97 protein-coding genes, 1 tRNA gene and 1 pseudogene (1 of these 99 cut by a window edge) are annotated in these 113,969 nt (G+C 71.5%); 50 read left to right on the top strand and 49 right to left on the bottom strand.

Annotated elements, in window-relative coordinates; genetic code table 11:
• Positions 1-194: the 5' portion of an ADP-ribosylglycohydrolase family protein gene (locus tag ACZ9QC_RS31610; RefSeq protein WP_472916216.1), read on the bottom strand. Its footprint begins 1,354 nt before the window's first position; 194 of the gene's 1,548 nt are visible here — the first part of the coding sequence; it begins with the start codon at positions 192-194; its stop codon lies beyond the left edge, outside the window.
• Positions 191-1,297 carry an ADP-ribosylglycohydrolase family protein gene (locus ACZ9QC_RS31615; protein WP_472916217.1) on the bottom strand — a complete coding sequence of 369 codons (1,107 nt, stop codon included), beginning with the start codon at positions 1,295-1,297 and terminating at the stop codon, positions 191-193. The genes ACZ9QC_RS31610 and ACZ9QC_RS31615 overlap by 4 nt, the downstream gene beginning before the upstream one ends.
• 277 nt (positions 1,298-1,574) lie before the next feature.
• Here ACZ9QC_RS31615 and ACZ9QC_RS31620 point away from each other — a divergent pair, with 277 nt between their 5' ends.
• The 3 genes from ACZ9QC_RS31620 to ACZ9QC_RS31630 all read left to right on the top strand — a co-directional run bounded on the left by ACZ9QC_RS31620 (position 1,575) and on the right by ACZ9QC_RS31630 (position 8,755).
• Positions 1,575-2,303 (top strand): VIT1/CCC1 transporter family protein, encoded by a 729-nt coding sequence (locus tag ACZ9QC_RS31620; protein ID WP_472916218.1) that lies wholly within the window; start codon positions 1,575-1,577, stop codon positions 2,301-2,303.
• 397 nt (positions 2,304-2,700) lie between these two features.
• The gene (gene gltB, locus ACZ9QC_RS31625) at positions 2,701-7,302 is read left to right on the top strand and encodes a glutamate synthase large subunit (RefSeq protein ID WP_472921864.1); all 4,602 of its coding nucleotides are present in this window, start codon (positions 2,701-2,703) and stop codon (positions 7,300-7,302) included.
• Entirely contained in the window at positions 7,295-8,755 is a 1,461-nt protein-coding gene (locus ACZ9QC_RS31630; RefSeq protein ID WP_472916219.1) for a glutamate synthase subunit beta, read from the top strand. Before gltB ends, ACZ9QC_RS31630 begins: the two co-directional genes overlap by 8 nt.
• Positions 8,756-8,916: 161 nt before the next feature.
• Here ACZ9QC_RS31630 and ACZ9QC_RS31635 read toward each other — a convergent pair whose 3' ends face one another.
• From ACZ9QC_RS31635 to ACZ9QC_RS31645, 3 genes are all read right to left on the bottom strand, one after another.
• On the bottom strand, positions 8,917-9,846 hold the full coding sequence (locus ACZ9QC_RS31635; protein WP_472916220.1) for a rhomboid family intramembrane serine protease: 930 nt from the start codon (positions 9,844-9,846) through the stop codon (positions 8,917-8,919).
• A 265-nt stretch (positions 9,847-10,111) separates the two neighbouring features.
• On the bottom strand, positions 10,112-11,089 hold the full coding sequence (locus ACZ9QC_RS31640) for an acyl-CoA dehydrogenase family protein (protein WP_472916221.1): 978 nt from the start codon (positions 11,087-11,089) through the stop codon (positions 10,112-10,114).
• Between the two features lie 325 nt (positions 11,090-11,414).
• On the bottom strand, positions 11,415-12,554 hold the full coding sequence (locus ACZ9QC_RS31645; RefSeq protein WP_472916222.1) for an acyl-CoA dehydrogenase family protein: 1,140 nt from the start codon (positions 12,552-12,554) through the stop codon (positions 11,415-11,417).
• Positions 12,555-12,603: 49 nt separating this feature from the next.
• On the opposite strand from ACZ9QC_RS31645, the gene ACZ9QC_RS31650 reads away from it, so the two are divergent.
• The 3 genes from ACZ9QC_RS31650 to ACZ9QC_RS31660 all read left to right on the top strand — a co-directional run bounded on the left by ACZ9QC_RS31650 (position 12,604) and on the right by ACZ9QC_RS31660 (position 15,347).
• Positions 12,604-13,392 carry an SDR family oxidoreductase gene (locus tag ACZ9QC_RS31650; protein WP_472916223.1) on the top strand — a complete coding sequence of 263 codons (789 nt, stop codon included), beginning with the start codon at positions 12,604-12,606 and terminating at the stop codon, positions 13,390-13,392.
• 95 nt (positions 13,393-13,487) lie between these two features.
• The gene (locus tag ACZ9QC_RS31655; RefSeq protein WP_472916224.1) at positions 13,488-14,162 is read left to right on the top strand and encodes a TetR/AcrR family transcriptional regulator; all 675 of its coding nucleotides are present in this window, start codon (positions 13,488-13,490) and stop codon (positions 14,160-14,162) included.
• Between the two features lie 27 nt (positions 14,163-14,189).
• Positions 14,190-15,347 carry an acetyl-CoA C-acetyltransferase gene (locus tag ACZ9QC_RS31660; RefSeq protein WP_472916225.1) on the top strand — a complete coding sequence of 386 codons (1,158 nt, stop codon included), beginning with the start codon at positions 14,190-14,192 and terminating at the stop codon, positions 15,345-15,347.
• A gap of 112 nt (positions 15,348-15,459) precedes the next feature.
• Here the strand turns inward: ACZ9QC_RS31660 and ACZ9QC_RS31665 are convergent, their stop codons facing one another.
• The 4 genes and pseudogenes from ACZ9QC_RS31665 to ACZ9QC_RS31680 form a co-directional block, all read right to left on the bottom strand.
• On the bottom strand, positions 15,460-16,506 hold the full coding sequence (locus ACZ9QC_RS31665) for an NAD(P)H-dependent flavin oxidoreductase (protein ID WP_472916226.1): 1,047 nt from the start codon (positions 16,504-16,506) through the stop codon (positions 15,460-15,462).
• On the bottom strand, positions 16,506-17,225 hold the full coding sequence (locus ACZ9QC_RS31670; RefSeq protein WP_472921865.1) for a CoA-transferase subunit beta: 720 nt from the start codon (positions 17,223-17,225) through the stop codon (positions 16,506-16,508). Before ACZ9QC_RS31670 ends, ACZ9QC_RS31665 begins: the two co-directional genes overlap by 1 nt.
• 56 nt (positions 17,226-17,281) lie before the next feature.
• Positions 17,282-18,130 (bottom strand): CoA transferase subunit A, encoded by an 849-nt coding sequence (locus ACZ9QC_RS31675; protein WP_472916227.1) that lies wholly within the window; start codon positions 18,128-18,130, stop codon positions 17,282-17,284.
• 223 nt (positions 18,131-18,353) lie between these two features.
• Positions 18,354-19,097 (bottom strand): annotated as a pseudogene (locus tag ACZ9QC_RS31680) (enoyl-CoA hydratase family protein); the annotation flags it as partial.
• A gap of 66 nt (positions 19,098-19,163) precedes the next feature.
• Between ACZ9QC_RS31680 and ACZ9QC_RS31685 the strand changes: the two are divergent.
• Positions 19,164-19,910 (top strand): SDR family oxidoreductase, encoded by a 747-nt coding sequence (locus ACZ9QC_RS31685; protein WP_472916228.1) that lies wholly within the window; start codon positions 19,164-19,166, stop codon positions 19,908-19,910.
• A gap of 2 nt (positions 19,911-19,912) precedes the next feature.
• A complete protein-coding gene (locus ACZ9QC_RS31690) occupies positions 19,913-20,842 on the top strand; it encodes an SDR family oxidoreductase (protein WP_472916229.1) in 930 nt (309 codons plus the stop codon).
• A gap of 106 nt (positions 20,843-20,948) precedes the next feature.
• On the opposite strand, the gene ACZ9QC_RS31695 is transcribed toward ACZ9QC_RS31690, so the two are convergent.
• Complete coding sequence (locus tag ACZ9QC_RS31695; protein ID WP_472916230.1) at positions 20,949-21,866, bottom strand: hypothetical protein; 918 nt, start codon at positions 21,864-21,866, stop codon at positions 20,949-20,951.
• A gap of 83 nt (positions 21,867-21,949) precedes the next feature.
• On the opposite strand from ACZ9QC_RS31695, the gene ACZ9QC_RS31700 reads away from it, so the two are divergent.
• From ACZ9QC_RS31700 to ACZ9QC_RS31725, 6 genes are all read left to right on the top strand, one after another.
• Positions 21,950-22,375: a chorismate mutase gene (locus ACZ9QC_RS31700; protein WP_472916231.1), complete on the top strand. Its 426-nt coding sequence runs from the start codon at positions 21,950-21,952 to the stop codon at positions 22,373-22,375.
• A gap of 71 nt (positions 22,376-22,446) precedes the next feature.
• The gene (locus tag ACZ9QC_RS31705) at positions 22,447-22,971 is read left to right on the top strand and encodes a response regulator (protein ID WP_472916232.1); all 525 of its coding nucleotides are present in this window, start codon (positions 22,447-22,449) and stop codon (positions 22,969-22,971) included.
• A gap of 90 nt (positions 22,972-23,061) precedes the next feature.
• Entirely contained in the window at positions 23,062-25,566 is a 2,505-nt protein-coding gene (gene pepN / locus ACZ9QC_RS31710; protein WP_472916233.1) for an aminopeptidase N, read from the top strand.
• Positions 25,567-25,777: 211 nt separating this feature from the next.
• Complete coding sequence (locus tag ACZ9QC_RS31715) at positions 25,778-27,151, top strand: pyridoxal phosphate-dependent decarboxylase family protein (RefSeq protein ID WP_472916234.1); 1,374 nt, start codon at positions 25,778-25,780, stop codon at positions 27,149-27,151.
• The gene (locus ACZ9QC_RS31720; protein WP_472916235.1) at positions 27,148-28,584 is read left to right on the top strand and encodes a lysine N(6)-hydroxylase/L-ornithine N(5)-oxygenase family protein; all 1,437 of its coding nucleotides are present in this window, start codon (positions 27,148-27,150) and stop codon (positions 28,582-28,584) included. The genes ACZ9QC_RS31715 and ACZ9QC_RS31720 overlap by 4 nt, the downstream gene beginning before the upstream one ends.
• A 64-nt stretch (positions 28,585-28,648) precedes the next feature.
• The gene (locus tag ACZ9QC_RS31725; RefSeq protein ID WP_472916236.1) at positions 28,649-29,812 is read left to right on the top strand and encodes a GDSL-type esterase/lipase family protein; all 1,164 of its coding nucleotides are present in this window, start codon (positions 28,649-28,651) and stop codon (positions 29,810-29,812) included.
• Between the two features lie 6 nt (positions 29,813-29,818).
• Here ACZ9QC_RS31725 and ACZ9QC_RS31730 read toward each other — a convergent pair whose 3' ends face one another.
• Positions 29,819-31,630, bottom strand: coding sequence for a 5'-nucleotidase C-terminal domain-containing protein (locus ACZ9QC_RS31730; RefSeq protein WP_472916237.1), 1,812 nt, complete (start codon positions 31,628-31,630; stop codon positions 29,819-29,821).
• Between the two features lie 178 nt (positions 31,631-31,808).
• On the opposite strand from ACZ9QC_RS31730, the gene ACZ9QC_RS31735 reads away from it, so the two are divergent.
• The gene (locus ACZ9QC_RS31735; protein WP_472916238.1) at positions 31,809-32,519 is read left to right on the top strand and encodes an SIMPL domain-containing protein; all 711 of its coding nucleotides are present in this window, start codon (positions 31,809-31,811) and stop codon (positions 32,517-32,519) included.
• Between the two features lie 111 nt (positions 32,520-32,630).
• Positions 32,631-34,067 (top strand): pyruvate kinase, encoded by a 1,437-nt coding sequence (pyk, locus tag ACZ9QC_RS31740; RefSeq protein ID WP_472916239.1) that lies wholly within the window; start codon positions 32,631-32,633, stop codon positions 34,065-34,067.
• Between the two features lie 4 nt (positions 34,068-34,071).
• Here the strand turns inward: pyk and ACZ9QC_RS31745 are convergent, their stop codons facing one another.
• Complete coding sequence (locus tag ACZ9QC_RS31745; RefSeq protein WP_472916240.1) at positions 34,072-34,860, bottom strand: helix-turn-helix domain-containing protein; 789 nt, start codon at positions 34,858-34,860, stop codon at positions 34,072-34,074.
• Between the two features lie 87 nt (positions 34,861-34,947).
• A tRNA-Leu gene (locus ACZ9QC_RS31750) sits at positions 34,948-35,030 on the bottom strand.
• A 94-nt stretch (positions 35,031-35,124) separates the two neighbouring features.
• Here ACZ9QC_RS31750 and ACZ9QC_RS31755 point away from each other — a divergent pair.
• Positions 35,125-35,778 (top strand): ANTAR domain-containing response regulator, encoded by a 654-nt coding sequence (locus ACZ9QC_RS31755; protein WP_215454584.1) that lies wholly within the window; start codon positions 35,125-35,127, stop codon positions 35,776-35,778.
• A gap of 96 nt (positions 35,779-35,874) precedes the next feature.
• On the opposite strand, the gene ACZ9QC_RS31760 is transcribed toward ACZ9QC_RS31755, so the two are convergent.
• The 9 genes from ACZ9QC_RS31760 to ACZ9QC_RS31800 all read right to left on the bottom strand — a co-directional run bounded on the left by ACZ9QC_RS31760 (position 35,875) and on the right by ACZ9QC_RS31800 (position 45,880).
• The gene (locus ACZ9QC_RS31760) at positions 35,875-36,591 is read right to left on the bottom strand and encodes an ABC transporter ATP-binding protein (protein WP_472916241.1); all 717 of its coding nucleotides are present in this window, start codon (positions 36,589-36,591) and stop codon (positions 35,875-35,877) included.
• Positions 36,588-37,499: an ABC transporter ATP-binding protein gene (locus ACZ9QC_RS31765; RefSeq protein ID WP_472916242.1), complete on the bottom strand. Its 912-nt coding sequence runs from the start codon at positions 37,497-37,499 to the stop codon at positions 36,588-36,590. The genes ACZ9QC_RS31760 and ACZ9QC_RS31765 overlap by 4 nt, the downstream gene beginning before the upstream one ends.
• 5 nt (positions 37,500-37,504) lie before the next feature.
• The gene (locus ACZ9QC_RS31770) at positions 37,505-39,331 is read right to left on the bottom strand and encodes a branched-chain amino acid ABC transporter permease (protein ID WP_472916243.1); all 1,827 of its coding nucleotides are present in this window, start codon (positions 39,329-39,331) and stop codon (positions 37,505-37,507) included.
• 5 nt (positions 39,332-39,336) lie between these two features.
• The gene (locus ACZ9QC_RS31775; protein ID WP_472916244.1) at positions 39,337-40,269 is read right to left on the bottom strand and encodes a branched-chain amino acid ABC transporter permease; all 933 of its coding nucleotides are present in this window, start codon (positions 40,267-40,269) and stop codon (positions 39,337-39,339) included.
• Positions 40,270-40,382: 113 nt separating this feature from the next.
• Positions 40,383-41,612: a branched-chain amino acid ABC transporter substrate-binding protein gene (locus tag ACZ9QC_RS31780; protein ID WP_472916245.1), complete on the bottom strand. Its 1,230-nt coding sequence runs from the start codon at positions 41,610-41,612 to the stop codon at positions 40,383-40,385.
• Between the two features lie 279 nt (positions 41,613-41,891).
• A complete protein-coding gene (locus ACZ9QC_RS31785; protein WP_472916246.1) occupies positions 41,892-42,551 on the bottom strand; it encodes a Tat pathway signal sequence domain protein in 660 nt (219 codons plus the stop codon).
• On the bottom strand, positions 42,548-42,964 hold the full coding sequence (locus ACZ9QC_RS31790; RefSeq protein ID WP_472916247.1) for a hypothetical protein: 417 nt from the start codon (positions 42,962-42,964) through the stop codon (positions 42,548-42,550). Before ACZ9QC_RS31790 ends, ACZ9QC_RS31785 begins: the two co-directional genes overlap by 4 nt.
• A gap of 81 nt (positions 42,965-43,045) precedes the next feature.
• On the bottom strand, positions 43,046-43,534 hold the full coding sequence (locus ACZ9QC_RS31795; RefSeq protein ID WP_215454578.1) for a hotdog fold thioesterase: 489 nt from the start codon (positions 43,532-43,534) through the stop codon (positions 43,046-43,048).
• A 66-nt stretch (positions 43,535-43,600) separates the two neighbouring features.
• On the bottom strand, positions 43,601-45,880 hold the full coding sequence (locus ACZ9QC_RS31800) for an FdhF/YdeP family oxidoreductase (RefSeq protein WP_472916248.1): 2,280 nt from the start codon (positions 45,878-45,880) through the stop codon (positions 43,601-43,603).
• Positions 45,881-46,587: 707 nt separating this feature from the next.
• Between ACZ9QC_RS31800 and polA the strand changes: the two genes are divergently transcribed.
• The gene (polA, locus tag ACZ9QC_RS31805; protein ID WP_472916249.1) at positions 46,588-49,314 is read left to right on the top strand and encodes a DNA polymerase I; all 2,727 of its coding nucleotides are present in this window, start codon (positions 46,588-46,590) and stop codon (positions 49,312-49,314) included.
• A gap of 542 nt (positions 49,315-49,856) precedes the next feature.
• On the opposite strand, the gene ACZ9QC_RS31810 is transcribed toward polA, so the two are convergent.
• Positions 49,857-50,714 carry a DUF4184 family protein gene (locus ACZ9QC_RS31810; protein WP_472916250.1) on the bottom strand — a complete coding sequence of 286 codons (858 nt, stop codon included), beginning with the start codon at positions 50,712-50,714 and terminating at the stop codon, positions 49,857-49,859.
• A gap of 377 nt (positions 50,715-51,091) precedes the next feature.
• Between ACZ9QC_RS31810 and ACZ9QC_RS31815 the strand changes: the two genes are divergently transcribed.
• The 3 genes from ACZ9QC_RS31815 (at position 51,092) to pgfA (ending at position 54,166) form a co-directional block, all read left to right on the top strand.
• On the top strand, positions 51,092-52,843 hold the full coding sequence (locus tag ACZ9QC_RS31815) for a lytic transglycosylase domain-containing protein (RefSeq protein ID WP_472916251.1): 1,752 nt from the start codon (positions 51,092-51,094) through the stop codon (positions 52,841-52,843).
• 173 nt (positions 52,844-53,016) lie between these two features.
• Positions 53,017-53,151, top strand: coding sequence for an SPW_0924 family protein (locus ACZ9QC_RS31820; RefSeq protein ID WP_184895373.1), 135 nt, complete (start codon positions 53,017-53,019; stop codon positions 53,149-53,151).
• 22 nt (positions 53,152-53,173) lie between these two features.
• Positions 53,174-54,166: a cell envelope lipid trafficking protein PgfA gene (pgfA, locus tag ACZ9QC_RS31825; protein ID WP_472916252.1), complete on the top strand. Its 993-nt coding sequence runs from the start codon at positions 53,174-53,176 to the stop codon at positions 54,164-54,166.
• On the opposite strand, the gene hrpB is transcribed toward pgfA, so the two are convergent.
• Both hrpB and ACZ9QC_RS31835 read right to left on the bottom strand, forming a co-directional pair.
• On the bottom strand, positions 54,156-56,705 hold the full coding sequence (gene hrpB, locus ACZ9QC_RS31830; RefSeq protein ID WP_472916253.1) for an ATP-dependent helicase HrpB: 2,550 nt from the start codon (positions 56,703-56,705) through the stop codon (positions 54,156-54,158). The two genes, pgfA and hrpB, sit on opposite strands and share 11 nt — an antisense overlap.
• Positions 56,706-56,730: 25 nt before the next feature.
• Positions 56,731-57,648 carry a class I SAM-dependent methyltransferase gene (locus tag ACZ9QC_RS31835; protein ID WP_472916254.1) on the bottom strand — a complete coding sequence of 306 codons (918 nt, stop codon included), beginning with the start codon at positions 57,646-57,648 and terminating at the stop codon, positions 56,731-56,733.
• Between the two features lie 317 nt (positions 57,649-57,965).
• Between ACZ9QC_RS31835 and rpsA the strand changes: the two genes are divergently transcribed.
• The 4 genes from rpsA to ACZ9QC_RS31855 all read left to right on the top strand — a co-directional run bounded on the left by rpsA (position 57,966) and on the right by ACZ9QC_RS31855 (position 61,682).
• Complete coding sequence (gene rpsA, locus ACZ9QC_RS31840; protein ID WP_215454571.1) at positions 57,966-59,462, top strand: 30S ribosomal protein S1; 1,497 nt, start codon at positions 57,966-57,968, stop codon at positions 59,460-59,462.
• A 160-nt stretch (positions 59,463-59,622) separates the two neighbouring features.
• Entirely contained in the window at positions 59,623-60,561 is a 939-nt protein-coding gene (locus tag ACZ9QC_RS31845; protein ID WP_472916255.1) for a PAC2 family protein, read from the top strand.
• 61 nt (positions 60,562-60,622) lie between these two features.
• A complete protein-coding gene (gene coaE, locus ACZ9QC_RS31850) occupies positions 60,623-61,252 on the top strand; it encodes a dephospho-CoA kinase (protein WP_472916256.1) in 630 nt (209 codons plus the stop codon).
• 49 nt (positions 61,253-61,301) lie between these two features.
• Positions 61,302-61,682: a tetratricopeptide repeat protein gene (locus ACZ9QC_RS31855; protein WP_472916257.1), complete on the top strand. Its 381-nt coding sequence runs from the start codon at positions 61,302-61,304 to the stop codon at positions 61,680-61,682.
• A 15-nt stretch (positions 61,683-61,697) separates the two neighbouring features.
• Here the strand turns inward: ACZ9QC_RS31855 and ACZ9QC_RS31860 are convergent, their stop codons facing one another.
• Positions 61,698-61,961, bottom strand: a complete 264-nt coding sequence (locus tag ACZ9QC_RS31860; RefSeq protein WP_472916258.1) for a DUF6343 family protein — start codon at positions 61,959-61,961, stop codon at positions 61,698-61,700.
• A gap of 85 nt (positions 61,962-62,046) precedes the next feature.
• Between ACZ9QC_RS31860 and ACZ9QC_RS31865 the strand changes: the two genes are divergently transcribed.
• The 3 genes from ACZ9QC_RS31865 to ACZ9QC_RS31875 all read left to right on the top strand — a co-directional run bounded on the left by ACZ9QC_RS31865 (position 62,047) and on the right by ACZ9QC_RS31875 (position 64,403).
• Positions 62,047-63,042: an acyltransferase domain-containing protein gene (locus tag ACZ9QC_RS31865; protein WP_472916259.1), complete on the top strand. Its 996-nt coding sequence runs from the start codon at positions 62,047-62,049 to the stop codon at positions 63,040-63,042.
• 125 nt (positions 63,043-63,167) lie between these two features.
• Complete coding sequence (locus ACZ9QC_RS31870) at positions 63,168-63,848, top strand: class I SAM-dependent methyltransferase (protein WP_472916260.1); 681 nt, start codon at positions 63,168-63,170, stop codon at positions 63,846-63,848.
• 120 nt (positions 63,849-63,968) lie between these two features.
• Entirely contained in the window at positions 63,969-64,403 is a 435-nt protein-coding gene (locus ACZ9QC_RS31875; protein ID WP_184895393.1) for a DoxX family protein, read from the top strand.
• A gap of 13 nt (positions 64,404-64,416) precedes the next feature.
• On the opposite strand, the gene ACZ9QC_RS31880 is transcribed toward ACZ9QC_RS31875, so the two are convergent.
• On the bottom strand, positions 64,417-64,926 hold the full coding sequence (locus ACZ9QC_RS31880) for an RNA-binding S4 domain-containing protein (protein ID WP_472916261.1): 510 nt from the start codon (positions 64,924-64,926) through the stop codon (positions 64,417-64,419).
• 63 nt (positions 64,927-64,989) lie between these two features.
• On the opposite strand from ACZ9QC_RS31880, the gene ACZ9QC_RS31885 reads away from it, so the two are divergent.
• Positions 64,990-65,754, top strand: coding sequence for a uracil-DNA glycosylase (locus ACZ9QC_RS31885; protein WP_472916262.1), 765 nt, complete (start codon positions 64,990-64,992; stop codon positions 65,752-65,754).
• Between the two features lie 302 nt (positions 65,755-66,056).
• Here the strand turns inward: ACZ9QC_RS31885 and ACZ9QC_RS31890 are convergent, their stop codons facing one another.
• A complete protein-coding gene (locus ACZ9QC_RS31890; RefSeq protein WP_472916263.1) occupies positions 66,057-66,767 on the bottom strand; it encodes a GntR family transcriptional regulator in 711 nt (236 codons plus the stop codon).
• 193 nt (positions 66,768-66,960) lie between these two features.
• Here ACZ9QC_RS31890 and ACZ9QC_RS31895 point away from each other — a divergent pair, with 193 nt between their 5' ends.
• Together ACZ9QC_RS31895 and ACZ9QC_RS31900 are read left to right on the top strand one after the other, a co-directional pair.
• Positions 66,961-68,472, top strand: coding sequence for an NCS1 family nucleobase:cation symporter-1 (locus ACZ9QC_RS31895; protein ID WP_472916264.1), 1,512 nt, complete (start codon positions 66,961-66,963; stop codon positions 68,470-68,472).
• 2 nt (positions 68,473-68,474) lie between these two features.
• Entirely contained in the window at positions 68,475-69,206 is a 732-nt protein-coding gene (locus tag ACZ9QC_RS31900) for an aspartate/glutamate racemase family protein (RefSeq protein ID WP_472916265.1), read from the top strand.
• Positions 69,207-69,324: 118 nt separating this feature from the next.
• On the opposite strand, the gene ACZ9QC_RS31905 is transcribed toward ACZ9QC_RS31900, so the two are convergent.
• Positions 69,325-69,738 carry a RidA family protein gene (locus tag ACZ9QC_RS31905; RefSeq protein ID WP_472916266.1) on the bottom strand — a complete coding sequence of 138 codons (414 nt, stop codon included), beginning with the start codon at positions 69,736-69,738 and terminating at the stop codon, positions 69,325-69,327.
• A 677-nt stretch (positions 69,739-70,415) separates the two neighbouring features.
• Between ACZ9QC_RS31905 and ACZ9QC_RS31910 the strand changes: the two genes are divergently transcribed.
• The 4 genes from ACZ9QC_RS31910 to ACZ9QC_RS31925 all read left to right on the top strand — a co-directional run bounded on the left by ACZ9QC_RS31910 (position 70,416) and on the right by ACZ9QC_RS31925 (position 75,866).
• Positions 70,416-71,147 (top strand): DUF7873 family protein, encoded by a 732-nt coding sequence (locus tag ACZ9QC_RS31910; protein ID WP_472916267.1) that lies wholly within the window; start codon positions 70,416-70,418, stop codon positions 71,145-71,147.
• A 551-nt stretch (positions 71,148-71,698) separates the two neighbouring features.
• A complete protein-coding gene (locus ACZ9QC_RS31915) occupies positions 71,699-73,687 on the top strand; it encodes an FUSC family protein (protein WP_472916268.1) in 1,989 nt (662 codons plus the stop codon).
• Positions 73,688-74,008: 321 nt separating this feature from the next.
• The gene (locus tag ACZ9QC_RS31920) at positions 74,009-75,427 is read left to right on the top strand and encodes an amidohydrolase (protein WP_472916269.1); all 1,419 of its coding nucleotides are present in this window, start codon (positions 74,009-74,011) and stop codon (positions 75,425-75,427) included.
• 253 nt (positions 75,428-75,680) lie between these two features.
• Positions 75,681-75,866 (top strand): hypothetical protein, encoded by a 186-nt coding sequence (locus ACZ9QC_RS31925; protein ID WP_472916270.1) that lies wholly within the window; start codon positions 75,681-75,683, stop codon positions 75,864-75,866.
• A 3-nt stretch (positions 75,867-75,869) separates the two neighbouring features.
• On the opposite strand, the gene ACZ9QC_RS31930 is transcribed toward ACZ9QC_RS31925, so the two are convergent.
• The 3 genes from ACZ9QC_RS31930 to ACZ9QC_RS31940 form a co-directional block, all read right to left on the bottom strand.
• On the bottom strand, positions 75,870-77,843 hold the full coding sequence (locus ACZ9QC_RS31930; RefSeq protein WP_472916271.1) for an ABC transporter ATP-binding protein: 1,974 nt from the start codon (positions 77,841-77,843) through the stop codon (positions 75,870-75,872).
• A gap of 295 nt (positions 77,844-78,138) precedes the next feature.
• Positions 78,139-78,606: a hypothetical protein gene (locus ACZ9QC_RS31935; RefSeq protein WP_316729336.1), complete on the bottom strand. Its 468-nt coding sequence runs from the start codon at positions 78,604-78,606 to the stop codon at positions 78,139-78,141.
• On the bottom strand, positions 78,597-79,388 hold the full coding sequence (locus tag ACZ9QC_RS31940) for an ATP-binding protein (protein WP_472916272.1): 792 nt from the start codon (positions 79,386-79,388) through the stop codon (positions 78,597-78,599). The genes ACZ9QC_RS31935 and ACZ9QC_RS31940 overlap by 10 nt, the downstream gene beginning before the upstream one ends.
• 249 nt (positions 79,389-79,637) lie before the next feature.
• Here ACZ9QC_RS31940 and ACZ9QC_RS31945 point away from each other — a divergent pair, with 249 nt between their 5' ends.
• From ACZ9QC_RS31945 to ACZ9QC_RS31955, 3 genes are all read left to right on the top strand, one after another.
• On the top strand, positions 79,638-80,498 hold the full coding sequence (locus tag ACZ9QC_RS31945; RefSeq protein WP_472916273.1) for a helix-turn-helix domain-containing protein: 861 nt from the start codon (positions 79,638-79,640) through the stop codon (positions 80,496-80,498).
• 9 nt (positions 80,499-80,507) lie between these two features.
• Positions 80,508-80,792 carry a DUF397 domain-containing protein gene (locus ACZ9QC_RS31950; RefSeq protein ID WP_472916274.1) on the top strand — a complete coding sequence of 95 codons (285 nt, stop codon included), beginning with the start codon at positions 80,508-80,510 and terminating at the stop codon, positions 80,790-80,792.
• 79 nt (positions 80,793-80,871) lie between these two features.
• Positions 80,872-81,687 carry an SAM-dependent methyltransferase gene (locus tag ACZ9QC_RS31955; RefSeq protein WP_472916275.1) on the top strand — a complete coding sequence of 272 codons (816 nt, stop codon included), beginning with the start codon at positions 80,872-80,874 and terminating at the stop codon, positions 81,685-81,687.
• An 84-nt stretch (positions 81,688-81,771) separates the two neighbouring features.
• Here ACZ9QC_RS31955 and ACZ9QC_RS31960 read toward each other — a convergent pair whose 3' ends face one another.
• The 4 genes from ACZ9QC_RS31960 to pdxR form a co-directional block, all read right to left on the bottom strand.
• Positions 81,772-82,497 (bottom strand): protein-tyrosine phosphatase family protein, encoded by a 726-nt coding sequence (locus ACZ9QC_RS31960; protein ID WP_472916276.1) that lies wholly within the window; start codon positions 82,495-82,497, stop codon positions 81,772-81,774.
• A gap of 138 nt (positions 82,498-82,635) precedes the next feature.
• Entirely contained in the window at positions 82,636-83,520 is an 885-nt protein-coding gene (locus ACZ9QC_RS31965; protein ID WP_472916277.1) for a hypothetical protein, read from the bottom strand.
• A complete protein-coding gene (locus ACZ9QC_RS31970; protein WP_472916278.1) occupies positions 83,520-85,973 on the bottom strand; it encodes a PEP/pyruvate-binding domain-containing protein in 2,454 nt (817 codons plus the stop codon). The genes ACZ9QC_RS31965 and ACZ9QC_RS31970 overlap by 1 nt, the downstream gene beginning before the upstream one ends.
• Positions 85,974-86,259: 286 nt before the next feature.
• Complete coding sequence (gene pdxR / locus ACZ9QC_RS31975) at positions 86,260-87,666, bottom strand: MocR-like pyridoxine biosynthesis transcription factor PdxR (protein WP_472916279.1); 1,407 nt, start codon at positions 87,664-87,666, stop codon at positions 86,260-86,262.
• Between the two features lie 134 nt (positions 87,667-87,800).
• Between pdxR and ACZ9QC_RS31980 the strand changes: the two genes are divergently transcribed.
• Positions 87,801-88,319: a carboxymuconolactone decarboxylase family protein gene (locus ACZ9QC_RS31980; RefSeq protein ID WP_472921866.1), complete on the top strand. Its 519-nt coding sequence runs from the start codon at positions 87,801-87,803 to the stop codon at positions 88,317-88,319.
• A 42-nt stretch (positions 88,320-88,361) separates the two neighbouring features.
• Here the strand turns inward: ACZ9QC_RS31980 and ACZ9QC_RS31985 are convergent, their stop codons facing one another.
• The 3 genes from ACZ9QC_RS31985 to ACZ9QC_RS31995 all read right to left on the bottom strand — a co-directional run bounded on the left by ACZ9QC_RS31985 (position 88,362) and on the right by ACZ9QC_RS31995 (position 91,285).
• Positions 88,362-89,849 carry a glutamate synthase subunit beta gene (locus tag ACZ9QC_RS31985; protein ID WP_472916280.1) on the bottom strand — a complete coding sequence of 496 codons (1,488 nt, stop codon included), beginning with the start codon at positions 89,847-89,849 and terminating at the stop codon, positions 88,362-88,364.
• 64 nt (positions 89,850-89,913) lie between these two features.
• Entirely contained in the window at positions 89,914-90,393 is a 480-nt protein-coding gene (locus ACZ9QC_RS31990) for an anthrone oxygenase family protein (protein ID WP_472916281.1), read from the bottom strand.
• A gap of 208 nt (positions 90,394-90,601) precedes the next feature.
• The gene (locus tag ACZ9QC_RS31995; RefSeq protein ID WP_472916282.1) at positions 90,602-91,285 is read right to left on the bottom strand and encodes a DUF2293 domain-containing protein; all 684 of its coding nucleotides are present in this window, start codon (positions 91,283-91,285) and stop codon (positions 90,602-90,604) included.
• Positions 91,286-91,461: 176 nt separating this feature from the next.
• Here ACZ9QC_RS31995 and ACZ9QC_RS32000 point away from each other — a divergent pair, with 176 nt between their 5' ends.
• Complete coding sequence (locus ACZ9QC_RS32000) at positions 91,462-92,103, top strand: nucleoside/nucleotide kinase family protein (RefSeq protein ID WP_472916283.1); 642 nt, start codon at positions 91,462-91,464, stop codon at positions 92,101-92,103.
• 168 nt (positions 92,104-92,271) lie between these two features.
• Positions 92,272-92,700, top strand: a complete 429-nt coding sequence (locus ACZ9QC_RS32005) for a CBS domain-containing protein (protein WP_472916284.1) — start codon at positions 92,272-92,274, stop codon at positions 92,698-92,700.
• A 54-nt stretch (positions 92,701-92,754) separates the two neighbouring features.
• On the opposite strand, the gene corA is transcribed toward ACZ9QC_RS32005, so the two are convergent.
• On the bottom strand, positions 92,755-93,882 hold the full coding sequence (gene corA, locus ACZ9QC_RS32010; protein WP_472916285.1) for a magnesium/cobalt transporter CorA: 1,128 nt from the start codon (positions 93,880-93,882) through the stop codon (positions 92,755-92,757).
• A gap of 255 nt (positions 93,883-94,137) precedes the next feature.
• On the opposite strand from corA, the gene ACZ9QC_RS32015 reads away from it, so the two are divergent.
• A complete protein-coding gene (locus ACZ9QC_RS32015; protein ID WP_472916286.1) occupies positions 94,138-94,935 on the top strand; it encodes a methyltransferase domain-containing protein in 798 nt (265 codons plus the stop codon).
• 195 nt (positions 94,936-95,130) lie between these two features.
• Here the strand turns inward: ACZ9QC_RS32015 and ACZ9QC_RS32020 are convergent, their stop codons facing one another.
• Together ACZ9QC_RS32020 and ACZ9QC_RS32025 are read right to left on the bottom strand one after the other, a co-directional pair.
• Positions 95,131-96,060, bottom strand: coding sequence for a carbohydrate kinase family protein (locus ACZ9QC_RS32020; RefSeq protein ID WP_472921867.1), 930 nt, complete (start codon positions 96,058-96,060; stop codon positions 95,131-95,133).
• Positions 96,061-96,154: 94 nt separating this feature from the next.
• Positions 96,155-97,054 (bottom strand): pseudouridine-5'-phosphate glycosidase, encoded by a 900-nt coding sequence (locus tag ACZ9QC_RS32025; RefSeq protein ID WP_472921868.1) that lies wholly within the window; start codon positions 97,052-97,054, stop codon positions 96,155-96,157.
• 105 nt (positions 97,055-97,159) lie between these two features.
• Between ACZ9QC_RS32025 and ACZ9QC_RS32030 the strand changes: the two genes are divergently transcribed.
• On the top strand, positions 97,160-97,588 hold the full coding sequence (locus ACZ9QC_RS32030) for a VOC family protein (RefSeq protein WP_472916287.1): 429 nt from the start codon (positions 97,160-97,162) through the stop codon (positions 97,586-97,588).
• A gap of 58 nt (positions 97,589-97,646) precedes the next feature.
• Here the strand turns inward: ACZ9QC_RS32030 and ACZ9QC_RS32035 are convergent, their stop codons facing one another.
• Positions 97,647-98,201 (bottom strand): methylated-DNA--[protein]-cysteine S-methyltransferase, encoded by a 555-nt coding sequence (locus tag ACZ9QC_RS32035; protein ID WP_472916288.1) that lies wholly within the window; start codon positions 98,199-98,201, stop codon positions 97,647-97,649.
• 86 nt (positions 98,202-98,287) lie between these two features.
• The gene (locus ACZ9QC_RS32040) at positions 98,288-99,157 is read right to left on the bottom strand and encodes a glycerophosphodiester phosphodiesterase (protein WP_472916289.1); all 870 of its coding nucleotides are present in this window, start codon (positions 99,155-99,157) and stop codon (positions 98,288-98,290) included.
• A 280-nt stretch (positions 99,158-99,437) separates the two neighbouring features.
• Between ACZ9QC_RS32040 and ACZ9QC_RS32045 the strand changes: the two genes are divergently transcribed.
• The 6 genes from ACZ9QC_RS32045 to ACZ9QC_RS32070 all read left to right on the top strand — a co-directional run bounded on the left by ACZ9QC_RS32045 (position 99,438) and on the right by ACZ9QC_RS32070 (position 107,869).
• Positions 99,438-100,307 (top strand): MHYT domain-containing protein, encoded by an 870-nt coding sequence (locus ACZ9QC_RS32045; protein ID WP_472916290.1) that lies wholly within the window; start codon positions 99,438-99,440, stop codon positions 100,305-100,307.
• A gap of 40 nt (positions 100,308-100,347) precedes the next feature.
• Complete coding sequence (uvrB, locus tag ACZ9QC_RS32050) at positions 100,348-102,483, top strand: excinuclease ABC subunit UvrB (RefSeq protein ID WP_472916291.1); 2,136 nt, start codon at positions 100,348-100,350, stop codon at positions 102,481-102,483.
• A gap of 171 nt (positions 102,484-102,654) precedes the next feature.
• On the top strand, positions 102,655-103,233 hold the full coding sequence (locus ACZ9QC_RS32055) for a TerD family protein (protein ID WP_472916292.1): 579 nt from the start codon (positions 102,655-102,657) through the stop codon (positions 103,231-103,233).
• A gap of 46 nt (positions 103,234-103,279) precedes the next feature.
• Positions 103,280-105,340: a TerD family protein gene (locus ACZ9QC_RS32060; RefSeq protein ID WP_472916293.1), complete on the top strand. Its 2,061-nt coding sequence runs from the start codon at positions 103,280-103,282 to the stop codon at positions 105,338-105,340.
• Between the two features lie 289 nt (positions 105,341-105,629).
• On the top strand, positions 105,630-106,661 hold the full coding sequence (locus ACZ9QC_RS32065; protein ID WP_472916294.1) for a TerC/Alx family metal homeostasis membrane protein: 1,032 nt from the start codon (positions 105,630-105,632) through the stop codon (positions 106,659-106,661).
• A 107-nt stretch (positions 106,662-106,768) separates the two neighbouring features.
• Entirely contained in the window at positions 106,769-107,869 is a 1,101-nt protein-coding gene (locus ACZ9QC_RS32070; protein WP_472916295.1) for a calcium:cation antiporter, read from the top strand.
• A gap of 99 nt (positions 107,870-107,968) precedes the next feature.
• Here the strand turns inward: ACZ9QC_RS32070 and ACZ9QC_RS32075 are convergent, their stop codons facing one another.
• Both ACZ9QC_RS32075 and ACZ9QC_RS32080 read right to left on the bottom strand, forming a co-directional pair.
• Positions 107,969-109,249 (bottom strand): MFS transporter, encoded by a 1,281-nt coding sequence (locus tag ACZ9QC_RS32075; RefSeq protein WP_472916296.1) that lies wholly within the window; start codon positions 109,247-109,249, stop codon positions 107,969-107,971.
• A gap of 123 nt (positions 109,250-109,372) precedes the next feature.
• On the bottom strand, positions 109,373-110,431 hold the full coding sequence (locus ACZ9QC_RS32080) for a S66 family peptidase (RefSeq protein ID WP_472916297.1): 1,059 nt from the start codon (positions 110,429-110,431) through the stop codon (positions 109,373-109,375).
• A gap of 100 nt (positions 110,432-110,531) precedes the next feature.
• Between ACZ9QC_RS32080 and aroQ the strand changes: the two genes are divergently transcribed.
• Positions 110,532-111,005 carry a type II 3-dehydroquinate dehydratase gene (gene aroQ, locus ACZ9QC_RS32085; protein ID WP_184895467.1) on the top strand — a complete coding sequence of 158 codons (474 nt, stop codon included), beginning with the start codon at positions 110,532-110,534 and terminating at the stop codon, positions 111,003-111,005.
• A 57-nt stretch (positions 111,006-111,062) separates the two neighbouring features.
• Here the strand turns inward: aroQ and ACZ9QC_RS32090 are convergent, their stop codons facing one another.
• The 3 genes from ACZ9QC_RS32090 to ACZ9QC_RS32100 form a co-directional block, all read right to left on the bottom strand.
• A complete protein-coding gene (locus ACZ9QC_RS32090) occupies positions 111,063-111,791 on the bottom strand; it encodes an amino acid ABC transporter ATP-binding protein (RefSeq protein ID WP_472921869.1) in 729 nt (242 codons plus the stop codon).
• Positions 111,792-111,877: 86 nt separating this feature from the next.
• Positions 111,878-112,807, bottom strand: coding sequence for an amino acid ABC transporter permease (locus ACZ9QC_RS32095; protein WP_472916298.1), 930 nt, complete (start codon positions 112,805-112,807; stop codon positions 111,878-111,880).
• Positions 112,804-113,703, bottom strand: a complete 900-nt coding sequence (locus ACZ9QC_RS32100; protein WP_472916299.1) for an ABC transporter substrate-binding protein — start codon at positions 113,701-113,703, stop codon at positions 112,804-112,806. The genes ACZ9QC_RS32095 and ACZ9QC_RS32100 overlap by 4 nt, the downstream gene beginning before the upstream one ends.
• Positions 113,704-113,969: the final 266 nt, after the last annotated feature.

The following is a 113,969-nucleotide window of genomic DNA, read 5'->3' on the forward strand; positions in this document are numbered from 1 at the left end:
GCCATGCCCTGCGGCTCGCTGATGCCCGCCGTGTCTGCTCTGTTCGCCGTATCCGCCGTATCCGCCGTATCCGCCGTATCCGCCGTGCCCCTCGGCCCGTCGTGCGGTGCGGGCGGTGTTCCGTGGGGCGGCTTCTCGTACGGCGCGGAGGGTGCTGTGGGCGTCGTGTCGTCCCACGGGGTCGGTGGGGTCATGTGGGGGTCTCCGTCGGGTCGGCCGGGGCGAGGGTGAAGGTGGTCGGGGGCGGGAGGGGACGGTCGCCGTGGGGGAAGAGGGCCGTGCCCGTGGCCCATTTGCCGCCCTCGGTCGGGACCAGGAGTTCGGCCACGTCCAGGACGTGGTGGCCGGCCATGGAGGGCAGGCAGCTGCCTCTCGCCGGGCCGATCGCGGCGGTCCAGTCGGCCGGGATCGACGACGCCCCCCGGGTCGCTCCGCCCAGCGCGCCGGCGACCGCCGCGGTCGTGTCGGCGTCGCGGCCCATGTTCACCGCGGTCAGCACCGACTCGGTGAAGTCGCCGTCGGCCGCCGCGTAGGCGCCGAAGGCGAGGGCGACGGCCTCGGGGGCGAGGTCGGTCCAGGGGTAGCCGCCGATGACGACGGCGGAGCGGACCGCGCGTTCGCCCCGGTGGGCGACCGCGACCGCCCGGCGCAGGGAGCGCGCCGTCCAGGAGTCGTCGGGGATCACGGCGAGCGCGGAGGCCACGACGGAGATCGTGGGTGCGCCCGCCATGGCCGCCGCCACGCCCGCCGCGACCGCCTGGCCGCCGTAGATGCCCTCTCCGTCGTGACTGACCGAGCCGTCGATGGCGACCAGCCGGGCGGCCTCCGCCGGGCGGCCCGCCGCGAAGACGCCGAAGGGGGCCGCGCGCATGGCCAGGCCGTCGCTCCAGGCGTGCCGGTGCTGGGCGGAGATCGGCGCGGCCAGACCCCGGCGGAGGTTCTCCAAGGTGCCGCGTTCGCTGAAGCCCGCGCCGCGGAACGGGCCCTCGTCCCGGTCCGCGATCCACTGGTGCCAGGCCGTCTCCACATGGGTGACGGTGAGCGCCGAGCCGTGCCGGGCGAGCAGCAGTCCGGAGAAGATGGCGTACTCGGTGTCGTCGGTCCCCGAGGGGCGCTCGGCCACGTACCCGGTGATGCGCCCCCAGCGCGCGCGGATCTCGGAGGGTTTCATGTTCTCGGCGGGCGCCCCCAGCGCGTCCCCGACGGCGAGCCCGAGCATGGCCCCCCGTGCCCGCTCGCGGAGGTCGGCGGCGTCCCCGGGCGCCGGGACCGAGGGAATGCAGGCGATGGAAGGCATACGGTCGCCTCTCTGGCCCGTGGGCTGGTCCGGCCCGGTGGGCAGTTGATCCGCTCTGAAGATTTGCCAGCTTTCGCTGGGAAGATCTCTCCCACACCGGGTGCCTCGGCGGCGCGCGGAACGCCCGGGTATCACCCGGTCGACATCTGTGCAGCGTCATGTACGAATGAGCGGCAGCCGTTTCTCGAACAGCCGTCGACCCAGGTAAGTACGGCCTTCCTTGCTGGCAGAAGCGATTTTCCGAGCGTACGTTCGACGTGACGAAAGGGGCTTGATCGTGGCGATCATCGACACCGAGGCCGCGTTGCACGAGGCGCACCGGGACAACCACACCCATCGGGACGTGAACGGAGGCTGGCTGCGGCCCGCCGTGTTCGGGGCGATGGACGGGCTCGTGTCCAACCTGGCGCTGATGACCGGTGTCGCCGGCGGAACGGCCGGGCGGGAGGCGGTCGTCGTCGCGGGGCTCGCGGGGCTCGCCGCCGGGGCCTTCTCCATGGCCGCGGGCGAGTACACCTCCGTGGCCTCGCAGCGGGAACTCGTCCAGGCCGAACTCGACGTCGAGCGGCGGGAGTTGCGCAAGCATCCCGAGGACGAGGAGAAGGAGCTCGCCGCGCTCTACGAGAGCCGGGGCGTCGAGGCCGGACTCGCCCGGGAGGTCGCGCGGCAGCTGTCGCACGATCCCGAGCAGGCGCTGGAGATCCACGCGCGCGAGGAGCTGGGTGTCGATCCCGGCGATCTGCCCTCGCCCGTCGTGGCCGCCGTGTCGAGTTTCGGCGCCTTCGCGGTGGGTGCCCTGCTGCCCGTGCTGCCCTATCTGTTCGGGGCGGACGCGCTGTGGCCCGCCGTGCTGGTGGCGCTCGTCGGGCTCTTCGGGTGCGGTGCGGTGGTGGCCAGGGTGACGGCCAGAACCTGGTGGTTCAGCGGGCTGCGGCAGCTGGCCCTCGGGGGTGCCGCGGCGGGTGTGACATACGCCCTGGGCACTCTGTTCGGGGCGGCCGTATGATGGATCAGCTGGCTACGTATGCGCGGGACCGCATAAGTAGTCGTTACCACGCGGTTTCGAATGCTTAACCGCTGGGCATGAGCCGTAAGCGCCGCGGGCAACGACGCCCGTCCAGCACCTGAAGCACCTGAACCACCTGGCGCAGTGGGCGACGACGCCTCACTGCGCCCCGGTCGACCGACAAAGATCTGTCCGGTCGGCTCCCCCTTGATCGCGTTCGATCACGCCACCGTGTGCGCCCACCACCTCCGCGCCGTGGCGTCCGCATGCTGGGACGAAGTATCCGCTTCCCGAGAATCGTTCCATCATGTAACCTGCACGAAATTTGCACTTACGCAGAGGGCCAGCGTCGTCCCTCGGCAATCGCATATGCCAGATGACGACGACGGGAGAGCCGATGCGTACGCCGCGCCAGCCGTCCCAGCACTCCACGAATGGCCAGAAGTGGTCGTTCATGGATGCTCGCCCTGCTGCGCAGGGTATGTACGACCCCCGCAACGAGCACGACGCCTGTGGCGTCGGCTTCGTGGCCACCCTCACCGGCGAGGCGAGCCATGCGCTGGTCGAGCAGGCGCTCACGGTTCTGCGCAACCTGGAGCATCGAGGGGCGACCGGTTCGGAGCCCGACTCGGGTGACGGCGCCGGCATCCTCTCCCAGGTTCCCGACGCGTTCTTCCGCGAGGTGGCCGGATTCGAGCTGCCCGAGGCCGGCTCGTACGCCGTCGGCATCGGCTTCCTGCCCGAGGAGGGCACCGAGGACGCCGTCGCCCGCATCGAGGCCATCGCCGCCGACGAGGGCCTGACCGTCCTCGGCTGGCGCGAGGTGCCCGTCGCCCCCGAGCTGCTCGGCGCCACGGCCCGCTCCACGATGCCCGCCTTCCGCCAGGTCTTCGTCACCGACGGCACCTCGAAGGACATCGACCTCGACCGCAAGACGTTCGTGCTGCGCAAGCGCGCCGAGCGCGAGGTCGACGTCTACTTCCCCTCGCTGTCCGCGCGGACCATCGTCTACAAGGGCATGCTGACCACCGGCCAGCTGGAGCCCTTCTTCCCGGACCTGTCCGACCGCCGCTTCGCCTCCGCGATCGCGCTCGTGCACTCCCGGTTCTCCACGAACACCTTCCCGTCGTGGCCGCTCGCCCACCCGTACCGCTTCGTCGCGCACAACGGCGAGATCAACACGGTCAAGGGCAACCGCAACTGGATGGTCGCCCGCGAGTCCCAGCTGGCCTCCGACCTGTTCGGCCCGCAGGACGAGCTCGACCGGATCTTCCCCATCTGTACGCCGGACGCCTCCGACTCGGCGTCCTTCGACGAGGTGCTGGAGCTGCTCCACCTCGGCGGCCGCTCCCTGCCGCACTCCGTGCTGATGATGATCCCGGAGGCGTGGGAGAACCACGACTCCATGGAGCCGGCCCGCCGCGCCTTCTACCAGTTCCACTCCACGCTGATGGAGCCCTGGGACGGCCCGGCCTGTGTCACCTTCACCGACGGCCGCCAGGTCGGCGCGGTCCTCGACCGCAACGGCCTGCGCCCCGGCCGCTACTGGGTCACCGACGACGGCCTGGTCGTCCTCGGCTCCGAGGTCGGCGTCCTCGACATCGACCCCGCCAAGGTCGTCCGCAAGGGCCGCCTGCAGCCGGGCAGGATGTTCCTCGTCGACACCGTCGAGCACCGCATCATCGAGGACGACGAGATCAAGGCCCAGCTCGCCGCGGAGAACCCGTACGCGGAGTGGCTGGAGGCCGGCGAGATCGAGCTGTCCGACCTGCCCGAGCGTGAGCACATCGTGCACACCCACGCCTCGGTCACCCGCCGCCAGCAGACCTTCGGCTACACCGAGGAGGAGCTGCGCGTCATCCTCGCGCCGATGGCCAAGGCCGGCGCCGAGCCCATCGGATCCATGGGCACCGACTCGCCGATCGCCGCGCTGTCCTCGCGCCCGCGCCTGCTCTTCGACTACTTCACCCAGCTGTTCGCGCAGGTCACCAACCCGCCGCTGGACGCCATCCGCGAGGAGCTCGTCACCTCGCTGCGCTCCTCGCTGGGCCCCGAGGGCAACATCCTGGAGCCGAGCGCCGCGTCGTGCCGCAGCGTCACCCTGCCCTTCCCGGTGATCGACAACGACGAGCTGGCCAAGCTCATCCACATCAACGCCGACGGCGACATGCCCGGCATGAAGGCCGCGACCCTCTCCGGCCTGTACCGGGTCTCCGGCGGCGGTGACGCCCTCGCCGCGCGCATCGAGGAGATCTGCGCCGAGGCCGACTCGGCCATCGAGAACGGTGCCCGGCTGATCGTCCTGTCGGACCGCCACTCGGACGCCGAGCACGCGCCGATCCCGTCGCTGCTGCTCACCGCGGCCGTCCACCACCACCTCATCCGCACCAAGCAGCGCACCCAGGTGGGCCTGCTGGTCGAGGCCGGCGACGTCCGCGAGGTCCACCACGTCGCCCTGCTCATCGGCTTCGGCGCCGCGGCCGTCAACCCGTACCTGGCGATGGAGTCCGTCGAGGACCTCGTCCGCGCCGGAACGTTCCTCTCCGGTATCGAGGCCGAGCAGGCGATCCGCAACCTGATCTACGCCCTCGGCAAGGGCGTCCTGAAGGTCATGTCCAAGATGGGCATCTCCACGGTCGCCTCCTACCGCGGCGCCCAGGTCTTCGAGGCCGTCGGTCTCGCGGACGAGTTCGTGGAGAAGTACTTCAACGGCACGGCCACCAAGATCGGCGGCGTCGGCATCGACGTCATCGCCAAGGAGGTCGCCGCCCGCCACGCCAAGGCGTACCCGGCCAGCGGCATCGCGCCCGCCCACCGCGCCCTGGACATCGGCGGCGAGTACCAGTGGCGCCGCGAGGGCGAGCCGCACCTGTTCGACCCGGACACGGTCTTCCGCCTCCAGCACTCCACCCGCACGCGCCGCTACGACATCTTCAAGCAGTACACGAGCCGCGTGAACGAGCAGTCCGAGCGTCTGATGACGCTGCGCGGCCTGTTCGGTTTCAAGGCGGGCGAAGGCCGCGCGCCGATCTCCGTCGACGAGGTCGAGCCGGTCTCCGAGATCGTCAAGCGCTTCTCGACCGGCGCCATGTCGTACGGCTCGATCTCCCGCGAGGCGCACGAGACGCTCGCCATCGCCATGAACCAGCTGGGCGGCAAGTCCAACACCGGTGAGGGCGGCGAGGACCCGGACCGGCTCTACGACCCGGCGCGGCGTTCGTCGATCAAGCAGGTCGCCTCCGGCCGCTTCGGTGTCACGAGCGAGTACCTCGTCAACGCGGACGACATCCAGATCAAGATGGCCCAGGGCGCCAAGCCCGGTGAGGGCGGTCAGCTGCCCGGCCACAAGGTGTACCCGTGGGTCGCCAAGACGCGTCACTCCACGCCGGGCGTGGGCCTCATCTCCCCGCCGCCGCACCACGACATCTACTCCATCGAGGACCTGGCCCAGCTGATCCACGACCTGAAGAACGCGAACCCGCAGGCGCGGATTCACGTCAAGCTGGTCTCCGAGGTCGGCGTCGGCACGGTCGCGGCGGGTGTCTCCAAGGCGCACGCGGACGTCGTCCTCATCTCCGGCCACGACGGCGGTACGGGCGCCTCGCCGCTCACCTCGCTGAAGCACGCGGGCGGCCCCTGGGAGCTCGGCCTCGCCGAGACCCAGCAGACGCTGCTGCTCAACGGCCTGCGCGACCGCATCGTCGTGCAGACCGACGGCCAGCTGAAGACCGGCCGTGACGTCGTCATCGCCGCGCTGCTCGGCGCCGAGGAGTTCGGTTTCGCGACCGCGCCGCTCGTCGTCTCCGGCTGCGTCATGATGCGCGTCTGCCACCTGGACACCTGCCCGGTCGGCATCGCCACGCAGAACCCGACGCTCCGCGACCGGTTCTCCGGCAAGGCCGAGTACGTCGTGAACTTCTTCGAGTTCATCGCCGAAGAGGTCCGCGAGATCCTCGCCGAGCTGGGCTTCCGCTCCATCGAGGAGGCCGTCGGCCACGCCGAGGCGCTCGACGTGACCCGCGCGGTCGACCACTGGAAGGCACAGGGCCTGGACCTGGCGCCGCTGTTCCACGTGCCCGAGCTGCCCGAGGGCGCCGTCCGCCACCAGCTGATCGAGCAGGACCACGGCCTGGAGAAGGCGCTCGACAACGAGCTGATCAAGCTCGCCGCCGACGCGCTGGCCGCCTCGGACGCCACCGACGCCCAGCCGGTCCGCGCCCAGGTCAAGGTCCGCAACATCAACCGCACCGTCGGCACGATGCTCGGCCACGAGGTGACGAAGAAGTTCGGCGGGGCAGGGCTCCCCGACGACACCATCGACATCACCTTCACCGGCTCGGCGGGCCAGTCCTTCGGCGCCTTCCTCCCGCGCGGCGTCACGCTGCGCCTGGAGGGCGACGCCAACGACTACGTCGGCAAGGGCCTCTCCGGCGGCCGCGTGATCGTCCGCCCGGACCGGGGCGCCGACCACCTCGCCGAGTACTCCACCATCGCGGGCAACACCATCGCCTACGGCGCGACCGGCGGCGAGCTGTTCCTCCGGGGCCGTACGGGCGAGCGGTTCTGCGTCCGCAACTCCGGTGCCCTGGTGGTCTCCGAGGGCGTGGGCGACCACGGCTGCGAGTACATGACCGGCGGCCACGCGGTCGTCCTCGGCGAGACGGGCCGCAACTTCGCGGCCGGTATGTCCGGCGGCATCGCGTACGTCATCGACCTGGACCCCGACAACGTCAACGTCGGCAACGTGGGCGCGATCGAGGCCCTCGACGACACCGACAGGCAGTGGCTGCACGACGTGGTGCGCCGCCACGCCGAGGAGACGGGGTCGACGGTCGCCGAGAAGCTGCTCGCCGACTGGGACGAGGCCGTGCAGCGCTTCAGCAAGATCATCCCCAGCACGTACAAGGCAGTGCTCGCCGCCAAGGCCGCCGCCGAGCAGGCCGGTCTCTCCGAGACCGAGATCACCGAGAAGATGATGGAGGCGGCGATCAATGGCTGACCCGAAGGGCTTCCTCAACCACGGGCGCGAGGTCGCCAAGTCCCGCCCCGTCGACGTACGGCTGAAGGACTGGAACGAGGTCTACGTCCCCGGTTCCCTGCTCCCGATCATCTCGAAGCAGGCGTCCCGCTGCATGGACTGCGGCATCCCGTTCTGCCACAACGGCTGTCCCCTCGGGAACCTCATCCCCGAGTGGAACGACTACGCCTACCGCGAGGACTGGGGCGCGGCTTCGGAGCGTCTGCACGCGACCAACAACTTCCCGGAGTTCACCGGTCGCCTCTGCCCGGCCCCGTGCGAGTCGGCCTGCGTGCTCGGTATCAACCAGCCGGCCGTCACCATCAAGAACGTCGAGGTCTCGATCATCGACAAGGCGTGGGACAGCGGCGATGTAGCGCCGCAGATCCCGGAGCGCCTGTCCGGCAAGACGGTCGCGGTCATCGGCTCGGGCCCGGCGGGTCTCGCGGCCGCCCAGCAGCTGACGCGGGCCGGTCACACGGTCGCCGTGTACGAGCGCGCGGACCGCGTCGGCGGTCTGCTCCGCTACGGCATCCCCGAGTTCAAGATGGAGAAGCGGCACATCAACCGCCGTATCGAGCAGATGCGCGCGGAGGGCACCCGCTTCCGTACGGGCATCGAGATCGGCCGCGACCTCAAGGCGACGGACCTGAAGAAGCGGTACGACGCCGTCGTCATCGCCGCGGGCGCCACCACCGCCCGTGACCTGCCGGTCCCCGGCCGCGAGCTGAACGGCATCCACCAGGCGATGGAGTACCTGCCGCTGGCCAACAAGGTGCAGGAGGGCGACTTCGTGGCGCCCCCCATCACGGCCGAGGGCAAGCACGTCGTCGTCATCGGCGGTGGCGACACCGGCGCGGACTGCGTGGGCACCGCCCACCGCCAGGGCGCGGCCTCGGTCACGCAGCTGGAGATCATGCCGAAGCCGGGCGAGGACCGTGCCCCGAACCAGCCGTGGCCGACCTTCCCGATGCTGTACAAGGTCACCTCCGCGCACGAGGAGGGCGGCGAGCGGGTCTACTCCGTCTCCACCACCCACTTCGAGGGCGACGAGGACGGCAACGTCCAGTGGCTGCACCTCGTGGAGGTCGAGTTCGTCGACGGCAAGCTGACGCAGAAGCCGGGCACGGAGCGCAAGATCCCCGCCCAGCTGGTGACGCTGGCGATGGGCTTCACCGGCACGGACCGCGAGAACGGTCTCGTGGACCAGTTCGGCCTGGACCTCGACGAGCGCGGCAACATCGCGCGTGACGCCGACTTCCAGACGAACGTGCCGGGTGTGTTCGTGGCGGGCGACGCGGGGCGCGGTCAGTCCCTCATCGTCTGGGCGATCGCCGAGGGCCGCTCGGCCGCGCGCGGCTGCGACCGCTTCCTCACGGGCGCGAGCGACCTGCCGGCCCCGATCCGCCCGACGGACCGCTCGCTGATGGTCTGATCCACCGGGTTCCTGACCTGCCGGGTCTTGCCCCGCCGGTCACTGATCCACCGGATCAACAGACGTCCCGTACAACGGCGTGCGGAACACAGACGGCGCCTGCCCACCAGTCCCCGACCGGACTACCGGGCAGGCGCCGTCGCATGTCCCGGGTGAGAGCCTCAGCCCGTCATCGCCGCCGCCTTCGCCACCGCCAGCACCACCAGCAGCGCCAGCACCCCCACGCACGCCCCCGCCTGCACCAGCACCCTCCGTCGGTCCCGGGGCGCGTACGCGAAGGCCAGGGCGGTCAGGCCGCCTGTGAGGAGGCCGCCGAGGTGGCCCTGCCAGGACGTCACGACCGCCGAGATGACCAGCCAGATCAGCAGGCCCGCCATGAAGCGGTTGATGCCCGCCGGGTCGGCGCCCAGGCGGCGGGCCAGGACGTAGTACGCCGTGCAGACGCCGAAGATCGCGCCGGAGGCGCCGACCGTGCTGCTGTCGGGGGCCAGGAGGAGGACCAGGACGGAGCCGCCGAGGGCGGAGAGGAGGTACAGGCTCAGATAGCGGGCGCGGCCCAGCTGGGCCTCCACCACACGGCCCACGTTCCACAGCGTGACCATGTTCATCACGATGTGCAGGATGCCGAACGTGCCCTCGGTGGGCGGGATGTGGAGGAAGGCGCCGGTGAGGAGGCGGTACCACTCGCCGTCGATCACGCCTTCGAGGTGGAAGTCGGCCGGGTAGGCGCTCTGCCAGACATAGTGCAGACCGTCTGGGCCGGCGAGGCCCCGGCCCAGCATCGCGAAGTCGTCGACGACCGTCGGGCGGAGCAGTTCGGCGACGTACGCGACGACGTTCAGGCCGATCAGGACGTACGTCACCAGCGGGACCGCCGAGATCCGGCCGCCGAAGGCCGTGCGGGCCTGGCGGACCGTTCTCGCGCCCTCCTTCACGCACTCCGGGCACTGGTGACCCACGGCCGCGTCGCGCATGCAGTCCGGGCAGATGAACCGCTCGCAGCGGGTGCAGCGGACGTAGGACTCCACGTTCGGGTGGCGGTAGCAGGTGGTGACGGCGGGCTCGGACGACGACGAGGACTCGGGTTCCACGGCCGGCTCCTTGTGGGTGCGGGACTGATGACGAGCCGGTGAGGACGGCGGCGAACAAAATAGCGAACCTGGGCGGGAGCCCGCTGCGGGGGAGTGCCTCAGCCTCGGGATCATCGCCGCGTGACGGGCTGGGGCGGAGCATGGCAGGGGGGCGGCGCATGGCCCTGTGTCGGCTCATCGCGGGCCGCCGTCCACCTCGTCTTCCGAAATCCATGGTCGAGGAGTACCCCGCGACATCACCGGCGGCGGTCACCACCAGGGGCAGTCAGCGCCACCGGGGATCGCTGAGGACCACGTCCCGGCATTCGTCGGGAGTGCCCCACGCGCTCCGCAGCGCGCGTGCCTTGGTCAGCCAGAGGGACAGGTCGTACTCCGCCGTGTAACCGATCGCGCCGTGCGCCTGGAGCGCCGTGCGCGCCGTCGCGTACGCCGCCTCGCACGCCGTCACCTTGGCCGCCGCCGCGTCCGCCGGGTCCAGGGTGACCGCCGCCCCGAAGACCAGCGGCCGCGCGAACTCCAGGGCCACCTCGGCGTCCGCCAGCCGGTGCTTCACCGCCTGGAACGACCCCACGGGCACACCGAACTGGGTGCGCTGCTTGACGTACGCCACCGTCCTGTCCAGCAGCGCCAGACCGACGCCGAGCGCCTGCGCGGCGACCGCGAGACGCGCCCAGACGAGGGCGTGGGCGAGCAGGGACGGGTCGGCGGCGAGGAGGTCGCCGCCGGGGGAGAGCGGGGTCAGGCGGCGGGCCGGGTCCAGGGAGCGGCGCACGGGGCCGTGGCCGGCGGCGAGGCGCAGTTCGCCCGTCTCCGGGGCGAGCGTCAGGCGGGTCGTCGCCGTGTCCCCGTCCAGCGCGTACGATCCCGGCGACGGCACCACCGTGGCCATCGCCTCGCCCGACACCAGTGCCGGGAGCAGGCGCTTGGCCGGGCCCGGGTCGTCCAGGCCCGCCAGGAGCACCGTCGCCGTCACCGTCTCCACGAGCGGGCCCGGAACCGCGTGCCGACCCAGCTCCACGAAGGCGACGGCCAGTTCGACGGGGAGCGGACCCACCCCCTCGTACGCCTCCGGCGCCGCCAGCGCGAACACGCCCGCGTCCCCGAGGCGCGCCCACACCGCACGCCCCGCCTCGTGCTCCCCGCGCCCCCAGGCCCGTACGACGGCGGGCGTGCCGGCGGCCGACAACATGGCGCCCAGCGACTCGGCGAACGCCCGCTGTTCGGTGTCCAGGAGGAAACGCATCCGGTGAGGCCTTTCGGGCGGGGCCACGCGTCGGCGGAGGCCCTCGGGGTCGGGGCCGCGCGTCCGACGGCCTTTGAGGCCGAGCCGCGCGTCCGGCGGGCCAGGGTGGGCCGCGCGTCGGCGGTGGCCTTTCGGGCGGGGACCACGCGTCGGTCGATGTCTTTGCAGGTCGAAGCCGTGCGGTCGGTTGTGGCCAATGGGCGGGGGCCCTTCGGGCGGGGGTCACCCCTCAGCGGACGGCTCTCGCCGTCGGGGTCACACATCGGGGGCGGCCTTTCAGGCGCGCTCCGCGCATCAGTGGCACCCCCTGCAGGAGGGCTCCGCATCAGCGGCGGCCCTTCGGCAGGCCGAGGAGGCGTTCGGCGATGATGTCGCGTTGGATCTCGTTGGTGCCGGCGTAGATCGGGCCGGCGAGGGAGAAGACGTACCCCTCGGACCAGTCGGTGTCCGCCGACTCGCCCTCCTCGCCGAGCAGGTCGAGCGCCGTCTCGTGCAGGGCGATGTCGTACTCGGACCAGAAGACCTTGTTCAGGCTGGCCTCGGGGCCGATCGGCGTGCCCTCCAGGAAGCGGGAGGCGGCCGCGTGGGTGAACAACTGGTAGGCGCGGGCGCCGATCAGCGCGTCGGCCACCGCCTCGCGGGCGGACGCCGGGCTGCCCCGGTCGTGCCAGAGGGCGAGCAGCCGGTGCGCGGAGGCCAGGAAGCGGCCCGGGGAGCGCAGCGTCAGACCGCGTTCGTTGCCGGCGGTGGACATCGCGATGCGCCAACCCTGGCCGGGCTCGCCGATGACGTCCTCGTCCGGCACGAACACGTCGTCGAGGAAGAGCTCGGCGAACGCGGGCCTGCCGTCGAGGCGTCCGATCGGGCGGACCGTCACCCCCGGGGCGCGCAGATCGAACATGAGATACGTCAGCCCCTGGTGAGGCCGGTCGGTGCCGGGCTCGCTGCGGAACAGGCCGAACGCCCGGTCCGCGAACGCCGCCCGTGACGACCAGGTCTTCTGCCCGGTCAGCAGCCAGCCCCCGTCCGCGCGCACGGCCCGGGAGCTGAGCGAGGCCAGGTCGGACCCGGCCCCGGGCTCCGACCAGGCCTGGGCCCACACCACCTCGCCGGAGGCCATCGGGGGCAGCACCCGCGCCCGTTGCTCCTCGGTGCCGTGGTCGAACAAGGTCGGGGCGAGGAGGTTGATCCCGTTCTGGCCGACCCGGCCCGGGGCGCCCGCCGCGTAGTACTCCTCCTCGAACAGCAGCCAGCGGAGCAGCCCCGCTTCGCGGCCACCGTACGCGGTCGGCCAGTTCACCACCGACCAGCGGTCGGCGAAGAGTTCGGCCTCCCACGCCCGATGGGCGGCGAAGCCCTCCTCGGTCTCCAGCGACGGGAGCGGCTCCGACGGGACATGGGCGCGCAGCCAGGCACGGGCCTCGGCGCGGAAGGCCTCGTCGGCGGGAGAACAAGCGAGGTCCATGGAGCACCGCTCCTTCCCTAACAAGTGTTTGGTAGGTTAGCGTGCCCGCATGAAGAACGTCGACCCTCCGACGTACCTCCCCGGCCACGGTCTGCTCGCCGGACGCACCGCCGTGATCACCGCCGCGGCCGGCGCGGGCATCGGCGGGGCCACCGCGCGACGCTTCCTGGAGGAGGGCGCGCGCGTACTGATCAGCGACGCCCACACGCGCAGACTCAAGGCGTACCGGGACGAGCTGGCCGAGGAGTTCGGAGCGGAGTCCGTCCGGGCGGTGCCGTGCGACGTGACCGACGAGGACCAGGTGCGGGCCCTGTTCGAGGCCGGCGCCCGGCTGCACGGACGGCTCGACATCGTCGTCAACAACGCGGGCCTCGGCGGCACCAGCGACCTCGTCGACATGACCGACGAGCAGTGGTCCAAGGTGCTGGACGTGACACTGAACGGCACGTTCCGCTGCACCCGGACCGCGCTGCGGCTGATGCGGGACCACGGCGGCGGCGTCATCGTCAACAACGCCTCCGTCGTCGGCTGGCGCGCCCAGGCCGGCCAGGCGCACTACGCCGCCGCCAAGGCGGGCGTCATGGCCCTGACCAGGTGCGCGGCGATCGAGGCGGCCGCGTACGGGGTCCGGGTCAACGCCGTCTCGCCCAGCCTTGCCATGCACCCGCACCTGGTGAAGGTCACCACCCCGGAACTGCTGGAGGAACTGACCGCCCGCGAGGCCCTCGGGCGGTACGCCGAACCCTGGGAGGTGGCCAACGTGATCGTGTTCCTCGCGTCCGGCTACTCCTCGTACCTGACGGGTGAGATCGTCTCCGTCAGCAACCAGCACCCGTGAGCGACCAGCAGCGTGAGACCAGCACCGTGAGCGATCAGCACCCGTGCTCAATCAGCGCCCATGAACGACCAGCACCCGTGAGAACGAGGAACAGCGTGCCGACCAAGAAGAACCCCCGGACGACCGCCGGCGACAAGCCGCCCGCCGCGCCCGCCCGCCGCCGGGAACTCCTCGACCGGGCCGCGGAGGTCTTCGCCGACCTGGGGTACAACGCCACCACCGTCCGCAGGATCGCGGACGACGTCGGCATGCTCGCGGGCAGCCTCTACTACTACTTCGAGTCCAAGGACGCGATGCTGGAGGAGATCCTGCGGACCTTCCTCGACGAACTCTGGCAGGGCTACGACGCCGTCCTGGACGCCGAGCTGCGCCCCCGGGAGACCTTCGAGGCCCTGGTCGTCGAGTCGTTCCGCGCCATCGACCGGCACCGCGCCGCCGTCGCGATCTACCAGAACGAGGCCAAGAAGCTGGTCGCGCAGGACCGGTTCCAGTTCCTCGACGCCTCGCAGCGCAAGTTCGAGAAGGCATGGCTGGCCACGCTGGAACGCGGGGTGGCCGCCCAGGAGTTCCGCGCCGACCTCGACACCCGGCTCACCTACCGGTTCGTGCGCGACACGGTGTGGGTCGCCGCCTCCTGGTACCGGCCCGGCGGACAGCTCGGTCCGGAGGAGATCGCCCGGCAGTACCTGTCGATGGTCCTGGACGGGATCGCCGTACACGCGCGGCCGCACGGCGGGCCCGCGACGCACGAACCGGAGCTCAATCGGTGAACAACCTCTGACGTCAAGGGAGTTGCCATGGCCGAGGCCTATATCGTCGAAGCGGTCCGGACGCCTGTCGGGCGGCGCGGGGGAGGGCTCGGCCAGGTCCATCCGGCCGACCTCGGCGCACACGCCCTCAAGGCGCTCGTCGCACGCGCCGGCGTGGACCCGGCAGCCGTGGAGGACGTCGTCTTCGGCTGCCTGGACACCGTCGGCCCGCAGGCCGGTGACATCGCCCGGACCAGCTGGCTGGCCGCCGGGCTGCCCGAGGAGGTACCGGGCACGACCGTCGACCGGCAGTGCGGCTCCTCGCAGCAGGCCGTGCACTTCGCCGCGCAAGGAGTGCTCTCCGGCACCCAGGACCTGGTGGTCGCGGGCGGCGTCCAGAACATGACGATGATCCCGATCGCCTTCGCCTCCCGCCAGGCCGCCGTCCCCCTCGGACTCACGGACGGCCCCTTCGCCGGCAGCGAGGGCTGGCGGGCCCGCTACGGCGACCGGCCGGTGAACCAGTTCGCCGGCGCCGAGATGATCGCCGCGAAGTGGGGCATCAGCCGCCGCGACCAGGAGGAGTACGCGCTGCGCTCCCACCGTCGGGCGGTACGGGCCCTCGACGAGGGCCGCTTCGCACGCGAGACCGTGCCGTACGGGGACGTGACCGCCGACGAGGGGCCGCGCCGGGACACCTCGCTGGAGAAGATGGCCGCGCTGAAGCCGGTCATCGACGGCGGCACCGTCACCGCCGCCTGCTCCTCCCAGGTCTCCGACGGCGCCGCGGCGCTGCTGCTCGCCTCCGAACGCGCCGTACGGGAGCACGGGCTGACCCCGCGCGCCCGCGTGCACCACCTCTCCGTACGCGGCGAGGACCCCATACGGATGCTCACCGCGCCGATACCGGCGACCGCGTACGCCCTGAAGAAGTCCGGCCTCACCCTCGACGCGATCGACCTCGTCGAGATCAACGAGGCCTTCGCGCCGGTCGTCCTGGCGTGGCTGAAGGAGACGGGCGCCGACCCGGAGAAGGTCAACGTCAACGGCGGCGCGATCGCCCTCGGCCACCCCCTGGGCGCGACCGGCGCCAAGCTCATGACGACCCTCCTGCACGAACTGGAGCGCACGGGCGGCCGGTACGGCCTCCAGACCATGTGCGAGGGGGGCGGACAGGCGAACGTGACGATCATCGAAAGGCTCTGACGGCCAGGCGGAGGTGTCGAACGGCGCGTCCGTGCGCAGGGGGTCAGGCGTCGCCGAGACGCCCCCCGTGCGCAGGGGCCTGAGGCCGCCGAGACGCCCCCGTACGTCGGGCTCAGAGGCCGCCGAGACGCCCCCGCACTTCGTCCGCCTCCCTCATGATCCGTTCCACCAGCTCCGCGCAGGACGGCAGGTCGTCGATCACGCCGGCGACCTGCCCGGCCGCCATCACCCCCAGGTCCGTACGGCCGTCCACCATCGCGGACCTGAGCAGCATGGGCGTGTTGGCGGCGAGCAGGACCTGGCTCCAGGCGAGGTCCTTGCCGTGCCGCAGCGCCAGGCCGTCGCGGACCATGCCGCGCCAGGTGAGCCCGGAGAGCCGCCGGAACGCGGCCGCGTGCCGCACGGCGCGCAGCAGGGCGCGCGCCCGCCCGGACGCCTCCAACGCGCTCACGAACTCCGTGCGGAGCATGCGGTGCGGCAATCCGTCCACGGCCCGCGTGACGGTGACGTCCTTGACGGTCGCCGCCCGATAGCGGGCCTTCACCGCGTCGGGCACCGTCGAGTCCGAGGTGAGCAGGAACCGGGTGCCCATCGCCACCCCGGCCGCCCCGAACGCCAGCGCGGCCACCAGACCCCGCCCGTCGTGGAAGCCGCCGGCCGCGACCACGGGGATGTCGACGGCGTCCACGACCTGCGGCAGCAGCACGGTCGTCGCCACCTCCCCGGTGTGTCCACCGCCCTCGCCGCCCTGCACGACCACCGCGTCCGCACCCCACGCCGCCACCTTCTCGGCGTGCCGCCGGGCGCCCACCGACGGGATCACCACCACCCCCGCGTCCTTGAGCTCCGCGATCAGCTCCCTGGACGGCGCGAGCGCGAACGACGCCACCCGGACGCCCTCCTCCACGACGATCCGCACCCGTTCCCGCGCGTCCGTCGCGTCGGCCCGCAGATTCACCCCGAACGGCGCGTCCGTGCGGGACCGCACCTCCCGTACGGCGTCCCGGAGCCGGGCGGGCGTCATCGTCGCGGAGGCCAGGATCCCGAGCGCCCCCGCGTTCGCCGCGGCGGAGACCAGCCGGGGGCCGGCCACCCACCCCATACCGGTCTGCACGACCGGATACCGGACGCCGACGAGCCGGGTCAGCGCCGTCTCCATCAGCCCTGGACCTCACGGGAACGGGCGCCCGCCGGATCGATCACCTCGCGGATCAACCGCAGCTCCTCCGCCGTGGGGTCACGTGTGTACGGCACCTCGTCCGGGACGGCGAGCGCGAAGCCCGTCGCCTCCCGCACCTGCTCGACCGTGACCCCGGGGTGCAGCGAGGCCAGCCGCATCGCGCGGTCGGGCGTGGCGAAGTCGAACACCCCGAGGTCCGACACGACCCGCGGCAGATGGTGGAAGCGGGCGGCGGCCGGATGCGCGGCCACGCGGTCGTGACCCACCCCGCACACCATGTCCACCTTCTCGACGAAGACCCGCCGCGAATGCTTCGGAACCCAGTAACTGGTCGGGTTGTTCAGGGTGTTGACCGGCGCGCCCCGCACCCCCAGCAGCTGTCGCCTCGGCCTCGCCCAGTCGCCGACGCAACTGATGTTCTGGTTGCCGTACCGGTCGATCTGGCTCGCGCCCATCATCACGTGCCGCCGGCCGCCGGTGACCAGGTCCAGGTGCCGGCGGTAGGGCAGCCAGCCCTCCACGGTGCCGTCGAGGTCGACCAGCAGCGCCTCGCCGTCGGTCAGCAACAGGTCCGGCGAGAAGGTCCGCCTCGCCAGGCGCGCGCCCAGCGACGGGATCAGCCCCATGGGGCTCGCGAGGATCTCCCCGGCCCCGCGCCAGGCCTCCGCGCAGGCGATCACGCAGTACTCGGCCCGCATCGCGCCACCCGTCGTCGTCCTCTCGTTCCCCGTCCCCTCGTCCGTCGTCCCCTCAGTCACGAACCCTCCCTCCGCCAGGCCCGTACGGCCGACTGGTAGGCGGCCTCGTCGCCGGAGAGGAACCGCTCGGCGAAGTCCTCCCAGGGCGTGGTCGCGTACAACTTCTGGAAGGCCTCGTCCCGGCCGTGGTCGGGGGCGCAGGAGGTGAAGTGCGCGCCGTTCGGGGCCTCGATCACCCCCGTCACCACATGCCGGGCGACCAGCAGCGTCTGCGGCGGGCCCTCCTTCGCCAGCTCGGCCGTGTCCACGATCCGTTCGCACGAGACGTACGCGGCGTCGGCCGCCTCGCAGAACAGGTCGTCGAAGTACGGGTCCGGGCCCAGATACTGGCCGTTGCCCCGCCGGTCGGCCCGGTTGACGTGCACGAGGGCGGCGTCGAGGCGCAGGGCGGGCATGGCGACGAAGGTCTCCCGGTCGTCGTACGGTGAAGTGACCGTCCGCAGCCCGGGGTTGACCCGCATCACGTCCGAGCCGATGCCCGCCCGCACCGGGAGGAACGGCAACCGGTGCGTGGCGGCGCGCAGGCCCCACAGGAACATCGCCTCGTCGATCTCCGTCAGCTCGAACGCGCCCCGCTCGCGCGCCGCGCGGAAATGGGGTTCGAGGGGGATGGAGTCCAGGGTGGCGAAGGGGGCGACCAGCTTCCGGATCCGTCCGGCGGCGGCGAGCATCCCGACGTCCGGGCCGCCGCAGGAGACCACCGTGAGATCGGTGATCCCGGACCGGAGCACCGCTCTCACCAGGGCCATCGGCTTGCGGCGCGAGCCCCAGCCGCCGATGCCGAGCGTCATCCCGCTCGCCAGCCGCGAGACGGCCTCGTCGGCGGTCATCGCCTTGTCACTCACCCGCGTCCCCCTCCACCGCGTCGCTTCCCTCCACCGCGTCCCGTTTCCCGGCCGCGTCCTGTCCCTCAGCCGCGTCCTGGTCCCCGGCGGCCGCGTCCTGGTCCCCAGCCGCCTCCCGTTCCCCGGCGGCGTACCGTTCCCCGGCCACCTCCCGTTCCTCGGCCGGCGGATCCACCTTGGCCGCACCCGCCGTCCCGGCCCTCACCGCCCTCACCGCCCTCCCGGCCCTGCCCCCCGCCCCGAAGGTGTCGCGGACCTCGTCGGCCACCCCGCTGAGGTTCGCCTCGAAGGTGAAGCCCTGCTCGAAGCGGTAGCTGCGGCGGACGTCGACGGGGTCGATGCCGTTGATGGCGGCCTTGGCCAGCCGCAGCAGCCGACCGTCCTTCGCGGCGATCTCCCGCGCCAACTCCAGCGCGGCGGACGGCAGTTCGGCACGCGGCACGACCCGCCACACCGAACCGTGCGCCCGTAGCTCGGCGGCGGTCGCCGTACGCGAGGTGTAGTACAGCGCGCGCATCAGATGCCGCGGCACCAGCCGGGCCAGATGCGTCGCCGCACCGAGCGCTCCCCGGTCCAGCTCCGGCAGGCCGAAGGTCGCGTCCTGGCTCGCCACGATCGCGTCCGCGTTCCCCACCAGCCCGATCCCGCCGCCCAGACAGAACCCCTGGACGGCGGCGACCACCGGCACCTCGCACTCGTACACGGCGGCGAAGGCCTCCGCGCAACCATGGTTGGCGCCGATCAGCGCGCTGTGCCCCGCCGCCTGGATCTCCTTGATGTCCACCCCGGCGTTGAACCCGCGCCCCTCCGCGCCCAGCACGACACACCGCACCTCGGGATCGCGCCCCGCCCCGCGCACGGCCTCGGCCAGTTCGAACCACCCGCGCACCGGCAGCGCGTTCACCGGCGGGAAGTCGACCGTGACGACGGAAATCCCCTTTTCCGGGGACGAGGTGGAGACAGTCATCGGAGCATCAGCTACCTTCCACCTAACGTTTGTTTGGTGCGTCTCTCCTGCGGAAGGTAGCAGCGGATGCGGCTCAACGGGAAGGTCGCCGTCGTCACCGGCGGCACACGCGGCGTCGGCGCCGGCATCGCCCGGGCCTTCGCCGAAGCCGGCGCCGAGGTCGTGACCTGCGCCCGCCGACCACCCGAAGTACCGCTCAAAGGCGCCGAGTTCATGCCGCTGGACGTCCGGGACCCCGACGCGGTGCACCGCTTCTTCGCCGAACTGCCCCGCGTGGACGTCCTCGTGAACAACGCCGGCGGCACACCCCACCGCCCGCTCACCGCGACCGCCGCCCGCCGCCACGCCCGCGTCGTCGAGCTCAACCTCACCGCTCCGCTGACCGTCTCCCTCGCCGCCCACGAGCACCTCCGACAGGCGCGCGGTGCGATCGTGATGATCGGCAGCGTCAGCGGCAGCCGCCCCTCACCCGGCTCGGCGGCCTACGGCGCCGCCAAGGCCGGCCTGGAACACCTCGCGCGCTCCATGGCCGTGGAGTGGGCCCCGGAGATCCGGGTCAACACCCTCGTCCTCGGTATGGTCCGCACCGAGCTCTCCCACCTCCACTACGGCGACGAACACGGCATCGCCGCCGTCGCCCGCACCGTCCCCCTGGGCCGCCTCGCCACCCCGTCCGACATCGGCGACGCGGCGGTCTTCCTCGCCTCCGACGCGGCCGCCTACATCACCGGCGCCTCCCTCCTCGTCCACGGCGGCGGCGAACGCCCCGCCTTCCTGGACGCGGCGACGGCCCACACCGACCAAGGAGAATGACGATGAGCGGCACACCCCCGTACCGCGAAGGGCGGCTCTGCGAAGGGCGCGTGGTCGTCGTGACCGGCGCGGGCCGCGGTCTCGGGCGCGCGCACGCGCTCGCGTACGCCGCCGAGGGCGCCCGCGTGGTCGTCAACGACCTCGGCGTGGGACTCGACGGCACACCGGACCCCGACAGCCCCGCCGCCCGGGTCGTCGAGGAGATCCGCGCCCGGGGCGGGGACGCGGTCGCACACGGCGGGGACATCGCGACGACCGACGGCGCCTCCTCCCTCGTCCGCACCGCCCTGGACACCTACGGCCGGCTCGACACCCTCGTCAACAACGCCGGCTTCCTGCGCGACCGCATGCTCGTCAACCTCGACGAGGACGACTGGGACGCCGTCCTCCGCGTCCACCTCAAGGGCCACTTCCTCCCCCTGAAACACGCCGCCGCCCACTGGCGCGCCGAGACCAGGGCGGGCCGTACCCCGACCGCGCGCGTCATCAACACCAGCAGCGGCGCGGGCCTGCTGGGCTCACTCGGCCAGGGCAACTACAGCGCCGCCAAGGCGGGCATCGTCGGCCTCACCCTCGTCGCCGCCGCCGAACTCGCCCGCTACGGCGTACAGGTCAACGCCATCGCCCCCGCGGCCCGCACCAGAATGACCGATACGGTCTTCGCCGAGACCATGACCGCCCCCGACACCGGCTTCGACGCCATGGCCCCCGAGAACGTCTCCCCCCTGGTGGTCTGGCTGGGGTCGCCCGCGAGCGACGGCGTCACCGGCCGCGTCTTCGAGACGGAGGCCGGCCGCATCACGGTCATGGAGGGCTGGCACCCGGGCCCGACCGAGGACAAGGGCGCCCGCCGCACCCCGCGCGAGGCAGGAGAGACGGTACGCAAACTCCTGACGCAGGCACGGGAGCCGGGCCCGGTGTACGGCGCCTGACGACCGGGGCGCGGCCCTCAGGGGCGCGGGGAACTGCGCGAACAGCCACGACGGATCCGCAGTCGCACAACAACCGCACCAGCCGAGCTCTCCGGCGCTCCGAACGCTACGTGTCACACTCCAGAACCGTCCGACACAACCCACACCGAGCTCGCACCCGCCCCCGCACCGGCACCCGAATCCGCTGCTGACACGTCGGACAGGGAAACGACACCCGCAACGCGGCCCCCCGCCCCTCCGGCGTGAACACATACGGCACCCCCATGCCGGACGCCCCCACCCCCGGCGAAGCCGACCGCAGGTCGTCCCGCGCATGGCGCCGATCCCGCACGTACCGCCGCCGCCCCACCCACCCCGCCGCCGTCAGCGGCGGCTGCCGCTCGTCGCTCCGCGCCCGCGCCCGCCCCTGCTCGTACGCGGAATACGCCTGCGCGCTGGTGAACCACACCGACGGATCCTCACCGAACAACTGGGCCCGCTTGGCCAGCACGTACCCGAACTCCTCCGGCGTCAGATACCCCAGCTTCTGCGACGACGCGCCGTCCTCCCGGAACGCGTCCAGCAGCAGCCACCCCGCCCCCAGATACGTCGCCGCCGTGTCCGTCAGGATCTCGTTCTCCCGGGTCCCGGGAAAGGACAGCCCGAGCCGGTGCAGATAGACATGCATCACCTCGTGCGCCAGGGCCGCCCCGATGTCCCGCCGATGCGTGCGGAAACGGTCGTTGAGCTCGACGAAGTACTCCGGCCCCGCCGCCAGTTCCACATGCGCCGCATGCGTCATCTCCCGGAACCCGACGATCATCCGGGCGTCCGGCAGCCGATAGTGCCGCACCAGTTCCCGCGCCACCCGCTGCGCCCCCAGATGCAGATCGTCGGTGTCGCAGAACGCCACGTCGACGGGGGCCACACTGGTGTCGAAGGTCTGGATCGTGTCGTAGGAGAGCCGCTTGTACAGGGCGGTGATCGACGCCCGCACGGTGTCCAGATGCGGGTAGCCGTGCTCGACAGGTCCGCCGTTCGCCACGTCCGCACCCCCGGAAGACGTCTCGATACCCTCCACTCTAAGCCGGTGCGGGCGCCGAACCGGGGCGTCGTAGGGTGACGACCATGACCACCAGCAACACAGACGAGGTCGACGCCGAGGTACGGGCCGAACTGAACCGGCTGCGCGACAGCATCGACAACATCGACGCGGCCGTCGTCCACATGCTCGCCGAACGCTTCAAGTGCACCCAGCGGGTCGGCCACCTCAAGGCCGAGCACCACCTGCCCGCCGCCGACCCGGGCCGCGAGTCCCAGCAGATCAACCGGCTGCGCGGTCTCGCCGAAAGCGCCAAGCTCGACCCGGCGTTCGCCGAGAAACTGCTGAACTTCATCATCGCCGAGGTCATCCGGCACCACGAGCGCATCGCGGAAGACGCCCTGAACGGCACGACGAACACGACCGGCACGACGAACACGACCAGCACGAACGCGACCGGCACGACGAACGCGGACGCCCCCGCAGGCAAGGCACCGAACCCGGGGGAGTGACATCGAGTCCTCCACAGGGCATCCTGCGTGAGCACTCCTCGTCAGGAATCGACCACACACGGTGAGAGGCCATGCCGTCGGAAGCCAAGATCCTCATCGTCGACGACCATGAGGACACGCTGTACGCCCTGGAGAGCGCCCTGGCCCCACTGGGCTACCTGCTGACCCGCGCCACCAGCGGCGACGCGGCACTCAAGGAAGTCCTCCGCGGCCAGGTCGGCCTGCTCCTCCTCGACGTCCGCATGCCCGGCGTCAGCGGCCTCGACGTCGTCCGCTACATGCGCGGCGTCGAACAGACCCAGCACATCCCCGTCATCCTCCTCACCGGCTTCGGCCCCGACGCCGCACTCACCGCCACCGCCTACCGCCTCGGCGTCGCCGACCTCGTCATGAAACCCATCGACCCCTGGGCCCTGCGCACCAAGGTCCGCTACCTCTACGACGCCCACGAACGCGCCCACGCCCTCGAACGCGAAGTCCGCGACCTGCGCGCACGCCTCAAGGACCACGACGACGTCAAGCGCCACAGCGACGACGGCCGCCACGACAAGGAGCGCGTCCCCGCGCAGCACGACGGCGCGAAGGACCGGGCATAGGCCGCATACGGCCGGGCGCACGGCGCGTACGACCGGACATAGGTCGCGTACCAGGCCCGCCCCTGTCCTGCGACAAGGGCATCAGGCAGCATGTCCCTCATGTCCGTACTGACGCGCGACGAAGCGCATGCCCGTGCTCGGCTCCTCGACGTCCACCGCTACGAGATCGCACTCGACCTCACGCGCGGCGACGAGACCTTCGACTCCCGTACCGCCATCCACTTCACCGTGCGGGGGAAGAAGAAGGCCGCGGACACCTTCGTCGAGCTCAAGCCCGCAGACCTGCGCTCCGTCACCCTCGACGGCGAACCCCTCGACCCGGCGACCCTCGACGGCAACCGCCTCCCCCTCAAGGGCCTCACCCCGGGCGACCACGAACTGCGCGTCGACGCCGCCATGCGCTACTCCCGCACCGGCGAGGGCATGCACCGCTTCACCGACCCCACCGACGGCGAGACCTACGTCTACACCCAGCTCTTCATGGACGACGTGCAGCGCGTCTTCGCCGCCTTCGACCAACCGGACCTCAAGGCCGCCTTCGACCTCACCGTCACCGCCCCCGAAGGCTGGACCGTCCTCGCCAACGGCATCACCGAACGACACGACGACGGCACCTGGCGGGCCGCCACCACCCCGCTGATCTCCACCTATCTCGTCGCCGTCGCCGCCGGCCCCTGGCACTCCGTCCGCACCGAACACCGCGGCCTGCCCTTCGGCATCCACTGCCGCCGCTCCCTCGCCCTCCACCTCGACACCGACGCCGACGAGATCCTCGACGTCACCCGCGCCCTCTTCGACCGCTACCACGAGAAGTTCGAGGAGCCGTACCCCTTCGACTCCTACGACCAGGCCTTCGTCCCCGAGTTCAACGCCGGCGCCATGGAGAACCCCGGCCTCGTCACCTTCCGCGACGAGTTCGTCTACCGCTCCGCCGTCACCGACACCGAACGCCAGACCCGCGCCATGGTCATCGCCCACGAGATGGCCCACATGTGGTTCGGCGACCTCGTCACCCTCAAGTGGTGGGACGACATCTGGCTCAACGAGTCCTTCGCCGAGTACATGGGCTACCAGACCCTCACCGAGGCCAGTCGCTTCACCGACACCTGGGTCGACTTCGGCGTCGCCCGCAAGGCCTGGGGCTACGACGCCGACCAGAGCCCCTCCACCCACCCCGTCGCCCCGGAGAACGTCGACGACACCGCCGCCGCCCTCCTCAACTTCGACGGCATCTCCTACGCCAAGGGCGCCTCCGCCCTGCGCCAACTCGTCGCCTGGCTCGGCGAGAAGGACTTCCTCGCCGGCATCAACGCCCACTTCACCCGCCACCGCTTCGGCAACGCCACCCTCGCCGACTTCATCGACAACCTCGCCGGCGCCACCGAACGCGACGTCCACGCCTGGGCCGACGCCTGGCTGCGCACCACCGGCGTCGACACCCTCACCCCCAAGGTCACCCGCGCCGCCGACGGCACCTACACCCTCACCGTCGACCACGCCGGCAGCCGCCCCCACCGCATCGCCGTCGGCCTCTACGACCGGGACCACGGCGACGACCAGGGCCACCTCACCCTCCGCGACCGCGTCGAACTCGACCTCCCCCAGACCGCCGACCAGCCCATCGGCAAGCGGCCCGCACTCCTCCTCCTCAACGACGGCGACCTCACCTACGCCAAGGTCCGCTTCGACCCCGACTCCTTCACCGCCGTCACCGGCCACCTCTGCGGCCTGCCCGACCCGCTCACCCGCGCCGTCGTCTGGAACGCCCTGCGCGACGCCGTACGCGACGCCGAACTCCCGCCCACCGCCTACCTGGAGGCCGCCCGCACCCACCTCCCCCGCGAGACCGACCTCGCCATCGTCCAAGGCGTCCTCGCCTTCGCCGGCACCCAGGTCGCCGACCGCTACCTCGCCCCCGAACAGCGCGCCACCGGCCTCGCCACCCTCGCCTCCCTGTGCCGCGACCTCATCCGCCGCACCGAGGACGGCGACAACCCCGGCCTGCGCCTCACCGCCGTACGCCACTTCATCGACGTCGCCGCCCACCCCGAGACCATCGCCGCCTGGCTCGCCGACGGCACCGTCCCCGGCGGACCCGAACTCGACCCCGAACTGCGCTGGCGCGTCCTCGGCCGGCTCGCCGTCCTCGGCGCGGTCGACACCGCCACCATCGACGCGGAACTGGAGCTCGACCCCAGCGCCAGCGGCCGCGAGGGCGCCGCCCGCTGCCGCGCCGCACTGCCCGACCCCGAGGCCAAGCGGGCCGCCTGGGAGGCGATGTTCAGCACCGACGACCTCTCCAACTACCTGTTCACCGCCACCGCCCAAGGCTTCTGGCAGCCGGAACAGGCGGACCTCCTCACGGAGTACGTCCAGCGCTACTGGGCCGACGCGGTCTCGCTGGCCGCCCGGCGCGGACCGGCGATCGCGGAAGCCGCCGGACGGTGGGCGTTCCCGGTGTACGCGGTGGACCCGGACACACTGGGACTGGGGGAGCGGTGCCTTCAGGACGGCGAGGTGATTCCCGCGCTGCGGCGGAAGCTGGTGGACCAGCTGGACGACCTGGGGCGGGCGCTGCGGGTTCGCGAAGCGTAGAGCCGTTCTCGGGTTCCGCCGTGAGGGCTCGGGTTCGCTGCGGGCTTGCGGTTGCCGGTGGCCGGCGGCCGCGCAGTTCCCCACGCCCCTTCAGGGCGCGCTGCAGTTGAAGGTGTTCTCGCGTACCCTCTTTTGGCTGTAATCAACGGCTTTTTCAGGGTCAGCACCCGATTGGCGTACAAAATGGGATTCCCCGTGCTCGGAGGAATCCATGACCGCTGCGCCTCTCGCCTCGGGACCCCACGGTCCCGACGCGCTCCGGCCATTGCTCGACACCGTGCTCGACGCGCTGCGGGAAGGGGCCGAGGCCCGGGGCGGCCCCCTCCCCGCCGGCGGCCCGGAGGCGGTCGCGGCGGCGGTGCGGGACGCACTCGGTGAGCCGCTGCCCGCCGACGGCGACCCGGACGCCCTGCACCGCCTGGTCCGAGCCCTCGCCGCAGGCACCGCCGACCCGGCCGACCCCCTCTGCGCGGCCCATCTGCACACCCCGCCCCTGGCCGTCGCCGCCGCGGCCGACCTCGCCGTCTCCGTGCTGAACCCCTCCCTCGACTCCTGGGACCAGGCCCCGGCCGCCTCCGCCCTCGAAGCACTCGTGACCCGCGCCCTGGCCGAGGAGACCGGCGCCGCCGACGCCCTGGTCACCACCGGCGGCACCGAGTCCAACCAACTCGCCCTGCTCCTGGCCCGCGAGACGCACCCCGGCGTACGGCTCGTCTGCGGAGCCAACGCCCACCACTCCCTCGTCCGCGCCGCCTGGCTGCTGGGCCTGCCCGAACCCGTCGTCATCCCCACCCCCGCCGGCACCCTCGACCCCGCCGCCCTGGACGACGCCCTCACCCACCTCCAGGGCCCCCTCCTCGTCGCCGCCACCGCCGGCACCACCGACGCCGGACTCATCGACCCCCTGCCCGCCCTCGCCGACCTCTGCCGCGACCACGGAGCCCGGCTCCACATCGACGCGGCCTACGGCGGCGGCCTCCTCTTCAGCGACCGGCACCGCGCCCGCCTCGACGGCCTCACCCGCGCCCACACCATCACCCTCGACCTGCACAAACTGGGCTGGCAACCGGTCGCCGCCGGACTCCTCGCCGTACGGGACACGACCGACCTCGCCGCCCTCGCCCAGCACGCCGACTACCTCAACGCCGACGACGACACCGAAGCCGGCCTGCCCGATCTCCTCGGCCGGTCGCTGCGCACCACCCGACGGCCCGACATCCTCAAGACCGCCGTCACCCTGAAAACCCTGGGACGCACCGGCCTCGGCGCACTCGTCGACCAAGTCTGCGCCCTTGCCCAGGAGTTCGCCGCCACCATCGAGGCACACCCCGGCTTCGAGCTCTACGACCGGCCCACCCTCAGCACGGTCCTCTTCCGGCCCGCCGCAGCCCCCGACACCACCGTCGCCGGCATCCGCCGCCGGCTCCTCCACGACGGCCGGGCCGTCCTGGGCCGCGCCCTACTCGACGACCGGCTGTGGCTCAAGACCACCCTGCTCAACCCCCACGCCCGGCCGGACGACCTCACCGCCCTGCTGAAGCTCGTAGACCTCGCAAGCCTCGCCGAAGGACACACCCCCACATGAGCACCACCCCCGCCCACGACCGGCCCGACCCCGAAGCCCCCCGCGACCTCGTCGGCGTCGGCATCGGACCGGCCAACCTCTCCCTCGCCGCCCTCGCCCACCCCCTCGCCGAACTCGACGCCGTCTTCTACGAACAGCGCCCCGGCTTCGACTGGCACCCCGGCCTGCTCATCGACGGCGCCACCGTCCAAGTGCCGTTCCTGGCCGACCTGGTCACCCTCGCCGACCCGGTCAGCCCCTGGTCCTTCCTGAACTACCTCAGGACCCGCGACCGCCTCTTCCCGTTCTACTTCGCCGAGCGGTTCCACATCCAGCGCGCCGAGTACGACGCCTACTGCCGCTGGGTCGCCGAGAACCTGCCCGGACTGCGGTTCGGCCACCAGGTCGACTCCGTCCGCTGGAACCCCGAACGGGACCTGTTCGAGGTCGACTTCAGCAGACTCGACGCCGACGGAGAGGTCGAGGAGATCGGCCGCACCCACGCCCGGAACATCGTCCTCGGCGTCGGCACCGAACCGTACGTCCCCGACCCCCTCAAGCCGCTCGTCGAGGCACCCGGCGTGCCCGTCGTCCACGCCGCGGACTACCTCGGCGAACGCGACCGCCTGCTGACCGCCCCACACGTCACCGTCATCGGCGCGGGACAGTCCGGCGCCGAGGTCTTCCTCGACCTGCTCCGGCACCGGCCCGCCGGCCGCGAGGGTCTGCACTGGCTCGGCCGCACCGAGGCGTTCGCACCCATGGAGTACTCCAAGCTGGGCCTCGAACACTTCACCCCGGACTACACCCGCTACTTCCACGCCCTCGCCGAACCCACCCGCGACCGGCTCGTCGCCGCCCAGTGGCAGCTCCACAAGGGCATCGGCGCCGACACCATCGCCGCCATCCACGACGAGCTGTACCGCCGCACCCTCGACGGCGGCTGGCCCGACGCCGTCCTCACCCCCGGCGTCCACGTCCGCACCGCGGGCCGGCTCGCCACCACCAAGGTCGAACTCCACCTCGAACACAGCGAACAGGGCACCCGCTCCCGCCTCACCACCGACGCCGTCGTCCTCGCCACCGGCTACCGCGAACGCCCCCTGGACCGCGTCCTCGCCGGCCTCGACCCGTACATGCGGCGCGACAGCCGCGAACGGCCCCGCGTCGACGAGAGGTTCCGGATGATCCTCGACCCGTCCGTCACCGCCTCCGGCTGCCACGTCTACGTCCAGAACGCCGAACTGCACACCCACGGCGTCGGCGCTCCCGACCTCGGCCTCGCCGCCTGGCGCAGCGCCACCATCCTCAACACCCTCACCGGCAAGGAGCCCTACCCCCTGCCCGGCCGCACCGCCTTCACCACCTTCGGCCTCGAACCCCGGCCACAGATCCCGCCCGCGCGCCGACCCGGCTCCGCCGTCCCCCTCACACCCCTCGTCGACGTCCGGTAATCGAAAGGCAAAGAAGTAGGGCAGAAGTAGTGACGGCTGCAAGAAAGATGCCTACCTTTCGGTCATGGTCAGCACCCACACAGGCACCACCTGGATCGCAGCCCACCGATCCGCCGTCATCGACCCCCACGAAGCCTTCACGCTCTTCGAAGTCCGAGGCTTCACCGACCAGACGGTACGCCAGACCCTGCGCCCCACCGGCACCGGCGAAGCCCTCCGCGTCCGCCTCAGCAACCGCTACGGCCGCACCCCCCTGGAGATCGGCGGCGCCCACCTCGCCCACCGCGTCGAGGGCAGCACCATCGACCCCACCACCGACGTCACCCTCCTCTTCGCCGGCACCCCCACCGCCACCGTCCCACCCGGCGAGGAGATCATCAGCGACCCCGTCATCACCCCCGTCACCGCAGGCCGCGAACTCGCCCTCAGCCTCTACCTCCCGGGCGACACCGGCCCCACCACCTACTGCGCCATCCCCCACGACATCGGCCACGCCGTCCCCGGCGACCAGCTCACCGCCGCATCCCTCGACGAGTCCGACGAACTCGTCACCGGGCACTTCGTCACCGGCATCGACGTCCTCGCCCCCGCCACCACCCGCATCGCCGTCGCCTTCGGCGACTCCTGGATCGAGGGCATGGCCACCACCCCCGGCACCGGCCACAGCTTCCCCGCCCAGCTCGACCGCCGCCTCACCCGCGGCTGGATCGTCACCACCGGCATCTCCGGCAACCGGCTCCTCACCGACGAGATCGGCCACCACCTGCTCTCCAGGGCCGAGCGCGACGTCCTCGACATCCCCGGCGCCAGCCACGTCATCATCCACACCGGCCTCAACGACCTCGGCCTGCCCGGCGCCATCGCCTTCCCCGAACCCGCCAAACTCCCCACCGCCGCCGACCTGATCACCGGGCTCACCGCCCTCGCCGACCGCCTCCACACCGCCGGGCTCACCGTCATCGGCACCACCCTCGGCCCCTACGCCGGCACCGTCTACCCCGGCTACGACACCGAAGAGGGCCAGGCCGTACGCGCCGAGGTCAACACCTGGCTCCTCGGCGACACCCACCCCTTCGACGCCGTCGTCGACATCGCCGCCGCCGTCGCGGACCCGGACGACCCCACCCGCATCCGCGACACCTACAACAGCGGCGACGGCCTCCACGTCAACGACGCCGGCGCGAAAGCCATCGCCGACGCCGTCGACCTGTCCCTCCTGGATCTTTAGCAGCCCCTAGAAGACCGGCGTACCGTTCCGCGTCAGCCTCCAGTCCACCGAAGCGAACTCGGCCGGGTCGATCGACCCCTTCGCCTTCACCCACGCGATCATCGTGTTACGGATCTCGTCCGAGTTCGACCACAACAACGGGGACGCGGCCACATGCGGGAAGTTGCCACCGCCATTGGCCCGGTAGTTGTTCACCGCGAACACGAACTTCTGGTCGTCCGCCAGCGGAGCACCCTCGAACCGCACGTTCGCGATCCGCGACCCCGCCGGCTTCGCGATGTCGATCTCGTACGACAGCCCGCTCACCGCGTCGTAGTTGTAGTCCGGCGTCCCGTTCGCGTTCGTCAGCTTCGCCGGATCGACCACCGCGTCCGCCGCCGTCTGCACGAAGTAGTTCGCCGAGAACTCCAGGTACGCCTTCATCTGCGCACCCGTCATCAGACGAGCCTCCAGCGTGTTCTCGAAGACATACAGACCCGCCACATCCCGGATCGTCACGTTCCCCGCCGGAATCACCGCGCTCCGCGAGAACGCGGCCGCCTGCGACAACACCGGCAGCGACCCGTACTCCGAGGAGGCGAGCGCCTGCCTCACCGTGTCCGCCTGGATGTGGTTGATCAGATCGATGATCGGCACATCCTTGTACGGCGCCTCCACCGACGTCATCTCGGCCGCGTTCGTACCGATGACCTGATTGACGTACGCCACGACCTTCTCATGCTCGTCACCCAGCATCTTCACGATCGCCGGGTCCTCCTCCACCGTGTTGGAGTTGAGCACCTGCGCCGCGACCTTCTCGACCTTCCAGCAGCCCTTGCTCCACACCAGCTCGAAGTCGAACAGCGTCAACCGCTGCCCCCACTTCAGCGGCTCCGACAGCACGACCCGCTTGCCCGTCTCCTTGTTCGTGACGAAGTACTCCGGGATCTCCGTGTGCGCGTGCCCCACGAGAATCGCGTCGATCCCCGGCACCTGCTCCGCCACCAGCCCCGCGGCGTTCTCGGTGTACGGCAGCTGATCCCCGTACGACGACGTCCCCGACGACCCACTGTGCGCCGACACGATGACGACATCCGCCCCCATCGACCGCAGCTTCGGCACCCACTTCGCCGCCTGCTCCTCCAGCCCCGGGAACGTCATCTTCCCCTGCACGTTCGCCTTGTCCCAGATCGCGATACCCGGGTTCGTCAGACCCAGCACCGCCACCTTCACATCCCGCCCGTGCGGCGTACGCAACCGATGCATGCTGTACGGCGGGAAAGCCGGACGCAGCGTCTTCGCGTCCAGCGCGTTCGCCCCCAGCAACGGGAAACGACACTGCTCCTGGAACTTCCGCAGCACCGGAATGCCGTAGTTGAACTCGTGGTTGCCCAGCGCCGCCGCGTCATAGTCGATCGCGTTCATCGCCTGCGCCATCGGGTGCACCGGACCACCCTTCGCGGTGATCGGGTCCACCTTCGCGTAGTAGTACGACAGCTGCGTCCCCTGAATGGTGTCGCCCGCGTCGATGAGCAGCGTGTTCCGGCGCCCCTTCTCCTCACGGATCCGGTTGACCAGCGTCGAGATCTTCGCCAGACCGACGTCGTTGTGCGCCCTGTCGTCGAACTCCTTGTCCGTGAAGTAGTCCCAGTTGAAGACGTTCCCGTGCAGGTCCGTCGTCCCCATCACGGTGAAGCTGTACCGCTTCGGCGCCTTCTGCCCACCGGCCGCCGTCACCTCCGCCGCCTGCGCACTCGGAGCGAGCGCCGTACCGGCGACGGCCACGCCCGCCCCGGTCACGGCCGACTTCTTCAGAAACTTCCGGCGGTTCAAGGGCATCTCGGGGCACTCCTCGGAGAAACGGACGATCTCAACGCGCGTAGACAGAGTCGACAACCGACACCACAACGCGCGTAGATTCTGACCCGACCCGCCCCCACCGCAACAGACCCCACAGGTTTCGATCTGATGACCAGCCCACCCCCACCACCAGCCCACCAGTGACAGAGTGGGGCGTATGACCACCAGCAGCGAGGAAGCCCACCCCACCGCCGTCCCCTACGGCACCCCCGACGCCCCCCGCATCGCCGTACGCGGCGAAGCCCACCTCGAAGTCGACCCCGAGACAGCCCGCATCGGAATCACCGTCCTCGCCCGCGGCAAGGACCGCCGCGCCGCCCTCGACGATCTCACCCGCCGCAACACCACCGTCCTCGACCTGGTCAAGACCTACGGCGAAGCAGTCGAACGCCTGGAGACCGGCGCCTTCTCCATCACCCCCGAACTGAAGGAGAAAGGCAGAGGCGAACGCATCCAGGCCTACCACGGCCGCGTCCACATCACCGCCGAACTCACCGACTTCACCGCCCTCGGCGAACTCACCACCCGCCTCGCCGACCTCGACCTCACCCGCGTCGACGGCCCCTGGTGGTCCCTGCGCCCCGACTCACCCGCCCACAAGCAAGCCAGGCAGAAAGCCGTCACCGAAGCGGTACAACGCGCCCGCGAATACGCCGAAGCCCTCGGCACCACCCTCGCCGCCCTCGTCGAACTCGCCGACATCGGCGCCGAAGCCCCCCAACCCCTCCGCCCCAACGCCCCCGGCGGCCTCATGCGCTCCGCCCAGGCCAAAGGCGCCGACGCCGCACCCCTCGACCTCGAACCCCAACGCCAACGCGTCCACGCACAGGTCAACGCCCGCTTCACGATGCACCCCCCACGCCTGTGACGAGCCCGTTCCGCAGTTCGTGACTACTTGTCAAATACCCTTCACCCGAACGCCGTTGAGTAGTCACGCTCCGCCAAATCACTACCAGCGGGTAAGCCATAGGCTCGAACCATGCGCCGAGCAAAGATCGTCTGCACCCTCGGGCCCGCCACCGACTCGTACGACCAGATCAACGCACTGGTCGAGGCCGGCATGGACATCGCCCGCTTCAACCTCAGCCACGGCAGCCACGCCGAACACGACGAGAGGTACCGGCACGTCCGCAAGGCCGCCGACGAGACCGGCCGCAGCGTCGGTACCCTCGCCGACCTCCAAGGCCCGAAGATCCGCCTCGGCCGCTTCACCGAAGGCCCCGTACTCCTCGAACGCGACGACACCTTCACCATCACCGTCGAGCACGGCGCCACGGGCGACAGCGAGGGCTGCGGCACCACCTACGCCGGCCTCGCCACCGACGTCACCCCCGGCGCACACATCCTCGTCGACGACGGCAAGGTCACCCTGGAGGTCACGGCGGTCGACGGCCCCCACGTCCACACCAGGGTCCTCGAAGGCGGAATCGTCTCCGACCACAAGGGCCTGAACCTCCCAGGCGTCGCGGTCTCCGTCCCCGCCCTCTCCGACAAGGACGAGCACGACCTCCGCTGGGCCCTGCGCACCGGCTTCGACATCATCGCCCTGTCCTTCGTCCGCACCGGCCGCGACATCGAACGCGTCCACCAGATCATGGACGAGGAGGGCCGCCGACTCCCCGTCATCGCCAAGATCGAGAAACCCCAGGCGGTCCACGCCATCGAGGAGATCGTGGCGGCGTTCGACGGCATCATGGTCGCGCGAGGGGATCTGGGCGTCGAGATGCCCCTGGAACAGGTCCCGTTGGTCCAGAAACGCGTGATCAAACTCGCCAAGCGCAACGCCAAACCGGTCATCGTCGCCACCCAGATGCTCGACTCGATGATCCACCACTCCCGGCCGACCCGCGCCGAGGTCAGCGACGTCGCCAACGCGGTCCTCGACGGCGCGGACGCGGTGATGCTGTCCGGCGAGACGAGCGTCGGCAAACACGCGCCGGAGACGGTCCGCACGATGAGCCGCATCGCGGCGGCGGCGGAATCGGACATGCTGGCGGCAGGCCTCCCGCCCCTCACCGAACACAACAAACCCCGCACCCAGGGCGGCGCCGTGGCCCGCGCGGCAGCGGAGATCGGCGACTTCCTCGACGCGAAGTACCTGGTCGCCTTCAGCCAGTCCGGCGACACGGCCCGCCGCCTCTCCCGCTACCGCTCCCCGATCCCCCTCCTCGCCTTCACCCCCGACCCGGCGACCCGCTCCCAGCTGAGCCTCACGTGGGGCGTGGAGACGTTCCTGGGCCCGCGCGTCGACTCCACGGACGCGATGGTCGCCCAGGTGGACGAGCTGTTGCTGCGGTACGGCCGCTGCGAGAAGGGAGACGTGGTGGTGATCACGGCGGGCTCACCGCCGGGGGTGGCGGGCTCGACGAACATGGTCCACGTCCACCACATCGCCGAGGGCGACGGCCCGCGGTAGGGCGTCAGTACTTGGGGCCTACGTGGGTGTCCATGAGGGCGACGGAGGCCTTCTTGGCCACGGAGATGTTGTACGGGTTGCCCCCACGAGTGCAGTGCGTCCACTCGACACCGAGCTTGTCGAGGGTGTCGGTGTAGAGCTGCCGGATGTCGTCGGACTTGTTGGTGAAGAAGTACCGGGGGTATTCGTAGCGCTTGCGCTCGCCGCTGACGAGACGGGTCGTCCAGTTGGTGATGCGGCAGCCGTCGGAGTGGATGAGGCCGCGGATGAACTGCCAAGGGTGGGCGTCGACGATTTCTTGCTGCCAGGGGGCGAGGACGATGCTGCGCTTGTGCTTCACGCCGGGGCCGTGCTGCGGGAACAGACATGGTAGGTGCTTGGAGTACAGCTTTACCTCTCGGCAGCCCTTTCGGTGGACTCGGCAGACCGAGTTACCGGGAAACACCGCTCGCAGGGCTTTCTCGCATTCGTCCATGAGCCCTGGGTGCGCATCGGCGCATGCGATGGAGAGGCTGGGCACTCGCATCGCGCGGTTCTGGATGATGTGACCGTCGCCGAGATACAGCCCGAGCAGGTAGCTGTAGGCCGATTCGTCGAGTTCTCGCCCGTCGCAGCGAGGGCATGGCGGGCCATGGCGTCCGGGGCACTCGCCGCGCTTCGCCCGGTCGAGATGCTTCCAGTAACCGATGGTTCCCAGCGGCACGTTCAGCCTCCGGGCGACCTCTGCGTTTTTGGTGCCGCCCCGTAGCAAAGTCAGGGCCTTCTGCCGCACTTCAGTGCCATGGAAGTACATGCGACCACTCTGTGTCAATGATCGCGACTGCGTGCAGCAAAAAGCGGATGTTCACGAGAACGTGAACATCCGCTTCCTGGTCAGAGGTGCCGGGTGCGGGATTCGAACCCGCACGCCCTTTCAGGCAATCGCTTTTGAGGCGATCATGTCTACCCTTCCATCAACCCGGCGTGACAGCCCGGAAGGAGTGTACCGGTTCACCGGAGTAACCCGCAGCTAGGTACCCTCTTGTCAGCAGTACCCCGCCCCGAACGAGGAGCCCCCGTGACCGCCCCCGAGTCGCCCCAGCCCGTCGCCGACGACGATGACAAGTCGCACGTGCCTCCGCTGACGACCCGTGTCGTCATCGCCGAGGACGAGGCGCTGATCCGTCTCGATCTCAAGGAGATGCTCGAAGAGGAGGGCTACTCCGTCGTGGGGGAGGCCGGAGACGGCGAGCAGGCCATCGAGCTGGCCCGTGAGCACCAGCCGGATCTGGTGATCCTGGACGTGAAGATGCCGAAGATGGACGGGATCTCCGCGGCCGAGAAGATCGCGGAGGAGCGCATCGCGCCCGTGCTGATGCTGACCGCGTTCTCGCAGCGCGACCTGGTCGAGCGTGCCCGGGACGCCGGGGCGATGGCGTACCTCGTGAAGCCGTTCAGCAAGAGTGACGTGGTGCCGGCCATCGAGATGGCGGTGTCGCGGTTCACGGAGCTGAAGGAGCTGGAGAAGGAGGTCGCCGACCTCACCCTCCGCCTGGAGACGCGCAAGCTGGTGGACCGCGCGAAGTCGATTCTGCAGACGGAGTACGGGTTGACGGAGCCGGCGGCGTTCCGGTGGATCCAGAAGACGTCGATGGATCGTCGGATGTCGATGCAGCAGGTGGCGGAGGCGGTCATCCAGGACGCCGACGAGAAGAAGGCGTCCAAGGGCTGATCCTGCCGTTCGGAGGACGCGCACGAGACACACGACGAGGCCCGCACCCCTTACCTGAAAGGGGGGGTGCGGGCCTCGTCGTCGGTGGGCCGGAGGTCAGTCCTCGCCGAGGTAGGCCTTGCGGACCGACTCGTCGACCAGCAGGTCGGAGCCCGTGCCGGAGAGGACGACCTTGCCGATCTCCATGACGTGACCCTGGTCGGCGAGGGAGAGCGCCGCCTGGGCGTTCTGTTCGACGAGCAGGATGGTGGTGCCCTGGGACTTCAGTTCGGCGATGGTGGCCATGATCTTCTGCATCATGATCGGGGAGAGGCCCATGGAGGGCTCGTCGAGCATGAGCAGTTTCGGCTGGGACATGAGCGCGCGGCCCATGGCCAGCATCTGCTGTTCACCGCCCGAGAGGGTTCCGGCGGCCTGCTTGCGACGTTCGCCCAGGATGGGGAAGAGGTCGTAGGCGCGCTGGATGTCCTTCTCGATGCCGGGCTTGTCGTTGCGCAGGAAGGCGCCGAGGCGGAGGTTGTCCTCGATGGTCATGCGCGGGAAGATGTGCCGCCCCTCGGGGGAGTGGGCGAGTCCGAGCGCGACGATGTCGTGCGCGGGGATCTTCTTGAGTGACTTGCCGTTGAACTTGATCTGGCCGCCGACGGGCTTGAGGAGGCCGGAGAGGGTGCGCAGGGTGGTGGTCTTGCCGGCGCCGTTGGTGCCGATGAGGGTGACGACCTCGCCGGCGTTGACCTTGAAGGAGATGCCCTTGACGGCTTCGATCTTGCCGTAGGCGACCCGGAGGTCTTCGACTTCGAGGAGTGCGGTCATCGGTCGTTCTCCTTGCCGGGCGCTGCGTCGGTCGTGGCCTCGGCGTGTGCTTCGGCGGCTTCGACTTCGGCGACCTCGTCCTGGCCGGGTGCGTCTTCGAAGGGTTCGCCGAGGTAGGCGGCGACGACGCGTTCGTCGCCCTGGACGGTGGCGCTGTCGCCTTCGACGAGTTTTTCGCCTTGGACGAGGACGGCGACGCGGTCGCAGAGGTTGAAGATGAACCGCATGTCGTGCTCGATGACGAGGACGGCGATGCCCTTGTCGCGGATGGCGAAGACGAGTTCTTCGGTGGTCCGCGTTTCCTGGGGGTTCATGCCGGCGGTGGGCTCGTCGAGGAGGAGCAGGCCGGGTTCGCTCGCGAGTGCCCGGGCGATTTCGAGCTTGCGCTGTTCGCCGTAGGGGAGGTTGCGGGCGAGGTGTTCGGCCTTGGCGTCGAGGCCGACGAACTCGAGGAGTTCCATGGCTCGTTCGCGGGAGGCCTTTTCCGCCTTGTGGAAGCCGGGGCCGCGCAGGAGGGCGGACCAGAGGCCTTCCTTGGTGCGGGTGTGGCGTCCGACGAGGACGTTTTCCAGGACCGTCATGTTGGCGAAGAGACGGATGTTCTGGAAGGTGCGGGCGATGCCGGCCGCGGTGACCTTGAAGGACTTGGGCGGCAGGACCTGGCCTTTGTACCGGACTTCTCCCTCGGTGGGGATGTAGAGGCCGGTGAGGCAGTTGAAGAAGGTCGTCTTGCCGGCGCCGTTGGGGCCGATGAGTCCGACGATCTCGCCGCTGTTGACGGTGAGGTTGACGTTGCGTACGGCGGTGAGGCCGCCGAAGCGCATGGTGACGCCGCGGGCGTCGAGGACGGTCTCGCCGGGGGCGTCGGGGCCCGGGGCGGTGTCCTTGGTGGTGGTGTCGGTAGTCATGGTGGTCAGGCCCCTGCCTTGCTGAGGACCGTGGGCGCTTCGGCCTCTTCGTGGAATTCGAGCTGGCGGCGCCGGTTCGGGATGAGGCCCTCCGGTCGGAAGCGCATCAGCAGGACGAGTGCGAGTCCGAATGCGAAGAGCTGGTAGTCGTCCAGGAACTGGAGCTTGGACGGGATGAGGTAGAGCAGTGCGGCGCCGACGAGGGGTCCGCTGATGGTGCCCATGCCGCCGAGGACGACCGCCGCGAGGAGGAAGGCCGAGTTGGGCGGGACGACTGCGGCGAACTGGTACTGCTCGGGTGTCACGGTGTAGGTGACGTGGGCCTGGACGGTGCCGGCGAGGCCGGCGAGTGCGGCGCCGAGGGCGAAGGCGATGAGCTTGACGCGGAAGCCGTTGATGCCCATGGCGAGGGCGGCGGTCTCGTCTTCGCGGATGGCGATCCAGGCGCGGCCGATGCGGGAGTCGCTGCTGCGCCGGAAGACGACGACTACTACCAGTGTGATGAGGAGCATCAGCAGGAAGTAGTTGGCGAAGCGGGCGATGGTGAAGCCGGCGAAGGTGTGTTCCTGGCCGAAGTCGAACCCGAGGATGTTGAGGTTCGGGATCGAGGAGATGCCGTTGGAGCCGTTGGTGATGTCGGGGCCGGAGGTGCCGTCCATGTTGAGGACGGCGATCCGGAAGATCTCACCGAAGCCGAGCGTCACGATGGCGAGGTAGTCGCCGCGCAGTCGCAGGGTCGGGGCGCCGATGATGACGCCGAAGATCATGGCGACGACGGCTCCGAGGAGGGCGGAGGCCCAGAACGGCAGCTGGATGTCGAAGGGGGAGGAGGGGGAGCCGGAGACCATGGCCGCGGTGTAGGCGCCGACGCCGAGGAAGGCGACGTAACCGAGGTCGAGGAGGCCGGCGAGGCCGACGACGATGTTCAGGCCGAGGGCGACGGTGGCGAAGATCAGGATGTAGACGCCGATCGTCGCGTACTGGTCGTCGGACTGGGTGAACGGGAAGGCGGCGGCGGCGACGAACGCGCCGATCATCGTCACGTTGCGGTGCTTGGCGGTGAGTGCGGAGACCCGGCCCACGAGGCCGGCCTTCGAGGCTGCGCCGAAGCAGAAGCCCGCGGTGATGAGGAAGCCGATGAACAGTTCGTCGTACTCGGTGCCGATGCCGTAGGTGAAGACGGTGAGGCCGAGGGCGAGTGCGGCGACGATGATCAGGATCTCGGCGTACGCGGGCAGTTGGCGTGCGGGGGTGGCGGTGCCGGAGGCGAAGGTGCCCTTGACGACGGTCCACTGGTTGCGCGCGTTGTGGCGGAACTTGTCCCAGCCGGTGTCGTCCGGGTCGCCGGGCTCGGTCTCGGGTCGTGCGTAGGGCAGTGCGAGGGCGCCGAGGAGGGCGGCCAGGCTGGTGATGCCCGCGATCCAGGCGCCGGGTTCCAGGTTGACGAGGCCGCCGAGCTTGGCGGTGATCGCGATGATCGTGTACCAGGTGGTGGTGAAGGTGCCGAGTGCGGCCAGTTTGAGGGCGCCGTCGGCGCCTGCGGGGGTCAGCCAGCGCAGGCCCTTGACTCCGTACGACGACAGGCCGAGGAGTGCGGTGAGGGCGCCGCCGATGAGGACGAGTACCTGGAGGCCGCCGGGGTAGCCGTAGACGGTGAGGTCGCCGGGGAAGGCGGAGGTCCAGGTCCAGGCCAGGAAGGTGGAGACGACGGTGAGGGCGCCGCCGCCGGTGGCGAGGGCTCGGCCTATGTGCGGGGGGATGCCCACGAGGCTGTGCGGGGTGCCGGCGATCGTCTTGGCGTCGGCCTGGGGTGTGGTGGTCTGTGTGGTCATCGGTGTCACGCCCTGTCCGCCACGCGCTCACCGAGCAGGCCCTGGGGCCTGACGAGGAGCACGAGAATGAGGAGTGCGAAGGCCCAGACGTTGGCCCAGGACTGGCTGCCGAACTGGTCCATGCCGGGGATGTCGCTGATGTAGGCGGTGGAGAGGGCTTCGGCGACGCCGAGGACCAGGCCGCCGAGCATGGCGCCGTAGATGTTGCCGATGCCGCCGAGGACGGCGGCGGTGAACGCCTTGAGGCCGAGGATGAAGCCCATGCGGAACTGGACTTCGCCGTACTTGAGGCCGTAGGCGACGGAGCCGACGGCGGCGAAGGCGGCGCCGAGGGCGAAGGCGACCACGATGATGCGGTCGGTGTTGATGCCCATGAGCTTGGCGGTGTCCGGGTCCTGGGCGGTGGCCTGCATGCCGCGGCCGGTGCGGGTCTTCATCACGAAGTACGCCAGGATCGCCATGCTGATGGGGGCGGCGAGGAGGAGGAAGATGTCACCGGTCTGGATGGTGACGTTGCCGATCTCGAAGGGGCCGCCGTCGATCTGGGGGAAGGTGAGAGAGGACCGGGCGTCGGGGTACCAGGCCCATACCGCCTGCTGGAGGGCGAGGGAGAGGCCGATGGCGGTGATGAGGGGCGCGAGGCGGGGAGCTGTGCGCAGGGGGCGGTAGGCGAATCGTTCCGCGCCGACCGCGACGAGTACGGCGACGAGGATGCCGCCGATGAGCATGAGGGGCAGCGCCACCCACATGGACGTGCCGTCGGGCAGCACGTACAGGTACATGGTGAGGGCGCCGAATCCGCCCACCATGAAGATTTCTCCGTGGGCGAAGTTGATGAGCTGGACGATGCCATAGACCATCGTGTAGCCGATGGCGACCAGCCCGTACATGGATCCCAGTAGCAGGCCGTTGACCAGCTGCTGCGGCAGTTCGTTCACCGCATGTCCTCCGAGACTTCGGATTGTCGAGGGGGTTGACCGGATGTGAGTCCGCGCGGGGCGCCAGTGGTGCGGCGCCCCGCGCGGCTCATGGGTTTAGGTGCGGGTGTGGATCAGCCGGTGTAGGTGCCGGACTTCACGGCCTTCCACTCGCCGCCCTCGACGGCGTAGACGGTCAGCTGCTTGTTGGTGGCGTCGCCGTACTCGTCGAAGGAGACCTTGCCGGTGACACCGTCGAAGGAGACGCCCTGCATGGCTTCGGTGATCTTGGCGCGGGCGTCGTCGGGAAGCTTGCCGTCGTTGTCCTCGACGACCTTCTTCACGGCTTCGATGATCGCCCAGGCCGAGTCGTAGGAGTAGCCTCCGTACGCCTCGTAGCCCTCCTTGTAGCCTGCGGCCTCGTAGTTGGCGACGAACTCCTTGGCCGAGGGCAGTTCCTCGACGGGCGCGCCGACGGAGGTGGCGAGGTCGCCGGTGCTGCCGGAGCCGGCGAGCTTGATGAACTCGCCGCTGTAGATGCCGTCACCGCCGACGAGCGGGATCTTGGCGCCGGCGGCCTTGATCTGCTTGCTGAGCGGGCCGGCCTGGGGGTACTCGCCGCCGTAGTAGACGACGTCGGCGCCGGAGGACTTGACCTCGGTGGCGACCGCGGAGAAGTCCTTGGCCTCGGGGTCGATGTGCTCGGTGCCGACGATCTTGCCTCCGAGCTTCTTGAACTCGGCGGAGAAGGTGGCGGCGAGGCCGGCGCCGTAGGTCTTCTTGTCGTCGATGACGAAGACCTTCTTCTTCTTGGCGTCGTTGTAGACGTACTGCGCGGCGAACGGGCCCTGGATGGCGTCCGTGGTCGCGGTGCGGAAGTACGACTTGTAGGGGCGGGTCTTGGTCTTCTGCCAGTCCGGGCCCTGGGTGAGGGCCGGGTTGGTGTTGGCGGGGGAGACCTCGACGAGTTTGGCGTCGTCGAAGACCTTCTGCATGGACTCGGCGACCGAGGAGTTCAGCGGGCCGACGACGCCGAGGACGTTCTTGTCGGCGACGAGCTTGGTGGCGTTCTGCTGGCCCGAGGAGGGCTGCGCCTGGTCGTCGAGGGCCTCGATCTTGAAGGTTATGCCCTCGACGTACTTGTCCTTGTTGGCGGTCTTGGCGGCGAGGTCCACGGAGTTCTTGATGCCGAGGCCCAGCGCGGAGAGGTCACCGGTCAGCGGGGCGTCGACGCCGATGACGACAGTGGTGCCACCTTCGGCTTCCGAGCCGCCGTTGCCCTCTTCGCGCGAACCGCAGGCGGTGAGAGTGAGTGCTCCCGCCGCCAGCGCGGCGGTGATGGCGATGAGCGAACGTTGACGCACGATCAGTCCTTTCCCTGGCACGGCCCTTCCTGTTGGAAGTGGCCGAGTCGAGCGCTGGGCCGAAGACGTGACTTCGATTCCGTTGGCGCGGTGACTGGCCGTGACTCTAAGCGTGTGTGGGGAACGTGGAGGAGAGTCTGACGAAGGCTGTGACTCTCTTGTTATGACACGAGGTAATGCAGAGCGGTACTCAGTGGGTGGATGCGCGGAATTCAGGCCGATTCGCCCTGTCCACATAGTGAGAACGTGCAGGGTCGGCGCGGGTGTGTTCAGGAGTGTTCAGCTTTTTGGTGATGACGTGGAATCGTTGCCGCAGGCTACTCGAAGAGCGTCGGAGAGGTCTTGTGCGTAGCGCTCGCCCAGGATGAAACTGTGCGCTTCTATTGCGCGCGTATTACGTAGAGTTACATCCAGGAACGGAAGTCCGGCGTTCTCCGGTGCTTTCCCGCATTCGAGGACGCGCATGGTGACGACGATCTTTAGCGCCTCTTTCGTCCCGATCCGGAACGGAGTCCTCGGGGTCGTGCGCAGGGACAGTCCCGCGTAGGGCTGGGTCATCCGGTCCACGGTGACCGCGGGGCCGTACCGCACACTCAGCTCCATCTCGAAGCCGAAGCGGCCGCGCGGCGTCCGGTCGGACCGCGCCACCGGGCCGAGGTAGTCGACCATGACGGCCTGGGAGGGGTACGGCGTCTCGCGCGGCGTCGGCCGCGGTGTCGGTGCCGCTGTGGGTCGGGCCGTGTAGAGGTAGCCGCCGCCGACGAGTACGACCACCGCCGTCGCGCCCGCGAGCACGGCCCGGCGGTGCCGGGCGTACACCTGGGCGTACCGTCCGCGCGGCGGTTCGGGTGGGGACGCGGTGTCCGGGGCCGTCGCGTCGTCCGTCGTGTCCCACGCGCGCGTGCCCTCGCCCGGCTCCACGGGGCCGACCCCGCTCAACTCCAGGGCCCCTCGCCGGGACCGCCCGAGCGGTACCACTCCTGGCAGCCCGTGCGGGCCCGCTGTTCGATCAGCCGCCGGGCGGCGGCGGAACCGGCGCGCTTCTTCTCGGCCCTGGCCTCGTCGACGACCTCCCGCAGGAGGTCGTACTGCCCGTTCGACAGTCCCATGGACTGATAGTCCCCATAGGCGTCGCCGTCCAGCACCTCCAGCGACCAGTGCGTGACGAGTTTCGCGCACAGGTCCTCGGGCGGGGTGGCCGACGGTGACGGCGATCCGCCGTCCCGCGCGGTCGTCGAGGGGCCCGCGGTCCCGTCGGTCGGTCCCGCCCCCGCGCACCCGGTGACCAGGACGCCGATCAGCAGCGCCGGCCCGAGCGCGGCCCCCGGCCAGAGGGCTCCTCCCGTTGCCATGCCCTGACGCTAGAGCCTGTGCGCCCCGGGGGACCAGAGGCGAACAGGCCCTGGCGCCGGCCCGCCCCTCGTCCGTACGTCTCACTCGGCGTTCCGGGCCCTCGCGTCCGGGGCGGCGGGGGCGTCCCGCAGCAGACAGGTCAGCCGGGCCGTGCACACCCTCCTGCCCGCCTCGTCGCTGATGACGATCTCGTACGTCGCCGTGGAGCGGCCCTGGTGCAGGGGGGTGGCGACACCGGTCACCAGCCCGGACCGCGCGCCCCGGTGGTGGGTGCAGTTCAGGTCCACACCGACGGCGATCTTGGAGCTGCCGGCGTGCAGCATGGAGCCGACCGAGCCCAGCGTCTCCGCCAGCACGGCGGACGCGCCGCCGTGCAGCAGCCCGTACGGCTGGGTGTTGCCCTCCACCGGCATCGTGCCGACGACCCGGTCCGCCGAGGCCTCCACGATCTGTACGCCCATCCGGGTGCCCAGGTGTCCGGCGGAGAACATCGCGACCAGGTCGATGCCGAGACTCGCGTACTCGTCGATGACCTCTTGCGGGAACTTCACGTGGTGCTGCTCGCCCATGGGGCTCCGTTCGTCGTCGATCGCCTGCGCCGCCGGCGGGGGTGCGCCAGTGTGCTGAGCAAACGCTCAGTCGGTGGACGATTGTTCCAGACGGACCACGACGGACTTGCTGGCCGGGGTGTTGCTGGTGTCGGCGGTGGAGTCCAGCGGCACCAGGACGTTGGTCTCCGGGTAGTAGGCGGCCGCGCAGCCGCGCGCCGTCGGGTAGTGCACCACCCGGAAGCCGGGCGCGCGCCGCTCGACGCCGTCCTTCCACTCGCCCACCAGGTCCACGTACGACCCGTCGGCGAGCTTCAGTTCCCGCGCGTCGTCGGGGTTGACCAGCACCACCCGGCGTCCGTTCTTGATGCCCCGGTAGCGGTCGTCCAGGCCGTAGATGGTGGTGTTGTACTGGTCGTGCGAGCGCAGCGTCTGCAGCAGCAGACGGCCCTCGGGCAGCCGCGGGTACTCCACCGGCGCGGCCGTGAAGTTGGCCTTGCCGGTGGCGGTGGGGAAGCGGCGCTCGTCGCGGGGGGCGTGCGGGAGGGCGAAGCCGGACGGGTCGGCCACGCGCGCGTTGAAGTCCTCGAAGCCGGGCACCACGCGCGCGATGCGGTCGCGGACGGTCGCGTAGTCCTTCTCGAACTCCTCCCAGGGCGTGCGGCTCTCCTCGCCGAGGACCCGGCGGGCGAGCCGGCACACGATGGCCGGCTCGGACAGCAGCTGCTCGCTCGCGGGCTTCAGGCGGCCGCGTGAGGCGTGCACCATGCCCATGGAGTCCTCGACGGTCACGAACTGCTCGCCGCTGCCCTGGAGATCGCGCTCGGTGCGTCCCAGGGTGGGCAGGATCAGCGCCCGCGCGCCCGTGACGGCGTGCGAGCGGTTCAGCTTCGTCGACACGTGCACGGTCAGCCGTGCCCGGCGCATCGCCGCCTCCGTGACCTCCGTGTCGGGGGACGCCGAGACGAAGTTGCCGCCCATCGCGAAGAACACCTTCGCCTTGTCGTCGCGCATGGCCTTGATGGCCCGTACGACGTCGTAGCCGTGCTCCCGGGGCGGGGCGAAGCCGAACTCCTTCTCCAGGGCGTCCAGGAACGCCGGGGCGGGCCGCTCGAAGATGCCCATCGTGCGGTCGCCCTGCACGTTGGAGTGGCCGCGCACCGGGCAGACACCGGCGCCGGGGCGGCCGATGTTGCCGCGCAGCAGAAGGAAGTTGACCACCTCGCGGATGGTCGGCACCGAGTGCTTGTGCTGGGTGAGCCCCATGGCCCAGCAGACGATGGTCCGCCGCGAGGCGAGGACCATGCGCAGCGCCTCGTCGATCTTCTCGCGGGTGAGGCCGGTCGCGGTGAGCGTCGAGTCCCAGTCGGCGGCGCGGGCGGCCTCGGTGAACTCCTCGAAGCCGTGGGTGTGTTCGGCGACGAACTCCTCGTCGACCGCGCCCTCGGTCTCCAGGATCAGCTTGTTCAACAGCCGGAACAGGGCCTGGTCGCCGCCGATGCGGATCTGGAGGAACAGGTCGGTGAGGGCGGCGCCCTTGAGGATGCCCTGCGGCGTCTGCGGGTTGTTGAACCGCTCCAGCCCGGCCTCGGGCAGCGGGTTCACGGTGATGATCTTCGCGCCGTTGGCCTTGGCCCGCTCCAGCGCGGAGAGCATCCGCGGGTGGTTGGTCCCCGGATTCTGCCCGGCGACGATGATCAGATCGGCCTTGTAGAGGTCTTCCAGCAGGACGCTGCCCTTGCCGATGCCGATGGTCTCGTTGAGCGCGGAGCCCGACGACTCGTGGCACATGTTGGAGCAGTCCGGCAGGTTGTTCGTGCCGAACTCACGGGCGAACAGCTGGTACAGGAACGCGGCCTCGTTGCTGGTGCGCCCTGAGGTGTAGAAGAGCGCCTCGTCGGGGGAGGCGAGGGCCTTCAGCTCCTCGGCGACGATGTCGAAGGCGCGGTCCCAGGACACCGGCTCGTACCGGTCGCCGCCCTCGGGGAGGTACATGGGGTGGGTGAGCCGCCCCTGCTGTCCCAGCCAGTAGCCGCTGCGCGTGGCGAGATCGGCCACGCTGTGGGCGGCGAAGAACTCGGGGGTGACCCGGCGGAGCGTGGCCTCCTCGGCGACCGCCTTCGCGCCGTTCTCGCAGAACTCCGCCGTGTGCCGGTGGTCCGGCTCCGGCCAGGCGCAGCCCGGGCAGTCGAAGCCGTCCTTCTGGTTGACCCGCAGCAGCGTCAGCGCGGTCCGCTTCACGCCCATCTGCTGCTGCGCGATCCGCAGGGTGTGCCCGATCGCCGGCAGCCCCGCCGCGGTGTGCTTGGGTTCCGCGATCTGGGGCGCGTCCTGAACCGGATCATTCTTCGGCGCCTTGCCGGCCATGGCTGCTCCCCATTCGCATACGTGCTCGTCGGGCGGGTGGCTACAGCTCCGATCCTCGCACGTGTCATCACCCCCGAACGAGGCCGACCACTGATCGCGACGACGGGGGTGATGACCGGGCCGGGGGAGGGGCGAGGTGGTGAAAGTCCGGGAGCGGGTTGTGGCGAGCGGCGGCGGTGACGGGGCGGAGCGGGGACTGCGGCGGGCGGGGCCGGTTGCCACGGGCGGTCGACGGCGCACGCCGGTCGGTGGCGCACGCCGGTCGGTGGCGCACGCCGGTCGGTGGTGGGAGACGGGCGGCCAGTGCCACCATGCGCTGCCTGCGCTGCCTGCGCTGCCTGCGCTGCCTGCGCTGCCTGCGCTGCCTGCGCTGCCTGCGCTGCCTGCGCTGCCTGCGCTGCCCGGCGGTGACCGCGGCGGTGCCCGTGCTGCCGGCGGTGACCGCGTCCCTCGGCGGTGCCTGGGTGCCCCGGTGCTGCCCGCGCTGCCTGGCGGTGATCGCGTCCCCCGGTGCTGCCCGCGTTGCCTGCGCTGCCCGGCGGTGCCTGCGGCGTCCGGTTCGTGTCCGGCGGTGCCCGACGCGTCCGGTCGTGTCCGGTGGGGTCCGCGGTGTTCGTCGTCCGAGACAACCCGTCACCCCGGTCTCGGTCGGGGCTCCGTACGTCCCTGGGGTCCGGGTGTCAGTGGTACGTGGCAGGATCGGGGGCGTGGCAGAGACAGGATCGAAGAAGACCGACAGCACCCCCGGCGGCAGCCGTCCCCGGCTCATGCTCATGGACGGGCACTCGCTGGCCTACCGCGCGTTCTTCGCGCTGCCCGCGGAGAACTTCACGACGGCGACCGGCCAGCCGACCAACGCGATCTACGGCTTCGCGTCGATGCTGGCGAACACGCTGCGCGACGAGGCCCCCACCCACTTCGCGGTCGCGTTCGACGTCTCCCGCAAGACCTGGCGCTCGGAGGAGTTCACCGAGTACAAGGCGAACCGCTCGAAGACCCCGGACGAGTTCAAGGGCCAGGTCGAGCTGATCGGCGAGCTGCTCGACGCGATGCACGCCGTCCGCTTCGCCGTCGACGGCTTCGAGGCCGACGACGTCATCGCCACCCTCGCCACCCAGGCCGAGGCCGAGGGCTTCGAGGTCCTCATCGTCACCGGCGACCGCGACTCCTTCCAGCTCGTCAGCGAGCACACCACCGTGCTCTACCCGACGAAGGGCGTCTCGGAGCTGACCCGGTTCACCCCGGAGAAGGTGTTCGAGAAGTACGGCCTCACCCCCGCCCAGTACCCGGACTTCGCGGCCCTGCGCGGCGACCCGTCCGACAACCTCCCCGGCATCCCCGGCGTCGGCGAGAAGACCGCCGCGAAGTGGATCAACCAGTTCGGCTCGTTCGCGGACCTCGTCGAGCGCGTCGAGGAGGTCAAGGGCAAGGCCGGGCAGAACCTCCGCGACCACCTGGAGGCCGTCAAGCTCAACCGCCGCCTCACCGAGATGGTCCGCACGGTCGAACTCCCCAAGGGCGTGGGCGACCTGGAGCGCGCCGCGTACGACCGCAAGGCCGTCGCGATGGTGCTGGACACCCTGGAGATCCGCAACCCCTCGCTGCGCGAGCGTCTGCTCGCCGTCGACCCGGGCGCGGAGGAGGCCGACGCCGCCTCGCCGGCCGCCCCCGGCGTCGAGGTGGACGGCACGGTCCTCGCCTCCGGCGAACTGGCCCCCTGGCTCACCGAGCACGGCACGGACGTCCTCGGCGTCGCCACCGTCGACACCTGGGCGCTCGGCACCGGCTCGGTCGCCGAGGTCGCGCTCGCCGCCGCCGGGGGAGCGGCCGCCTGGTTCGACCCGACGCAGCTGGACGAGACCGACGAGACGGCGTGGGCGACCTGGCTCGCCGACATCGCCCGGCCGAAGGTGTTCCACAACGCCAAGGGCGCGATGCGGGTCTTCGCCGAGCACGGCTGGACCGTGGACGGCGTCTGCATGGACACCGCGCTCGCCGCCTACCTGGTCAAGCCGGGCCGCCGCTCCTTCGACCTGGACGCGCTCTCCCTGGAGTACCTGGGCCGCGAGCTGGCGCCCGCCGCGACCGCCGACGGCCAGCTGGCCTTCGGCGCGGACGAGGGTGCCGAGGCCGACGCGCTGATGGTGCAGGCCCGCGCGATCCTCGACCTGGGCGAGGCGTTCGGGGAGCGGCTGGAGGAGGTCGGCGCGGCGGAGCTGCTGCGTGACGTGGAGCTGCCCACCTCCGCGCTGCTGGCCCGGATGGAGCGCCACGGCATCGCGGCGGACCGGGCACATCTGGAGGCCATGGAGCAGATGTTCGCGGGCGCCGTGCAGCAGGCGGTGAAGGAGGCGCACGCGGCGGCGGGGCACGAGTTCAACCTGGGCTCGCCCAAGCAGCTCCAGGAGGTCCTCTTCGGTGAGCTGGGCCTGCCCAAGACCAAGCGCACCAAGACGGGCTACACCACGGACGCGGACGCCCTCGCCTGGCTGGCCGGCCAGACGGACAACGAACTGCCGGTCATCATGCTCCGCCACCGCGAGCAGGCGAGGCTGCGGGTCACCGTCGAGGGCCTGATCAAGATGATCGCCGGGGACGGCCGGATCCACACCACCTTCAACCAGACGGTCGCCGCCACGGGCCGTCTCTCCTCCGTCGACCCGAACCTGCAGAACATCCCCGTCCGCACCGACGAGGGCCGGGCCATCCGCCGCGGCTTCGTCGTCGGCGAGGGCTTCGAGTCCCTGATGACGGCGGACTACAGTCAGATCGAACTGCGCGTCATGGCCCACCTCTCCGAGGACGCGGGCCTGATCGAGGCGTTCACCTCCGGCGAGGACCTGCACACGACGGCCGCCGCGCAGGTGTTCGGCGTCGAGCAGTCCGCCGTCGACGCCGAGATGCGCCGCAAGATCAAGGCGATGTCGTACGGCTTGGCCTACGGGCTGTCCGCGTTCGGCCTCTCCCAGCAGCTGAACATCGAGGCGGGCGAGGCGCGGGCCCTGATGGACGCGTACTTCGAGCGGTTCGGCGGCGTACGGGACTATCTGCGCCGGGTCGTGGACGAGGCGCGGGCGACGGGATACACGGCGACGCTCTTCGGGCGCCGGCGCTATCTGCCCGACCTCAACAGCGACAACCGGCAGCGCCGGGAGGCCGCGGAGCGGATGGCTCTGAACGCGCCGATCCAGGGCACCGCCGCCGACATCGTCAAGATCGCCATGCTCAACGTGGGCCGCGCCCTGGACGAGGCGGGCCTCGCCTCCCGCATGCTCCTCCAGGTCCACGACGAAATCGTCCTGGAGATCGCCCCCGGCGAACGGGAGCGCACGGAGCAGATCCTCCGCCGGGAGATGGCCGACGCGGTCGACCTGAGGGCCCCGCTGGACGTCTCGGTGGGCTACGGGCCGGACTGGGAGTCGGCGGCGCACTAGCGACCGCGATGCGGCGGCTGGGGGCGGGCCGTCCAGGTGTGCATTGTCGGGCGCGGCTGCGTGGGGCTTCCCGCGCAGTTCCCGACGGCGGGGCCGTGGGAGGAAAAGCACGGGGCGCAGCCCTGCTTTTCAGGGGCGCGGGGAACTGCGCGACCGGCCCCCACCGGAGCCGCACCCGACAACGCACCCCACGACGGTCCGAACCCGAACCCACATCGCCCGGCCCCCGCCCCCAGCCCCCGTCGCAGTCACCCGACCAGCCCCCACCACCGCGCCCCCGCCCGAGCACAGCCGCAAGGATGCCCGCATGGGCATACGCACGCTCCGCCGTCGTACAGCGACAGCTGCCACCCGCCTGTCAGGGGTGCGAACCCGCCTCACCCGGGGCCCCTGGACCCGCACCCGCGTCCGGCGGCCGCACAGCCTCTACCCCTGGCCGCTGACCCACCCCCTCGCGGCCCTCCTCGGCCACGTCCCGCCGTACGCGCCACGCGCCGCCAGACCCCGCATCCCCAGCGGCGCCCCGCCCCGGCGCCCGGCACTCAGCGGCGGACCGGACTGTCCGCCTCCGCCTGCGCGTCGGCCGCGGGCGCCGCAACGGCAGGAGCCGGGCGCCGCGCCCTGACGCCGACGCCGTAGAGGACCACGCCGACCACCAGCCCGGCGCCCGCCCCGAAGCACAGGGTCGGGATCACTTCGTACGGCTTGGCGACCGACCCCCAGTACGCCCACCACCGGGCCACCCGCTGCACCGCCGCCACCAGCGCGCACCCGCCGATGACGACGCCCGCCACCCACCGGTCGGCCGAGGAGAGCACCGGCACGCCCACGGGCTCGCCCGCCGGCTGCCGGCGCAGCGCCCGTACGACGAAGACGGCGAGGACGACCGCCGCGACGGCGGAGCCGCAGTACTGGAGGTACCAGTAGAGCGGCGAGCCCGCGATCTCCTCGCCGAGGACGGGGAAGAGCCGCATCCCCCACCGGTCGAGATGCGTGAACGCGTCCCACACCACATGCGTCAGCGAACCGAGGGCGGCCGAGACGTACCACCACAGCGCGACCGAGGGGCTGAACCGCCGCGCCCCCGTCCCGCACCGCACCAGCGCGGCCACCCTCCCCTGCCGCCCTCTCGGCAGCAGCGCCACCAACGGCTCCCGGAGCACCAGCCACAGCCCGACCAGCGCCCAGGTGACGAGTACGTCGACGGTGAAGACCCCGGTGAAGGAGTGCGTGACATCGCCGAACTGCATGGCCTCGGGCAGCACACTCGCCGCGTAGTAGGTCATGTCGGGCGCGAACGAACCGGCCACGAGTACCGAGGGCACCAGGGGCCCGCGCCCGGTCCCGTTCCCTCGCAGGGCGGGCAGTACGGCGGCCGCGTGGCTGAGCGTGAAGGGCAAGTCGTCCCCCTGTGACGGACTTTGGCCGGACGGGTCGACCGGCGATGACCGGTCGCCAGTATGCGTGAAGGGGGCGCGGCCCTCCGGAAGACGCCCACCGACAGGAAACCGACAAGGCCAATCGGTGAATACCGGGCACGAACGGGTGTCCGGGCGACGGAAGTTGTCGTAGGGTCGCCTGGGCCGTCGTGCCGGTCGGCGCGTTGGTCACCGGAGTTCTGGAAAAAGGAATGCCGGAACAGCGCAACCAAGACCGGAACTCCGGAGTCGGTGTACCTGGGCGGGGAAGCCGGTCCGGCGAAACCGGAAGAAATGCCCGAGACATCACGAGACGGGAAGAACGCCGAGGCGTTCGGTCACCGGGAGGGGTTCACTCAATGGCGGCGCAGTTCGGTTTGAGGCTCCGCAAGGGGGCGGCCACGACCGCCCTGGCCGCGGCCACGGTGGCGGCGCTCGCCGCCTCCCAGGCCCCGGGAGTGACCACCGACAGCGCGGGCAGACAGACCACGGGTTCGCCCTCCCCGGAGATGAGCACCCAGGCCGACGAGACGGCCACCGGCAACTCGCGGTACTACACGGACCTTCCACCCCTCGACAGCCCCACCCCGACGACGGGTCCGGGCGACACCTCCGGCACCGCCGGCGGTAGCGAGAGCGGCATACCCGCGACCGTCCTCGACGCCTACAAGAAGGCCGAGGCGTCCCTGCGCGCGTCCAAGCCCGGCTGCAACCTGCCCTGGCAACTCCTCGCAGCCATCGGCAAGGTCGAGTCCGGCCAGGCTCGCGGCGGCCGTGTCGACAGTGAGGGCACGACGATCGGCAAGATCCTCGGCCCCCAGCTCAACGGCAACGGCTTCGCGAACATCAGCGACACCGACAACGGCGCCTACGACGACGACAGCACGCACGACCGCGCGGTCGGCCCCATGCAGTTCATCCCCTCCACCTGGGAGTGGGCGGGCCGCGACGGCAACGACGACGGTGCCAAGGACCCCAACAACATCTACGACGCCGCCCTCTCCGCCGGCCACTACCTGTGCCGCTTCGACTGGGACCTGTCGAACGACGCCAACCTGCGCAGCGCGATCCTCAGCTACAACAACTCGACGGAGTACTACAACACCGTCATGAGGTGGCTGGAGCACTACCGCAAGGGCACGCACGAGATCCCGGACGGCACAGGCTCCCTGCCCCAGACGCCGAGCGGCGGCAACGGCAACAACACCGGCGGCGGCTCCACGACGAGCCCCAGCCCCAAGCCGTCGGGTCCGTCCAAGCCGTCCAAGCCGTCCAAGCCGGGGAAGCCCGGCACCGGCGAGCCGGGCGGTGGCGGCAGCGGCACCCCGAAGCCGCCCACCACCACACCGCCGGGCACGCCCACGGACTCGGTGCACCACCTGGAGAACGCGGGCGCGTCGAACCTCACGGCCATGGCGGGGGACACCTTCACCGGCAGGCTCGCCACCCGCACCGAGACCAAGGCCGGCAAGGCCGTCGCGAAGGTCCGGGTCCGGTTCACCGTCGTCGGCGGCACCGACACCACGTTCGTCGGCGGTGAGAAGGTGGCCACCGTCATCACCGACAGCACGGGCAAGGCCACCGCCCCCGCGCTCGTGGCCGGCGAGAAGACCGGCACCATCACCGTCCGGGCCACCGTCGTGGGCCGCTCCGTGACCGCCCTCGACCACAAGGTCACCGTCACCGCCCGCCGGGCCGACGCCCTCGCCCGCACCGGCACCACCCCGCTGACCTGTGTGCCCAACGGCGAGTTCGCCGAGCAGATCGAGGTCAAGGCCACCTACAAGGGAGAGGTCGCCGACAAGGTCGCCGTCAGGGCGACCCTGATCAAGTCGCTCCTCGACCCCACCGCGAACGACAAGGGCCCCTACTTCGACAAGGACGCGGCGGGCAACCCCGTACGCACCCTGACCGGCCTGGAGACCGACGCCGACGGTGTCCTCAAGCTCCCGAAGCTCTACTCCGACGACGCCACCGGCACGTTCCTGCTGCGCATCGAGACCGAGGGCGGCGCGACCCTCACGCTCGAACTGAAGGTGGAGGCCCCGGCCGAGCCCACCGAGCCGGCGGAACCCACGGAGCCGGCGACGCCGAGCCCCAGCGCGTCCTAGACGCGAGTCCCGGACCCTCGGCCGTCCGTACGGCCACGGCGGCGCCCCTCCTCCACGAGGGGCGCCGCCGTCGTCCGTGCGCGACGTGTTCTCATCTGGCCCGCCCGTTGCTACGGTGCCGGACCTGATGACCTATCAGTTCCCGTCATGGGGGCCGTAGTCGGGAGGTCCGTATGCGCGCCCTGATCGCCGCCGCGAGCGGTCTCGCCCTCGCCCTCGCGCTGGTGTTCACGCTCACCGCACTGGGCTCACCGACGGGCAAGACGTCACCGAAGCCGCTGCTGACGACGGTCCCCGCACATCCGTGACCGCCAGGGAGGGAGGCCCGAGATGCGCCGTAGGGCCGGTCTGATCCTGCTCGCGCTCGCCGTGTTCTTCACCGCGCTGTCCCCACTGCTGCGCTGGTACGCCTTCCCGAACCTGGCCAAGATCCCGGCGAACCAGTACCAGGACATGGTCCTGGAGGCCAAGGACGCCACCCTCCTCGACTACGGCACGATGACCGCCCGCACCGTCCCGAAGGTCACCATCGTGCAGACCCTCAAGGGCAACGTGGAGGCCTCCGAAGAGATCGAGAAGAGCACCGACCGGGACGTGGTCGTCTGGGACGGCCTGTCGTACGTCCAGGGCCCCGACGGCGAGATGGTCTCCCGCATCCCCGAGCGCTACATCTTCGACGCCCACACCCAGGAACCCGTCCACGCCGAGGGCGAGATGGTCGACGGCGACCCCGTACGGCGCCGGGGCCTTGAGTTCAAGTGGCCCTTCCTCACCGAGAAGCGGGACTACGAGTACTTCGACGCCCAGGCCCGGATCACCGCCCCCATCCACTACAAGGGCACCCAGGACTTCCGCGGCGTCGAGGTCTACTACTTCGAACAGACCATCCCCTGGACCGAGGTCCCCTTCCCCCGCACCATGCCCGTGGAGGGCATCACGCGGGAGACGGTCGCGCAGACGGGCACGACCCGCTGGTACACCACGGTCCGCAAGTTCTGGGTGGAACCGGTCACCGGTGCCCCCGTCTACGGCGAGGAGATCCACAAGGAGGAGCTGCGCGGCGGCACGCTGCTCGGCGACCGAGAGAAGGTGACGGCCTTCGCCGGACACGTGAAGATGCGCGAGGACTACATCGAGCACACCGTCGACCTGGTCAAGTCCCAGCGCCTCCTCGTCCTCCTCATGACCTCCTACCTCCCCTGGGGCTTCCTCGGCCTCGGCCTGCTGCTCCTCGCCCTCTCCCTCTACGTCGAGGCCCGCGGCCGCAGGTCCGGCGAACCGGAGTCCGCGAGGCCCCCGGCGTCCGAGCCGGTCAACGCCTGAGCCGCGCGTTGGTGTACCGGGTGGGCTCGGCCGTCGCCGGGTCCTCCGGCCACGGATGCCTGGGGTACCGGCCCCGCAGCTCCGCCCGGACGGCCCGGTATCCGTCCCGCCAGAACGAGGCGAGATCGGCGGTGACGGCCGCGGGCCGCCCGGCGGGGGACAGCAGATGCACCAGCACCGGCACCCCGGCCAGCACGGGCGACTCCCGCAGCCCGAACATCTCCTGCAACTTCACCGCCAGCACCGGCTGTTCGGGCCGCGAGTAGTCGACCCGGATCCGGGACCCGCTCGGCACCTCGATCCGCTCGGGCGCCAGCTCGTCCAGCCGTACGGCGTCCCCCGCGGCCCACGGCAGCAGCCGCCTCAGCCCCTGCCCGGCGTCGATCCGCCCGAGGTCGGCCCGCCGCCGGGCCCGGCTCAACTCGGGCTCCAGCCACTCCTGCACGCGCGCGTGCAGGGCACTGTCGGACACATCGGGCCACGGTTCACCGAGCCGTTCCCTCAGGAACGCCAGCCGCTCCCGCAACCGCGCCGCGTCCTCGGACCACCGCAACAGCCCGAACCCCTCGTCCCGCAGCCCCTCCAGCAACGCCTCCCGCACGCGCGCGGGCGCGGCCTCCCGCAACGGTCGCACCGCCAGCTCCACGGCCCCCAGCCGCTCCACCCGCCGAGCCACCACGTCCCCGTCCCGCCACACGACCTCCTCGTCCCGCTGGTACAGACCCCCGGCCGCCTCCCGGGCGACGCCCTCGTCGATCGCGACCCCGAGCCGCACGCGCGCGTGCCCGCCGCCCACCGCCCGATCGGCGACGGCCACGGCGATCCAGGGCCCCTCGCGCAACCCGGACCCCTCCGGCACCTCGGCCCGGGTCCCGGACACCATGAGGAACGCCCCACCGTCACGTCGGGCCACCCGCTCCGGGAACGCCAGGGCGCCCACCACCCCGACCCCGAGATCGCCCCCGGCAACCGCCGCCGTCCCACCGCTCGCAGCGTCGCCGCGCGGTTCGCCCGGTGGGGAGCCGGGCGCGGGCGGCGACGCGGTCCGCAGGCGCCGGGCCTCCGCGCGCCAGCGGGCCGTGTAGGCGTCGCCCCCGCGCCGGGCGCGGCGCAACGCGGCCGCCAGGTCGTCGCCGTACTCCCGCGGCGGCTCCTCGCTCAGCAGCGCCACGACCTCCGCCGCGAGCTCGGCGCCCACGAGCGGCGTCGCGTCGAGGAGGGCCCGGGCCAGCCGGGGATGCAGGCCCAGGCGGGACATGCGTACACCCCGTTCCGTGGCGTGACCGGCGGAGCCGACCGCCCCGATCGCCGAGAGCACGCTGCGCGCCGCCGCCATCGCCCCGCTCGGCGGCGGGTCCAGCAGCGCGAGTCCCGTCGCCTCCGGGTCGCCCCAGCAGGCCGTCTGCAACGCGAACGCCGTCAGGTCGGCCACCTTGATCTCCGGCGCGGGGAAACTCGGCAGCCGGGCGTCCTCGGCCTCCGCCCAGCACCGGTAGACGACCCCCGGGGCTTCGCGCCCCGCCCGCCCGGCCCGCTGCCGCCCGGCCGCCCGTGAGGCCCGCACCGTCGTCAAGGCGCCGAGCCCGCGCGCGTGGTCGACCCGCGGCTCCCGCGCGAGCCCCGAGTCCACGACCACCCGTACTCCGGGCACCGTCAGCGAGGACTCCGCGACCGACGTCGCCAGGACCACCCGCCGCCGCTCCCCGCCCGCCAGCACCGCGTCCTGCACCGCGGCCGGCGCCCGACCGTGCACCTGGAGCACGTCCACGTCACCGAGCCCGCCCAGCTGCCCGGCCACGCGCGCGATCTCGCCCACGCCCGGCAGGAAACACAGGACGTCACCCTCCCGTTCGGCCAGCGCCCGCCGCACCACCGACGCGACATGCGTCAGCGCCGCCGGGTCCACCCGCATCCCGTGCGGCGGCCGCACCGGACGGGCCGGCGGCGCCCACACCACCTCCACCGGATACGCCACGCCCTCGGCGGCGACCACCGGCGCCCCGCCCAGCAGCCGCGCCCAGCCCTGCGCGTCGGTCGTCGCCGACGCCGCCACCAGCCGCAGCTCGGGCCGCAGCGCGGCCCGCACGTCCAGCAGGAACGCCGCGACCGTGTCCGCGTCCAGATGCCGTTCGTGGCACTCGTCGAGCACGACGACGTCGACGCCGGGCAATTCCTGGTCCCGCTGCAGCCGTTGCAGCAGGACACCGGTCGTGACGACCTCCACGCGCGTGCGGCGGCCCACGACCCGTTCGCCGCGCACGGTGTACCCGACGCTGTCGCCGACCTTCTCGCCCAGCAGCCACGCCATCCGGCGGGCCGCCGCCCGCGCCGCGATCCGACGGGGCTCGGCCACGACCACCCGACGCGCCGGCCGGCCGTCGCCGTTCAGCAGCCCCGCCAGGGCCAGCGGCACCAGCGTCGTCTTCCCGGTGCCGGGCGGCGCCACGAGGACGGCGGTGCCGTGCCCCTCCAGGGCCTCCTCCAGAGCGGGCAGGGCGGCGCGCACGGGCAGCGCGTCCAGGGCGTCGTCACGGATCACGCCCCCAGTGTGTCGCGTGCCCGTGTCAGTCCCGCTCGCACACGAAGATCGCGGTCCCCGGGATCAGGTTGCCGCGCAGCGGGGACCAGCCGCCCCACTCGGAGGAGTTCCAGGCGGGCCACTCGGGCTCGACCAGGTCGACCAGCCGGAAGTCCGCGGCCACGACGTCCCGGACGCGGTCGCCGATCGTGCGGTGGTGCTCCACGTACACCGCCCGGCCCCGCTCGTCCTGCTCGACGTACGGCGTGCGGTCGAAGTAGGAGCCGGAGACGGACAGACCCTCGGGGCCGGGCTCGTCGGGGAAGGCCCAGCGGATCGGATGGGTCACCGAGAAGACGAATCGGCCCCCGGGGCGCAGGACGCGGCGGACCTCGCGCAGCACCCGCACCGGGTCGGCGACGAAGGGCAGCGCCCCGTACGCCGAGCACGCCAGGTCGAAGGCGGCGTCCGCGAAGGGCAGATCGCCGGCGTCGGCGCACACCAGGGGGAACGACCCGCCGATGCGCAGCGCGTGCTGCAGCTGGCGGTGGGAGAGGTCCAGGGCCACGGGACGGGCCCCCTGGGCGGCCAGCCAGCGCGCGCACTGCGCGGCACCGGCGCCGATCTCCAGGACGTCCTTGCCCTTCAGCTCCTCCGGCGGCCCCAGCAGCTCCGCCTCCACCTCGTCGAGCCCCTCGGGGCCCCACACGAAACGGTCGTCGCCGAGGAACGTGCCGTGCTCGACCTGGTAGTCGTCGGCGTTCCGGTCCCACCAGCCCCGGTTGGCCCGGGAACTCTCCGTCACCCCGGCGTCGCGGCGGGTGGCCTCGGGTTCGTCGGCCCCGGCGGCACCGGAGGCATCGCGGGCCTCGCCGGCTTCGTGGACATCGGACTCTTGGATGATCGGCTCCCTCGTCGTACTCTTCCGTAACCTGCGCGCCGCGACCCGCTCCGGCGGTGACACGAAAGGGGTCTCCCAGGCCTGCGTGGCCTCAAGGGACAGGTTTTGTGCCGGGTATGCGGCGTTCCGCCCCGGGTGTGCGCCTTCGCGCATTGACCCTGCCTGGCTGCCCCCGTATGCTACAAGTTGCGCTGCGGGCCTGCGCACCTCAGACGTAGCAGGCTGCGCTCGCATCTGTCGTATGTCCCCTCGGTTTTCGAGGCGCCATTGGCTTTTCGTCATGTGGCGCTTCCTTGGCTGTCCGGCTTCTTCAGAGCGATACGGGCTCCCGGCGTAGCAGTACCTACGACTTCAATGTCCGTACCGGAGCCCTTTCCCACATGACGAGCAGCACCGAGACCACCGCCACCACCCCGCAGGTTGCGGTCAACGACATCGGTAACGAGGAAGCCTTCCTCGCCGCGATCGACGAGACGATCAAGTACTTCAACGACGGCGACATCGTCGACGGCGTCATCGTGAAGGTCGACCGGGACGAGGTCCTGCTCGACATCGGTTACAAGACCGAAGGTGTCATCCCGAGCCGCGAGCTCTCGATCAAGCACGACGTCGACCCCAACGAGGTCGTCGCCGTCGGTGACGAGATCGAAGCCCTTGTTCTCCAGAAGGAGGACAAGGAAGGCCGCCTGATCCTCTCGAAGAAGCGCGCCCAGTACGAGCGTGCCTGGGGCACCATCGAGAAGATCAAGGAAGAGGACGGCATCGTCACCGGCACCGTCATCGAGGTCGTCAAGGGTGGTCTCATCCTCGACATCGGCCTCCGTGGCTTCCTGCCGGCCTCCCTCGTCGAGATGCGTCGAGTCCGCGACCTCCAGCCCTACGTGGGCAAGGAGCTCGAGGCGAAGATCATCGAGCTGGACAAGAACCGCAACAACGTGGTCCTGTCCCGCCGTGCCTGGCTGGAGCAGACCCAGTCCGAGGTCCGCCAGACGTTCCTCACGACCCTCCAGAAGGGTCAGGTCCGCTCCGGTGTGGTCTCCTCGATCGTCAACTTCGGTGCCTTCGTGGACCTGGGTGGCGTCGACGGTCTGGTCCACGTCTCCGAGCTGTCCTGGAAGCACATCGACCACCCCTCCGAGGTCGTCGAGGTCGGCCAGGAGGTCACGGTCGAGGTCCTCGACGTCGACATGGACCGCGAGCGCGTCTCCCTGTCGCTGAAGGCGACCCAGGAAGACCCGTGGCAGCAGTTCGCCCGGACCCACCAGATCGGCCAGGTCGTGCCCGGCAAGGTCACGAAGCTGGTTCCGTTCGGTGCGTTCGTCCGCGTGGACGAGGGCATCGAGGGTCTGGTCCACATCTCCGAGCTGGCCGAGCGCCACGTGGAGATCCCGGAGCAGGTCGTCCAGGTCAACGACGAGATCTTCGTCAAGGTCATCGACATCGACCTGGAGCGTCGCCGGATCTCGCTGTCCCTCAAGCAGGCCAACGAGTCCTTCGGTGCCGACCCGGCCTCGGTCGAGTTCGACCCGACCCTGTACGGCATGGCCGCGTCCTACGACGACCAGGGCAACTACATCTACCCCGAGGGCTTCGACCCCGAGACCAACGACTGGCTCGAGGGCTACGAGACCCAGCGCGAGGCTTGGGAGGGCCAGTACGCCGAGGCGCAGCAGCGCTTCGAGCAGCACCAGGCCCAGGTCATCAAGTCCCGCGAGGCCGACGCCGCTGCCGCGGCCGAGGGCGGCGACGCCGCGGGTGCGGCTCCGGCCGCGGGTGGTGGCTCCTACTCCTCCGAGGGTGCGGACACCTCTGGCGCGCTCGCCTCGGACGAGGCCCTCGCCGCGCTCCGCGAGAAGCTGGCCGGCGGCCAGAGCTGAACGCACACGGCTGAGCGTTAGCCGATAACACCTCGGGCCCGCATCCCTCCGGATGCGGGCCCGAAGTGCGTCCAGGGCGGGCCGTGTTCGCAGCGCGTTCCGGGAATGCCCGGACCCGCTCCCGCGTTGTCGACTACGAACACGAGGAGGAGCGTTCACAGTGCTTGATCCGCAGGGTTTGTACGCATGGGAGCCGAAGGGCCTGGCAGTCGTCGACATGGCGCTCGCCCAGGAGTCGGCGGGACTTGTCATGCTCTACCACTTCGACGGATACATCGACGCGGGTGAGACGGGCGACCAGATCGTCGAACGGCTCCTCGGCTCACTGCCCCACCAGGTGGTCGCCCGCTTCGACCACGACCGGCTCGTGGACTACCGGGCGCGCCGCCCGCTGCTGACGTTCAAGCGCGACCGCTGGACGAACTACGAGGTGCCGGCCCTGGAGGTGCGGCTCGTCCAGGACGCCACCGGAGCGCCGTTCCTGCTGCTGTCGGGCCCCGAGCCGGACGTGGAGTGGGAGCGTTTCGCGGCCGCCGTCCAGCAGATCGTGGAACGGCTCGGCGTCCGCCTGTCGGTGAACTTCCACGGCATCCCCATGGGCGTCCCGCACACCCGCCCGGTGGGCCTGACCCCGCACGGCAACCGGGCCGAGCTCGTCCCCGGACACCGCAGCCCCTTCGAGGAGGCCCAGGTGCCCGGCAGCGCCGAGTCCCTCGTGGAGTACCGCCTCATGGAGGCCGGGCACGACGTGCTGGGCGTCGCCGCGCACGTCCCGCACTACATCGCCCGCTCGCCCTACCCGGACGCCGCCCTGACCGTCCTGGAGGCCGTCACGGCCGCCACCGGCCTGGTGCTGCCCTCCGTCGCCCACGCCCTGCGCACGGAGGCGCACCGCACCCAGACGGAGATCGACCGGCAGATCCGGGAGGGCGACGAGGAACTGGTCGCCCTCGTGCAGGGCCTGGAGCACCAGTACGACGCCGCCGCGGGCGCCGAGACCCGGGGCAACATGCTCGCCGAGCCCGTCGACATCCCCTCCGCCGACGAGATCGGGCGGGAGTTCGAGAAGTTCCTGGCGGAGCGGGAGGGCGACGGCTGATCCCGCCCACCGTCCGCCTCCCGCCTACCGGCCTCCTCGGCCAGGGCCTAAGCTGCCGGGCATGCTGAAAGTGGGTCTGACCGGCGGCATCGGGGCCGGCAAGAGTGAGGTGTCGCGGCTGCTGGTGGAGTGCGGCGCCGTACTGATCGACGCCGACCGCATCGCGCGCGAGGTCGTCGCACCGGGCACCCCCGGGCTCGCGGCGGTCGTCGAGACCTTCGGCGAGGACGTCCTCGCGCCCGACGGGAGCCTGGACCGCCCCAAGCTGGGCTCCCTGGTGTTCGCGGACCCGGAGAAGCTCGCCGCGCTGAACGCGATCGTGCACCCGCTGGTGGGCGCCCGCTCCAGAGAGCTGGAGAGCGCCGCTGCCGAGGACTCCGTCGTCGTCCACGACGTCCCCCTGCTCGCCGAGAACGGCCTCGCGCCGCTGTACGACCTGGTGGTCGTCGTGGACGCGGCCCCGGAGACCCAGCTCGACCGCCTGGTACGGCTGCGCGGCATGACGGAGGAGGACGCCCGCGCGCGCATGGCCGCCCAGGCGACCCGCGAGAAGCGGCTGGAGATCGCGGACATCGTCGTCGACAACGACGTACCCCTCGACGAACTGCGGCGACGGGTGCGGGAGGTGTGGGCGGATCTCACCCGGCGGGCCCACGCGTCCCACGAGCAAACCGAACACACGCAGGAATAGCGGGGTCCCAGGGGGCGTTGAACCGTCCCAGCAAGGGAAGGACTCAGCCGTGCCCGAGACCAGCGGTTCCACCGGACGTAGCCCTCAGACGCATGTCATCGACTTCCGCGCCGCCGAGCAGCTGCTCGCCGCGAACGACCCGCGGGGCGCGGTCAAGCTGCTCGACCGAGTCATAGCCGAGCATCCCGAGAACACGGCCGCCCGGCTGCTGCGTGCCCGCGCCTTCTTCGCCGCGGCCCAACTGCGGCCCGCCGAGCTGGAGTTCACGGTCGTCCTGGAGCGTGAACCGGACAACGCGTTCGCGCACTTCGCCCTGGCCCGCACCTATCAGCGTCAGGCTCGCCCCGACCAGGCCAAGCGCCACTTCCGGCTCGCCGCGGCCCTCGACCCGAACCCGCAGTACGTGGAAGCGGCCCGGTTCGACTCCTGACGGCCGGGCCCGCCGCTACGGGTGGGGTCCCGGCGGCTGGTACGGCGGGACGTCGCGGCCCGGCTGGTAGTGCGGGCCCTGACGGATGTGGCGCACGACCATGACCAGGTCGACGGTGACGATCAGCCACAGCACTCCGCAGGCGACGGCCCAGCCGGGACGGCCGGCCAGAGCGAACGCCGCTGTCCCGGCGATCGCCCAGATCAGGCCCCATACGCTCAGCCAGAGCCGCATCCGCAGCGGACTGCGCGCTGTCGTCGGTTCACTGCCGGTACGCATCGGATCGCCACTCCTCCTCGTCCTACTCGGAAACGTACTCCCCGTCCCACGCGTTTCTCCAGGAGACCGAGCGAACGGGGAGACGATGGCGCTGTTGGACGTGGTGCGGGCGGACGAGAGACTCGTCGACTGGCTGGGGGCACTGGAGAAGAGCGGGAACGCCTCCGCGGCGCACGCGCGGCTGCCGGACGCCGACGACGAACTGCTCGACGCGCTGCTGGACCTCGCCGTGCCGTACGAGGACGTCAACGACCTGATCGCGCTGCGCCGCACGCTGACGGCCGACGAGGGGGCGACCTGGCTGTTCGAGCGGTGCGTCGACGGTCTGGTGCGGGACATGGGAAAGGTCGGCAAGGGGCCGAGGCTGCTGCCGCTGCCCCTGGAGTCGGGCCCGCTCGGCCGCTACTTCCATGTGTACGTCTTCGTGGCGGCCCTGCCGTACGTGCGCGCGTACCACCGGGAGCGCGGGATCCCCGACGACGTCTCCCGGCGCACCCTCGCCGACCTGGGCCGCGGCCTGGTACTGCACCGCCGGCGGTACGGCGTGGGCGGGCTCGTCGCGCCGACCTGGTTCTCCCTGCACTTCCACGGGGAGCTGTTCCAGCTCGGCCGGCTGCAGTACCAGCGCGCCCGGGTGGGCGGACGGGAAGGTGTCGCGCTGGCGGCGGCGGGCCTCGCCCTGGGCCCCGGGGAGCCCTGCCTCGACCTGCACATCCCCGACTACGCGGGGCCCCTGACCCCGGAGGCGTGCGACCGGTCGCTGGCGTCGGCCCACGACTTCCTCGCCCGGCACTTCCCCGAGGAGCGGTACACGGCGGGCTGCTGCCACTCCTGGCTCCTCGACCCGCAGCTGGCCCGGTACCTGCCGGCGGACTCCAACATCGTCCGGTTCCAGCAGCGGTTCCGGGTCGCCGGCGGCACCGGCGAACCCGAGGACGACCTGCCGGTCCGTTTCGTGTTCGGGGACCCCGACCTGCCGGTGGAGACCCTGCCGCGCCGTACGCGTCTCGAACGGGCCGTGGGCGATCACTTGCGCGCGGGCGGGCACTGGTACAGCGGGCACGGCTGGTTCGCCTGGTGAGACACCCGCGGTCCGCCCGAGCCGGGGCGCCGGGGCACGAAGGAGGCATGGTTCACCCCATCGAGTGAATCGTGACCAGGAACGGCCCCTGCGCGCCCGGCCGTTGGACGGATATGGGCATTCAGATGCGTGAAGGGTACGAGGGGACCGGGTCCGGAGCGATCACCCCGGACGGCTGCGCGGTCGAGCTGTACACGCGGCTGCCGGTGGGCGACGAACCGGAGGTGATCGCGGGCGTCGCGCCCGCGGGTGCGCGCATTCTCGAACTGGGCTGCGGGGTGGGCCGGATGACCCACCCCCTGATCGAGCGGGGGTTCACCGTCACGGCCGTCGACGAGTCGGCGGAGATGCTGGAGCGGGTGCGCGGCGCCCGCACGGTGCACGCCTCGATCGAGGAACTCGACCTGGGCGAGAAGTTCGACGTGGTGCTGCTCGCCTCCTTCCTCGTCCACACCGGGGACCCCGAGGTACGGCGGGGGATGCTCGCTGCCTGTCTGCGGCACCTCGCGGACGACGGCTTCGTACTGATCCAGCGCGAGGGGGAGGACTACCACACCGACGTCCCCCGGGAACGGGTCGATCCCCGAGGCTTCACCGTCCGCATAGCGTCGACCGAACCGATCGGGGACGGGGTCCACTCGGTGTTCGCGGAGTACTTCTTCCCGGACGGCGAATGGACCCAGACGTTCCGCTCACGCCCCATGACCAAGGAGCAGTTCGAGGAGGCGCTGGCGGAGTCGGGGCTGACGGTGGACCGGTATCTGACGGAGGACCGGATCTGGGTGAAGGCGGTGCCCGTGGGGTGAGCGGACCGACCGGGGCGGGAATCTCGGCGTGAATTCCGTTCGGGCGGCGATGAGTTCGGGAGAGCGGTCCGGTCTACCTCTGCGACAGCGCACACTCGACCGCTTCACACAGGAGATCCCATGTCCGAGACCACCGCTCCCGTCGTCCGTACCGAGGCCACCGCGCGCGGCAAGGGCGCGCGCATCTCGCTGCGTGCGCTGCAGATCGCGCTCGCGCTGTTCTACGGGTTCGCGAGTGCGCTGCCCAAGCTGATCGCACACCCGTCGGCCGTCGAGTCCTTCGACACGCTCGGCTGGGGCAGCGCGGGGATGTACACCATCGGCCTGCTCGAACTGGCGGGCGCCGTCGGGCTGTTGATCCCCGTGCTGGCCCCGGTCGCGGCGGTGTCGCTGAGCGCCCTGATGGTGGGGGCGTTCATCACGCAGATCACCGCCTTCGACGGGGAGTACGCGGCGACACCGCTCATCCTGATCGTGCCGCTCGCCCTGATCGCCTGGGTGCGACGCCAGGACGCGACCGGCCTGACGAAGCTCGCGCGCGGCCGCCGGGCGTGATCGGTGTGACGGATCAGGTGGGGCGGCGGTGACGGTCGGCGTTGGCCGCCTCGGCCAGGCCCCGCAGGCGCTCCATGTCCCGCCGGTCGCGCTTGGTCGGGCGGCCCGTGCCCCGGTCGCGGATGCCCGCGGGGGCGACCGCCTCGCGGGGCGGGGGCGGCGGGGAGTTGTCGACGTAGCACTCGGCGGCGACGGGCGCCCCGACCCGCTTGCGGATCAGACGCCGCACGATCACGATCCGCTCGTGGCCCCCGGCCTGGCGCAGTCGGACCTCGTCGCCGACGCGCACCGCGTACGCGGGCTTGACGCGTTCGCCGTTGACGCGGACGTGGCCGCCCCGGCAGGCGGTGGCGCCCATCGAACGGGTCTTGACCAGGCGCACGGACCAGATCCAGCTGTCGACGCGCACGCTCTCGCCGCTCGCCGGTCGGGCCGCCTCGGCGGACGCCGCCGCCGACCTGTCGGAGCCCCCGTTCGTCGCGGCCGGATCCTCCGCCCGCTCCTGCGTACCTTCAGAAGCCATGCCTCGACCTTAGCTCCCGGCCGGCCGCACGGGGGAGGCGATCACCGGACGTACCGTGGAGGAATGGACGGCGGCGGCAGCGGTGGTGGCGGCGTGGTGGCCGGCGGCGGAGGCGGTGCGGGCGGCGGCGAGGGCACCGGGCTGGCCGCGCTGGACGCGCGGATCACCGGATGCCGGGCCTGTCCCCGGCTGGTCGAGTGGCGGGAAGAGGTCGCGCGCACCCGGCGGGCCGCGTTCGCCGACCAGGAGTACTGGGGGCGGCCGGTACCGGGCTTCGGGCCGCCCGACGCCGCGCTGCTGATCGTTGGACTCGCGCCGGCCGCGCACGGGGCGAACCGGACGGGGCGGATGTTCACCGGTGACCGCTCGGGCGACGTGCTGTACGCGGCGCTGCACGACGTGGGTTTGGCCTCGCGTGCCACGGCGGTCGCCGTGGACGACGGGCTGGAGCTGTACGGCGTACGCATCACCTCACCCGTGCACTGCGCGCCGCCCGCCAACAAGCCGACGCCCGAGGAACGCGACACCTGTCGGCCGTGGCTGGTCCGGGAGCTGGAGCTGTTGCGGCCGACACTGCGGGCCGTGGTCGTGCTCGGTGCCTTCGGCTGGCAGGCCGCGCTGCCCGCGCTCGCCGAGGCCGGCTGGGACGTACCCCGGCCCCGGCCCGTCTTCGGCCACGGCACCCACGTACCGCTCGACGGGCTCGACCTCTTCGGCTGCTTCCACGTCAGCCAGCGCAACACGTTCACCGGCCGCCTGACCCCCGCCATGCTGCGGGACGTCCTGCGGACGGCGGCACGGTCGGCGGGGCTGACGGTCGCGTCGTAGTCGCGGGGAAGCGGCGGCCCGGCCCCTGCGGAAAACCGGCTGTCGGCCTCCGCGTGCGCCGGTCAGGGTCGCGCAATGCCCGCCGTCGCGCTGCATGGCGGGCCGGGTTCCCGGGCCAACGCCACGGACCGTCTGATCGCCGACCTGGAGCAAGGTGGGTTCGCCGCCCGCGCTCCGCGCCCCCCGCCCGCGATCGCCGCTCCGCTCAACAGCCCGCGTCTGCTGCCATGCCCACTTCCCAACCACCTTGATGAATGCCCGAGTCGACGGTCGGCAGTGTAGGCAGGGGTCTGGCCGGGGGCTCACCGGGATTCTGGCCCGCCCCTCCGTCCGTCCACGCCGTCCTCGCTGTTCTTGCCGTCCTCGTCGAACAGATGTCGCACGGTCGACCGGTAGTTGGTCCGGACGTGGGCGAGGGCGTGCGCACGGGCGCGGTCGGGGTCGCCGGAGGCGATCGCGTCGTACAACTCGCGGTGCTCCACGAGGAGTTGGGGCCACTCCTCGTTGCGCCGGGTCATCCAGCGCAGGCGGCCCGCGACCGGTTCGAGGGCCTCGATGAGCAGGCTGTTCCCGGCCATGGCGATGATGCGGTCGTGCAGCCGGCTGTTGATGTCCGTGATCGACTCCGCGTCCTCCGCCTCGGTGGCGGCGGCCGCCTCGGCGAGGAGCCGCTCGACCTCGGCGAGGTCCTCCGGGGTGGCGCGGGCGGCGGCGAGCCCCGCGGCGTACACCTCCAGGGCCTCGCGCAGTTCGAAGAGCTCCTTGACGTCGTTCGGGGTCAGCCGCCGCACGACCGTACGGCGTGGTGTCTCGAAGTGGACGAACCCCTCCGTGACCAGCGCGCGGATCGCCTCGCGGACCGGCACGCGGGAGACGCCGAAGCGGTCGGCCAGCTCCCGTTCGACCAGTCGGTCGCCGGGGCGGAGGCCGCCCGCGATGATCTCCTGCCGCAGGGTGGCCAGGACGCGCTCGCGGACCGCGCCCAGGGGTTCGGTCTTCGTCGTGGAGCTCATGGAGTCATCTTCGCCGACTCCGGGTGTGTTTTACGGAGCGTTAACGAGGGCGACATCCGTCGGAACCGTTGACGGGAGGACCATGACGGCAGTTTGGTATACCAAACACGCTCGCCTGGGTGGCCGAAAGGTAGCCTCATCGAGCGGCGACCCTCCACAAGCAATCCTCCGTTCCCACGCTCCTGGAGGCCCCGTGCCCCTCGCCGACAGTGCCGAAGCCACCGGCACCACAGCGTTCGTCCCCGACCCCCGCCTCACCAACGAAGACCTGGCCCCCGCGACGAAGCGGAACTGGAAGGTCTTCGACCTCTTCGCCCTGTGGATGTCCGACGTCCACAACCTCGGCAACTACACGTTCGCCGCGGGCCTGCTCGTCCTCGGCATGAACGTCTGGCAGGTGTTCACGTCGCTGCTCGTGGGCTTCGTGATCATCTACATCGGGATGAACTGGATGGGGAAGATCGGGCAGCGCCACGGCGTGCCCTTTCCCGTGGTCAGCCGCATCAGCTTCGGCGTCTGGGGCGCCAACATCCCGGCCATCATCCGGGCCGTGATCGCCATCATGTGGTACGGCATCCAGACCTACCTCGCGTCCGTCGCGGTCAACATCATGCTGCTGGCCGCCTGGCCGGGCCTGGAGTCCTGGACCCACGACTCCTTCCTCGGCCTGCACCACCTCGGCTGGATCACCTTCATCGCCCTCTGGCTCATCCAGGCCGTGATCATCAGCCAGGGCATGGAGTCGGTCCGCAAGTTCCAGGACTTCTGCGGCCCGGCGATCTGGGTCGTCATGATCGCGCTGGCCGTCTGGATCCTCGCCAAGGCCGACTGGACCATCTCCCTCACCTCGACCCCGAACCCGGTCTCCGTCGGCGAGCAGTGGCGGCAGTGGTTCGGCGCGATCGGACTGGTCCTCGCCACCTACGGCACGCTGATGCTGAACTTCTGCGACTTCTCCCGCTTCGCCCCCGACTACAGGACGGTCAAGCGCGGCAACTTCTGGGGCCTGCCGATCAACTCGACCGCCTTCGTGGTGGTGTCCGTCATCGTCACCGCCGGCTCGATCGAGGTCTTCGGCAAGGCGATCACCGACCCCGCCCACCTCGTCGCCGAGATCGGCAACACCTGGATCCTCGTCCTGGGCGCCCTGACCTTCGCCATCGCCACCATGGGCGTCAACATCGTCGCCAACTTCGTCTCCCCGGCCTACGACCTCGCCAATGTCTGGCCGCAGAAGATCACCTTCAAGGTCGGCGGCATGATCAGCACGGTCGCGGCGCTGGTCGTGACCCCGTGGAACCTCTTCTCCAACCCCACCGTCGTCCAGTACTTCCTGGGCGGCCTGGGCGCCTTCCTCGGCCCGCTGTTCGGCGTGATCATGCTGGACTACTTCTGGGTCAAGCGCGGCCGCATCGACGTCGACGAACTCTTCAACGCCGAACCCGGCTCCCGCTACTACTACCGCAAGGGCGTCAACCCCAAGGCACTGTGGGCGTTCCTGCCGGCCGCGGCGGTCTCGGCGGTCCTCGCCCTGGTGGGCACCTTCCACGCGGTCGCCCCGTACTCCTGGTTCATCGGCACGGCGCTGGCCGCCGGGCTGTATGCGGTGCTGTGCCGGGACGAGCGGGCCGCTGGTTCGGCCTCCTCCGCGACCGCTTCCCCCGTGACCGTCCCGTCCGCGCCGACCCCCGCCGTGGAGGGCTGAGCGTGCGCATCGTCGTCACGAACTGCAACACGACGCAGGGAATGACCGAGGAGATCGTGCGAGGTGCCCGGGCCGCAGCAGGCCCGGGCACCGCCGTGACCGGACTGACCCCCGCCTGGGGACCCGAGTCCGCGGAGGGCTGGCTGGACAGCTACCTCTCCGCCGCCGCCGTCCTCGACACCCTGCGGACCCACGAGGAGCCGTACGACGCCGTCGTCATGGCCGGCTTCGGGGAACACGGGCGCGAGGGCGCGCGCGAACTGCTCGACGTCCCCGTCGTCGACATCACCGAGGCCGCCGCCCACCTCGCCTGCCTGCTCGGACGGCGCTACGGGGTGGTGACCACCCTGGACCGCACCTGCGGCCAGATCGAGGACAGCCTGGAGGCCGCCGGTGTGGGCCGCAACTGCGCCGCGATCGTCGGCACCGGGCTCGGTGTCCTCGACCTCGCCGACACCGACCGCACCACCCGGGCCTTCCTCGCGGCCGGCCGACGGGCACGCGACGCCGGGGCCGAGGTGCTGGTCCTGGGGTGCGCCGGGATGACCGGGTTGCAGCGGACGGTGGGGGAGAAGCTGGGGGTGCCGGTCGTCGACGGGGTGGGGGCGGCCGTGAAACTCGCCGAGTCGCTGGTCGCCCTGGGACTGACCACCAGCCGGGTGGGGAGCTACGCGAAGCCGCTGCCGAAGAGAAGGATCTGGGGGGTCGGGGCCGGGGCCGGGGGCAAGGAGTGAGCCGGGGAGGCGAGTGATCCGGTGCGTGGGGGAACGGGGCGCGGTACCGGGTGCCTCCTCGGGGGTGTGGGCGGCCTCGGGTTCGGCGGGGGGCTGATCGCGCTGTTCCCCACGTCCCTTACGGGGCCGGGGCCTTCGGGACCACCGCCGTCGCCGTGATCTCCACCAGCTGGCCCGTGTAGCCGAGGCAGGCCACGCCGAGGAGGGTCGAGGAGTGGGGGCCGATGCTGAGGCCGGACGCCTCGACGACATCCCAGACCGCGGTGAGGACGGCAGGCTCGCTGCTCACGACGTACACGTCGGTGTAGGCGACATGCTCGAAGTCGCTGCCCACCGACCGTAGTTGCTCCCCGAGGTTGGCCAGCACCTGCTCGGCCTGCCGCACCGGATCGCCCTCCCCGACCAGCTTCCCGTCGGCGTCCAGCGGGACGGAACCGGCGAGGAAGGCGAGCTTCGTCCCGGCCTCGACGACGGACGCGTGCGCGTAGACGGGGGGCGAGAAGAGACTGGGGACGACGGTGCGCCGGATCATCACTGCTCCCGGGAAGGACTGGGGAAGAAGACGGAGGACGACAACCTGTCGATCATCCGCCTCCCGCCCACCCCGCCGCATCCGAATTCCGGCGGGCGGAGGGGCGAGGGGCGCCGGGACAAGAGCGTGGGCCGAGCGCCCCGGCCGGTCGTCCGACGTCACGACGGTGGGCTGACCCGCGAGGACGCCGCCGTCCAGGATCGAATTCGGAGCCGGGGTGCGGACGGCGCCGGGGTGGACCGAGCAGACGCGGACCCCGTCGGGGCCGGCTCCAGCGCCGCCGTCCTGGTCGGCCCGCGCAGGCCCCGGCCACGGAGGAGATGTTCACGATCACCCCGCCCCCGCCCCCGCCCCCGCCCGCGCCCCCGGCCCCGCCCGCGCCCCCGGCCCGGCGCTGCGCGGGCGCCACCACGCGCGTGCCCGGCCGCGGACACTGCAATTCGACAGCGATCCCCGCGCTGTTCACCAGCACCGACACCGGCCCCAGCTCCCGCTCCACCGCGGCCACCGCCCGCCGCGGATCCGATCCCGCCCGCGCCGCCGGTGTCGATCGCCACCCGCTGTTCCTGCTGGAGCACGCGGCCGATCCAGGCTGCCCACTGCCGAATAGCACGGTGAAACGGTGCTCCGAAATAATCCTTCGAAAAGGGGGCCGTTTCGCTGTTACCGTCCTCCGCGTGGCGAAACTCAATCAGATCATCGCAGTGGAGAAAGGCGTCAAGTCCAAGTCGCAGCAGGACCTGACGGCCGCTCATCACGGGCTGCAGAAGCCGGCGTTGCTGTCCGGTATCGCGCGTACCTATCAGCCGAAGGACGAGGAGGGCGAGCAGTTGCCGCCCGAGTCGACCCGGGTGCAGGTGCGGGCGGAGGACGTGTTGCGGGAGACGGCGGGAGTTCTCACGCGACTGTTCGACGTGACCGCCACCAAGGACTGGGCCAACTGCACCTCGCGGGCGGACGTGAAGGTCGAGGGCCGGGTGCTCGTCGCCGACGTGCCCGTCGCCTATCTGCTCTTCCTGGAGAAGCAGCTCGGGGAGATCAACACGCTCGTGCGGAAGCTGCCCGTGCTCGACGCCTCCGAGGCGTGGGCGCAGGATCCGTCCACCGACGCCTGGAAGACCGAGGCCGTGCGGACGGTGCGGACGAAGAAGGTGCCGCGCAACCATGTGAAGGCCGAGGCGACTGACAAGCACCCCGCCCAGGTGGAGGTGTACTACGAGGACATTCCCGTCGGCTACTGGACGACCGTGAAGTTCTCCGGAGCCCTGCCCGCCCGGCGCGTGAACGAGATCCTCGACCGCGTAGAGAAGTTGCAGCAGGCCGTGAAGTTCGCGCGGGAGGAGGCGAACGGCGTGGACGTCGTCGACCAGCGGGTCGGTGACGCCATATTCGGCTACCTGTTCGGATAGTTCAGGTAGCCTCATGAACTCCCCGGCCGGCCTGTGAGCCGGGCGGGGTGCGCGAGGAGCGCAAGCTGAAGCTGAGGCTTGTCGTGACGGAGCGGTCCGTACCCGCCCAGGAATTCAGGGACGGACCGTGATCAATCTCAGACTATTGCTCCAGACTCAGTATTCGCCGCCGATCGCCGCAACGACCGGACCCAGGCCCCGGACGTCGAAATGCTGGTTCAAGTCCAGCCCGCGCAGCTCGATGCGTGGTGGTCCAAAGGCAGGACGCGGCGACATGATGACTGACCCGGGTTCTCAACCGTCGCGGCGTGCCCAAGGGGCGGCATATCAGGGCCCGGGGGCCGGCTACGCCCCCGGGTCCACCTTTATTGCGTTCATAAAGAACATGGCCTCTACAGAGATCGTCACATCGCGGTAATGCGAGCGTCCCACTTCCTCGAGTTCCGGGACCTACGGTGGAGGGCACACGCATACGCATACGCACACCACCACCGCCCCGGCCACCGTCGCCCGAAGGCACACCCCCGCCCTCACCCGACGACAGGAGCCCCGTGTCCCGCCCCCGCCGTGCCGCCCTCGCCCTGCCGCCCTGGCTCGCCCACGCCCTGCGTGCGCAGCGAGGGCCCGTTCCCTGGAACGCGGTGCTGCGGGGAGCGCTGGCCGGCGGACCGCTGCTGCTGGTCGCCGTGGTGTCGGGGCGCCCCTCCGTCGGGGTGCTCGCCGCACTCGGCGCCATGCTCGCCGGCATCAACGACCGGCCCGGCAGCAGGCGCGCCGCCGTGCAACGGCTCGGAGTGCCCGCGCTCGCGGGAGCCGTGGGGCTCCTCGCCGGCACGTACGCCGGGCAGTACGCCGGAGCCGTCGTCCTCACCCTGCTGCTCACCGCGCTCGGGCTGCTCGCCGGCGCGATGAGCGCGGTCGGGCCCGTGTACTCCGGGGCGGGCACCCAACTGCTGGTCGCGGCCGCCATCGGCGCCGGGATGCCGCTGCCGGAACCGGGGTGGCAGCGGGCGCTCGCCTACCTCGCCGGCGCCGGATGGCTGCTCGCGCTGCGCCTCGCCCTGCCCACCCCCGCGATCCTCACCGCCGGCGACTACCGCTTCGACGGCGAACGGGACGCCGTCGCCGCCGTGTACGACGCGATCGCGGCCCTGCTGGACGCGGTCGGCACCTCCGCCGCCGTCGCCCGGCGGGCCGCGCTGACCGCCGCCCTCGACCACGCCCAGGACGCCCTGGCCGGACCCCGGCTGCGGCGCTTCGCCAGCTCGTCGGCCGAACGCCGCCTGCACGCCCAGTACACCGCCGCGCTCCCGCTCGCCGAGGCGGCGACCGCGCTGGCCTGGGCCGGGGACGCCGTCGTCGGCCGCGCCTCCGAAGGACCCCGACGGCTCGCCACGGCCGTACGCGGCAACACCGCCACCGGCCCGCTGCCCGCGCCCGCACGCTCCGCGCCCGCGCTGCGCGCCCTCGACGACGCGCTGCTGCGCGCCGCCGAGACCTTCGACCGGGGCGGCGACCCACACGACCTGCACACCCGCCGCCGTACTCTCGGATCGCTCGTCCGGCTCGGCCTCGGCTCCGGCGGGCGCGAGTACGGGCTGCGGGTCGCCCTGTCCTTCGGCGCCGCCGCGGCCGTGGCGCAGGCGCTGCACCACCAGCACTGGTACTGGCTGCCCGCCACCGCCGTCTTCCTGGTCAAGCCCGACCTGGGGCCGCTCGTGTCCCGGGTGCTGTGCCGGGCGGCCGGGACCGTGCTCGGTGCCGTGCTCTTCGCCGGATTCGCCGCCGTGCTGCCCCGGCCGGAGGGACTCATCGCCCTGGTCGCCGTCAGCGGGGCGCTGATCCCCGTCGCCACCCGGCACTTCGCCGCCCAGACCGCGGTCGTCACCGTGCTGGTGCTCGCCCTCGTCATGGTCGGCGGGGATCCCCAGGCCTCCTGGAGCCGTATCGCCGAGACCCTGCTCGCCTGCGCCATCGTCCTGATCGTCGGACACCTGCCGATGCCCAGGGGGCAGCGAGGAGGGGGCGTACGCGCCCGGCTCACCGAGGCGGGCACGGCGGCGCACGCCTATCTCGCGCACGTCCTGCACGAGGCGCGCACGCCGGGCGCCGACCCTGGCGCGGGCGGGCCGTCACCGTCGAGCGGCGCGGCCACGCCCAACGGTGTCACCGTGTCCGTCGGGGCGGCCCTGCCGGGCGAGGCCGACGAACGGGCCGCCCGCTGGACGCTGCGCCGCGAGGCCTACCGCTCGCTCGCCGGGGCCCGCGCCGCGATCGCGCTCTCCGGCGCCGAACTTCCCGCCCTGGCCCGGCACACCGAGGGCACCGACGAGATCGCCGCCGTTCTCGAGCGGCTGGTCGACACCACCACCGCCTGCGCCGTGCACCTCGACGACACGGGACGGCTCGGCCGCCATCACACCGAGCGGCTCACCGCTCTCCTCGACGAACTCGCCCGCCACCGAAGGCATGTCGACATCAGCCTCCCCGCCCCACCGCCCGCGCCCGACCTCTTGCGGAAGCCGGGCGTGAGGGCGTGAGGGAGTGGATCGCGTGGTGTCTGGGCCGGGGTGACGGGCGCCCGGCGCCGACCCCGCACACCCGTCCCGGACCGGGCGCCGCCGATGGCGACAGGTGACCGATGCCCGGGCGGGCGATCAGGCGGCGACGTCCGGGCGGCGGCACGACCCGGCGGCGGCACGACCTGGCGGCGGCACGACCCGGCGGTGGCACGACCCGGCGACAGCGACGCCCGGACGCTGGCACGACCGCCCGCGTCCGGGAGCGGGCAGCGGCCGGAACCAACCCCCGATGCCCGAGTCACCCCCCTCCCGAGCCCGCCCCGGTCGTACCGTGACGGCATGACGCCGCCGCCTCCGCCCGCACCCCCCTCCTCCGCGCCCCCTTCCCCGGCCTCGTCCCCATCCCCCGCCGAGCTCGTCATCACCGGCTGCACCGCCCTCGTCCACGACGAGCACGAGCGGATCGCGTTCGTCGAGGACGCCGCGATCGTCGTACGGGAGGGGGTGATCGCGAGCATCGGACCGGCGGAGGAGACGGCCCCCGTGCCCACGGCGGAACGCATCGAGGCGCGGGGACAGGTCGCCCTGCCGGGGCTCGTCAACTGCCATACGCACGCGCCCATGGTGGCGCTGCGCGGCATCGCGGAGGACATGCCGGCCGAGGAGTGGTTCAACGACGTCATCTGGCCCGTCGAGTCCAACCTGACGGCGCGGGACGTCGAGCTGGGAGCCCGGCTGGCCTGCGCGGAGATGATCCGCGGCGGGGTGACCTGCTTCGCCGACCACTACTTCGCCATGGACACCGTCGCCGCCGTCGTCGAGGAGACCGGCCTGCGGGCGCATCTGGGGGAGGCATTCTTCTCCTCCCAGGGGCCCGAGGGCCGGGAGAAGTCCCTGGAGTTCGCGCTACGGCACCGGGGCGCGGCCGGCGGGCGCATCACCACCGCGCTCGCCCCGCACGCCCCCTACACCGTCGATGACGCCGACCTCGCCGCGACCGCCGACCTCGCCCACACGCACGACCTCCCCGTGCACCTGCACGCCGCGGAGAGCCGCGACCAGACCGACAACAGCCTCGCCCGGCACGGCGTCACGCCCATCGAGGTCCTGGAACGCACCGGACTGCTCGGCCTCCCCGCGGGCGTCCTCATCGCGCACGGCACCGGAATCGTCGAGCGCGACCTGCCGGTCCTGGAGCGGGCGACGGGGCCGGTGGCCGTCGCGACCGCGCCCCGCGGCTATCTCAAGTTCGCCTGGCCCACCACCCCGGTGCGCGCCCTGCGCCGCATCGGCGTCCCCGTCGGACTCGCCACGGACGGCGCCGCCTCCAACAACTCCCTCGACGTATGGGAGGCCATGGCCCTCACCGCGCTCGTGCAGAAGTCCACCGAGGGCGACCCGCGCTGGCTGACCTCCCGCCAGGCCCTGCACCACGCCACGCTCCAGAGCGCCCGGACCGTGGGACTGGGGGAGACCATCGGCAGCCTCGCCCCCGGCCGGCGGGCCGACATCGTCCTCGTCGACCTCACCGGCCCGCACACCCAGCCCGTGCACGACCTCGCCGCCACCCTCGTGCACAGCGCCCGCTCCGCCGACGTCACCACCACGATCGTCGACGGCCGCGTCCTGATGCGCGACCGCGAGCTGCTCACCGTCGACGTGCCGGCGACGGTACGGGAGATGACGGGCCGCCTGGCCGCACTCACCGACCGCAGCCACGGCGGTCGGATCCAGGACTACGACAAGGCGCCGGGGTAGCTGTGGCGAGCGGGCACGTATCACGACGCGGGACACGCACGAGGAGTGACAAATAGTGCAAGTGTTGGCACGCTCCGTCACCGAAATGTGTGGTTTCTGAGAGGGACCTCACAATCCGCGGTTGACCTCGTGTCAACTACGTCTCAGTACCGTCACTTCGCGAGCCGTTCACCCCATGGTTGGCGTTTAAATCTACGAGCTGACTAGCCGCGGGCTACGGGCTCACGGGTTCAGCGCGACATGGAGGTGCAGGGTGAACGGGCGAACGGTGCTGGGACGCTTTCCCGCCGGTGGACCGCGCGGCTCGTGGCCGGCGGAGGAACTGGCGCACGCGGCTCGCCTGGAGGGGCAGCAGGCCGAGGTCGTCATGGACATCGCGACGGACATGTTCCTGGTCATCGTGCGCGGTGCCGAGACCGCCGCGGCCGCGTCGGCCTGACCGTCACCCCGCCTTCGGCGAGGGAACCCTCGCCGCGGCGGTCCGCCCGGTCGGCAGCCGCGCCGCGAACTGCGCCGCCTGGAGCGAGTACAGCTCGGCGTACACCCCGCCCGTGGCCAGCAGTTCGTCCGGGGTGCCGGACTCCACCAGGCGCCCCTGGTCCAGGACGTGCACGAGGTCGGCGTGGCGGACCGACGCCAGCCGGTGGGTGATCAGGACGACCGTCTGACCGGTGCCCGCCAGGGCGCGGATCTTCTCGAAGACCTCCAGCTCGGCGCGCGCGTCCAGGGCGGCCGTCGGCTCGTCCACGATGAGGATGCGCCCGCGCCGGTACGCGGCCCGCGCGATCCCCAGCCGCTGCCACTGTCCGCCCGACAGCTCGTGCCCGCCGCTGAACCCCTTGCCCAGCAGCGTGTCGAGGCCGCGCGGCAGATCGTCCATCACGTCCTGCGCCCCGGCCTCCGCGACGGACGTGGCGAGCCGCTCCTCGGTCATCGGTGCCGACGGGCGGCCGATCGCCATGTTCACGCGGGCGGTGAAGGGCCAGCGCTTGAAGTCCTGCGCGACCATCGCGATGCGCTCGGCGAGCTGCCGCCGGTCGGCGCCCGCCGCGTCCACGCCGTCCCACATGATCCTGCCCTGGTCGGGCGCGTACAGCCCGGCGAGCAGCTTGACCAGGGTCGTCTTGCCCGAGCCGTTCTCCCCGACGAGCGCCACGATCTTGCCGAGCGGCACGGTCAGGGTGACGTCCTTGAGCGCGGGCCGGCCGGCCTTCCCCGGGTACGAGAAGGTCACGTTCTCCACCCGGATCTCCCGGGGGTCCTCCGGCAGCGGATCACCGCCCTCCGGGATCGCGCGCTTGGCGGCCTCCACGTACAGGCGCTGCATGTCGCCCACGAAGAGGGCCTCCTCGTGCAGCGCGTTCACCTCCAGGACCAGCGTGTCCAGGCTCGACGAACCCGTGCGGATCGCGAGGACCGCCGTCCCCGCCACGGACAGGGCCATGGCACCGGCGAGCAGCAGACCGCCCAGCGTCGCGTACGTCGCCACGGTGGCGAGCCCCGTCCACACGGCCGCGTACAGGCCCGTACGGGCCGCCAGCCGGGCCAGCCGGGCCTGCTCGGCCTCCGCGGTCTCCGACATCGACCGGTAGTGGCGCAGCAGGAACGGGCCGACGCCGTGCACCCGGATCTCCGGGGCCGCCTCCGGCTCGATCAGCAGGGAGCCGATCAGATAGCCCGCCCGCGCGTGCTGCACCCAGGCGTGGAACGAGGTGTAGCGGCGGCGGGCGATCGTCAGGGAGCTCCAGGCGCTCGGCAGGGTCATCGTGACCAGCAGCGGCAGCAGGGCCGGGTGCAGCACGGTCAGCACGCCGGCCGCCGCGATCAGCGAGATCAGCGCGTTGACCACGCGCGCCGAGTAGCTGATCATGCGGCGGGCAGACTGGGCGCCGTACTTCGCGGTGTCCAGCAGTTTGTGGAAGCCGTCGTCCTCGATCGCGGACAGCTCCACCGCCGCCGCCCGCTCCAGGTACAGCTCGGTCGCGACCCGCTCCACCTTCGGTTCCAGCCGGCCCGTGGCGTACGTCGACGCGGCCCGCAGCACCGTGGCCACCAGCATGACCGCGGCGATGGTGACGAGGGCGGGGACCGCCTCCCGCAGCCGTGCCTCGACCGTGCCGTCCGCCATCAGCCGGGCCAGGATCGTGTTCACCGCGAGCAGGCTCACCGCCTGGGCGAGGCCCCGGCCCGTCTCGGCGGCCAGCACGGTCCGCGCGGCCCGCCGGTCCGCCTGCCAGGCCAGCCGGAAGCTCGACGCGAGCAGCGACGGCAGCCGCCGGATCATCGCGCGGAAGTTCAGCTCCAGAAAGGCGTCGGCATGCTGCGACCAGCCCATGTCGTACCGCAGTGGCCCTCCGAAGAGGAGCGTCTCCGACTCGGACGTCTCCGGCTTGCCCCCACCACGCGCCTTCCCCACTCACGGCCTCCCCCGAGTCGTCGCAGACGGCCACTATCCCGGGACCCTCCCCTCCCGACCAGGGCGCACGAGGGTGCCACCACGACCCACCCGGAGCACAAGGGGCGCGCGAGGGTGTCTTTCGGGATCCCCCGCCAGGACTTCCGAAGGGGCCGCAGGCCCCTTCAGGGGCGCGGGGAACGGCGCGACCGGCCCCCACGGCCGGGCAGCCGCCCACGAGACCGATCCCATCCCAACCGACCGCGCACACAGGGGCGCAGCCCCTACCAGGAACGCGGCGCCACCGGGCGGAGCCCTACGCGGTCATGCGGGACCATGTGGGCGTGGTCCCCGTCACCCGGCACAGCGCCAGGTACAGCGGTATCGGCGGCGTATAGGGAATCGTCCCCTCGGGCCTGAGGATCAGCCCGGGAGCGGCCGCACCGTCGGAGACCAGCGCCCCGGTGGTGTAGCGCACCGGCGACGGCCACTCCAGCGCGTAGTCGGAGTCGGCCGGCACGATCCACCACCAGTGCGCCCGGTCGGCGTAGACGCAGCCCACACGGGGCAGCCGGGGCAGGACCATCGGACCGAAGCGGGCCGGGACGGCGACCGCGTCGCATCCCATGGGCGCGGTCATGCCCTCGGGCAGGGGGATGGGGCGGGTCGGCGCGGCGGAACGCTGGGCGCGGCGCAGTCGGGTCAGGGTGTCGAGGCTCACCACGCGAGCCACTCTGCCCCCACCGGGGGGCCGAGCGGGACCGATCGACGCGCTCACACCCATTCGGCCCCCGCCCGCCGTCCGGCCTGGGGCCGGACTCCGACTTCCGTACGACATTCGAACCCCGTGCGGTACCCGGCCTCGGCACCGCCGCGGTGGCCCTCGACGCCCTTGACGCGGAAGGACTCCGCCTCACCGGGCCGGTCCTCGGCCGGCGGCTTCTTCGCACCCCAGCCCAGATCGGACCGGGCCGCCGTGTCCGGGCCCCTGCCCGCGACCGGGGTGATGTCCACGACCGGCTCGGGCGTGACCGCCGGCGCGAGGGGGGCGAGCAGTCCGCGCGGCACGTCAGCCCACACCAGGAGCCCCAGACCGACCGGCTGGGCACCCCATGAGCGGCAGAGGGACTCGATGAGGAGCAGCCCCCTGCCGTGTTCCTCCTCGGGCCGCTGCGGCGAGGGGTGCGGCTCGCCGGGCGCACAGCCCTCGTCCCGTACCGCTATCCGCACCAGCTCGTCGCCGTCGGACAGCTCGCAGACGATCTGGGCGCTCGCGGTGTGCACGATCGCGTTGGTCACCAGTTCGGACACGACGAGGGCGGCGGTGTCGCAGGTGTCCTCGCACAGGGCCCAGCCGGTGAGCTGGTCACGGGTCACACGCCGGGCCTGGGCCACGGCACCCGGGTGCGCGGCCAGCTCGAATCGAAACCGGCGCTCGGCGACTGTCTCGGGGCGCGCCCCGGCGGCCGGACCGGGACCGACACGGTCACCGGCGGCGTCTGTTCCTAACGGCGCAGGGGGCGGAATCACGCTTGCCACTATCGCCCCGCCGTGAACACTTGGCAAGTGTCACTCTGAAAATTGCAGAGTGCCGTGTGACTCTCTGAACGGTCGTGGCACACTGCACGCAACAGCACGTGTAGCGGCGCCAGTTGGAAATCCCTCGCACAACGTTCGTATGTACGCACAGTGTTCGTATGCGTACACGGACGAGTGCGACGCGCGAGGTCTCCGAACGGCGCCGCAAAGCTGTCGGCACCGGGATGGGCCGAACACCGACGCAGGTCAGCGCAGGGTCACAGGGAGAGAGGCGAGATGAGCGAGCCGCGGTCCGCGCCGACGGTCGGGCAGGTCGTGCTCGGTCGGCGTCTGTTGGACCTGCGCGAGCGCGCGGGCATCAGACGCGAGGACGCCGCACGCGTCCTGCACGTCACCGCCGCCACGGTCCGCCGCATGGAGACCGCCGAGGTCGCCCTCAAGATCCCCTACCTCCAGCTTCTGCTGAAGGCGTACGGGGTCGGTGACGAGGAGGCCGAGACCTTCGTCCAGCTCGCCGAGGAGGCCAACAAACCCGGCTGGTGGCAGCGCTACCACGACATCCTGCCGGGCTGGTTCTCCATGTACGTCAGCCTGGAGGGCGCGGCCTCCCTGATCCGCGGCTACGACCCGCACTTCGTCCCCGGCCTGCTGCAGACCGAGGACTACGCCCGTTCCGTCATGACCTCGGGCGCCATCGGCCAGACCAAGCCCGCGGACATCGAGCGCCATGTCGACCTGCGCATGCAACGCCAGGAACTGCTCACCCGTGAGGACGCGCCCCGGCTGTGGTGCGTGATGGACGAGACCGCCCTGCGCCGCCCCGTCGGCGGCCCGGCGGTCATGCGTGCGCAGATCGACCGACTGCTGGAGGCGATGGAGCTGCCGCATGTGACGGTGCAGGTCGCCACGTTCGACACAGGACCGCACCCCGGCACGTACGGGCCGTTCGTCCTGTTCCGTTTCGCCATGCCGGAGCTTCCGGACATGGTCTACAGCGAGTACCTGACCGGCGCCGTCTACCTGGACGACCGCTCCGAGGTGGCGACCCACCTCGAGGTCATGGACCGCATGGCGGCGCAGGCCGCCACGGCACAACGCACGAAGGAGGTCCTCCGGGACCTCCGCGAGGAGCTCTGAAGACACCGAATGGAATTCATCAAGCCGCAGGCGCAGACGCGCACACGCACCCAGTCGCACAACCGCGTCTACAACGGCATGCCCGCCCGGGAGCTGGGCAGCGAGGGCTGGCACAAGCCCTGGAGCGGAGGCAACGGAGGGAACTGCCTGGAGGCCATGAAGCTCGCCGACGGCCGGATCGCCGTACGGCAGTCCACCGACCCGGACGGACCGGCGCTGATCTACACGCCGGACGAGATGAACGCCTTCATCCAGGGCGCCAAGGCGGGGGTGGCCGACTTCCTGCTCTCCTGAGGCCTGTTGCGCCCTCCCTGTTGTTCAGCCGATCCCCCTATGTTGGCCCTGAATTGATCACTGACTGCCGCGGAACCTCATGGAGTTCGTCATGAACGGGCGTCCCCCCGTCGAGATCGACACGAGCAGACCCCATCCCGCCCGGATGTACGACTGGTACCTCGGCGGAAAGGACAACTACCCCGTCGACGAGGCGATGGGCCGCCAGATGCTGGCCCTCGACCCCCGCGTGCCGGTGATGGCGCAGGTCAACCGTGCCTTCATGCACCGCTCCACCCGCTGGCTGGCCGAGCACGGCGTCCGCCAGTTCCTCGACATCGGCACCGGTATCCCGACCGAGCCGAACCTGCACCAGATCGCCCAGCGGGTCGCCCCCGACGCCGCCGTCGTCTACTGCGACAACGACCCCATCGTGCTGGCCCACGCGGCGGCCCTGCTGCGCGGTACGCCGGAGGGGCGCACCGAGTATCTGCAGGCCGACGTGCGCGACCCACACGCCATCGTCGAGGGCGCCAAGAAGGTCCTCGACTTCGACCGGCCCGTGGCGGTCTCGCTGATCGCGCTGCTGCACTTCGTCTCCGACGAGGACGGCGCGCACGCCCTGGTCCAGCGGCTGATGGCCGAACTGCCCTCCGGCAGCCATCTGGTCGTCACCCACGCCACCGCCGACTTCACCCCGGAGGAGTCGAAGGCGGCCACGGAGAAGCTCAAGGCCGCCGGCGTCACCCTGGCCCTGCGCTCCCGCGATGAGTTCGCCCGCTTCTTCGACGGCCTCGAACTGGTCGACCCCGGCGTCGAGGTGCCCCACCACTGGCACCCCGAACTCGGCGACCCCGTCCCCGGCCAGGACGACGGGGTCATCCCGGGGTACGGGGCGGTGGCCCGCAAGCCGTAGGGCGGCATCGAAGACCGGTGCACGACCGCGCGGCACGGGCCTCTCGGGCTCGTGCCGCGCACTCGTGCGTCCTGGTGCGATCGCCTACACGTACGACCAGATCCGGCGCGGCGCGTCGACGAGGCGGCTCACCGCGACCACCGGCAGCGGCGGCTGCGCCGTGTCGCGCTCCCGCTCCAGCATCAGCCCGTAGTAGATCTGCTCGATCGACGGCGGCCCGACCGACAGGTTGCGCCAGACCGCGCCCGGCGAGTCCTCCTGCCCGGTCTTCACGAGATAGGCCGCGGCCATCGTCCCCGTACGGCCGACCCCGGCGCCGCAGTGCACGAACACCGGCCCGGAGCTCTCGGAGACCGTGTCGAGCAGACGCTGCACCTGCTCAGGCGTGGGGGTCTGCCCGTCACGCATCGGCACCCGTACGACGTCGAGGCCCGCCTCGCGCGGAAGGGCGAGCTGGGCGGCGCTCAGCTTCTCCGCGCGGAGGTCGACGACCGTGGTGAAGCCGAGATCGGCGAGCGACCGGTACCCGGCGGGGGAGGGGGCGGCCCCGCGCCACAGCTCGCCGTCCGTGCCGACGGGCTGGAAGTTGTGGATGCCCTTCACCGAGCGCGTCCCCTCGGGCACCGAGGTGGTCTCACGCGCCACGTACGTCATCGCCAGGACGCCCAGGGAGCCCGTGGCCCAGATGGCGAGGTAGCCGAGCAGCACACCGATCAGCACACGCACCACCTTGCGGCGCAGTGCGCGGGGGCGGGCGGAGGGGGCGGAGGGATCCGGGCGTACGGGCGGAGGTGCGACAGGGACAGACATGGATGACCCGGGGGTTGGGGACGGGGGGTCTGTCCCGCATCGTAGCCTGCCCGACATAAGCGCTCTGTCTGCTTGTGTGCCACCTCACTTCATTTGGGGTGATTGCGGAGATCTTGTCCTAGCTGATGATCTCCAGGGTCACGGCCGGTCCGCGTCTCCGATGCCCACCACGGTGAGGTGCGCGCGATCCACGTCGGCGTCCTCCAGACAGCCGCGCAGCCGGAGCCGGTCGTGATCGGTCAGGGAGGGGCGGACGACCGCCGCGAACATCCCGTCGCCGAGTTCGCCCAGCGTGGTCCGCCGCAGCGGCACCGATGTGGAGTTCCGGCAGCGCTCCCAGGCCTGTGACGCGGCCATGGCCTGCCGCTCGGCGTTCGGGGGAACGCCCCGCATGTCCACCCGGACCAGCACGGACGTCGCCTCGGCCCCGTTCCTCTCCTCCTTCCTGGTCTGCGTGAGGTCGGCGAGCCCGACCACCAGCGAGACCAGCAGGGCGACGCCGACCCCCACGGTGATCAGCCGCGCCGCCCGTCCCCGGCCGCCACCGGGCGGAGCCGTGTCCTCCAGATCGGCGTCCGGCGCCGGATCGGGCGCCGTGAGCACGGCCAGCCGCCCGGCCAGGTGCCGCTCCGCCGTCGGCCGGGCCGTGACCGACGCGATCCGCTGCACCAGCCACGCGATCCCCGACAGCACCACACCGGTGATCAACAGCACGGGCACGAAGACGTACGTCCGACTCGCCGGATCCTCCAGCCAGCGGAACCGGTCGCCGCCCTCACCGCTGTGCGCCTGCCGCAGCCGGGCCAGCGCGTCCCGCTGCCGACGGTCGCTCTCCCTGATCCGCTCCTCGATCCGCGCCAGCCGCCCCAACAGCACGAGCCCCAGCAGCAGCACCCCGACGATCAGCAGCAGCACCCCGCTGAGGATGGCCCGCTGCCACTGCCACCGGTAGAGGTAGACGACGAAGTAGACGCCCGCGCCGACCGCCGCCGCGCCCCCGAAGAGGTAGGCGAGGCGCCGCATCACGAACCCTCCGCCCGTACGTCGCCGGTGCCCCCGTCGACCGTCACCCGGGTCCCCGGCGGGAAACGGCGCACCGCGTCGTCGACGCCCACCACGGCCGGCACGCCGTACTCCCGTGCCAGCACCGCCAGATGGGACAACGGGCTGCCCGTCTGCGCCACCAGCCCCGTGACGCGCGGCAGCAGCGGGGCCAGCGCCGGATCGAGCGTCCGGACCACCAGCACGGCGTCCGGCGGCCCGCTCCCCTCGCCGTCCCACACCGTGCCCATGCCCCGGCCGCCGGACACGCCCCGGCCGCCGTTCCCGTCTCCCGGGCCGGACGGCCCGGTGGCGCGGTCGGCGACGACCACACCGCCCTCCGTGAGCCGGAACCGGTCCGGGAGCGGAGCGGACGCGGCCCGGGGCAGCCGTTCCGCGAAGTCCCCCGGCAGCCCACCGGTCTCCAGCGCGGTCACGAACTCCTGCCACCGCAGCAGCCCCACCCGCCGGGCCTCACCCAGCACACCCCGGACGAGCAACCGGCGCGCCGCCTCCCGTACCAGCCTGACCTGCAACTCCTGCACCCACCGGACCCGCAGCCGCAGGGCCTCGCGCGGCGGCAGAGCGCCCGGGGAGACGGGCCCCGCACGCCGCGCGGACGGAAGGGGGCCCGTGGTCTCGCCTTGGGCGGCGCGGGTGGGGGAGGGGCGTGCGGAGGGGGAGTGCGAGGAGGCGGGTGCCAGGGCGGCTTCGGGAGAGAGGTGCGGGGCGGGGGTGGCCGAGGCGGTCGCGGAGGCGGTAGCGGAAGCGCCGTTGCGGTGGACGGGCTCCGGTGGGGGCAGCCGCAGGCCGCCCCACAGGCTCGGAGCCGTCAGGGCGAGGACCACGGGTTCGGCGGCCACCACCTGGTGGTCCGGCAGGCTCCGGTCCCGGTACCTCGACTCGGTGAGCGTCGCGAGAGCGGTCCCCGCGGCCGTGACGCGGGGCTCGGGGAGAAGGGCACCCGCCAGCGCCTCCTGAGCGTGGAGCGAGACCAGGACGGACCGCGCCCAGCGCAGGGTCGAGATCAACTCGACGGTCGGCAGATCTCCGGTCGGCGGGGTCTCGACCAGCCGCCGGTCGACGTCGGCCACCAGGTCCTGCGCCAGGCCCGGCAGGGTCGAGGTAAGCCGTCCCACCCGCCAGGCGGCACCCAGCCGCCGGGCCCCCGGCGCCGGATTGAGCCACGCCAACCAGGGATGCCTCGGCGGGACGGCGCCCAGCAGCCGCAGGTCCGCCGCGACCCGTCCGCCGACCGTCACGACCACCGGCGCCGACCGCAACCGCCGACGCGACGCGCTCCCGCCGAGGCCGAGCGCGATGGCGAGCCCCCGGGCCATCGGCGCCACCCACAGATCCTCCTCCAGCGGCTCCAACCGCCCCGGCAGGGTCTCCGCCACCGGCCCCGGACCGAGCAGCCGGGCGCCACGCGGCGGACGGGGCCCCATCGCCGTGATCGGGCGGCTCTGGAGCAACCACAGCCGTCCGTCCGCGTCGAACGCGAACTCGATGTCCTGGGGCCCGCCGAACACCCGGGCGGCCCGCCGGGCCAGCCGCGCCAGACGACGCAGTTCGGCGCCGGTGAGCAACGCCCCGCCGTCGGACGACTCCGTCCGCAGCAGCCGCCCCCACCGGCTCACCCAGTGACTCGTCCCGGGCTGCTCCCCGCTCACCAACGTGTCGGGCCCGCCCCGCACCGCGCTCACCAGCATCCGATCGGTCCGCCCGGCCACGGGGTCCGCGCCGAACAGCACACCCCCGACCCGGGCCCTGAGCATCGGCTGGACGAGCACGGCCATCGGCGCGCTGTCACCGTTGGGCCCCCAGGCCGAGACCAGCACCGTGCGCACCGCCGCCAGGAATTCCTCCCAACCCCGCACATCGAGCACCGAGTCGAACCGTCCCGCCAACGAGGACTCCTCCGTGTCCTCCTGCGGCGAGGAGGACCGCACGACCAGGGACCGCGCCCCGTGCCGGGACAACTCGGCCCAGGCGCGCGGCAGGTCCCGTAGATCGTCGGGGTCCCCCAGGTCCCCCAGGTCCCCCAGGTCGCCCGGGTCCCCCAGGTCGCCCGGGTCCGGCGAGCCGTCGGGGTGCTGCGGACCGTCGCAGTCCTGCGGGCTGTAGGGGTCCTGAAGACCGTCGGGGTCCTGGAGACCGTCGGGGTCCTGGAGGCCGTCAGGGTCCCGCCGCTGGTCGTCCGGGCCCAGAGGGGCGTAGGGGATCACGAAGCCGGGCAGCACCGGCAACCCGGCGCGGGCCGCCCGCGCGAGGTGGGCGGCCTTGGATCCGGTGAGCAGAGGCAGCGAGGCCGTCGGCCGGCTCAGGGGGACGACGCGAGAACCGAGAGTGCCGCCGCGCCGGGGCGACGCCCCGCCGTGCGCACCTTCTCCGTGTTCTCCGTGACATTCGTGACGTTCGTCGAGCGTCGTCATCGAGCACCCTCCCGGACCGGCCGCCAACAGGGGGGACGCGAAGGAGGGGCCCTACGCCTGACGACGGAACGAAGGATGGGGGCAGGCCACCACCGGATTGTGGGGTGCCCGCGCGGCGACAGCGGTGACGTACCTCCTGACCTCAATGCTCCCACCGCCCTGCTTTTCCTGTCGACCGGAACCCTTCGGTCGACGACCCACCGAGCCACACCCGCACACCGACCAACCGACGCACCGCCCGCCGGCCTGCCGCGCCGTACGGCCGACCGTTCAGCCGGGCGGCCGCTCAGCCCGGCGGGAGCACCCCGCACAACGCCTCCACCGCCGCCGCGTACGCGTGCTCCGGCGGCGTCGCGTACCCCACCACCAGCCCGTCCGGGGCGCCCCCCTTCGCCTCGGGATGCCGGAATGCCGCCAGTCCGTCCAGGGCGACACCCCGCCAGGTCGCCGCCTTCACCACCGACCGCTCCGTACCGGGCGGCAACCGCAGCACCGCGTGCAGCCCGGCGGCGATCCCCGTGACCTCGATGTGCGGCGCGTGCGCGGCCAGGGCCGCCACCAGCCGGTCCCGACGCCCCCGGTACCGCTGCCGCATACGCCGCACATGCCGGTCGTACGCCCCGGACGTCACGAAGTCCGCCAGCGCCAGCTGGTCCGGCACGCTCGCCCACGCCTCCCGCTCTCCCTTGGCCTCCACCACGGCGTCCACGAACCGTTCCGGCAGGACCATCCACCCCAGCCGCAGCGCGGGCGACAGACTCTTGCTGACCGAGCCGATGAAGACGACCCGGTCGGGATCCAGGCCCTGCACGGCCCCGACGGGCTTGCGGTCGTAGCGGAACTCCCCGTCGTAGTCGTCCTCCAGAACCACCCCGCCACGCGCGCGTGCCCAGTCCACGACGGCGGCCCGCCGCTCGGGATGCAGCGGCCCGCCGGTGGGGAACTGGTGCGCGGGCGTGAGCAGCACCGCCCTCTCCCGGTCCAGCCCGTCCACCCGGGCACCGTCCTCGTCGAGCGGCAGTGGGACGGTCCGTACGGAGGCCGCCGCCAGCAACTCGCGGTGGAAGCCCAGCCCGTACGACTCCACCGCCAGCGGCCCTCGCAGCACCCGGCCGTGGAACAGCAGCCGCAACGCGTGCGCGAAACCGGAGCAGATCACGATGCGCGAGGGCTCGGTCCGCACGCCCCGCGCGCGTGCCAGATACTCGGTGAGCGCCTCCCGCAGCTCGACCCGGCCCGCCGGATCACCCGGCCCGAACGCCTCGTTGGGCGCCCGCGTCAACGCCCTGCGGTACGACGCCGCCCAGGCCACCCGCGGGAACGCGGACGCGTCCGGCGTGCCCTGCCGCAGGTCGTGCAGTGGCCCACGCGCGCGGGGTGCCTTCCGGGGCACGCGTGGGGCGCCCAGGGGTTCCACCCGCTGCGCGACCCGCGTCCCCGACCCCTGCCGGGCGGTCAGCCAGCCCTCCGCGACCAGTTCCGCGTACGCGTCGGCGACCGTGTTGCGGGCGACCCCCAGGTCCGCCGCGAGCGAGCGGTACGGCGGCAGCCGGGTCCCGGGCGCCAGCCGACCATCACGCACCGCCTCCCGCAACGCCCGGATCAACGCCGCCCGCCGGCCGCCTCCGCCGGACAGTTCGAGATGCAGATCGGCCCCGAACAGCTCCGCCGAATTGACCCACGAATCCACCATGGAAATGCACCCTACGACAGGTCTTTCCGCCCCATAGATTCATGGTCATGACGACGAACACGACGACGAACACGACGGCGACGAGCACGACGACGAACGCGACCGTGACGAGCGCGGCAGCGACGGACGCGACGGTGACAGGCACGACGGTGACGAACGTGGCGGCAACGAGGGACGCGACGGTGACGGACGTGACGGCGGGCGCCGCGCCCCGGCTCGACTTCGCGAAGTCGGCCAGGAACGCCTTCCGCGCCCTCATCGGCTTCGACGCGGCGGCCCGCGAGGGCGTCGACCCGGCCCTGGTCGAACTGATCCAGATCCGCGCCTCCCACCTCAACCACTGCGCCTACTGCCTCCACATGCACACCAACGACGCCCGCAAGGCCGGCGAGAGCGAGGACCGGCTGCACATGATCCCGGTCTGGCGCGAGGCCCGGCACTTCTTCACCGCCCGCGAACAGGCCGCGCTCGCCCTCACCGAAGCGGTCACCCTCCTCGCCGACGGCGGGGTCCCCGACGCCGTCTACGCCGAAGCCGCCACCCACTTCGACGACACCGAACTGGCCCACGTCCTCGCCCTGATCCTCACCATCAACACGTGGAACCGCATCGCCCTCGCCACCGCCAAACAAGCAGGCACGGACAACCGTTAGCCCTCAAGCCCCCTCCCTTCGGCTTCCGGCACCTGCCGACGGCTACACAGTCATCGGGCGGTCGTACGGCCCGATCGGTGCCGGCAGGCGGTCCGCCCCGGTCAGACCACGGTCGACCGCGGCGGCCACGGCCCGCCCCTCGGCGATCGCCCACACGATCAGGGACTGCCCACGGGCCGCGTCCCCGGCGGTGTACACCCCGGGCACGTTCGTCGCGAAGTCCGGCCCCCGCGTGATCGTCCCGCGCGGGTCGAGGGCCAGCCCGAGCTGGTCCACGAGCCCGTCATGACGATCCGGACCGGAGAACCCGAGCGCGAGCAGGACGAGATCCGCGGGCAGCGTCCGACCGGTACCCGGCCTGGCCTGCCGCCGCTCGTCCACCTCGACCAGGTGCAACGCCCGCACACGCCCCGACCCGTCCCCGGTGAAGCGGAGTGTGGACGCCGCGAAGAGCCGCGCGTCCGCGTCCGCCGCCGGCGCGGACCGCAAGTCACGCGCCTCCTCGTGCGCCGCCGAGAGCCGGTACACCTTCGGATACGTCGGCCACGGCTCGACGTCCTCGTCACGCTCCGCCTCCGGCAGCGGATAGATGTCCAACTGGGTCACCGACGCGGCCCCCTCCCGCACCGCCGTCCCCAGACAGTCCGCCCCCGTGTCCCCACCCCCGACGATCACGACATGCTTCCCGGCCGCCGACAACGGCGACACCTCCAGATCCCCCTCGCACACCCGGTCGGCCAACGGCAGATACTCCATCGCCTGGTGAACGCCGGCCAACTCCCGGCCGGGCACGTCCAGTTCCCGCCACGCCGTGGCCCCCGTCGCGATCACCACCGCGTCGTACCGGGCCCGCAGCTCCCCCGCCTCGACATCCACTCCCACCGCGGTCGACGTCCGGAACTTCGTGCCCTCCGCCCGCATCTGCTCCAACCGCCGGTCCAGATGACGCCGCTCCATCTTGAACGCCGGGATCCCGTACCGCAGCAGACCCCCGATCCGGTCGGCACGCTCGTACACCGCGACCGTGTGCCCGGCCCGCGTCAACTGCTGCGCCGCCGCCAGCCCCGTGGGCCCGGAGCCGACCACGGCGACCGTCTTCCCGGACAACCGGTCGGGCGGACGCGGCGGGGTGAAGCCGTCCTCCCAGGCCCGGTCCGCGATGGCCACCTCCACGTTCTTGATGGTCACCGCGGGCTGGTTGATCGCCAGCACACACCCCGCCTCACAGGGCGCGGGACACAACCGGCCCGTGAACTCGGGGAAGTTGTTCGTGGCGTGCAGCCGGTCGCTCGCCGCCCGCCAGTCCTCCCGCGACACGAGATCGTTCCACTCGGGGATCAGATTCCCCAGCGGACAGGCGTCGTGACAGAACGGGATCCCGCAGTCCATGCAGCGGTCCGCCTGCTTGCTGATGATCGGCAGCAGGGCCCCGGGAACGTACACCTCGTCCCAGTCCCGGACCCGCTCCTCCACGGGGCGACGGGGCCAGTCCTCGCGTGGTGTGGTCAGAAAACCCTTGGGATCGGCCATGGCCGTCTCCCTCACGGAGAGGTACGCGTAAGGGCCACGATACGACGCGCCCGCCGCCCCCGCCTCAGGCGAGCGCCAGCAGGTACGACAGGGCCGCGGCGGCCGCGGCGACCGCCCGCACGTGGTTCCACGTCGTCCACCGGCTCACATAGTCGCGCCAGTACGTCGCCGCCTCCGACGTGCCCGCCTCCAGCCTGGCGAGGGTCTCGTTGCGCGGCACGTTCGCCACCATCGTGACCCCGAAGCAGCCGAACAGATACAGCGCGCTGCCCAGCAGCAGTTCGATTCTGCCCCCGTCCGGCCACAGCACGAACGTCACGACGGCCAGCACGGCGCACAGCACCGCCGTACCCACGAACACGAGCATGAACGCCGGCGTCAGCGCGCTCACGTTGATCGCCTGCATCGCCGCCACGCCCTGCGCGGGCGGCAGCGACGCCAGCCCCTTCATCACGAACGTCGAGAACCCGCAGAACACGCCCGCCACGATCGCCGTCCCGAGCAGGCCCAGCACCGTCAGTACGAAGTACGGCCCATCGATCATGTCCGCTCCCACCTAGATCCCCCGAGCTGGATCCCCCGAGGATCCTGCCCACCGCCCGACATCACCACAAGTGAACCTCCCCGAAGATCGCCCCTTCCGCCGCGGTCGCGTTCTCGCTCGGAACCGACGGAGCCGTCCGTTGGGTGAGCATGGGCCTGGGGTGCATCGAGGACGGGTTCTGTGGGGTCCATGCCGACTGGAAGATCGATCACGGCGCCCCCCGCCACCCCCGCAGCGTCGCCTCCACCGTGGCCGCGATCCGCCGGCGCGCCTCGTACCGGGGGACGCCGCTCATCAGGAGGTGGTCGTACGGCGTGTCCACATGGCGTACCGACGCGATGACCGCCGAGGTCACCGCGGACTCGGTGAGCGCGCGCCCCGCCGCGCTGCGCCCGACGCGGCCGCTGCCGCGCAGCGAGGCGTGGGCGGCGATCTCCCGGGCCCGCTCGGGCGGACAGTCGGGGAACAGCCGTCGTACCTCCGCGGCGAAGGCGTCCGTGAAGCGCACGTCCTCGGCCGCCCGGCGCCGCGCGTCCCGTACCCGGCGGCGGCGTCGCGCCTCCGCGTCCGCCAGGCACCGCTCCTCGGCCCGGGCGAGCCCCGCCTCCTCGACCAGGACGCCCTGCCGCTCGTACCGGCCGCGGCGCCGATTGAACCGGACGACCACCGCCGACAGCGCGCTCTCCTCCCGTGCCCTCCGGGTGAGCGCGGTGTCGCCCCGGGGCAGGAACACCAGGTGCCCGAGGTCCGAGCAGTCCAGGCAGCGCGGCGCTCCCTCCTCCAGGACCAGCAGCGCCACGGGACCGCTCCGGCACTCGGCGCAGTGCTTCTTCCTGAGTGCCTGCACGACGACAAGTCCGGTACGGGGCGGGGGAGTAGTGAGCGCTGCCATACGCGGTTCATTCCCCCTGGTGACCGCATGGTCACGCAGTCCTCCGGCCGGACCGCTGGCCAGACCTTCGGCCGGACCGCCGACCAGACCCCCGCCCGGACCGCTGGCCGTAACGCCGACCGGATCCCGGGCCAGATCCCCGACCGGGTCGGGCACCGCTCGTGGCGCGCGGCATCATGGGCCGTGTGCGATTCGAAGCGATCACCTGGGAGCGGCTCGCCGACCGTCTCGCCGACCGCCTCCTCGACCTGAAGCCGGACGACGGCTCGCCCTGGCCGCGGATCGCCTTCGACGGCGCCCCTGCGGCCCACCCCGGTGATCTCGCCGCCCTGGTCTCCGAGGCGCTGCGCATACGCGGCCGGTCCTCGCTCGTCGTGGGGACCGAGGGCTTCCTCCGGCCGGCGTCGCTGCGGTTCGAGTACGGCCACGAGGACGTGGACGCGTACTACGACGGCTGGTTCGACACCGCCGCCCTGTGGCGTGAGGTCTTCGGCCCGCTCGACCCCGGCGGCACGGGGCGGGTCCTGCCCGACCTCTGGGACCCCACCACCGACCGCGCGACCCGCAGCCCCTACGTGACCCTCCCGCCCGGCGCGATCCTGCTGACGCACGGCCCCCTCCTCCTGAAGCATTGGTTCCCCTTCGACCTGACCGTCCATGTCCTCCTCTCCCCGGGCGCCCTGCGCCGCCGTACCCCCGAGGGCGAGCACTGGACCCTCCCCGCCTTCGAGCGCTACGAGACCGAGACCCACCCGGCTGCCACGGCCGATGTCCTGGTCCGCGCCGACGACCCACGCCACCCGGCCTGGAACGGCTGACCGGGTGCGGGATTCGTCCACAGCGTCGACCGAACCCCGACCTCGCCCCGCGGGGGCGGCACGCGTCGCTCCGCATGCGCCTCGGTCCGGTCGCGGCAAGAATGAAAGGCGCCGGGACTAGCGGTGCGTCCTGCGCCGCGCCGGCCGTCCGGCAACGGGAGGTACTACATGACCACCGCCGGAGACATCATGCACCGCGGCGCCCAGTGGATCCCCGCCCACGAGACCCTCGACCGGGCCGCCCAGCTGATGCGCCAGCTGAACGTCGGTGCACTGCCCATCAGCGACCAGAACGAACGACTCTGCGGCATCCTCACCGACCGCGACATCGTCGTCGGCTGTGTCGCCCTGGGCCACGACCCGTCGACGATCACGGCCGGCGAGATGGCCAAGGGCACACCGCGCTGGATCGACGCGGGCGCCGATGTCAGCGAGGTGCTCCAGGAGATGAAGGGGCACCAGATCCGCCGGCTGCCGGTGATCGAGAACAAGCGTCTCGTCGGCATGATCAGCGAAGCCGACCTCGCCCATCACCTGTCGGACGATCAGATCGCCTCCTGGGCCGAGAGCGTCTACGCGAAGAGCGCGACGCACTGACCGCCGGCGTCGGGCGTGACGCCCGGCCGCTCGATCACCTCCCCGCTCCGGGAGTCACAGCCATCCGTTGCGCTTGAAGCCCCGGTAGAGGGTGACGCAGGCGGCGGCTATGACTCCCAGGACGAGGGGATAGCCGAACTTCCAGTGCAGCTCCGGCATGTACTGGAAGTTCATGCCGTAGACCCCGCACACCATGGTCGGCACGGCGATCAGCGCGGCCCATGCCGTGATCCTCCGCATGTCCTCGTTCTGCGCGACGCTGACCTGCGCGAGATGCGCCTGGAGAATCGAGTTCAGCAGTTCGTCGAACGCGGCGATCTGGTCGGTGGCCCGCAGCAAGTGGTCGGAGACGTCGCGGAAGTAGGCCTGTATCTCCGGGTCGACCACCCGGATCGGTCGTGAGGTGAGCTCCAGGAGCGGGCGGGCGAGCGGGGCCACCGCCCGCTTCAGTTCGAGCAGTTCGCGCTTGAGCTGGTAGATGCGGCCCGGGTCGACACGCGCGCCGTTCGCGGCGAAGACATCGGTCTCGACCTGGTCGATGTCCGTCTGGACGGAATCCGTGACGCTCAGGTAGTCGTCGACCACATGGTCCGCGATCGCGTGCAGCACCGCGGCCGGTCCCTTGGCCAACTGCTCCGGATTCGCCTCCAGTTCCTCCCGCAGCGGACCGAGCGAACCGTGCCGTCCGTGGCGGACGGTGATCACGAAGTCGGCGCCGACGAAGACCATGATCTCGCCGGTGTGCACCACCTCGCTGGTCGCGGTCAGTTCGGTGTGCTCGACGTAGCAGACCGTCTTGAACACCGCGAACAACGTGTCGTCGTAGCGCTCCAGCTTCGGCCGCTGGTGGGCCTCGACCGCGTCCTCCACCGCCAGCGGGTGCAGGCCGAAGAGCTCGGCGATACCCGCGAACTCCCGCTGCGTCGGCTCGTGCAGCCCCAGCCAGACGAAGCCGTGGTCGTGCCGGCGGACCTGCTTGAGCGCCTCCACGACATCGCGGACCGCGGGGGATCGGACACCCTTGTGGTAGGTCACGCAGTTCACCACCGAGGTGCCCAGCGGGGAGCGGGCCGGATGGCTCAGGTCGACGCGGGGGCGCCGCCGGGCCAGCCGTGCCATCGTGCGCAGGCCGACAACCCTGTCGAGGCCGGTGACCTTCCGCAGATTCCCTGCCATGGACATCTGGTCTCTCCTTGCGTGGATCTCCTCGCACCGCACTCCGTGCCTTGTCGCGCCAGTTTGCCAGGGCCGAACGAGTGCCGGGTAAGACTGTGGGAACGGAGCGTTCCGCTTCACTTGTAGACGTCCTGGGCGGTGAGGCCGTTCCGATCCGGCCGTCTCGATCCGGTTGTTTCCGGCCGGTCGCCGCGGGGACTGCCGCACGACTGCGGGAGCGTCGCCGCATAGGGCAAGTCGGTCAAATGGGAGGATCGGTGCATGATGCGAACCGACGGGTATCTCCTGGACCAGCGGCGGACCGAGACGGGGCAGGGCCCCGACGCCTTCGCCACGCTCTTCGACCCCACCACGTTCCGGCACATGGAGGCCTTCGGTCTGGGGTCCGGCTGGCGCTGTTGGGAGGTCGGCGCGGGCGGCGCCTCGGTCGTCTCCTGGCTGGCCAAGAAGGTTGGGCCGACGGGCAAGGTCATCGCGACGGACACCGACATCTCCTGGGCCGTTCCCTCGGTCACCCGCCCGCCGGTCGAGGCACTCGTCCATCATGTGGGCGTCGACGAGCCCCCGGGGGACGGCTTCGACCTGGTGCACGCCCGGCTCGCCCTGGCCCACGCGCCCGACCAGGAGCAGGCGTTGTCGTCGATGATCAAGGCACTGCGTCCCGGTGGACGGCTCCTCGTCGAGGACAGCGACGCAGCCCTCCAACCCCTGGCCTGCCTGGAGGAGTCCGGCCCCGAGCATCAGTTGGCCAACCGGCTTCGCCAGGCCGTGCGTGAACTGCTCGCCGAACGCGGGACCGACCCGGCGCACGGTCGCCGGCTGCCTCGCCTGCTGCGGACCGCCGGCCTGCGCGGTGTGGGAGCCGACGCGTACTTCCCCGTCGCCGCACCGGCCTGTGCCGCACTGGAGTCGACCACCGTGGACCGGCTCCGCGAAGCGCTCGTCACGGCGAACCTCGCCACGGCGGAGGAGATCGACCGGCATCTGTCGGCTGTGGCCTCCGGCGCGCTGGACATCGCCGCCCCACCCCTGATCTCGGCCTGGGGCCGAAAGGCATAGCGGCAGACCGGGAGCGGTGCGGGACCCGGCGGGCGGGCGCGGGATCCGGTGGTGGGCGCGGTGATCAGGTGACGGGCGGTGCGACCCCGTCGGCGGCCACCGGTGCCCCGATCGCCCAGCCGCGCGCCCCGGTCGCCTGGCCTGCTCGCCCGTCACGCGGCCCGGCCCGGATCGCCCGGTCACCACCCGTTCACGTCAACCGGCCGGGTCGGCTCCCGGCGGTCTCCCGCCCACCTTCTCCACCGCCAGCGCACCCGCACCGCACCCCTCGGCAGCCGCCCCCTCGGCGTCCGCGCCCGCGAGCAGCGCCGCCAGGAACGCCCCCGTGAAGGCGTCGCCCGCGCCGGTGGTGTCGCGGGGCGTGGCGGGTGCCGCCGGGATCCGTGACACGACGACGCCCTCGCGCGCGACGAGGGCACCGTCCGCCCCCTGCTTGGCCACCACCAGGGGGACGAGACGGCTCAACTTGGCCGCCGCGTCGGCCGGATCGGGCAGCCCGGTCAGCAGATGGGCCTCGTCGCGGCTGGGCAGCAGCACATCGATCCCCTCGACGAGCGTGAGGAAACGGTCCACGCCGAGCCGTGTGAGGAACCCCGCCGACGCGGGATCCACGCTCACCGGCACTCCGCGCGCGCGTGCCGACGCAAGGGCCACGGAGGCCAGCGCGCGACTCGGCTCGGCGAAGAACAGATAGCCCGACAGATGCAGCCGCGCGACCCCGTCGAGCAGGGACGGCGACCAGTCGTCCGGGTCCAGCCGCAGCGCGGCGCCGCTGTCGGTGAGAAACGTGCGCTCGGCCGCGGCGCCCGTGTCCACCAGGCAGATGACCGTCCCCGTGGGCGCCTCCGGGTCGACCACCAGATGGGGTCGCACCCCCGAGGCCCGCAGCTCCCGCTCGTGCCAGGCGGCCGCGTCCGTGCCCACCCGTCCGAGCAGCCGCACGTCCGCACAGCCGCGATGAGCCGCCCAGCAGGCCACGTTGGCGCCCGCCCCGCCCGGCAGCGTCCGGATCGCGGAGGCCGTGTCCGTGCCCGCCGCGAGCGGCCCGCGGTGCCGGGCGACGACATCCGTCACGACGTCCCCCACGACGAGCAGCGCCCCGCGCCCGTCACCGGCCCCGCTCAGCGCACCACCCGTCGCACCACCGGGCTCACCCGCGGCATCACCGGGCTCACCCCCAGCACCACCGGGCCCGTTCGCACCTCGCCGGTGGTTCACCTCACGCCCCGGCCCAGGCCGCCGCGATACGCGACGCGAGCCGTACGTTGCCGCGTACCGCCGCGAGGTTGGCGCTCAGGGAGGCGCCGTCCGTGTGCCGTACGAGATAGCTCAGCAGGAAAGGTGTGACCGCCTGGCCCGTGACGCCCTCCGCCTCGCACGCCGCCAGCGCCTCCGCGAGCACGCGCGCGTGCAGCTCGGGATCGAGCTGTTCCTCCTCCGGCACGGGGTTGGCGACGATCAGCGCCGACTCGGGGCCGCCGAGCGCGTCCTGCGCCCGCATGACGTCCGCGACCTCGCCCGGCGACCCGAGCGTCCACTCCACCGGATGGCCCGAGTCGGACAGATAGAAGCCGGGGAAGCGGTCCGTGCCGTACCCGGCGACCGCGACACCGAGGGTCTCCAGCCGCTGCAAGGTCGCCGGCACGTCCAGGATCGACTTCACGCCCGCGCACACCACCGTGATCCGGGTACGTGCGAGGAGCCCCAGGTCGGCGGACTCGTCCTGGGTCACCGTCCACTCCCGGTGCACACCGCCGAGCCCACCCGTCGCGAACACCCGTACGCCCGCGAGGGCCGCCAGCTGGGCGGTCGCCGACACGGTGGTCGCTCCGCTCACGCCCGCGGCCACCGCCGACGGCAGATCGCGGTGCCCGAGCTTGCGGATGCCGTCCTCGTTCGCGACCCGGTCCAACTGCTGCTTGTCGAGGCCGATGTGCGGCCGCCCGTCCAGTAGGGCGATCGTCGCGGGTACGGCGCCCTCCTGCCGTACGACCTCCTCCAGCTCCAGCGCCACCTGCAGATTGCGGGGGCGGGGCAGCCCGTGCGCGATGATCGTCGACTCCAGCGCCACCACGGGTCGACGCGCGTCAACCGCTTCCCGTACCTCTTCGGACACCATCAGCACGCGCTTGCCTCCTGTCGGACGTTCTTCCCTCATCCCTGGCGGACGGCGCGCCCGGCCAAACCCTTGCGCGCTGTGGTGCAGGACACCAGCCTGAGGTGCATGAAGGAGAACACGACACGCCTCGACCACGTCGTCCTCTGGGTGCGGGAGCCGGTCGCCGCGGCCGGGTTCTACGAGAAGGTCGTGGGCCTCGAACCCGTGAGAGTCGACGAGTACACGACGGGACAGGCACCCTTCCCCTCCGTCCGGGTCAACGACGAGACCATCATCGATCTCATGCCGCTGGCCACGGCCCCGAAGATGCGGATGGTGCCGGGCGCCGCCGCCGGTGCCGGACATCCCGTCAACCACGTGTGCCTCGCCGTGCCCGGCCCCGCCTTCGACGAACTGCGCGACCGACTGGAGGAGCGGGAGGTTCCCGTCTCGGAGATCTCCCACGACTCCTTCGGCGCCCGCGGACCCGCCCTGCGCAGCTTCTACTTCCAGGACCCGGACGGCAACGTCTTCGAGGCGCGGCACTACGAATGAGGCGCGGCACTACGAATGACGCACCGCCCGGCAGCCGTCACGGATTCCGGCCACCCGTTCAGAACAACGGCTGCGGAAGCACCCCTTCCAGCGCCAGCAGTCTCCGCTTCGTCTCCAGTCCGCCGCCGAACCCGCCGATGCCACCGTCGCTCTCCACCACCCGGTGGCACGGCACCACCACGGGCAGTGGATTCGACCCCATCGCGACGCCGACCGCCTGGGCCGCGCCGGGCTGTCCCACGCGCCGCGCGAGATCGCCGTACCCCACGACCGAGCCGTAGGGGACGCCCGACGCCAGTTCGCGCAGCACCTGGCGGTTGAACCCCGATATCAGCGACCAGTCGAGCGGCAGCGCGAAGTCGTGCCGTTCGCCCGCGAAGTAAGCCTCGAACTGACGTATGGCCTCGGCCAGCTGAGGTGCGTCGGGCGCCTCCACGGGAGTGGTGCCGAGGCGGGAGGCGAGCCGGTTCAGGGTCCGGTCGCGCACCGCCTCCGTGGCGTGGAACACGACATTGACGAGGCCCTCGTCCGTCGCGGCCAGCAGCAGCGGGCCGATGTCCGAGCCGACGACGGCCCAGACCACCCGCTGCTCGTCCTGCGCATGGCTGTTCATGGGACCACCGTACGGGGCCGCCACCGACAACGACCGTGGTGTGCGCCCGGCCCCGCAGCGCACACCACCGGCCGCGTACCGCCGCATCAGCCCTGTGTGGCGTCCCTGACCACGTCCGGCTTGTTGGTGATGATGCCGTCCACGCCGTAGTCGGCCACCCGGCGGGCGTTGGTGGCGTCGTTCACGGTCCAGGTGAGGATCTCCAACGGCTTGCCGTGCGGACCTCCGAGCGCGTGGATCGTGGCCACGTAGGACTCGGAGATGGTCGTGTACGAGGAGTTGATCTGGTCGCTGAACGTCGCGTACTCGGGGAGGTCGGCGATGTCCGGGGTGCCGAGCAGACCGGTCTTCACCGCCGGGTTCAGCTCGTGGACCCGGCGTACGGTGTCGGCGCTGAAGCTCTGGATCACCAGCTTCTCCAACTGCGCCGGGCCGAGCCAGCCCTCGTTGCTCAGCACCTTCAGGGTCTGCTGCTCGATCCCCGGGTAGAGCTGCGGGTTCTTGATCTCCAGGACGAGCTTCTGATGGTTGCGCGACACCCGCCGCATGTACTGCTCCAGCGTGGGCACGCGCGCGCCCGCGTAGTCGGCGCCGAACCAGCTGCCCGCGTCCAGGCGCCCGATCTCCGCGGCGGTGAAGTCCGCCACGTTCCAGGGGGCGCGCTCGGGATAGAGCTCCTCGACGTTGGTCGTCCGCGCCAGCGTCGCGTCGTGGAGGACGACGAGCCTGCCGTCACTGGTGCGCTGGACGTCGTTCTCGACCCAGTCGAAGCCCATCTCGTGGGCCTTGTCGACAGCGGCCAGGGTGTTCTCGGGCGCGTAGGCGGAAGCTCCACGATGCGCGACGACCAGCGGATTCCCGGCGTCGGCGGCCGCGTAGGCGGCGGAAGTGGGGAGCAGGAGGACGGTGGCCCCCAAGAACGCTGTGGTCGCGGCGGCAACTGCGCGCACGTGCATGCGTACTCCTCGCGTCGATCGATCACGGTCAGCTCAAGAGTGACAGCAGAGGGTCAACGGGAGAGGTGCGCAGGATGGCCATGAATTGAATGGAGTTGCCCAAGTCCGCTCACGGGCACCGCACAAGTGGGGCAAGGCCGTGTTTCTTTGCCGGAAAATCGTTCGACCATTCCGGTGGGGGTCATACTCTCTGCGACAACCCTGACCGTCGTGGCGGTGCCGGGGCTGGGGGCACAGCAGGAATTCCAGGTACGCGACAGGGCGGGAAAGGCAGCCGCGAATGCAGGGCACGGTCGACGGCTTCAGCTACGGACTCGTCACACCGGTGGTGGCCTATCTCATGGCCTGCCTCGGGGGCGCGCTCGGCCTGCGCTGCACCACCAGATCGATGCTCGTGGACGGCCGCTGGCGGATCGGCTGGCTCGCGCTGGGCTCGGCGGCCATCGGCTCCGGCATCTGGACCATGCACTTCGTCGCGATGATGGGGTTCAAGGTCCTGCAGACCCCGATCCACTACGACCCGCTGACCACGTTCGCGAGCCTCGCGGTGGCGATCGTCATGGTCGGCATCGGGATCTTCATGGTCGGCTCCAAGGGGGCCGGGGGGGCCGCGCTGTTCACCGGGGGCACCATCACCGGTCTGGGCATCGCCTCCATGCACTACCTGGGCATGGCCGGCATGCGGCTCAACGGCACGTTCGAGTACAACACCGTCACCGTGGCCGCCTCGGTCGTCATCGCCGTGGTGGCCGCGATCGCCGCCCTGTGGGCCGCCGGACAGGTCCGCGGCTTCCTGTGGAGCGTGGGTGCCAGCCTCGTCATGGGGGTCGCCGTCAGCGGCATGCACTACACGGGCATGGCCGCCCTCAGCGTCCATCTGCACACCGGTGCGGGCCCCGACCCGGCCGTGGGTTCGTCGTCCGCCGCCCTGTTGGCTCCGCTGATGATCGGCCCGCTGGTGTTCCTGCTCCTCGCGGGAGTCGTCGTGATGTTCGACCCGTTCATGATCATGGGCAGGTTCCACGCGAACCCCGTCGAGCGCCGGCCCGGCATCCCGGCCCAGGCCACCGCCCACGTCTGCCGGCACCCCGAGTCCCGCACCGCCCAGGAGCACCGCGAGCGGCGTGCCCGCACACCGCAGAATCGCTGATCGCGACCCGTTGTCAGTGCGGGGTCGTACGGTGGATTGCATGCGGCCCGTTTCCAAGATCGAACGCACGGTGGCGCCCTTCGAGGTCGTCAGCCCCTACCAGCCGAGCGGCGACCAGCCCTCGGCCATCGCCGACCTCGCCCGGCGTATCGGAGCAGGTGAGAAGGACGTCGTCCTGCTCGGCGCGACCGGCACCGGCAAGTCCGCCACCACCGCGTGGATGATCGAGAAGCTCCAGCGCCCGACCCTGGTGATGGCGCCGAACAAGACCCTGGCCGCCCAGCTGGCCAACGAATTCCGCGAACTGCTGCCGAACAACGCGGTCGAATACTTCGTCTCGTACTACGACTACTACCAGCCCGAGGCATACGTCCCGCAGTCGGACACCTACATCGAGAAGGACTCCTCGATCAACGAGGAGGTGGAACGCCTGCGTCACTCCGCGACCAATTCGCTGCTCACCCGTCGCGACGTCATCGTGGTCGCCTCCGTCTCCTGCATCTACGGTCTCGGTACACCGCAGGAGTACGTGGACCGCATGGTCCCCCTCAAGGTCGGCGAGGAGTTCGACCGGGACGCGCTGCTGCGCCGCTTCGTGGACATCCAGTACACCCGCAACGACCTGGCGTTCACCCGCGGCACCTTCCGCGTCCGCGGCGACACCATCGAGATCTTCCCGGTCTACGAGGAGCTCGCCGTCCGCATCGAGATGTTCGGCGACGAGATCGAGGCCCTCTCCACCCTCCACCCCCTCACCGGCGAGATCATCAGCGACGACCAGCAGCTGTACGTCTTCCCCGCCTCCCACTACGTCGCCGGCCCCGAGCGCATGGAGCGGGCCGTCAACGACATCGAGAAGGAACTGGGGGAGCGCCTGGCGGAGCTGGAGAAGCAGGGCAAGCTCCTGGAGGCCCAGCGCCTGCGGATGCGCACCACCTACGACATCGAGATGCTCCGCCAGATCGGCTCCTGCTCCGGCGTGGAGAACTACTCGATGCACTTCGACGGCCGCGAACCCGGCTCCCCGCCGAACACCCTGCTGGACTACTTCCCGGACGACTTCCTCCTCGTCATCGACGAGTCCCATGTGACCGTCCCCCAGATCGGCGCGATGTACGAGGGCGACGCCTCCCGCAAGCGCACCCTCGTCGACCACGGCTTCCGACTGCCCTCCGCCCTGGACAACCGCCCCCTGAAGTGGGAGGAGTTCCAGGAGCGCGTCGGCCAGACGGTGTACCTCTCGGCGACCCCCGGCCAGTACGAGCTGTCCCGCTCCGACGGCCACGTCGAGCAGATCATCCGCCCCACCGGTCTGGTCGACCCCGAGGTCGTCGTCAAGCCCACCGAGGGTCAGATCGACGACCTGGTGCACGAGATCCGGCAGCGCACCGAGAAGGACGAGCGTGTCCTCGTCACCACCCTCACCAAGAAGATGGCCGAGGACCTCACCGACTACTTCCTGGAACTGGGCATCCAGGTCCGCTATCTCCACAGCGATGTCGACACCCTGCGCCGCGTCGAACTGCTGCGCGAGCTGCGTGCCGGTGAGTACGACGTCCTGGTCGGCATCAACCTCCTGCGCGAGGGCCTCGACCTCCCCGAGGTCTCCCTGGTGGCGATCCTCGACGCCGACAAGGAGGGCTTCCTGCGCTCCGGGACCTCGCTGATCCAGACCATCGGCCGCGCGGCGCGCAACGTGTCGGGTCAGGTCCACATGTACGCCGACAAGATCACCCCGGCGATGGCGAAGGCCATCGACGAGACCAACCGGCGCCGGGAGAAGCAGGTCGCGTACAACAAGGCCAAAGGCATCGACCCGCAGCCGCTGCGCAAGAAGATCAACGACATCGTCGCGCAGATCGCCCGCGAGGACGTCGACACCGAGCAGCTGCTCGGCTCGGGCTATCGCCAAGGCAAGGACGGCAAGGGCGCCAAGGCCCCCGTGCCCTCCCTCGGCGGCAAGGCGGCCAAGTCCGCCAAGGGCAGGACCAAGGCCGAGGAGACCGTCCCGACCGACCGTCCCGCGGCCGAGCTCGCCCAGCAGATCGAGGACATGACGGAGCGCATGCGCGCGGCCGCCGCCGAGCTGCAGTTCGAGATCGCCGCCCGGCTGCGTGACGAGGTCTCCGAGATGAAGAAGGAACTGCGGCAGATGAGGGAGGCGGGACTGGCCTGACCTCCCCCTCCGGCGCCGGGGGAGAAGACACGGCCCCGGCGTCGGCGCGCTGTGTTGCAAGACCGACACAAAGTGCGACACAGGCTGCGGCAATGTCAGTGCCGCTGCGTAAGGTGCTGCACATCCGCGGACTCCGCGGGAACAGGGGACAGTCGAGAGGGGAATCAGCGCGTGACCGTCAACATGACCAAGGGTCAGGCCATCAGTCTGCAGAAGACCGACGGAGGCAGTCTGACCGCGGTGCGCATGGGTCTCGGCTGGCAGGCTGCCCCCCGGCGCGGCCTGTTCGGATCCCGCACCCGTGAGATCGACCTCGACGCCTCCGCCGTGCTGTTCGCGGACAAGCAGCCCGTCGACGTCGTCTTCTTCCGCCACCTGGTGAGCGACGACGGCTCCGTCCGTCACACCGGCGACAACCTGGTCGGCGGCGTCGGCCAGGGCGGCGACGACGAGGCGATCCTCGTCGACCTGGCCCGGGTGCCGGTCCACATCGACCAGATCGTCTTCACCGTGAACTCCTTCACGGGCCAGACCTTCCAGGAGGTGCAGAACGCGTTCTGCCGACTGGTCGACGAGACCAACGGCCAGGAGCTGGCGCGCTACACCCTCGCGGGCGGCGGCCAGTACACCGCCCAGATCATGGCCAAGGTGCACCGCGCGGGCGCGGGCTGGCAGATGACCGCCATCGGCTCGCCCGCCAACGGGCGCACCTTCCAGGACCTGATGCCGGCGATCCTGCCGGTCCTGTAGGCAGGCACCGAGTAAACAGAGCACGCGACACAGGGGGACGAAGTCGATGACGGCCGAGCTGGTCCGGGGGCAGAACCATCCGCTGCCCGAGGTCCGACTGGAGATCCGCGTCTCGGCCGGCACGCCGATCGTGGCCGGGGCCACCCTCGGCGACGAGCACGGCCGGGTGCACGGTGTCGAATGGGTCGTCCACCCGGGCGCGCCCACCCTCCCGGGCCTGGAGGTCCCCAGGCAGGCGGCGGCCGACCACCGCCTCGCCGTGGACCTCGACGCCCTCGCGCCGTCCGTGCACCGGGTGAGCGTGCTGCTCGCCCTCCCCACGGGGACCGGCGGTCCGGCGCGCTTCGGCGCCGTGGCCGCCCCCTTCGTCGCGGTCACCGGCCTCGACGGCACCGAGGTCGCCAGCTACACCATGACGGACCTCGGACCGGAGTCGGCCGTCGTCGCCCTGGAGCTGTACCGCAGGCAGGGTGCCTGGAAGGTCCGCGCGGTCGGCCAGGGATACGCGGGCGGCCTCGCGGCGCTGCTCGCCGACCAGGGCCTGCCACAGGCCCAGCAACTGGCCGGCAGCATCAACGAGGCGGTGGCCCAGGGCCTCGCCCGCTCGGTGGCCGCCCCTCCGCCCCGCCTGCCGGACGCGGAACGGCCCCGTCGGACGACCGCCCCCGCGACCGGCCCGGACGAGACCCACGGCGGCACCGCACCCCAGGGCGTGCCCGGCACCACCGCCCCGTCCCCGGGCCACCAGCCCACCTCTCCGTACGGCACGACACCCCCGTACGGCTCTCCCCACGACGGCACGCTGCCCGACCACGCGGCGGCACAGCACGGCGGCCCCACCCCGGCGGACCCGGCCACCGGCCAGCCCGCCCCGGCCACGGCCGGCGGCCCCGTCAACTACAGCCACCCCGGCCGCCAGACCACCGCGCCGCCCCCGCCCGCGCCGACCGCGCCCCCGGCCGAGCCGGGACAGCCCGCGCGGCCCGTCGCCGGGGACGCGACCGGCTGGTCCATGGAGGAGCGGCTCTACAACCAGGTGTGGGGCATGTTCGAGGACCTCGCCCGCACCACGGCCGCGTACCGCAGTGCCGTCGACTTCGCCGAGTCGCGGATGGAACAGGAGCTGGACAAGGTCCTGTCCGACCCGCGCAGCCGCATCAGCGGGCAGGGCGACGCCGCGCGCGAGGCGGCCCGGGCCAAGCACGCCCAGCTCGTCGACCAGGCCAGGGCCGCCCTCGACCGGGACCTGGCCCAGCTCGGTGCCGAGGCGGACGTCGTCGAGCCCGCACTGCCCCCGGCGTACGCGAGCTGGGACAACCCGGTCTGGCACGGCTACCGGGTGCCCATGGAGATCCCGATGGCCCTGCGGCTGGGTGACCTCCATCTGCCGGAGAGCGAGGACGTGCGCATCCCGATGCTGATCCGGCTGCCGCTGGAGCGCGGCCTGTGGATCGACAGCGGCCGCTCCGGCTCCCGAGACGCGCTCACCGACTCCGACGAGCTGCGCCGCCTCGCGCTGGACACCGCGGTGGCTCTCGCCGCGCGGCTGCTCGCGGTCTATCCGCCGGGCGAGTTCGCCGTGCACGTCATCGACGCGGCCGGGGCCGGCTCGTCCGCGTTGACGCCCCTGACCCAGGCCGGTGTGCTCGCCGGGCCGCCCGCCGCCGGAGCGGCGGGTGTCTCCGAGGTGCTGGGGCGGCTCACCCAACGCGTCGACCTCGTGCAGATGGCGGTACGCGGTGGCGCGGCCGACGCACTGCCCCCCGGCTTCGACACGGCCGAACAGCTGCTGATCGTCAACGACTTCCCGCACGGTTTCGACGACCGCGCCGTCACCCAGCTCCGCTACCTCGCGGACGAGGGCCCCGCCGTCGGTGTGCACCTGATGATGGTCGCCGACCGTCAGGAAGCCGCCGCCTACGGACCGTTGCTCGACCCGCTGTGGCGTTCGCTGATGCGACTGACCCCCACCCCCGACGACCACCTGGCCGACCCGTGGGTCGGGCACGCGTGGACGTACGAGCCGTCGACCGTTCCGCCCGGCAGCAGGGTCATGCACGACGTGCTCGCCCGGGTCGCGGAGGCCCGCCGCTCCTGGAACCGCTGAGGACCGTCGGCCCCGCAGTCCGCACCAAGCTCTCGTAAAGCGCTTTGACCTGCGGTTTTGATCCTTTCTTTGCTTCGCTCTTTACCTTCTCTTGGTGATTGGGTACTCTTTTCGTGCGGAGGGGAGTACTCCCTACATGCTGCGGCGTACCCGTCAATACGGATCGATCCGATCCCGGGGCGTCGGCCCGGCGGCACCAGGCGTTGTGGAACGCCATGGAGGACCGGGTGGAAGAGACCTCCGGTAGCGACGACGCTGAAATTTGCCGTTACGTACTGCCGGAGGCGCAGTGGATGTTTCCGTGACCCTATGGGTCCTCACAGTGGTGGGCCTTGCCGCCCTCATCGCGGTCGACTTCTTCATCGGCCGCAAGCCCCATGACGTGTCCATCAAGGAAGCCGGGATCTGGACGATCGTCTGGATCGTCCTGGCCGCCCTCTTCGGGCTGGGGCTCCTCGTCTTCGGCGGCGGTCAGCCGGCCGGAGAGTTCTTCGCGGGCTTCATCACCGAGAAGTCGCTGAGCGTCGACAACCTCTTCGTCTTCGTCCTGATCATGGCGAAGTTCTCGGTGCCCTCGCAGTACCAGCAGCGGGTGCTGCTGATCGGTGTGCTGATAGCCCTGGTGCTCCGCGCGATCTTCATCGCGGCGGGCGCGGCCATCCTCGCCAGCTTCGCCTGGGTCTTCTACATCTTCGGCGCGTTCCTGATCTACACCGCCTGGAAGCTCATCCAGGAGGCCAGGGCCGAGGAGGACGATGAGGAATGGGAGGAGAACAAGCTCCTCAAGGCCGCCGAGAAGCGCTTCGGCGTCGCCGACCGGTACCACGGCACCAAGCTCTGGATCGAGGAGAACGGCAAGCGCGTCATGACGCCGATGCTCGTCGTGATGCTCGCCATCGGAACCACCGACGTCCTCTTCGCCCTGGACTCCATCCCCGCGATCTTCGGCCTGACCCAGGACCCGTACATCGTGTTCACGGCCAACGCGTTCGCGCTCATGGGCCTGCGGCAGCTGTACTTCCTCATCGGCGGTCTGCTGAAGAAGCTGGTCCACCTGTCCTACGGCCTGTCGGTCATCCTCGGCTTCATCGGTGTGAAGCTGGTGCTGCACGCACTGCACGAGTCCGGGGTACACGTTCCGGAGATCTCCATCCCGGTGTCCCTCGGCGTGATCTGCGCGGTGCTGATCGTCACCACGATCACCAGCCTGATCGCGTCCAAGAAGCAGGCGCAGGCCGAGGCCGAGCAGAACGAGGCCGAGCAGAACAAGGCCGAGCAGAACAAGGCCGAAGGCGCGGAGAAGGACAGCATCGAGGCCTGACGGAGGCCGACACCGCACACCACACGGATGGGGCCCCGCACGACGGAGACGCAGTTCCACGCGTCCACCGCAGTGCGGGGCCCCTGCACGTCTGAAAGGATCACCGCATGCTCGCTCGGCTCCGGTCGCTCACGACGCGATGGACTGCTGTCGTCCCGGTGGCCGCTGTCGTCCTGCTCGCTCTCACCTGGGGACGTGATCTGCCCCCTGCGGCCGTCGCCCTGGTGACCCTGGTGCTCGCGGGAGCCGTCCTGGCCGCCGTGCACCACGCCGAGGTCGTCGCGCACCGGGTCGGTGAACCCTTCGGCTCCCTCGTCCTCGCCGTCGCCGTCACGATCATCGAGGTCGCCCTGATCGTCACGCTGATGGCCGACGGAGGGGACAAGAGCTCGACCCTCGCCCGCGACACCGTCTTCGCCGCCGTGATGATCACCTGCAACGGCATCGTCGGCGTCTGCCTGCTCGTCGCGTCGCTGCGCCACGGGCTCGCCGTCTTCAACCCCGAGGGGACCGGCGCCGCCCTCGCCACGGTCGCGACGCTGGCCACGCTCAGCCTGGTGCTCCCCACCTTCACCACCAGCAAGCCCGGCCCCGAGTTCTCCACGGCCCAGCTCACCTTCGCGGCCCTGTCCTCACTGGCCCTGTACGGGCTGTTCGTGGCGACACAGACCGTGCGCCACCGGGACTACTTCCTGCCCATCACCAGGCAGGGCGAGGTGATCACCCAGGCCGACCACGCCGAGGCGCCGTCGGCCCGCACCGCCGGGATCAGCCTCGGACTGCTCGGCCTCGCCCTCGTCGGCGTGGTCGGCCTCGCCAAGGGCGTCTCGCCGACCATCGAGTCCGGCGTCGAGAAGGCGGGGCTGCCGCACGCGGTGGTCGGTGTGATCATCGCGCTGCTGGTGCTGCTGCCGGAGACGATCGCCGCGCTGCGCGCCGCCCGCCGCGACCGGGTCCAGACCAGCCTCAACCTGGCCCTCGGCTCCGCCATGGCCAGCATCGGCCTCACCATCCCGGCCGTCGCCCTCGCCTCCATCTGGCTCTCCGGCCCACTCGTCCTCGGCCTCGGCGCCACCCATATGGTGCTGCTCGCCCTGACCGTCGTGGTGGCCTCGCTGACGGTGGTCCCGGGCCGCGCGACACCGCTCCAGGGCGGAGTGCACCTGGTGCTGTTCGCGGTCTATCTGGAGCTGGCCGTGAACCCCTAGACCCGGCTTCTGAGGGGCGCGGGGAACCACGCGAGAAGCCCCACCCACCCGCACCCGACAACGCTCCCACTCGGCCGCCCCGACGCGCGGCGCCGTTCTTCATCCGGCGGCGGGCTCGGCCTCGGCCGCCGTGGTCGCCACGGGCACCGGCCGGGTCTCCGGCAGCAGTGCGAAGCAGCCAAGGCTCAGCAGCGCGATCCCGGTGAGATAGGCGCCCACACCCCAGGGCACCCGTCCGCCCTGGGCCACGGCCGTGGCCACGATCGGGGTCAGGGCCCCGCCGAGCACCCCACCGAGGTTGTAGCCGACGGCGGCCCCCGTGCAGCGCACCCGCGGCTCGTACAGCTCGGGCAGGTACGCGGCGATGACGGCGAACATGGTGACGAAGGCGAGCATCGCCACGAGGAAGCCGAAGAAGATCAGCAGGGGTTCGCCCGTCGCCAGGAGCGCGACCATGGGGAACATCCACAGCACGGTGACACCACAGCCGATCAGGCACATCGGGCGCCGCCCGTACCGGTCGCCGAGGACCGCCGCCACCGGTGTCAGGGCGCCCTTCACCACCACGGCTCCCATGATGCAGGTCAGCATGACCGTGCGGCTCACCCCGAGCCGCTCCGTGCCGTACGCGAGGGACCAGGTCGTCACCGAGTAGAACACCGCGTACCCGACCGCGAGCGCGCCGGCCGTCAGCAGGACCAGGCGCCAGTGCCCGCGCACCACCTCGGCGAACGGCACGCGCGCGGGCTCGGTGATCTCCAGGAACCGCGGGCTCTCCGTGAGCGACGACCGCAGCCACAGTCCCGCGAGGGCGAGCACACCCGCCGCCCAGAACGGCACCCGCCATCCCCACGCGGTGAACTGGGCCTCCGTCAGGCTCGCCGACAGCGCCAGCATCACCCCGTTGGCCAGCAGGAAGCCCACCGCCGGTCCGACCTGCGGAAAGCTCGACCACAGTCCGCGCCGGTCGGCGGGCGCGTGCTCCGCGGTCAACAACACCGCCCCGCCCCACTCCCCGCCGAGCCCGAGCCCTTGCAGGAAACGCAGCACGAGCAGGAGGAAGGGGGCGGTGACACCGATCGAGTCGAACGTGGGGACGCAGCCGACGGCCACGGTCGCGCCCCCGGTCAGCAGCAGCGAGGCGACCAGGACCGGCCGCCGCCCGTGCCGGTCCCCGATGTGCCCGAACAGCACCGAGCCCAGCGGACGCGCCACGAACCCGACCCCGAAGGTCGCGAAGGCCGCGAGGGTCCCGGCCAGGGGCGAGAACGTCGGGAAGAACAGCGGCCCGAGGACGAGGGCCGCCGCCGTGCCGTAGACGAAGAAGTCGTAGAACTCGATGGCCGTCCCGGCGAGCGAGGCGGACGCGAGTCGCAGCATGGAGGGCGGTTTCACGGTGCGTGCAGGTTGCATGCCGCCTCAACTACCCACGGTGACGGGCGGTTACGGGGGCGTGCGGAGGCCCGGGCGAGGACAAGGTGGTTCAGGAGGCGTCAACGGATCTCAGTAGGTCACCGTGATGCGCCGGGCGGGACCGTCCACCCGGATCACGCCCCCGTAGGGGACGACGACCTGCGGATCGGTGTGGCCGAGGTCCACGTCGAAGACGATCGTGGCGTCGGGGGCGTACGTCCGCATGGCGCGCAGGACGGCCTCCCGCTGCCCGGCCGCGTAACGGGCCGCCTCCTCCGGGCTGTTGGGCCGGTCGAGGGACCAGGTCTTGGGGCGGCCCATCAGCAGGGCGGAGAAGCGCCGCAGCAGGCCGCGTTCCCCCATGTTGCGCAGGGTGCGGAAGACCTCCTCGCCGCTGGGCAGTTCCTCCGAGGTCTCCAGGAAGAGCACCCCGCCGTCGAACACGGACAGATCGCGCGGCACCTCGCGGTCGGCCATCAGCAGCCAGCCGAGGATCTCCAGACAGCCGCCCCAACTGCGGCCCTCCACCACGCGGTCGGCGTTCACCCAGGTCCACCCGGCGCCCGGTACGGAGGGCGGCTCGGATTCGAAGGTCGCCGGGTCGGCCCAGTCGCGGTCGATGTCGTTGAAGCGCTCGGCGGGCCGCAGGTCGTAGGGCCCCGAGGTGAACAGGGCGGCGCGCAGGGAGTCGGCGGTCAGCGGGTCCATGGCGCCCGGCCTGCCCAGCGCGGTCATCACGGTGCCGCCGTGGTAGCCGACGATCCCGGTGTTGCACAGGTACGCCAGCAGGTTGGTGTTGTCGCTCAGCCCGAAGAACGGCTTGGGGTTGGCCCGCAGCAACTCCCGGTCGAGGAAGGGCAGCACGGTGATCTGGTCGTCGCCGCCGATCGACGTCAGCACCGCCTTGACGTCCGGGTCGGCGAAGGCCGCGTGCAGGTCGTCCGCCCGCTCCTTCGGCGTCGTGCCCATCTTCCGTGTCGTCGGATACTCGACCGGCACGAGACCGTACTCCTCGCGCAGCCGCTCCAGGCCCAGTTCGAAGGGGCGCGGGAACAGCTCGGGCAGACCGGCACCGGGCGAGACGACGGCGACCCGGTCGCCGGGGGAGGGCTTGGGAGGGTACGAGGGTGTGAGCGTAGGTGTGATCATGCGGGGAGGTTAAGGCCTCCTCCCGGCGGTTTCACCGTGATAAACCGGGGGCGAGCGGCGGTCCCGACGGGCCGCCCACCCCGAACGGACCGGAGGAACCGTGCCCCGCAGCCTGGCCCACGCCCCGATCATGATTCTCAACGGCCCCAACCTGAACCTCCTGGGGCAGCGTCAGCCCGAGATCTACGGCTCGGACACCCTCGCCGACGTCGAGGCGATGTGCGCCAAGGCGGCGGCCGCGCACGGCGGCACGGTGGACTTCCGGCAGTCCAACCACGAGGGCGAACTGGTCGACTGGATCCACGAGGCCCGGCTCCACCACAGCGGGATCGTCATCAACCCGGGCGCCTACTCGCACACCTCCGTGGCGATCCTGGACGCCCTCAACACCTGCGACGGGCTGCCGGTGCTGGAGGTGCACATCTCCAACATCCACCGGCGCGAGACGTTCCGGCACCACTCGTACGTCTCCCTGCGCGCCGACGGGGTGATCGCCGGGTGCGGGGTACAGGGCTATGTGTTCGGTGTGGAGCGGGTCGCCGCGCTCGCCGGGGCGGGCCGGGCGGACGCCTGAGCCCCGCAGTGCCCGAGGCCGGCGGCGGGTAATGCCAGGTCTCCTGGCGGGCGCCCCTTACAGGCGGCCCGCCTCCACGATCCGGCGCAGGAACTGCCGCGTACGTTCCTGTCGCGGGTCGCCGAAGACCTGGTCCGCGGTGCCGCGTTCGAGCACGACGCCGCCGTCCAGGAAACAGACCTGGTCGGCGACGTCACGGGCGAAGCCCATCTCGTGCGTGGCCAGCACCATCGTCATCCCGTCGGCCTTCAGATCACGGACGACGTTCAGGACCTCGCCGACCAGCTCCGGGTCGAGGGCCGCGGTGATCTCGTCGAGGAGCAGCAGCCGGGGGCGTACGGCCAGGGCGCGCACGATCGCCACGCGCTGCTGCTGACCGCCGCTGAGCCGGTCGGGATACGCGCCCGCCTTCCCGCCCAGCCCCAGCCGCTCCAGGAGGGCCCGGGCCTGCTCCTCGGCCTCCGCGCGGGGGACACCGTGCACCCGGCGCGGAGCGAGGGTGATGTTGTCCAGCACCGTCATGTGCGGGAACAGGTTGTACGACTGGAAGACCACGCCGATCCGCCGCCGCACCGCGTCCTGGTCGACGCGCGGGTCGGTGATCTCCTCGCCGTCCAGCCAGATCGCCCCGTCGTCGATGTCCTCCAGGAGGTTGGCGCACCGCAGCAGCGTCGACTTGCCGGACCCGGAGGCGCCGATCAGCGCGGTCACGGTGTGCGGGGCGACCTCCAGACCGACGTCCCGCAGCACCACCGAGCCGCCGAAGGTCTTGCGCACGGACTCCATCCGCAGCACGGGGGCGTCCTCGGAGGCGCGGCCGGGCTCCACCGGCTCGGCCCGCTCCACCGGCTCCAGGGCCTCTCGGCTGTCGCTCATGTCGTCCCTCCCTGCGCCCGCTGCCGGTCCATGCAGGCCGTGACCCAGTCGGTGAAGCGGGTCATCGGGATGGTCAGGGCGACGAAGACCAGTCCCGCGACGATGTAGGGCGTGTAGTTGAGGCTGCGGCCCACGATGATGTCGGCGGCGCGAACGGCGTCGATCGCACCGCCGATCGAGACCAGGCCGGTGTCCTTCTGCAGCGACACCAGGTCGTTGAGCAGGGGCGGGACCTGGCGGCGAACCGCCTGGGGGAGCACGACGTGCCGCAGCGCCTGCCGGTTGGTCAGGCCCAGCGAGCGGGCCGCCGCGCGCTGGGAGGGGTGCACGGACTCGATGCCGGCGCGGAACACCTCGGCGACGTACGCCGAGTACGTGAGCGTCAGCGCGGTGCCGCCGAGCAGCACCGGGTCGACGGTCACCCCCTGGAGCCTCAGCGCGGGGACGCCCAGGACCACGATCATCAGGTTGATGATCAGCGGCAGCCCGCGGAAGAAGTCGGTGTACGCGGCCGCCAGCACCCGCAGCGGGAAGAACACCGGGCCCCGCAGGGTCCGCGCGACGGCGATGAGCATGCCGAGGACGAGCACGGCGACGCCGCAGACCAGCAGCAGCCGGACGTTGAGCCAGAGCCCTTCGAGGACCCTGGGGAGCGCCTCGCGCGCGTACTCCGCGCTGAAGAACGTCTCCTTGGTGCGGGGCCAGCCGGGGGCGTTGACGACGACCAGGTAGAGGACGACGGCCGTGACCAGGGTCGACAGGGCGGCGACGGCGGTGGCCCGGCGGGCCCGGTCACGCTTGTAGCGCTCCCGGTCCAGCCGCCGGCGCGAGGGGACGTAGTCGTCGTCCGCGCCGGGCGGGTCACCGTGGTCGTCCGTGTCCGTGTCCGCGTCCTCGGGGCCGGGCTCCTGCTTCACCACGGTCACTTGAGGACCGGGGCGTCGACGGCGTCGGAGAGCCACTCCTGCTCGATCTTGGACAGCGTGCCGTCCTCGCGCAGGGCGTCCACGGCGGTCGTCACGCAGGAGGTGAGGGCGCTGCCCTTGTCGAGAACGAGCCCGAACTGCTCCGGCGCGCCGCCCTGGTTCTCGAACTGGCCGACGATCCTCGCGTCCGTCACCTCGGCCGAGGTGATGTAGAACGCGGTCGGCAGGTCGACCACGATCGCGTCGATCTGGCCGTTCGCCAGCGCGGACTTGGCCTGGTCGTTCTTCGCGTACGCGGCGGCCTGACGGGTGGGCTTCACCACGTCCTCGATGTAGTTCAGGCTGGTGGTGCCGACCTGGGCGCCCAGATGCAGCTTCCTGAGGTCCGCGATGCCTGTCGCCTTCGCGGCGGCGGAGTCCTTGAGCGCGACGACGGCCTGGCGCACGTCGTAGTAGCCGGACGAGAAGTCGACGGCCTTCTTGCGCTCGTCGCTGATCGAGACCTGGTTGATGTCGAAGTCGAAGGTCTTCGCCCCCGGCGCGAAGGCCTTGTTGAAGGGCACGCTCTGCCAGACGACATCGGCCTTGTCGTAGCCGAGCTGCTTCGCCACGGCGTACGCGACCGCCGACTCGAAGCCCTCGCCGTTCTTCGGGTCGTCGTCCTTGAACCAGGGTTCGTACGCCGGTTGGTCGGTGGCGATCGTCAGCTTGCCGGAGGTCTTCGTACTCAAGTCGCCCTTGGCGCAGGACGCTCCGGACGCCGAGGAGGAGGCCGAGCCGGTGGCGTCCTCCTCCGGCTGCGGGGCGCAGCCCACCGCGACGACGGCGAGCAGGGCGGCCATGGCGGCGGAGGCGGCACGGCGCGGGGAGCGCGCGGTTCGCAGGACAGGACGCATGGCGTGAGATTGACAGCGAGACGTCCCGTCTGTCGAGGTCACCTGCGGTTCTGTCCGCATTCTGGGAACGGGTGTTGCGGTTCTGTGAACGCGTGCGACCCGAAGGGCGGGGCCGCCGGCCGAGGGCGGGGTTGGTGAGGCCGGCGGCCCATCCGCGCGGGAGCCGTCATCCCGTGCGGACCTGTCTCCAGTGGACTACGCCACGGCGTACGCCGGGAGCGCGCGCGGGACACCGGCGTGTGCGTTCGATTCACACGGGGCGCGCG

The sequence above is a fragment of the Streptomyces sp. HUAS MS02 genome, from assembly GCF_055702265.1.

Bases quoted from the DNA above. Each gene is read 5' to 3' on its own strand.
- ACZ9QC_RS31790 (WP_472916247.1), bottom strand. From the start codon at position 42,964: ATGGCAACGGGAGGAGCCCTCTGGCCGGGGGCCGCGCTCGGGCCGGCG.
- ACZ9QC_RS31735 (WP_472916238.1), top strand. From the start codon at position 31,809: ATGACCACCAGCAGCGAGGAAGCCCACCCCACCGCCGTCCCCTACGGC.
- ACZ9QC_RS31665 (WP_472916226.1), bottom strand. From the start codon at position 16,506: ATGGAGACGGCGCTGACCCGGCTCGTCGGCGTCCGGTATCCGGTCGTG.
- ACZ9QC_RS32075 (WP_472916296.1), bottom strand. From the start codon at position 109,249: ATGCTGCGACTCGCGTCCGCCTCGCTCGCCGGGACGGCCATCGAGTTC.
- ACZ9QC_RS31660 (WP_472916225.1), top strand. From the start codon at position 14,190: ATGGCCGAGGCCTATATCGTCGAAGCGGTCCGGACGCCTGTCGGGCGG.
- ACZ9QC_RS31970 (WP_472916278.1), bottom strand. From the start codon at position 85,973: ATGACGACGCTCGACGAACGTCACGAATGTCACGGAGAACACGGAGAA.
- ACZ9QC_RS31865 (WP_472916259.1), top strand. From the start codon at position 62,047: ATGGCGCTGTTGGACGTGGTGCGGGCGGACGAGAGACTCGTCGACTGG.
- pepN (WP_472916233.1), top strand. From the start codon at position 23,062: ATGTCCCTCATGTCCGTACTGACGCGCGACGAAGCGCATGCCCGTGCT.
- ACZ9QC_RS32090 (WP_472921869.1), bottom strand. From the start codon at position 111,791: ATGGAGTCCGTGCGCAAGACCTTCGGCGGCTCGGTGGTGCTGCGGGAC.
- uvrB (WP_472916291.1), top strand. From the start codon at position 100,348: ATGCGGCCCGTTTCCAAGATCGAACGCACGGTGGCGCCCTTCGAGGTC.
- ACZ9QC_RS31920 (WP_472916269.1), top strand. From the start codon at position 74,009: ATGACGCCGCCGCCTCCGCCCGCACCCCCCTCCTCCGCGCCCCCTTCC.
- pyk (WP_472916239.1), top strand. From the start codon at position 32,631: ATGCGCCGAGCAAAGATCGTCTGCACCCTCGGGCCCGCCACCGACTCG.
- ACZ9QC_RS32040 (WP_472916289.1), bottom strand. From the start codon at position 99,157: ATGCACGTGCGCGCAGTTGCCGCCGCGACCACAGCGTTCTTGGGGGCC.
- pdxR (WP_472916279.1), bottom strand. From the start codon at position 87,666: ATGGTGGATTCGTGGGTCAATTCGGCGGAGCTGTTCGGGGCCGATCTG.
- ACZ9QC_RS31650 (WP_472916223.1), top strand. From the start codon at position 12,604: ATGAAGAACGTCGACCCTCCGACGTACCTCCCCGGCCACGGTCTGCTC.
- ACZ9QC_RS31720 (WP_472916235.1), top strand. From the start codon at position 27,148: ATGAGCACCACCCCCGCCCACGACCGGCCCGACCCCGAAGCCCCCCGC.
- ACZ9QC_RS32000 (WP_472916283.1), top strand. From the start codon at position 91,462: ATGGGCCGTGTGCGATTCGAAGCGATCACCTGGGAGCGGCTCGCCGAC.
- ACZ9QC_RS31800 (WP_472916248.1), bottom strand. From the start codon at position 45,880: ATGGCCGGCAAGGCGCCGAAGAATGATCCGGTTCAGGACGCGCCCCAG.
- ACZ9QC_RS31945 (WP_472916273.1), top strand. From the start codon at position 79,638: ATGAGCGAGCCGCGGTCCGCGCCGACGGTCGGGCAGGTCGTGCTCGGT.
- ACZ9QC_RS31645 (WP_472916222.1), bottom strand. From the start codon at position 12,554: ATGGACCTCGCTTGTTCTCCCGCCGACGAGGCCTTCCGCGCCGAGGCC.
- ACZ9QC_RS31640 (WP_472916221.1), bottom strand. From the start codon at position 11,089: ATGCGTTTCCTCCTGGACACCGAACAGCGGGCGTTCGCCGAGTCGCTG.
- ACZ9QC_RS32100 (WP_472916299.1), bottom strand. From the start codon at position 113,703: ATGCGTCCTGTCCTGCGAACCGCGCGCTCCCCGCGCCGTGCCGCCTCC.
- ACZ9QC_RS31770 (WP_472916243.1), bottom strand. From the start codon at position 39,331: ATGACCACACAGACCACCACACCCCAGGCCGACGCCAAGACGATCGCC.
- coaE (WP_472916256.1), top strand. From the start codon at position 60,623: ATGCTGAAAGTGGGTCTGACCGGCGGCATCGGGGCCGGCAAGAGTGAG.
- ACZ9QC_RS31730 (WP_472916237.1), bottom strand. From the start codon at position 31,630: ATGCCCTTGAACCGCCGGAAGTTTCTGAAGAAGTCGGCCGTGACCGGG.
- ACZ9QC_RS32060 (WP_472916293.1), top strand. From the start codon at position 103,280: ATGACGGCCGAGCTGGTCCGGGGGCAGAACCATCCGCTGCCCGAGGTC.
- ACZ9QC_RS31685 (WP_472916228.1), top strand. From the start codon at position 19,164: ATGCGGCTCAACGGGAAGGTCGCCGTCGTCACCGGCGGCACACGCGGC.
- ACZ9QC_RS31990 (WP_472916281.1), bottom strand. From the start codon at position 90,393: ATGATCGATGGGCCGTACTTCGTACTGACGGTGCTGGGCCTGCTCGGG.
- ACZ9QC_RS31760 (WP_472916241.1), bottom strand. From the start codon at position 36,591: ATGACCGCACTCCTCGAAGTCGAAGACCTCCGGGTCGCCTACGGCAAG.
- ACZ9QC_RS31690 (WP_472916229.1), top strand. From the start codon at position 19,913: ATGAGCGGCACACCCCCGTACCGCGAAGGGCGGCTCTGCGAAGGGCGC.
- ACZ9QC_RS31885 (WP_472916262.1), top strand. From the start codon at position 64,990: ATGGACGGCGGCGGCAGCGGTGGTGGCGGCGTGGTGGCCGGCGGCGGA.
- ACZ9QC_RS31860 (WP_472916258.1), bottom strand. From the start codon at position 61,961: ATGCGTACCGGCAGTGAACCGACGACAGCGCGCAGTCCGCTGCGGATG.
- ACZ9QC_RS31705 (WP_472916232.1), top strand. From the start codon at position 22,447: ATGCCGTCGGAAGCCAAGATCCTCATCGTCGACGACCATGAGGACACG.
- ACZ9QC_RS31950 (WP_472916274.1), top strand. From the start codon at position 80,508: ATGGAATTCATCAAGCCGCAGGCGCAGACGCGCACACGCACCCAGTCG.
- ACZ9QC_RS32080 (WP_472916297.1), bottom strand. From the start codon at position 110,431: ATGATCACACCTACGCTCACACCCTCGTACCCTCCCAAGCCCTCCCCC.
- ACZ9QC_RS32045 (WP_472916290.1), top strand. From the start codon at position 99,438: ATGCAGGGCACGGTCGACGGCTTCAGCTACGGACTCGTCACACCGGTG.
- ACZ9QC_RS31905 (WP_472916266.1), bottom strand. From the start codon at position 69,738: ATGATCCGGCGCACCGTCGTCCCCAGTCTCTTCTCGCCCCCCGTCTAC.
- ACZ9QC_RS31960 (WP_472916276.1), bottom strand. From the start codon at position 82,497: ATGTCTGTCCCTGTCGCACCTCCGCCCGTACGCCCGGATCCCTCCGCC.
- ACZ9QC_RS31795 (WP_215454578.1), bottom strand. From the start codon at position 43,534: ATGGGCGAGCAGCACCACGTGAAGTTCCCGCAAGAGGTCATCGACGAG.
- ACZ9QC_RS32030 (WP_472916287.1), top strand. From the start codon at position 97,160: ATGAAGGAGAACACGACACGCCTCGACCACGTCGTCCTCTGGGTGCGG.
- ACZ9QC_RS31870 (WP_472916260.1), top strand. From the start codon at position 63,168: ATGCGTGAAGGGTACGAGGGGACCGGGTCCGGAGCGATCACCCCGGAC.
- ACZ9QC_RS31935 (WP_316729336.1), bottom strand. From the start codon at position 78,606: ATGGGTGTGAGCGCGTCGATCGGTCCCGCTCGGCCCCCCGGTGGGGGC.
- ACZ9QC_RS31875 (WP_184895393.1), top strand. From the start codon at position 63,969: ATGTCCGAGACCACCGCTCCCGTCGTCCGTACCGAGGCCACCGCGCGC.
- ACZ9QC_RS31820 (WP_184895373.1), top strand. From the start codon at position 53,017: ATGCGCGCCCTGATCGCCGCCGCGAGCGGTCTCGCCCTCGCCCTCGCG.
- ACZ9QC_RS31700 (WP_472916231.1), top strand. From the start codon at position 21,950: ATGACCACCAGCAACACAGACGAGGTCGACGCCGAGGTACGGGCCGAA.
- ACZ9QC_RS31815 (WP_472916251.1), top strand. From the start codon at position 51,092: ATGGCGGCGCAGTTCGGTTTGAGGCTCCGCAAGGGGGCGGCCACGACC.
- ACZ9QC_RS32035 (WP_472916288.1), bottom strand. From the start codon at position 98,201: ATGAACAGCCATGCGCAGGACGAGCAGCGGGTGGTCTGGGCCGTCGTC.
- ACZ9QC_RS31670 (WP_472921865.1), bottom strand. From the start codon at position 17,225: ATGCGGGCCGAGTACTGCGTGATCGCCTGCGCGGAGGCCTGGCGCGGG.
- ACZ9QC_RS31995 (WP_472916282.1), bottom strand. From the start codon at position 91,285: ATGGCAGCGCTCACTACTCCCCCGCCCCGTACCGGACTTGTCGTCGTG.
- rpsA (WP_215454571.1), top strand. From the start codon at position 57,966: ATGACGAGCAGCACCGAGACCACCGCCACCACCCCGCAGGTTGCGGTC.
- gltB (WP_472921864.1), top strand. From the start codon at position 2,701: ATGCGTACGCCGCGCCAGCCGTCCCAGCACTCCACGAATGGCCAGAAG.
- ACZ9QC_RS31615 (WP_472916217.1), bottom strand. From the start codon at position 1,297: ATGCCTTCCATCGCCTGCATTCCCTCGGTCCCGGCGCCCGGGGACGCC.
- ACZ9QC_RS31725 (WP_472916236.1), top strand. From the start codon at position 28,649: ATGGTCAGCACCCACACAGGCACCACCTGGATCGCAGCCCACCGATCC.
- ACZ9QC_RS31765 (WP_472916242.1), bottom strand. From the start codon at position 37,499: ATGACTACCGACACCACCACCAAGGACACCGCCCCGGGCCCCGACGCC.
- ACZ9QC_RS32015 (WP_472916286.1), top strand. From the start codon at position 94,138: ATGATGCGAACCGACGGGTATCTCCTGGACCAGCGGCGGACCGAGACG.
- ACZ9QC_RS32025 (WP_472921868.1), bottom strand. From the start codon at position 97,054: ATGGTGTCCGAAGAGGTACGGGAAGCGGTTGACGCGCGTCGACCCGTG.
- ACZ9QC_RS31745 (WP_472916240.1), bottom strand. From the start codon at position 34,860: ATGTACTTCCATGGCACTGAAGTGCGGCAGAAGGCCCTGACTTTGCTA.
- ACZ9QC_RS31880 (WP_472916261.1), bottom strand. From the start codon at position 64,926: ATGGCTTCTGAAGGTACGCAGGAGCGGGCGGAGGATCCGGCCGCGACG.
- pgfA (WP_472916252.1), top strand. From the start codon at position 53,174: ATGCGCCGTAGGGCCGGTCTGATCCTGCTCGCGCTCGCCGTGTTCTTC.
- ACZ9QC_RS31955 (WP_472916275.1), top strand. From the start codon at position 80,872: ATGGAGTTCGTCATGAACGGGCGTCCCCCCGTCGAGATCGACACGAGC.
- ACZ9QC_RS31715 (WP_472916234.1), top strand. From the start codon at position 25,778: ATGACCGCTGCGCCTCTCGCCTCGGGACCCCACGGTCCCGACGCGCTC.
- ACZ9QC_RS32005 (WP_472916284.1), top strand. From the start codon at position 92,272: ATGACCACCGCCGGAGACATCATGCACCGCGGCGCCCAGTGGATCCCC.
- ACZ9QC_RS31985 (WP_472916280.1), bottom strand. From the start codon at position 89,849: ATGGCCGATCCCAAGGGTTTTCTGACCACACCACGCGAGGACTGGCCC.
- ACZ9QC_RS31630 (WP_472916219.1), top strand. From the start codon at position 7,295: ATGGCTGACCCGAAGGGCTTCCTCAACCACGGGCGCGAGGTCGCCAAG.
- ACZ9QC_RS31890 (WP_472916263.1), bottom strand. From the start codon at position 66,767: ATGAGCTCCACGACGAAGACCGAACCCCTGGGCGCGGTCCGCGAGCGC.
- ACZ9QC_RS31965 (WP_472916277.1), bottom strand. From the start codon at position 83,520: ATGCGGCGCCTCGCCTACCTCTTCGGGGGCGCGGCGGCGGTCGGCGCG.
- corA (WP_472916285.1), bottom strand. From the start codon at position 93,882: ATGTCCATGGCAGGGAATCTGCGGAAGGTCACCGGCCTCGACAGGGTT.
- ACZ9QC_RS32070 (WP_472916295.1), top strand. From the start codon at position 106,769: ATGCTCGCTCGGCTCCGGTCGCTCACGACGCGATGGACTGCTGTCGTC.